General features: G+C 32.5%; 104 protein-coding genes and 2 tRNA genes (2 of these 106 only partly in view). 65 read left to right on the forward strand and 41 right to left on the reverse strand.

From position 1 onward, the window contains the following. From A4F88_RS17090 to A4F88_RS17195, 22 genes are all read left to right on the forward strand, one after another. Nucleotides 1-391 carry the 3' portion of an acylneuraminate cytidylyltransferase family protein gene (locus A4F88_RS17090; RefSeq protein WP_068843846.1) on the forward strand. 278 nt of this gene lie to the left of the window's left edge, so the window shows 391 of its 669 coding nt (coding positions 279-669); its start codon lies beyond the left edge, outside the window; it ends in the stop codon at nt 389-391. 15 nt (nt 392-406) lie between these two features. Further along, entirely contained in the window at nt 407-1447 is a 1041-nt protein-coding gene (gene neuB, locus A4F88_RS17095; RefSeq protein ID WP_068843847.1) for an N-acetylneuraminate synthase, read from the forward strand. Nucleotides 1448-1493: 46 nt separating this feature from the next. Continuing rightward, nucleotides 1494-2603, forward strand: a complete 1110-nt coding sequence (locus A4F88_RS17100; protein WP_068843848.1) for an acyltransferase family protein — start codon at nt 1494-1496, stop codon at nt 2601-2603. Between the two features lie 10 nt (nt 2604-2613). Continuing rightward, nucleotides 2614-3741 carry a UDP-N-acetylglucosamine 2-epimerase gene (gene neuC, locus A4F88_RS17105; protein ID WP_068843849.1) on the forward strand — a complete coding sequence of 376 codons (1128 nt, stop codon included), beginning with the start codon at nt 2614-2616 and terminating at the stop codon, nt 3739-3741. Continuing rightward, nucleotides 3741-4682, forward strand: coding sequence for a polysaccharide deacetylase family protein (locus A4F88_RS17110; protein WP_068843850.1), 942 nt, complete (start codon nt 3741-3743; stop codon nt 4680-4682). The genes neuC and A4F88_RS17110 overlap by 1 nt, the downstream gene beginning before the upstream one ends. Continuing rightward, entirely contained in the window at nt 4676-5470 is a 795-nt protein-coding gene (locus tag A4F88_RS17115; RefSeq protein WP_068843851.1) for a hypothetical protein, read from the forward strand. Before A4F88_RS17110 ends, A4F88_RS17115 begins: the two co-directional genes overlap by 7 nt. 129 nt (nt 5471-5599) lie before the next feature. Next, entirely contained in the window at nt 5600-6439 is an 840-nt protein-coding gene (locus A4F88_RS17120; protein ID WP_162268801.1) for a polysaccharide deacetylase family protein, read from the forward strand. Then, complete coding sequence (locus tag A4F88_RS17125) at nt 6436-7272, forward strand: GNAT family N-acetyltransferase (RefSeq protein ID WP_068843853.1); 837 nt, start codon at nt 6436-6438, stop codon at nt 7270-7272. Before A4F88_RS17120 ends, A4F88_RS17125 begins: the two co-directional genes overlap by 4 nt. A gap of 6 nt (nt 7273-7278) precedes the next feature. Continuing rightward, nucleotides 7279-8670 carry a hypothetical protein gene (locus A4F88_RS17130; RefSeq protein ID WP_068843854.1) on the forward strand — a complete coding sequence of 464 codons (1392 nt, stop codon included), beginning with the start codon at nt 7279-7281 and terminating at the stop codon, nt 8668-8670. Next, entirely contained in the window at nt 8661-9755 is a 1095-nt protein-coding gene (locus A4F88_RS17135; protein WP_245179150.1) for a glycosyltransferase family 4 protein, read from the forward strand. Before A4F88_RS17130 ends, A4F88_RS17135 begins: the two co-directional genes overlap by 10 nt. Nucleotides 9756-9781: 26 nt before the next feature. Beyond that, nucleotides 9782-11215 (forward strand): MBOAT family O-acyltransferase, encoded by a 1434-nt coding sequence (locus tag A4F88_RS17140; protein ID WP_068843855.1) that lies wholly within the window; start codon nt 9782-9784, stop codon nt 11213-11215. Next, nucleotides 11215-12096 carry a hypothetical protein gene (locus A4F88_RS17145; protein WP_068843856.1) on the forward strand — a complete coding sequence of 294 codons (882 nt, stop codon included), beginning with the start codon at nt 11215-11217 and terminating at the stop codon, nt 12094-12096. Before A4F88_RS17140 ends, A4F88_RS17145 begins: the two co-directional genes overlap by 1 nt. After that, nucleotides 12097-13251: a glycosyltransferase family 4 protein gene (locus tag A4F88_RS17150; protein WP_245179152.1), complete on the forward strand. Its 1155-nt coding sequence runs from the start codon at nt 12097-12099 to the stop codon at nt 13249-13251. It begins immediately after the preceding gene. A 4-nt stretch (nt 13252-13255) separates the two neighbouring features. Next, nucleotides 13256-14794: a glycosyltransferase family 2 protein gene (locus tag A4F88_RS17155; RefSeq protein WP_068843857.1), complete on the forward strand. Its 1539-nt coding sequence runs from the start codon at nt 13256-13258 to the stop codon at nt 14792-14794. A 48-nt stretch (nt 14795-14842) separates the two neighbouring features. Continuing rightward, entirely contained in the window at nt 14843-16459 is a 1617-nt protein-coding gene (locus A4F88_RS17160) for a hypothetical protein (protein WP_068843858.1), read from the forward strand. Continuing rightward, nucleotides 16459-17541 carry a lipid II:glycine glycyltransferase FemX gene (locus A4F88_RS17165; RefSeq protein ID WP_068843859.1) on the forward strand — a complete coding sequence of 361 codons (1083 nt, stop codon included), beginning with the start codon at nt 16459-16461 and terminating at the stop codon, nt 17539-17541. Before A4F88_RS17160 ends, A4F88_RS17165 begins: the two co-directional genes overlap by 1 nt. Further along, nucleotides 17538-18008 (forward strand): hypothetical protein, encoded by a 471-nt coding sequence (locus tag A4F88_RS17170; RefSeq protein ID WP_068843860.1) that lies wholly within the window; start codon nt 17538-17540, stop codon nt 18006-18008. The genes A4F88_RS17165 and A4F88_RS17170 overlap by 4 nt, the downstream gene beginning before the upstream one ends. After that, on the forward strand, nt 18005-19003 hold the full coding sequence (locus tag A4F88_RS17175; protein WP_068843861.1) for a glycosyltransferase family 2 protein: 999 nt from the start codon (nt 18005-18007) through the stop codon (nt 19001-19003). The genes A4F88_RS17170 and A4F88_RS17175 overlap by 4 nt, the downstream gene beginning before the upstream one ends. Beyond that, nucleotides 19003-20121, forward strand: a complete 1119-nt coding sequence (locus A4F88_RS17180; protein ID WP_068843862.1) for a glycosyltransferase — start codon at nt 19003-19005, stop codon at nt 20119-20121. The genes A4F88_RS17175 and A4F88_RS17180 overlap by 1 nt, the downstream gene beginning before the upstream one ends. Beyond that, nucleotides 20118-21212 (forward strand): glycosyltransferase, encoded by a 1095-nt coding sequence (locus A4F88_RS17185; protein WP_068843863.1) that lies wholly within the window; start codon nt 20118-20120, stop codon nt 21210-21212. Before A4F88_RS17180 ends, A4F88_RS17185 begins: the two co-directional genes overlap by 4 nt. Nucleotides 21213-21219: 7 nt before the next feature. Beyond that, nucleotides 21220-22569, forward strand: coding sequence for an O-antigen ligase family protein (locus tag A4F88_RS17190; protein ID WP_068843864.1), 1350 nt, complete (start codon nt 21220-21222; stop codon nt 22567-22569). A gap of 57 nt (nt 22570-22626) precedes the next feature. Further along, the gene (locus A4F88_RS17195; protein ID WP_068843865.1) at nt 22627-24021 is read left to right on the forward strand and encodes a sugar transferase; all 1395 of its coding nucleotides are present in this window, start codon (nt 22627-22629) and stop codon (nt 24019-24021) included. Nucleotide 24022: 1 nt separating this feature from the next. On the opposite strand, the gene A4F88_RS17200 is transcribed toward A4F88_RS17195, so the two are convergent. Further along, a complete protein-coding gene (locus tag A4F88_RS17200; protein ID WP_068843866.1) occupies nt 24023-25159 on the reverse strand; it encodes a lipoprotein N-acyltransferase Lnb domain-containing protein in 1137 nt (378 codons plus the stop codon). Between the two features lie 37 nt (nt 25160-25196). Beyond that, nucleotides 25197-26264: a putative type IX sorting system protein PorV2 gene (locus tag A4F88_RS17205; protein ID WP_245179154.1), complete on the reverse strand. Its 1068-nt coding sequence runs from the start codon at nt 26262-26264 to the stop codon at nt 25197-25199. 192 nt (nt 26265-26456) lie between these two features. On the opposite strand from A4F88_RS17205, the gene A4F88_RS17210 reads away from it, so the two are divergent. Both A4F88_RS17210 and A4F88_RS17215 read left to right on the forward strand, forming a co-directional pair. Beyond that, nucleotides 26457-27167 carry a CDP-alcohol phosphatidyltransferase family protein gene (locus A4F88_RS17210; RefSeq protein WP_068843868.1) on the forward strand — a complete coding sequence of 237 codons (711 nt, stop codon included), beginning with the start codon at nt 26457-26459 and terminating at the stop codon, nt 27165-27167. A 10-nt stretch (nt 27168-27177) separates the two neighbouring features. Further along, a complete protein-coding gene (locus tag A4F88_RS17215; protein ID WP_068843869.1) occupies nt 27178-28035 on the forward strand; it encodes a glycoside hydrolase family 25 protein in 858 nt (285 codons plus the stop codon). Between the two features lie 100 nt (nt 28036-28135). Here A4F88_RS17215 and lptB read toward each other — a convergent pair whose 3' ends face one another. From lptB to A4F88_RS17235, 4 genes are all read right to left on the reverse strand, one after another. Next, nucleotides 28136-28876, reverse strand: a complete 741-nt coding sequence (gene lptB / locus A4F88_RS17220; RefSeq protein WP_068843870.1) for an LPS export ABC transporter ATP-binding protein — start codon at nt 28874-28876, stop codon at nt 28136-28138. 228 nt (nt 28877-29104) lie between these two features. Beyond that, nucleotides 29105-29455, reverse strand: coding sequence for a carboxymuconolactone decarboxylase family protein (locus tag A4F88_RS17225; RefSeq protein WP_068843871.1), 351 nt, complete (start codon nt 29453-29455; stop codon nt 29105-29107). Beyond that, nucleotides 29448-30263 (reverse strand): twin-arginine translocase subunit TatC, encoded by an 816-nt coding sequence (tatC, locus tag A4F88_RS17230; protein WP_068843872.1) that lies wholly within the window; start codon nt 30261-30263, stop codon nt 29448-29450. Before tatC ends, A4F88_RS17225 begins: the two co-directional genes overlap by 8 nt. Continuing rightward, entirely contained in the window at nt 30263-31228 is a 966-nt protein-coding gene (locus A4F88_RS17235; RefSeq protein WP_068843873.1) for a KpsF/GutQ family sugar-phosphate isomerase, read from the reverse strand. The genes tatC and A4F88_RS17235 overlap by 1 nt, the downstream gene beginning before the upstream one ends. An 88-nt stretch (nt 31229-31316) precedes the next feature. Between A4F88_RS17235 and recQ the strand changes: the two genes are divergently transcribed. Beyond that, nucleotides 31317-33512, forward strand: coding sequence for a DNA helicase RecQ (gene recQ / locus A4F88_RS17240; protein ID WP_068843874.1), 2196 nt, complete (start codon nt 31317-31319; stop codon nt 33510-33512). A 69-nt stretch (nt 33513-33581) separates the two neighbouring features. Here the strand turns inward: recQ and A4F88_RS17245 are convergent, their stop codons facing one another. Continuing rightward, the gene (locus A4F88_RS17245) at nt 33582-33821 is read right to left on the reverse strand and encodes a hypothetical protein (protein WP_068843875.1); all 240 of its coding nucleotides are present in this window, start codon (nt 33819-33821) and stop codon (nt 33582-33584) included. Between the two features lie 307 nt (nt 33822-34128). Here A4F88_RS17245 and A4F88_RS17250 point away from each other — a divergent pair, with 307 nt between their 5' ends. The 3 genes from A4F88_RS17250 (at nt 34129) to A4F88_RS17260 (ending at nt 37593) form a co-directional block, all read left to right on the forward strand. Beyond that, nucleotides 34129-35688, forward strand: a complete 1560-nt coding sequence (locus A4F88_RS17250; protein WP_068843876.1) for an NAD(P)/FAD-dependent oxidoreductase — start codon at nt 34129-34131, stop codon at nt 35686-35688. Nucleotides 35689-35763: 75 nt separating this feature from the next. Further along, a complete protein-coding gene (locus A4F88_RS17255) occupies nt 35764-36465 on the forward strand; it encodes an SMI1/KNR4 family protein (protein ID WP_068843877.1) in 702 nt (233 codons plus the stop codon). A gap of 39 nt (nt 36466-36504) precedes the next feature. Further along, complete coding sequence (locus A4F88_RS17260; protein ID WP_068843878.1) at nt 36505-37593, forward strand: DUF6630 family protein; 1089 nt, start codon at nt 36505-36507, stop codon at nt 37591-37593. A 187-nt stretch (nt 37594-37780) separates the two neighbouring features. Here A4F88_RS17260 and A4F88_RS17265 read toward each other — a convergent pair whose 3' ends face one another. From A4F88_RS17265 to msrB, 4 genes are all read right to left on the reverse strand, one after another. Further along, the gene (locus A4F88_RS17265) at nt 37781-38740 is read right to left on the reverse strand and encodes a quinone oxidoreductase family protein (RefSeq protein WP_068843879.1); all 960 of its coding nucleotides are present in this window, start codon (nt 38738-38740) and stop codon (nt 37781-37783) included. Nucleotides 38741-38843: 103 nt separating this feature from the next. After that, nucleotides 38844-40247 carry an aminopeptidase P N-terminal domain-containing protein gene (locus A4F88_RS17270; protein ID WP_068843880.1) on the reverse strand — a complete coding sequence of 468 codons (1404 nt, stop codon included), beginning with the start codon at nt 40245-40247 and terminating at the stop codon, nt 38844-38846. A gap of 131 nt (nt 40248-40378) precedes the next feature. Beyond that, complete coding sequence (msrA, locus tag A4F88_RS17275) at nt 40379-40996, reverse strand: peptide-methionine (S)-S-oxide reductase MsrA (RefSeq protein ID WP_073075442.1); 618 nt, start codon at nt 40994-40996, stop codon at nt 40379-40381. 7 nt (nt 40997-41003) lie between these two features. After that, nucleotides 41004-41558, reverse strand: coding sequence for a peptide-methionine (R)-S-oxide reductase MsrB (gene msrB, locus A4F88_RS17280; RefSeq protein ID WP_068843881.1), 555 nt, complete (start codon nt 41556-41558; stop codon nt 41004-41006). A 296-nt stretch (nt 41559-41854) separates the two neighbouring features. Here msrB and idi point away from each other — a divergent pair, with 296 nt between their 5' ends. The 8 genes from idi (at nt 41855) to A4F88_RS17320 (ending at nt 45545) form a co-directional block, all read left to right on the forward strand. Next, nucleotides 41855-42382, forward strand: coding sequence for an isopentenyl-diphosphate Delta-isomerase (idi, locus tag A4F88_RS17285; protein ID WP_068843882.1), 528 nt, complete (start codon nt 41855-41857; stop codon nt 42380-42382). Between the two features lie 22 nt (nt 42383-42404). Continuing rightward, nucleotides 42405-42818 carry a 6-pyruvoyl trahydropterin synthase family protein gene (locus tag A4F88_RS17290; RefSeq protein ID WP_068843883.1) on the forward strand — a complete coding sequence of 138 codons (414 nt, stop codon included), beginning with the start codon at nt 42405-42407 and terminating at the stop codon, nt 42816-42818. Further along, complete coding sequence (locus A4F88_RS17295) at nt 42819-43277, forward strand: peroxiredoxin (RefSeq protein ID WP_068843884.1); 459 nt, start codon at nt 42819-42821, stop codon at nt 43275-43277. 44 nt (nt 43278-43321) lie between these two features. Next, entirely contained in the window at nt 43322-44290 is a 969-nt protein-coding gene (locus tag A4F88_RS17300) for a type I phosphomannose isomerase catalytic subunit (protein ID WP_068843885.1), read from the forward strand. A gap of 57 nt (nt 44291-44347) precedes the next feature. Then, on the forward strand, nt 44348-44614 hold the full coding sequence (locus tag A4F88_RS17305; RefSeq protein WP_068843886.1) for a hypothetical protein: 267 nt from the start codon (nt 44348-44350) through the stop codon (nt 44612-44614). Nucleotides 44615-44691: 77 nt separating this feature from the next. After that, nucleotides 44692-44765, forward strand: a tRNA-Thr gene (locus tag A4F88_RS17310). 109 nt (nt 44766-44874) lie between these two features. Further along, nucleotides 44875-44948 (forward strand) — tRNA-Thr (locus A4F88_RS17315). A 138-nt stretch (nt 44949-45086) separates the two neighbouring features. Beyond that, complete coding sequence (locus A4F88_RS17320; RefSeq protein WP_068843887.1) at nt 45087-45545, forward strand: hypothetical protein; 459 nt, start codon at nt 45087-45089, stop codon at nt 45543-45545. A gap of 144 nt (nt 45546-45689) precedes the next feature. Here A4F88_RS17320 and A4F88_RS17325 read toward each other — a convergent pair whose 3' ends face one another. The 3 genes from A4F88_RS17325 to htpG all read right to left on the reverse strand — a co-directional run bounded on the left by A4F88_RS17325 (nt 45690) and on the right by htpG (nt 49364). After that, entirely contained in the window at nt 45690-46406 is a 717-nt protein-coding gene (locus A4F88_RS17325; RefSeq protein ID WP_068843888.1) for a DUF4369 domain-containing protein, read from the reverse strand. Nucleotides 46407-46528: 122 nt separating this feature from the next. Then, nucleotides 46529-47356 (reverse strand): hypothetical protein, encoded by an 828-nt coding sequence (locus A4F88_RS17330; protein WP_068843889.1) that lies wholly within the window; start codon nt 47354-47356, stop codon nt 46529-46531. A gap of 124 nt (nt 47357-47480) precedes the next feature. After that, nucleotides 47481-49364 carry a molecular chaperone HtpG gene (htpG, locus tag A4F88_RS17335; RefSeq protein ID WP_068844053.1) on the reverse strand — a complete coding sequence of 628 codons (1884 nt, stop codon included), beginning with the start codon at nt 49362-49364 and terminating at the stop codon, nt 47481-47483. A 203-nt stretch (nt 49365-49567) separates the two neighbouring features. Between htpG and A4F88_RS17340 the strand changes: the two genes are divergently transcribed. From A4F88_RS17340 to A4F88_RS17350, 3 genes are all read left to right on the forward strand, one after another. Then, nucleotides 49568-50071, forward strand: a complete 504-nt coding sequence (locus A4F88_RS17340; RefSeq protein WP_068844055.1) for a lipocalin family protein — start codon at nt 49568-49570, stop codon at nt 50069-50071. A 17-nt stretch (nt 50072-50088) separates the two neighbouring features. Further along, complete coding sequence (locus tag A4F88_RS17345; RefSeq protein ID WP_068843890.1) at nt 50089-50784, forward strand: YiaD family glycine zipper/OmpA-like lipoprotein; 696 nt, start codon at nt 50089-50091, stop codon at nt 50782-50784. A gap of 105 nt (nt 50785-50889) precedes the next feature. Then, nucleotides 50890-51840: an ABC transporter ATP-binding protein gene (locus tag A4F88_RS17350; protein ID WP_068843891.1), complete on the forward strand. Its 951-nt coding sequence runs from the start codon at nt 50890-50892 to the stop codon at nt 51838-51840. A gap of 65 nt (nt 51841-51905) precedes the next feature. Here the strand turns inward: A4F88_RS17350 and A4F88_RS17355 are convergent, their stop codons facing one another. Further along, complete coding sequence (locus A4F88_RS17355) at nt 51906-54317, reverse strand: S9 family peptidase (RefSeq protein ID WP_068843892.1); 2412 nt, start codon at nt 54315-54317, stop codon at nt 51906-51908. Between the two features lie 264 nt (nt 54318-54581). Here A4F88_RS17355 and A4F88_RS17360 point away from each other — a divergent pair, with 264 nt between their 5' ends. The 3 genes from A4F88_RS17360 to A4F88_RS17370 all read left to right on the forward strand — a co-directional run bounded on the left by A4F88_RS17360 (nt 54582) and on the right by A4F88_RS17370 (nt 57186). Next, nucleotides 54582-55589: a 3-oxoacyl-ACP synthase III family protein gene (locus A4F88_RS17360; protein WP_068843893.1), complete on the forward strand. Its 1008-nt coding sequence runs from the start codon at nt 54582-54584 to the stop codon at nt 55587-55589. A gap of 383 nt (nt 55590-55972) precedes the next feature. Continuing rightward, the gene (locus A4F88_RS17365; protein ID WP_068843894.1) at nt 55973-56296 is read left to right on the forward strand and encodes a GIY-YIG nuclease family protein; all 324 of its coding nucleotides are present in this window, start codon (nt 55973-55975) and stop codon (nt 56294-56296) included. Nucleotides 56297-56514: 218 nt separating this feature from the next. Then, the gene (locus A4F88_RS17370; protein ID WP_068843895.1) at nt 56515-57186 is read left to right on the forward strand and encodes a copper homeostasis protein CutC; all 672 of its coding nucleotides are present in this window, start codon (nt 56515-56517) and stop codon (nt 57184-57186) included. Between the two features lie 92 nt (nt 57187-57278). On the opposite strand, the gene A4F88_RS17375 is transcribed toward A4F88_RS17370, so the two are convergent. Next, nucleotides 57279-59693 (reverse strand): TonB-dependent receptor, encoded by a 2415-nt coding sequence (locus A4F88_RS17375; protein WP_068843896.1) that lies wholly within the window; start codon nt 59691-59693, stop codon nt 57279-57281. A 322-nt stretch (nt 59694-60015) separates the two neighbouring features. On the opposite strand from A4F88_RS17375, the gene argS reads away from it, so the two are divergent. The 3 genes from argS (at nt 60016) to A4F88_RS17390 (ending at nt 67207) form a co-directional block, all read left to right on the forward strand. After that, nucleotides 60016-61794 carry an arginine--tRNA ligase gene (argS, locus tag A4F88_RS17380; RefSeq protein ID WP_068843897.1) on the forward strand — a complete coding sequence of 593 codons (1779 nt, stop codon included), beginning with the start codon at nt 60016-60018 and terminating at the stop codon, nt 61792-61794. A gap of 689 nt (nt 61795-62483) precedes the next feature. Next, nucleotides 62484-65708: a SusC/RagA family TonB-linked outer membrane protein gene (locus A4F88_RS17385; protein WP_068843898.1), complete on the forward strand. Its 3225-nt coding sequence runs from the start codon at nt 62484-62486 to the stop codon at nt 65706-65708. 17 nt (nt 65709-65725) lie between these two features. Then, nucleotides 65726-67207, forward strand: coding sequence for a RagB/SusD family nutrient uptake outer membrane protein (locus A4F88_RS17390; protein WP_068843899.1), 1482 nt, complete (start codon nt 65726-65728; stop codon nt 67205-67207). A gap of 216 nt (nt 67208-67423) precedes the next feature. Here A4F88_RS17390 and A4F88_RS17395 read toward each other — a convergent pair whose 3' ends face one another. Continuing rightward, on the reverse strand, nt 67424-68326 hold the full coding sequence (locus A4F88_RS17395; RefSeq protein WP_068843900.1) for a DUF6607 family protein: 903 nt from the start codon (nt 68324-68326) through the stop codon (nt 67424-67426). A 104-nt stretch (nt 68327-68430) separates the two neighbouring features. On the opposite strand from A4F88_RS17395, the gene A4F88_RS17400 reads away from it, so the two are divergent. The 10 genes from A4F88_RS17400 (at nt 68431) to A4F88_RS17445 (ending at nt 82250) form a co-directional block, all read left to right on the forward strand. Beyond that, nucleotides 68431-70578 (forward strand): TonB-dependent receptor plug domain-containing protein, encoded by a 2148-nt coding sequence (locus A4F88_RS17400; RefSeq protein ID WP_068843901.1) that lies wholly within the window; start codon nt 68431-68433, stop codon nt 70576-70578. A 12-nt stretch (nt 70579-70590) separates the two neighbouring features. After that, nucleotides 70591-72003 (forward strand): HmuY family protein, encoded by a 1413-nt coding sequence (locus A4F88_RS17405; protein ID WP_082815796.1) that lies wholly within the window; start codon nt 70591-70593, stop codon nt 72001-72003. A gap of 350 nt (nt 72004-72353) precedes the next feature. Then, nucleotides 72354-73838: an SGNH/GDSL hydrolase family protein gene (locus A4F88_RS17410; protein WP_068843902.1), complete on the forward strand. Its 1485-nt coding sequence runs from the start codon at nt 72354-72356 to the stop codon at nt 73836-73838. After that, the gene (locus A4F88_RS17415) at nt 73831-75252 is read left to right on the forward strand and encodes a GDSL-type esterase/lipase family protein (protein ID WP_068843903.1); all 1422 of its coding nucleotides are present in this window, start codon (nt 73831-73833) and stop codon (nt 75250-75252) included. The genes A4F88_RS17410 and A4F88_RS17415 overlap by 8 nt, the downstream gene beginning before the upstream one ends. A 1-nt stretch (nt 75253) precedes the next feature. After that, entirely contained in the window at nt 75254-76939 is a 1686-nt protein-coding gene (locus A4F88_RS17420) for an MBOAT family O-acyltransferase (protein WP_068843904.1), read from the forward strand. Nucleotides 76940-77213: 274 nt separating this feature from the next. Continuing rightward, the gene (gene ffh / locus A4F88_RS17425) at nt 77214-78566 is read left to right on the forward strand and encodes a signal recognition particle protein (protein ID WP_068843905.1); all 1353 of its coding nucleotides are present in this window, start codon (nt 77214-77216) and stop codon (nt 78564-78566) included. A 130-nt stretch (nt 78567-78696) separates the two neighbouring features. Beyond that, the gene (locus A4F88_RS17430) at nt 78697-79584 is read left to right on the forward strand and encodes a bifunctional 5,10-methylenetetrahydrofolate dehydrogenase/5,10-methenyltetrahydrofolate cyclohydrolase (protein WP_068843906.1); all 888 of its coding nucleotides are present in this window, start codon (nt 78697-78699) and stop codon (nt 79582-79584) included. 312 nt (nt 79585-79896) lie between these two features. Beyond that, a complete protein-coding gene (locus tag A4F88_RS17435; protein ID WP_068843907.1) occupies nt 79897-80511 on the forward strand; it encodes a hypothetical protein in 615 nt (204 codons plus the stop codon). Between the two features lie 4 nt (nt 80512-80515). Further along, a complete protein-coding gene (locus A4F88_RS17440) occupies nt 80516-80806 on the forward strand; it encodes a winged helix-turn-helix domain-containing protein (RefSeq protein ID WP_068843908.1) in 291 nt (96 codons plus the stop codon). A 58-nt stretch (nt 80807-80864) separates the two neighbouring features. Continuing rightward, on the forward strand, nt 80865-82250 hold the full coding sequence (locus A4F88_RS17445) for a DUF4153 domain-containing protein (RefSeq protein WP_068843909.1): 1386 nt from the start codon (nt 80865-80867) through the stop codon (nt 82248-82250). A gap of 48 nt (nt 82251-82298) precedes the next feature. Here A4F88_RS17445 and rluF read toward each other — a convergent pair whose 3' ends face one another. From rluF to A4F88_RS17460, 3 genes are all read right to left on the reverse strand, one after another. After that, on the reverse strand, nt 82299-83123 hold the full coding sequence (gene rluF / locus A4F88_RS17450; protein WP_068843910.1) for a 23S rRNA pseudouridine(2604) synthase RluF: 825 nt from the start codon (nt 83121-83123) through the stop codon (nt 82299-82301). A gap of 155 nt (nt 83124-83278) precedes the next feature. Beyond that, complete coding sequence (locus tag A4F88_RS17455; protein ID WP_068843911.1) at nt 83279-83623, reverse strand: antibiotic biosynthesis monooxygenase family protein; 345 nt, start codon at nt 83621-83623, stop codon at nt 83279-83281. 10 nt (nt 83624-83633) lie between these two features. Beyond that, nucleotides 83634-84785: a cytochrome P450 gene (locus A4F88_RS17460; RefSeq protein WP_068843913.1), complete on the reverse strand. Its 1152-nt coding sequence runs from the start codon at nt 84783-84785 to the stop codon at nt 83634-83636. Nucleotides 84786-84849: 64 nt separating this feature from the next. On the opposite strand from A4F88_RS17460, the gene A4F88_RS17465 reads away from it, so the two are divergent. Further along, nucleotides 84850-85542, forward strand: a complete 693-nt coding sequence (locus A4F88_RS17465) for an ArsR/SmtB family transcription factor (RefSeq protein ID WP_245179157.1) — start codon at nt 84850-84852, stop codon at nt 85540-85542. 102 nt (nt 85543-85644) lie between these two features. Here the strand turns inward: A4F88_RS17465 and A4F88_RS17470 are convergent, their stop codons facing one another. The 3 genes from A4F88_RS17470 to A4F88_RS17480 form a co-directional block, all read right to left on the reverse strand. Continuing rightward, nucleotides 85645-86517 carry an alpha/beta fold hydrolase gene (locus tag A4F88_RS17470; RefSeq protein ID WP_068843915.1) on the reverse strand — a complete coding sequence of 291 codons (873 nt, stop codon included), beginning with the start codon at nt 86515-86517 and terminating at the stop codon, nt 85645-85647. A gap of 182 nt (nt 86518-86699) precedes the next feature. Continuing rightward, nucleotides 86700-87479, reverse strand: a complete 780-nt coding sequence (locus A4F88_RS17475; protein WP_068843917.1) for a zinc ribbon domain-containing protein — start codon at nt 87477-87479, stop codon at nt 86700-86702. A 3-nt stretch (nt 87480-87482) separates the two neighbouring features. After that, nucleotides 87483-88577, reverse strand: a complete 1095-nt coding sequence (locus A4F88_RS17480) for a Nif3-like dinuclear metal center hexameric protein (protein ID WP_068843919.1) — start codon at nt 88575-88577, stop codon at nt 87483-87485. A 252-nt stretch (nt 88578-88829) separates the two neighbouring features. On the opposite strand from A4F88_RS17480, the gene A4F88_RS17485 reads away from it, so the two are divergent. Together A4F88_RS17485 and lpxK are read left to right on the forward strand one after the other, a co-directional pair. Then, nucleotides 88830-89654, forward strand: a complete 825-nt coding sequence (locus A4F88_RS17485) for a KilA-N domain-containing protein (protein WP_068843921.1) — start codon at nt 88830-88832, stop codon at nt 89652-89654. Between the two features lie 6 nt (nt 89655-89660). After that, complete coding sequence (gene lpxK / locus A4F88_RS17490) at nt 89661-90683, forward strand: tetraacyldisaccharide 4'-kinase (RefSeq protein WP_068843923.1); 1023 nt, start codon at nt 89661-89663, stop codon at nt 90681-90683. 20 nt (nt 90684-90703) lie between these two features. On the opposite strand, the gene A4F88_RS17495 is transcribed toward lpxK, so the two are convergent. From A4F88_RS17495 to lipA, 3 genes are all read right to left on the reverse strand, one after another. Beyond that, nucleotides 90704-92875 carry a tetratricopeptide repeat-containing hybrid sensor histidine kinase/response regulator gene (locus tag A4F88_RS17495; protein WP_068843925.1) on the reverse strand — a complete coding sequence of 724 codons (2172 nt, stop codon included), beginning with the start codon at nt 92873-92875 and terminating at the stop codon, nt 90704-90706. A 26-nt stretch (nt 92876-92901) separates the two neighbouring features. Next, nucleotides 92902-93900, reverse strand: coding sequence for a type I glyceraldehyde-3-phosphate dehydrogenase (gene gap / locus A4F88_RS17500; protein ID WP_068843927.1), 999 nt, complete (start codon nt 93898-93900; stop codon nt 92902-92904). A gap of 76 nt (nt 93901-93976) precedes the next feature. Continuing rightward, nucleotides 93977-94843: a lipoyl synthase gene (gene lipA, locus A4F88_RS17505; protein ID WP_068843929.1), complete on the reverse strand. Its 867-nt coding sequence runs from the start codon at nt 94841-94843 to the stop codon at nt 93977-93979. 331 nt (nt 94844-95174) lie between these two features. Between lipA and A4F88_RS17510 the strand changes: the two genes are divergently transcribed. Next, complete coding sequence (locus A4F88_RS17510; protein ID WP_068843930.1) at nt 95175-96041, forward strand: M48 family metalloprotease; 867 nt, start codon at nt 95175-95177, stop codon at nt 96039-96041. 61 nt (nt 96042-96102) lie between these two features. Here A4F88_RS17510 and A4F88_RS17515 read toward each other — a convergent pair whose 3' ends face one another. The 13 genes from A4F88_RS17515 to recF all read right to left on the reverse strand — a co-directional run bounded on the left by A4F88_RS17515 (nt 96103) and on the right by recF (nt 107553). Next, the gene (locus A4F88_RS17515; protein WP_068843931.1) at nt 96103-96483 is read right to left on the reverse strand and encodes a PH domain-containing protein; all 381 of its coding nucleotides are present in this window, start codon (nt 96481-96483) and stop codon (nt 96103-96105) included. 64 nt (nt 96484-96547) lie between these two features. Next, on the reverse strand, nt 96548-97285 hold the full coding sequence (locus A4F88_RS17520) for a DUF4184 family protein (RefSeq protein ID WP_068843932.1): 738 nt from the start codon (nt 97283-97285) through the stop codon (nt 96548-96550). A gap of 182 nt (nt 97286-97467) precedes the next feature. Continuing rightward, nucleotides 97468-98298, reverse strand: coding sequence for an energy transducer TonB (locus tag A4F88_RS17525; RefSeq protein ID WP_068843935.1), 831 nt, complete (start codon nt 98296-98298; stop codon nt 97468-97470). A 155-nt stretch (nt 98299-98453) separates the two neighbouring features. Further along, the gene (locus tag A4F88_RS17530; RefSeq protein ID WP_068843937.1) at nt 98454-99005 is read right to left on the reverse strand and encodes an RNA polymerase sigma factor; all 552 of its coding nucleotides are present in this window, start codon (nt 99003-99005) and stop codon (nt 98454-98456) included. Continuing rightward, nucleotides 98996-100102, reverse strand: a complete 1107-nt coding sequence (locus A4F88_RS17535; protein ID WP_068843940.1) for a glycosyltransferase — start codon at nt 100100-100102, stop codon at nt 98996-98998. Before A4F88_RS17535 ends, A4F88_RS17530 begins: the two co-directional genes overlap by 10 nt. Nucleotides 100103-100184: 82 nt before the next feature. After that, nucleotides 100185-100799, reverse strand: coding sequence for an FMN-binding negative transcriptional regulator (locus tag A4F88_RS17540; protein ID WP_068843942.1), 615 nt, complete (start codon nt 100797-100799; stop codon nt 100185-100187). A gap of 33 nt (nt 100800-100832) precedes the next feature. Next, a complete protein-coding gene (gene murB / locus A4F88_RS17545) occupies nt 100833-101846 on the reverse strand; it encodes a UDP-N-acetylmuramate dehydrogenase (RefSeq protein ID WP_068844060.1) in 1014 nt (337 codons plus the stop codon). A 109-nt stretch (nt 101847-101955) separates the two neighbouring features. After that, a complete protein-coding gene (gene hisC, locus A4F88_RS17550) occupies nt 101956-103059 on the reverse strand; it encodes a histidinol-phosphate transaminase (protein WP_068843944.1) in 1104 nt (367 codons plus the stop codon). Between the two features lie 99 nt (nt 103060-103158). Beyond that, nucleotides 103159-103701, reverse strand: a complete 543-nt coding sequence (locus A4F88_RS17555) for a hypothetical protein (RefSeq protein ID WP_068843947.1) — start codon at nt 103699-103701, stop codon at nt 103159-103161. An 11-nt stretch (nt 103702-103712) separates the two neighbouring features. Next, nucleotides 103713-104765, reverse strand: coding sequence for a glycosyltransferase (locus A4F88_RS17560; protein WP_082815797.1), 1053 nt, complete (start codon nt 104763-104765; stop codon nt 103713-103715). Nucleotides 104766-104871: 106 nt separating this feature from the next. Further along, complete coding sequence (locus A4F88_RS17565) at nt 104872-105552, reverse strand: DUF2461 domain-containing protein (RefSeq protein ID WP_068843949.1); 681 nt, start codon at nt 105550-105552, stop codon at nt 104872-104874. Nucleotides 105553-105563: 11 nt separating this feature from the next. After that, the gene (locus A4F88_RS17570) at nt 105564-106262 is read right to left on the reverse strand and encodes a thioredoxin domain-containing protein (RefSeq protein WP_068843951.1); all 699 of its coding nucleotides are present in this window, start codon (nt 106260-106262) and stop codon (nt 105564-105566) included. 208 nt (nt 106263-106470) lie between these two features. After that, nucleotides 106471-107553, reverse strand: coding sequence for a DNA replication/repair protein RecF (gene recF, locus A4F88_RS17575; RefSeq protein WP_068843953.1), 1083 nt, complete (start codon nt 107551-107553; stop codon nt 106471-106473). A 381-nt stretch (nt 107554-107934) separates the two neighbouring features. Between recF and A4F88_RS17580 the strand changes: the two genes are divergently transcribed. The 6 genes from A4F88_RS17580 (at nt 107935) to A4F88_RS17605 (ending at nt 114183) form a co-directional block, all read left to right on the forward strand. Further along, on the forward strand, nt 107935-108714 hold the full coding sequence (locus A4F88_RS17580; RefSeq protein WP_068843955.1) for a tetratricopeptide repeat protein: 780 nt from the start codon (nt 107935-107937) through the stop codon (nt 108712-108714). Nucleotides 108715-108795: 81 nt separating this feature from the next. Then, nucleotides 108796-109368 (forward strand): 6,7-dimethyl-8-ribityllumazine synthase, encoded by a 573-nt coding sequence (ribH, locus tag A4F88_RS17585; RefSeq protein ID WP_068843956.1) that lies wholly within the window; start codon nt 108796-108798, stop codon nt 109366-109368. Between the two features lie 166 nt (nt 109369-109534). Next, on the forward strand, nt 109535-111466 hold the full coding sequence (mutL, locus tag A4F88_RS17590; protein WP_068843957.1) for a DNA mismatch repair endonuclease MutL: 1932 nt from the start codon (nt 109535-109537) through the stop codon (nt 111464-111466). After that, entirely contained in the window at nt 111463-112212 is a 750-nt protein-coding gene (locus tag A4F88_RS17595) for a rhomboid family intramembrane serine protease (protein WP_068843958.1), read from the forward strand. Before mutL ends, A4F88_RS17595 begins: the two co-directional genes overlap by 4 nt. A gap of 42 nt (nt 112213-112254) precedes the next feature. Next, nucleotides 112255-113118: a rhomboid family intramembrane serine protease gene (locus A4F88_RS17600; protein ID WP_068843960.1), complete on the forward strand. Its 864-nt coding sequence runs from the start codon at nt 112255-112257 to the stop codon at nt 113116-113118. An 18-nt stretch (nt 113119-113136) separates the two neighbouring features. Further along, entirely contained in the window at nt 113137-114183 is a 1047-nt protein-coding gene (locus A4F88_RS17605; protein ID WP_068843962.1) for an endonuclease/exonuclease/phosphatase family protein, read from the forward strand. A gap of 2 nt (nt 114184-114185) precedes the next feature. On the opposite strand, the gene A4F88_RS17610 is transcribed toward A4F88_RS17605, so the two are convergent. Further along, nucleotides 114186-114800, reverse strand: coding sequence for a WbqC family protein (locus A4F88_RS17610; RefSeq protein WP_068843964.1), 615 nt, complete (start codon nt 114798-114800; stop codon nt 114186-114188). Nucleotides 114801-114897: 97 nt separating this feature from the next. Further along, nucleotides 114898-115343: the final stretch of a signal peptidase I gene (gene lepB, locus A4F88_RS17615; protein WP_068843966.1), read on the reverse strand. 1111 nt of this gene lie beyond the right edge of the window; only the last 446 of its 1557 coding nucleotides appear in the window; the start codon falls outside the window, past its right edge — the gene reads right to left on this strand; its stop codon occupies nt 114898-114900.

The following is a 115343-nucleotide window of genomic DNA, read 5'->3' on the forward strand; positions in this document are numbered from 1 at the left end:
TGATGAAGTAGAAAATGTTGTTTTACTTCAGCCTACAAATCCTATTCGTCCAGAAAGTTTGCTGAAGGAAACATTTCATGTTTATCAAAGCGAAAACTATGATAGTTTATTTACAGTTTCAAGAAATTACAAAAAATTCGGAAAAATAACAGATCAAAAGTTCATTCCTTACAATTACAAAATTGGTCAAAGAAGTCAGGATATGGAACCGCTTTATTTTGAAAACGGGTTATTATATATTGCAAAAGCTGCTTTAATTCTGGACGACATAGTTATTTCAGAAAATGCATTTCCTTTCAAAATAGATCATATTTTTGCCAGCGTAGATATTGATACGCAAGAAGATTTTGATTATGCCAAATTTTTATACCACAAACATATAAAACCCTAATTAACAAACGAATTTATGAAACCCTATATAGAAATTGCAGGACGAAGAATTGGACAAGATTTTCCTCCTTTAGTTATTGCAGAAATCGGAATTAATCACGAAGGTTCTTTACAAGTTGCAAAAGAAATGGTCGACGCTGCAAAACGAGCAGGCGCTGAGGTAGTAAAACATCAAACTCATATTGTTGAGGATGAAATGAGCGGAGCTGCCAAAAAAGTGATTCCAGGTAATGCAGATGTTTCTATTTATGAAATTATGGAACGTTGCTCTTTGAATGAAGCTGATGAGCTAGAACTTAAAAACTATGTTGAAAGCAAAGGCATGATTTTTATTTCAACTCCATTTTCACGTGCAGCAGCAGAAAGATTAAAAAAGTTTGATATACCTGCATATAAAATTGGTTCCGGAGAATGCAATAATTATCCGTTATTAGAGCATATAGCTTCTTTTGGCAAACCAGTAATTTTAAGTACAGGAATGAATACAATTGAAAGTATTACAAAAGCAGTAGCTATTTTTGATAAACATAATATTCCTGCTGCACTTTTACATACCACAAATCTATATCCAACACCAATTCATTTAGTACGTTTTGGTGCCATGACAGAATTGCATGAAGCTTTTCCGGATAAAGTATTTGGTTTAAGTGACCATACCTTAAATAATAATGCCTGTCTAGGGGCAGTAGCTTTGGGAGCTAGTATTCTCGAAAGACATTTCACAGATCACATGCAACGAACAGGTCCGGATATCGTTTGTAGTATGGATGAGAGAGCGTGTCAGGAATTAATTGTTTCGAGTGCCGAAATTGCACTGATGCGTGGTGGTACAAAAAAACCTGCAGAAGAAGAACAAGTAACTATAGATTTTGCATTTGCTACCGTTTGTGCAATAGCACCAATCAAAAAAGGAGATAAATTATCTAAAGAAAATATTTGGGTAAAAAGACCAGGAACAGGTAAAATACTAGCAGAACATTTTAATGATTTAATAGGCAAAACAGCCTCAAGGGACATTAACAATGACGAACAATTAAATTGGGAGGATATAAACTAGTTTTTAAATACAATACCACTTACTTTTTTAACCCTAATTTTTTACTTTGAAGCAAAATATCAGATTAAGAGAACTTGATTTTTTAAGAGGGATTGCGATTATTTTAGTGTTAATACGTCATCAGCATATAACAGACTGGACAACAAAAATGGGCTGGATAGGAGTTGACTTATTTTTTGTTTTAAGCGGATTTCTTGTTTCAGGACTATTATTCAAAGAGTATCTAAAGTTTGGAAACATAAAGCCAGGTTTGTTTTTAATACGAAGAGGATTTAAAATCTACCCTATATATTATTTAACCTATTTTTTATACTTAACACCTAAAATTATAAAACATCAATTTGAATGGAAAGGCCTCTTATCAGACTTATTTTTCATTCAGAATTATGTTTATGCCTGGGGTTATGCTTATATACCTAGTTGGTCTTTAGCTGTCGAAGAACATTTTTATTTTGGTTTTGCCTTATTACTCTGGTTGGTCATTAAATATGCCTGGATTAGTTTAAAACCAAATCAAACAAGTAAAATAGATAAGTTTGAGGTTGTGATCTTTCTAATGATGCTTTTGTCATTAAGTTTAAGAATTGTCAGTAATGTTTATTTTCCTGAAAATGGAGATAAAAATTTCACAATGTCTCATTTAAGAATGGATTCACTATTTGCCGGAGTTTTTGTTTCATACTTGTACTATTATAAAAAAGAAAAGCTAACACGTTTTTTCGAGTCAAATAGAACAATATTGATCATAATTTCATTCTTAGCTCTTTCATTTACACCATTTATAGATTTCGAAGAATCATTTTTTGTAAGAACATTTGGCTATTCACTTCTTTATATAGCATTTAGTATTATACTTGTGTTTTTTCTTGTAAGTAAAGAAATAAATAAAAGACTTGATAACCTATTCTCAACCAGAATAGTGAATGTTGTTAGTAAGATCGGATTTTCATCCTACAGTATTTATATCATTCATGGTTTTGTTAATTTTTTATTCGGATTAGTAAATAATTTTGTTTTAAATAAATTCTTTAATCAGATTTCTATATTCTTACTTACATGCATCATAAGTATTTTGTCAGGAATTTTTATGACGCTTAATATAGAAAAGTACTTTTTAAATTACAGGGATAAATATTTTCCCAGTCGAATAAACTGATCATAAACAAATGAAAAAAATTCTATTTCTTACAGGTACCCGCGCTGATTTTGGAAAGATAAAATCATTAATTTCAATTTTAGAACAACAGTCTGAATTTGAGGTTTTTGTATTCGTAACCGGAATGCACCTGCAAGAACAATACGGCTATACTTTGATAGAAATAGAACGCTGTAATTTTAAAAATGTTTTTACTTTCGAAAACCATACACATGAAACAACAATGGACTTAACTCTTGCAAAAACCATTGAAGGATTATCAGGTTATTGCAAAACCATTAGTCCGGATATGATAGTTGTTCATGGAGACAGAGTCGAAACATTAGCTGGCGGAATTGTAGGTTCTTTAAACAACATTCTGGTAGCACATATAGAAGGAGGTGAAGTTTCTGGGACTGTTGATGAATTAATTCGTCATAGTGTTAGTAAATTAAGTCATATTCATTTTGTTTCAAACAAACAGGCAGCAAAAAGATTAATACAGATGGGCGAAATTAAAGAATCTGTTTTTACAATTGGTTCTCCGGATCTTGATATTATGTTCTCTGACCAGTTACCAGATTTAGTAACTGTAAAAAACTATTATAAGATTGATTTTGAAAGCTATGCAATCGTAATGTTTCATCCTGTAACTACAGAAATTAAAGAAATGCAAAAATATGCCCAGGATTTCGTAGCATCTTTATTGCAGGATACTCATAATTATGTTGTTATTTTTCCTAACAATGATTTAGGAAGTCAATTTATTATTGAAGCGTATAAAAAATTAAAAGAAAATCAGAGATTCAGGATTTTTCCATCGCTACGTTTCGAATACTTTTTAACCTTATTAAAAAATAGTCAGTTTATTATTGGCAATAGCAGTGCTGGAATTAGAGAAGCTCCATATTATGGAATTCCAATTATAAATATCGGAACCCGCCAGCAAAATAGAGCAGTTCATGCAGATATAATCAATACAGATTATTCTGAACAGGGCATAAAAGAAGCACTTTCGGTTATTGATTCACATAAAGTTCGAAATGTAGAGGATGATTTTGGAAAAGGAAATAGTAATGTATTATTTCTTGAATGTCTTCAAAAAGCAGATATTTGGCAATTGAACCACCAAAAACAATTTAGAGATTTATCTAATTAATGAAATCGAAACTTAAAAGGATATATTATAAGTTCAATAAATTTAAAAACTGGTTACTGTCAGGTAAGCCAGTTTTAGTTGCTATGTATCATAGAACTAGTAATGAAGTTAGAAATGAGTTGCAATACTTAACTGTTGATCTTGCTAGTTTTGAAAAACAGCTTTGTTATTTTAAGGAGAATTATCAAATTCTCAGATTATCTGATGATTGGAGCTCATTAAAAAAAACAGGAATAGTCATTACGTTTGATGATGGGTATGCAGATAATTTATTAAATGCTTTACCCATATTAGAGAAATACCAAATACCAGCTACAATTTTTGTAACTACTTTAAATATAAATACTAAAAAAGAGTTTTGGTGGGATCGTTTTGTATTTGATTATACCTATTGTGACCATTTTTTTTATTTTCCTGATGTAAAAGAAAAAGTATCAAAATATACACATTCGTTTAATGATATTAACAAGCTTCTCGATAAGCTATCAAACGAGGAAAAGGAAATTTGGTTTTTAAATTTTGAAAGTTTAAATAAAATCCCGTTTCGCGATAGTGAAGATTTTAGATCATTAAGTAATGACGAACTTAAACGCTTGTCTGATCATCCATTAATAGATATTGGTATTCATACTCATAACCATTATGCTCTTAAAAACTTAAGCTATGAGGAACAGAAAAAAGAGTTACATTTTTCAATTGAAAAATTAGACAAATTGATTACAAAATCAGTGAAATATTTAGCATTACCACATGGTTCTTACAACGAGAGCACGCTTAGAGTGATAGAAGAGTCAGATTGTTTAGGAATGCTGTTAGCTAATAATGATTATTCCAATCATAAAAATAAATTAGGTAAAAAGATAAATCGAATTTTGATTCCTAATATTAAGGATAAAGAATTGATAAAATATATGAATAGATTTAATTTTAAAATATGGTAGATAATAAGTCTAATATAGCCATACTCTCTACTGTTATAAATTTTGATTTATATCATAAAAGTTCTCGCTTCTTTCCAAAAGATGTTCAGAAATATGTGATCGATGGGAGAAATGGAATGCATGGTTTAAAAAGCATTTTCTACATGATGAAAATGCTGAAAAATAAAAATATTGAATGGCTGATCATGGCAGATGAAGATGTTTTGTTTCAGGATTCCAAGACCGTCTTTGATATTATAAGTAAAATGCAATCCGAAAATTATACAGTATGTGGCGTGCGGGATGGTGGAATGATTTCACACAGAACATTTAATCCATATACAATTAATACTTTTTTTTCGATTCTAAATTTTAAAGAACTTAAGAAAATCTGGAATAAAAATGAAATTATAAAAAGTAATTATATTTTAGATCAGGAGTTCAACGATGACTTAACAAATCTAAAATGGAACTTTGATGTAAAAAGTCTTTATGAACCCTATTATTGCTTTTATCTTTGGTTAAGAAGGAAAAATAAAAAATTTCTTTTTCTGGATGCGCAAATGAATGAAGATCAAATTGCAAATTCGATTACTTATGATAGTAAAATATTCTTGCACCATACTTGGTTTGCCAGAGCATATGGTAAAAATGATGAACAAACCAAAAGAATAAACGTGTTGTTTGATTTGTTGAATTCTAAAGAAAATAAAACTTCTGAACCTGTAATATTTAAGGATAAAACATTTTTCTTTATTGAAAAAATAAAAAAAACATACCGTAGAATAATAATTCGATTCAGGAATTAGAAAATAACAAGAAGAGGAATTAAAAACGTATTGATTTCAGGAATTTTATTTTAGGCAAACATGCTTACAGTTAGTAATTATCATTATATCAGATTAGATTTTAAAACTAAATATTCCAGTATATTTGGCTTGACTCCAAGTGAATTTAAGCAACAGTTAATATTGCTGAAAAATCAAGGGAATTTTGTTCATCCAAATGATCTGATTTTAGATTTAAATGCAGTACTTCAATCAAAAGATAACAATTTACTCATTACTTTTGATGATGGTTTAAAAGAGCAATTTGATCTGGCTTTGCCTATTTTAGATGAACTTAACATTCCTGCAGTTTTCTTTGTAAATTCAATTAATTCTGAAGAAAAAAAAGTAACAACCGTTCATAAAATTCATCTGTTAAGATCAATTATTTCATCTTCAGAATTTTTAGATAAGTTTATTGATGTGCCTTTTTCCCAGACAGAAACACAGAATGCCCGGAACATTTATAGATATGACGATGAAAAAAGTGCTGTTTTAAAATATATATTAAATTTTAAATTAGATTTTAAACAACAGGAACAAATCGTTAATACGTTATTTAATCTTTATTTTGAAGAATCTGTAATTTTAGAATCGCTTTATATGACAGAGCAAAATTTAAAAGAACTAGCAAATAAAGGATATTTAGGTAGTCATACACATAGTCATTATCCATTAGGATTATTAGATAGTGAAACTATAAAAAAAGAACTTAAAAAAACAAAAACGTATTTAGACACATTAACCCATTCAAATATAAAAATAGTTTCTTATCCGTATGGAACTCCTGAAGTTTGCACAGATCAGGTAGCAGATTTAACCCAAAAAGCAGGTTATGAAATAGGTTTTACAACAAAAAGAGGTATTAATACTTTACAAGAAAATCCTTTGTTACTAAACAGATTTGATTGTAATGATTTGATAGGAGGAAAAAATTATAATAAAATATGATCACCAGAGAAGCAACAATAGAAGATTGGAAAATCTTACACTCATTTTTCAAAATAATTTACAGAGAAAATCATCCGTTACATACCAAAGAATTTTGGGAATGGCAGTTTGGAAATAAAGAATACGGACGTTCTTTTATTTGTTTAAATGAAAAAGAGGAAGTTGTAGGGCATGTTGGAGCTAATTTTGGAGGTGGACTGGCTTGGATAATTAATGTATATCTTAATGAAGAGTGCAGAGGAAAAGGCATTTTAGGGAAACTATATGAATTAGCCCGAAATTATTATCCGCTTGCGGCAACAGCGGCAAATGAAGCAGGCTTAGGGCTGTATAAAAACATGCGCTGGATCAGGTATTATGATTTAGTTCGCTATGTAAAAATAAACCCTAATCTTGTTGAAACTGGTTTTGAGGCAGTTTGTAAAAAAGTAGAAGTAAAAGTAGATCACTTAATAGAAAAAGATACACATTATTTTCAACAACCTTCTATAAAAGGGATTATTTTGGAAGATGGTTCGAGGGCAGTAAGTCAGGAAAATGTTGGAGGATTAAGAATTACAGATATTGAAAACCTCGAAAAATTAGAAGCACAAGCCTGGCAATTAGGATATTTATGGATAGATTATATAACATCCTGGAATGATCTAAAAACAAAAGATTTAGAGAAAAACGGCTGGACTTTAGATTACAAAAGTACCGTGCCATGGAGGTTAAATCCTATCGAAGAAAAGTATTTTTGCGATATAACATTTCTCTCAGAGAAACCTTTGGATAACGAATTTGTGGTACATAGATCTTATTCGGATCATGGTAGAATAGGAAGTTTAAAATAAAAACGGATGAAGAATTTAGGAGTTGTCATAACTGATGGGGTTGGGTTTCGTAATTATATATTGAGCGACTTTATTCAGGAAGCCAAAGCAAATTTTAATGAGGTAATCATTTTTTCATGTTTGCCAAAAACAGTTTATAAGGATTTTGATTTAAATTGTAAGATTATAGAATTAGAAGTTTTTGAAGAATCCTTCTATACCTGGTTTTTTAGAAAAGCGAAAGAGGTTACCCATTTGCAATTGCACGCAAAAGGCAATTTTGGTATTGCAGATAATTTAAATATTACCAAATCAAAAGCCAGAAATCCAAGAGGTTATGCAACGCGTTTTATTCATCATTATTCCAAAGTATTTCATTCTGAAAATGGGATACTTCAATACAATAAATGGCAACAGCAAACCTTTAAATCTAATACAATTACAAAACAATATATAGAACTGCTAAAAGAAAATAATATTTCGTTATTATTTTTTACGCATCAGCGTCCACCGTTTATAGCACCACTTATATATGCTGCCGAAAAATTAAAAATTAAAACATCAGCTTTTATTTTTAGTTGGGATAATCTTGCATCAAAAGGAAGAATGGCAGGTAACTTTGATTTTTATCTTGTTTGGAGCAATTTGATGAAACAGGAATTATTAACTTTTTATCAATCCATCAAAGAAAATCAGGTCAATGTTGTTGGAACACCACAATTTGAACCTTATGTTTTAAATAAATATGGTTATGATAAAGAAACGTTTCATAAACGATTTAAAATAGACAATAACAAACCCATCATCTTTTTTACATGCAATGATGCAAGCAGTGAGAACGATCCCATTTATTTAGAAATATTAGCAGAATTTATAGCACAACAAAAACTTGTGAAAGAGGTCAATCTTATCGTGAGAACATCTCCTGCAGAAGAACCTACAAGATTCAAAAATAACATTGAAAAATATCCTTTTATAATTTGGAATTTTCCAGATTGGAATATTAGCAGAGAAGGACATCAGGAAGCATGGACACAAAGAGTTCCATCTGTAGCCGATCTAAACGATTTAAAATCTTTGTTGCAACATTGCGACTTGTCTATTAATGTTTTGTCAACCATAACGTTAGATGCTTTTATTTTTGATAAACAAGTGATAAATCCTGTTTTCGGTAGTGAAACAAACGGATGGTTTGATGATCAAAAGTTTCTAAAATACGAGCATTTGTCCAAACTAGTAGATTCAGATTCGACTGATATTGTAAAAAATGAAGAAGAATATCTTGAGGCAATAAACAGAGTTCTGAATCATATTGACCTTAAAAAAGAAAAACGTGCAAAATTTATAGAACTTCAAATTGGAGGATCATTGCAGGGTACAAGCAAAAGAATAGCCCAAACTTTGTTGAAATGGGCATAAATAACAGCAAAATAGCAGTTCTGTGTAATTATAAATTACTTCCTGAAAGAGTAGGAGGAATGGATTATTTTTTCTGGGATTTTGATAAGAAATGTAAAGAAAACAACATTGAGATCGATTGGTTTTTTCCTAATTTATCAACTCATGGTAATTATTCAAATTTAGCTATTTATAGTAGTAAAGAAGAAAGCCTGGAAAATAATTTTCTTTCTTTTTACAAAGAACATAAACCAGAATATACTCATGTCATTACTCATTTTGTAGAATTATGCACTTCCTTTTTTTATAATTTAAAGAAAATTTCAGATGCTGAGGTAATTGCTGTAGATCATAACCCAAGACCTTTAAATGGATATTCATTAAAAAAGAAAGTAAATAAAAGACTTAAAGGGCTTCTATTCTCAAGATATATTGATGTTTTTGTTGGAGTATCAAATTATACGGTAAATGAAATTTTAAATGATTTTGGAACTCATTTAAAAACAAAAACAATAACTATTTATAACGGAGTTATTATAGATTCAATTTTAATAAGAGAAAACAGGGCTAATATTTCCCCCGTTTTTTTAGTTGCCTCTCATCTCAGAGAATCTAAAGGAATTCAGGATTTAATTGAAGCAGTATTCCTTCTTCCTGCTGAAATAAAAAATGAGATTAAAATAGCGGTATATGGTGAAGGACCTTATGAGCAGCATTTATTAGAAAAAATTAAAAAAAGAAATGTACAGGATTGTTTCATTTTTATGGGAAGTAAACCTAATTTAAATGAGATTTTTTCGCAGTATGATTACATGTTACAGCCTACACATATGGAATGTTTTAGTCTATCTATTCTGGAAAGTCTTGCTGCAAATGTTCCTGTAATTACTACTAATGTAGGAGGAAATACTGAAGCAATAACCTCAGGAGAAAACGGATATATTTTTGAAGCCAAAAATGTAAAAGCACTTTCAGTAATTCTTGAAGATATTTATTTAGGACGCAAAAAGATATCAGTTAATACAAGAGAATTAATTGCTAATTCCTTTTCTTTGCCGAAAATGGTTGAAAACCATTTTGAATTACTCAAAAACAAAATGGATTAAAAGTTTAAATCACTCTAAATAAAAATATGTTTTTTAATTCCTTAGCATTTGCTATTTTTTTGCCAATAGTTTTTTTTCTGTATTGGTTTGTATTCAATAAAACAAAAAGTACTCAAAACGCTTTATTAATTATCGCAAGCTACTATTTTTACTCTTGTTGGGATTGGAGATTTTTATTCCTACTCGTTTTTTCAACTTTTTTGGATTATTATACCGGGATTCAAATTGAAAAAGGAAAATCAGAACAAAGTCGAAAATTTTGGTTTTGGCTTAGTATATCAGTTAATTTAGGTTTCCTAGGGATTTTTAAATATTATAACTTTTTTGCAGCATCTTTCTCTGAATTACTAAACTCAGCAGGATTCAAAGCAAGTCCGATATTATTAAATGTCATTCTCCCTGTTGGAATTTCATTTTATACTTTTCATGGCTTGTCCTATGTCATTGATATTTATTATAAACGTATAAAGGCCGAATACAACTTTGTTGATTATTCATTATTTGTGAGTTATTTTCCACTATTGGTTGCTGGTCCAATAGAAAGAGCTACACATTTATTGCCTCAGGTAAAAGTAAAAAGAGAGTTTAATTTTCAAACTGCCAAAGAAGGTGTTTATCAAATTATTTGGGGATTAATTAAAAAAGTAGTCATTGCAGATACATGTGCTACATATGCCAATGCTATTTTTGATAATTATTCTTCAATGAATTCATTGTCACTTATTTTAGGTGCAATATATTTTGCTTTTCAAATTTATGGTGATTTTTCAGGATACTCAGACATTGCATTGGGAGTTTCAAAATTGTTTGGATTAGATTTGCTTAGAAACTTCAACTATCCATATTTCTCTCGGGATATTGCAGAATTTTGGCGACGTTGGCATATTTCACTTTCTTCATGGTTTCGTGATTACTTGTATATTCCCTTAGGAGGAAGCAAAGGAGGACTCTGGATGAAAATCAGAAATACGTTTATCATCTTTATAGTAAGCGGTTTTTGGCATGGTGCTAACTGGACTTATATAGCATGGGGATTCATAAATGCCATGTACTTTTTGCCATTACTTTTGTCAAATAGCAATAGAAATAATATAGACGATATTAAACTGAGTTTTAATCTTGATTCTATAAAAATAATATTTAATATTCTTTTTACATTTTTTATTACTTGCGTAGCCTGGGTTTTTTTTAGAGCTAAAACAATTACTGATGCTATATCTTATTTAAAACGCGTAATTTTTAATGGAGATTTTAATTCTCAATACCTTGATAATGAACGTTACAACTATGAGTTGTTACTTATGATAGGTTTGTTTGTCTGGGTTGAGTGGAAAAACAGAACAAAAGTAGAACCTTTATCAGGTAAAAGAAGCATGCTGAGGGTTATTTTAGCCATAGGAGCTATACTGGCTTTTGGGACTTATTCAGATTATAAAGAATTTATATATTTTCAATTTTAATGAAACGATTTTTAATTTATACAGCTAAAATTTTAATAGCAGTAGTTTTGATTGCTGTCATATTGGATGGTTTGTATACCACTATTTTTTTGCATTCTAAAAACAGAGGAAAAATAGAAACTGTATTTAATTCTGAAGCCAGCAAATATGATGTGGTAATTTTAGGCTCTTCGAGAGCTAATAACCATTTTGTTTCTCAGATGTTTGAAGATAAAGGGTTAAAAACATTTAATTATGGTATGAGTGGCGGACATTTATTTGAAGCATCATTATTGCTAAAACTTATGATTGAAAGAAAATATGAAATAAAAAATGTAATTCTGGAGGCAGATCTAAACCTTTCTAATGATCACGAAGCAGAAGGTATTGCAGCAAAGTTTTTACCTTACATACACAATTCAAAAATTATAGAGAAGCATTTTTCAACTCAGGATAATTTTAAAGAGTTGTATTATATTCCTTTTTACAGGTATATTAAATATGATTCTAAAATTGGTTCCAGAGAAACTTTTTTTACAGGAATCCATAAAAAAACAAATGCTTTAGATAACTTAGGGTATTATCCGCTTGGATTTAAAAAAAATGCCAATATGAAAGGAGATCTTACCAATCTTAATCCTTTAGTAAACAATAAATATTATGAAGAAATTAAAAATATTTGTAAACTAAATAATATTAGGTTTATTCCTGTAATGACTCCTGTTTGTGAAAACGAAATAGGTATGAATTATTTTGATAAAGTTAAAAAAGCATATCCGGAAATCCTTAATTATGAGAATGTAGTAATTGAGAATAAGTATTTTTCCTCTTGCGGACATATGAATGATAAAGGCGCAAGAATTTTTACAGCTAAAATATTAAAAGATTTTTTCAATAAATAAATGATGAAAATAGCTTTCCTAACACCGGAATATCCCCACCTTAACACCGGAAACTCAGGAGGATTGGGAACAAGTATTAAAAATTTAGCAATTGGACTTTTAGAAAAAGGTGTTTCAGTTCGTATTCTTGTATATGGTCAGCAAAAAGAGGAGATTTTTATGGATAATGGCATCATTATTCAGCAAATAAAAAATAAAAAATTAAAAGGATTATCATGGTTTCTAACCAGAAAAAAAATAGAAAAAGTAATTAATCAATTATATTCTGCAAAAGAGATCGACTTGGTAGAAGCACCAGACTGGACAGGTATTACTTCTTTTATTCAACCTAAAAAATGTCCAGTTATAATACGATTACATGGTTCTGACACCTATTTTTGTAATTTAGATAATCGTCCGGTAAAATGGATAAATAAATTTCACGAAAAAAGAGCTTTAAAAAAAGCAAATGCGCTCTTATCTGTAAGTCAATTTACAGCAGATACTACAAACAGGGTTTTTGGTTTGGATAAAAATTTTAAAATCATTCCCAATCTTGTTGATATAAAACTATTTGAACCTTCAAATAATCTTACTCAAGTAGATAAAAATATATTTTATTTTGGGAGTTTGATTAGAAAAAAAGGACTTTTAGAATTACCTCTAATTTTTAATGAGGTAGTAGAGAGAAGCCCGGAAGCAAAACTCATTTTAGTTGGCAAAGATGTTCCGGATATTATCTCAGGCAATTCTTCAACCTGGCAAATGATGCAGGATCTTTTTTCAGAAAAGGCCAGATCAAATGTTTCTTATTCAGGGAGTGTGCCTTATTCTGAAATTAAGACAAAAATTGAGCAGACAGCAGTTTGTGTATTTCCATCTTTTGCAGAAGCTTTTCCGGTTTCCTGGCTTGAAGCTATGGCTATGGAAAAAGCTATAGTAGCGTCTGATATTGGTTGGGCTGGTGAAGTGATTATTGATGGTGAAAGCGGTTTTTTAGTTCACCCAAAAAATCATAGTTTATTTGCAGTCAAAATTCTTCAGCTCCTGGATAATTCAGCACAAGCAATAGAAATAGGAAAAAAGGCAAGAAGTAGAGCTGAACAGTTTTTTGGTACAGATAAGATAACAAATGACAATATTAATTTTTATAAAAAAGTAATAAAACCAGAATAAAGAAATGAAACTGAATGAGTTTATAACAGCTAGTGGAGAGACTATTTTTTACAATGGGCAACCTGATTTAGAAAAACTGGAAGTTTTGTGTTCTGGTGCAGGAGATATTTGGCATAGTTCATTCGAGCAAGGTTATAAAAATGCATTTCCGGAATTGGTTTATCAAACAGCTACCTTTTTTTGGTACATAAATGATTTCGATAATCTGAATGAATGTGTAAGTTGGAGAATTAATTCAAATTCATTTGCAATTCGTAAATCTGTTTGGGAAGCTTTAGGAGGATTTGATTCTGAATATCAAAATCATCAAATTCAGGCGTTAGATTTTGGATATAATGCTTTACGAAATTCTGCTGCAATACCACTTTATATAAAAGGTTTATTTGCAGATAATATAAAAGAGAAAATTAATATAACAGAAAAAGACAGATACATTTTTTTTAGAAAAAATTTCAAAAAAGAACATTCATTATTTATGCTTTACAGGGAAGGTTTCTGGAAGTGGAAAGAATGGAATGCTTTTTTTTATGCAGGGAAACATTTTAAGAGAAATCTGGAGAAACCAATAGTTAAGCCTCGTGATTTAATCCAAATCGAAGGAAAACTATCTATTAGTTATATCATTCCAACAATGATGCGCCAGGATTTTACCTTACAATTGTTAGAAGATTTAAGAGTACAGAGCTATCCCGTTTCACAAGTAGTTGTAGTAGATGCAACTCCTACAGAGCTTAGAAATGAAAAGTTGTATTATGAAAAACAATTTCCTTTTGAGTTAATTGTCAAATGGCAACAAACAAAAGGAAGCTGTAGAGCGCGTAATGAAGCTATAGAATTATGTACAGGTGAATATATTGTTTTTGGAGATGATGATATTCGTGTTCAGCCCAATTTTATTGAAGATCATATCAGATTATTACAAACCTACAAGGTAAATGCTTGTAATGGTTTAGATATTAGAGCAGATAATGAGCAGCAAGAACTAACAGATTTAGAAGTTAAACTTGAAAAATTAGGAGATCAGAGATGGAAAACTGGTGCAGCCTTAACTTTTAGTAATGCCAATTCTTGTGTAAAAACAGAATATGTTCGAAAATTAACAGGTAATGATGTTAACTTTGATGGAGGCTATGGTGAAGATACTGATTTTGGAATGTCGTTAGCTAAACTAGGACAGGTTGTTCTTTTAAATCCTTTTTCTCCAAATTTACATTTAAAACCACCTGCAGGAGGATACAGGTTTTGGGGTAATCAGGCTAAAATTATAGGAAACAAGAGAAAAATACAACCTTGGGAACTAGATACTCCGGTAAAAATGATTCGCCCTGTACCTAGCCCAACAATTATGTATGGTATTGTAAAACATTTTACATCTCAGCAAGTACTTGAATATAAATATAAATATTTTTTTCTATATCTCTTTAAAGGTTCAAAAAAAGGTCTTTTGTATCGATTTTTTCAATTACCTTACAAAAATATGCAATTCAAAAAATCTTTATTTTATGCAAGAAGATTAATTGAATTAGGGGTTCGACATAAATAAATTAGCGTAATTATCTCTTATAAAATATTAATTAATTTGTAATAAATTTTGATACAATCTATAACTTTTATAAAGCCGCTGGAAAACTATACACTTCCCTATGATCATCAATCACATAAGGTTGTTATTGATTTAGCGAATATTAATCTTTCAAGCTGCGATTCTTTTGATATAAAAATTATCTTCTCAGAAGAGATAGTGCAATTTAGAGATCATGATTACAAATGGGTAAATTGCAAGGAGAATAAAATTGCAAATGAGTATAGTCCAAAAATTATAAAGCTTCAAAATAACCAAATTATTCAGGCTAATTTAACAACTGGAATTTGGGAAATAGATTCAGATGCCCCAACAATTTTGCTTTGGAGATTTAATCCTGAATTTGCTGCTCCTCTAACAGATTATTTGGGAGACGACAATAAAAAAAACATTTCACAAGCCAAACAAAAGTTTAATTTTATTGAAAACCCTGCATTATTGTTGCCTAAAAATGAAGGGATTGAGTTTAGTCGGTCAAAAAAACCTTTTACAGCAGTTGCTTGTTTTACAGATCATTGCGATTTTGATACGGCTGAAAATTTAACGATTCAAAGGAGTTTTTTTAAAGAACATGGTATAAAAATTACTAAAGGTTTCTTTTTGAATCATTTTTCAAAAAGACAAGATAATGCCTCTTTTCAAAATCAAAAGGATGAACTTTTAAATTGGGTAAACGATGGACACGAATTATGTTACCATTCATTGTCGCAATCCCTCAAATCAGATTTCGAAAGTTTTGAGGATTTTAGACAATTTATGCCTCCTTTAAATAACATTCAGGTTTGGATTGATCATGGATTTCAACCTTATAATTTTTCACTTTTAAAGAAAAATGACATAGAAGAATATGATTTTGAAAATATATTAATTGATAAGAATATCACGACACTTTGGAATTATATTGATTCAGGAACGGCAACTACGGGTGTAATAAATCAGTTTAATAAGAAACATTTTACATTGTCAAGCTTTTTAAATGGAAATAAAAGCCTTGGATTCTTAAAGAAAATCCAACTCATGATCAAAAATATTATTTTTCATTACTATAATGAAGAAGATATGATTTTGAAATATAAAAATACAGCGTCAAATTTTAAAAAGTTATTTTTCCAGAAAAATATAAAATCAATTTTTCCATTAATAAAAGATTTTTTAACGCTTGGAACTTCTATTTTTTCGATTTTATTTTTTTGGAACAGTACGAAGAATAGACCTTATAAATTAGCTAAATACTCACCAATAGTATTTAAACATATTATAGCAAATGAAGAGGTTTATATTTTTCAAACTTTAGAAATGCTAGATTTTGAGAAATCATTATCTCAAAAAAACATAATAAATTTAATGAATGAAAAAGGTGTTTTTATTGCCCATACATATTTTTCGGTTCCATTAGAATATCATAGCGGAAAACTATTTTCAACCTCAGTAACAATAAATGAAAATGTAGTCAAAAACTTTAAGTTTCTTGCAAGCAAAATTTTAAATGAAGAAATTTGGAACCCAACTCTTACAGAACTGATTAACTATTGGTCTGGTTTTGAAAAAGTACTCTTAGATATTGATAATAATGGTATTGTGTTTGAGAAAATTAATTCTGGTCTAATATTTAGAAATATTAGTTAATGGACATATTTTTTACTAAAGACATCAAATGGCTTGAGAAATGGGATGAATTTGTCTTCTTGAATGATAGAGGTAGTCATTTAATATTTTCTGATTGGTTGCAATCCTATGAATCTTATGGTTTTGATTTTGAAATAGGAATATGCTTAGATAATGGAAAAATCATTGGTGGTTTTGGAGCTATAATAGCCAAAGTGTTTTTTTTTAAGTTTTATATTTTACCACATGGTCCAATATTTTTAGACAATTTTGAAAATAATCTTTCCTTTTTACTTAAGGAAATTCGGTTACGAGCAAAAGAGATAAACTGTTGTTATTTACAGTATAGCTTACCTTTCTCAGAAAACAATAATATTAAATCATATACATATGATTTAAATCTGAAAAAAGAAATAGGTATTTTAGAGAAGAAAGGAAGTTTGTTTAAATATATTTATAGTTCTTATGGAATCAATTGGCTGAATTTTGATCAAGCTGAAACTTCAGATGAATTATTAAAGAGATTTACGGTTCAAACTAGACGAAATATTAATTTAGCTTATAGAAAAAAAATTGAAATAGCATATCCTGTAACTGAAGAAGATTGTAAAATAGCATATAATTTAATAGAAAAAAATGCTAAATCTGGTAATTATTCAGTTCGTGCATTCAAAGATTTTAGGAAAACAATTCTAAGTTTAATAGACAAAAAACGAGCATTTTTATTGACTATTAGTGTAAATAATGAAATAAAAGGTGCTGCTTTTGTTGTTAATTGCGGTAATTATCTATCCTATATTTCAGGTGGAACAAATAAAGATGAATTAGGATCAAACGTTGGCTATGCTATACATTGGGAGCTTATAAAAAAATCATACGACCTTGGCTATAAAGGGTATAATATTTCTATGGGAGGGTCATTAGGTGTTCAAAATTTTAAATCAAAATTTTTAGCTAAATCAATTTCCTTTGAAGATCCTCACTATTATTTGATATTGAAGCCAATATACTTTAAAACATATCTATTTGTTGAGAAATATTTTAAACCTTATAAATCGCAGATCTCTAAAATTCTCTCATTTTTAATGAAAAGAAAAAAATGAAGTATTTAAAAAAATATTTTAAAATTGTTTTGATAGATATTTTAGTCTATCAAATTTCAAGACCAGTTCTTTTTGAAAACCTGATTTCATTTACAATAGAAGAAGAAAAAATTTCAAACAATAAAATAAGATATTATATAAAAGAAAATGATAAAATTATACATAATAGTTATGTTTTTAAATCATTACATATTTTGAAATTGATTGATAAAAAAGGACCGGCAATAGGAGATTGCTTTACAATTGATCAATACAGGGGGCAATCAATTTATCCTTTTGTTATTAATAAAATAGCAAACGAAATTATTGAGAATGGGAAACCTGAGGTTTTTATATTAGTTAACAGTAATAATAAAAATTCAATTCGGGGCATTGAAAAGGCTGGTTATTCTTTGCATTCAAAGATTGTTGCAAAACGATTTTTATTTTTTTATTTCAATAAAAAAATTATAAAATTTAATTCATGAAATTTTCCTTAATAATTTGTACTTATATGCGTCCAAAGCCTTTGCTGGAGTTACTGCAATCGGTTAAGACACAAACAGTATATCCTGATGAAATTTTAATTATTGACGGTTCTGTAAATAATGAATCAGAAATTATTTTAAGTCAAAATTCATTCGAAAATTTGAAGTATTTTTTAGTTGATGATCAAGATCGAGGACTTACCAAACAAAGAAATTTCGGAATTAATAAAGTCACTCAAGATATTGATATTGTTTGTTTTTTAGATGATGATACGATTTTAGAATCAGATTATTTTGAAAATTTGTTGAAAACCTATATTGTGTTTCCTGAAGCTTTAGGTGTAGGAGGTTATATTTCTAATGAAGTAAAATGGGAAAAATCAACAGAAAATTATATCCCCCAAATTAATGAGTTCTATTTTGATGGATGGAAACGTAAAGATGGAAGTAGATTCATTTTACGAAAAAAACTTCATTTAGACAGTAATTATCCTCCCGGTTTTTCTCCTTTATTTTCACATGGCAGAAGTGTGGGTTTTTTGCCACCAAGTGGTAAAATATATGAAGTTGAGCAATTAATGGGAGGTGTTTCTTCATTTAAAAAATCAGTTTTTGAAAAGCTTTCTTTTTCAATTTATTTTGAGGGTTACGGTTTATATGAAGATGCTGATTTTACATTAAGAGTCGCAAAGATTGGTAAATTGTATGTAAATACAGCCGCAAAATTAGATCATTTTCATGCAGAAACAGGAAGACCCAATCAGTATTATTATGGAAAAATGGTAGTTAGAAATGGCTGGTATGTTTGGAGAATTAAAAATCCCAATCCTAATTTTAAAGATCGTCTAAAATGGAATCTGATTACGTGCTTATTGACTTTAATACGATCAACAAATATTTTAACTGCACAAAATAAAAAAGCAGCTTTTACTGAAACCTTAGGGAGAAGTATTGGTTTTTTAAGCCTGATAATTAATAAACCAAAAATTAAATAATGAAGTTTGCGATAATAACTCATGTACAGCATATAGAGTCTGCCAATCAATATTTTGGTTATGCACCTTATGTTCGTGAAATGAATATTTGGTTTAAATATGTCGATGAAGTAATTATTGTAGCACCATTAAAAAGTGACAACTTAACTAAAATAGATGTTGCATATAAACATGGTAACATTGATTTTATAAAAGTTCCCGATTTTAGCTTTAATAGTTTTAATGCCAGATTAAAGGCATTTTTTAAATTTCCAATAATTTTCAGGAGTGTATTTTATGCTATGAAAAATTCAGATCATATTCATTTACGTTGTCCGGGAAATATGGGTATGATAGCTTGTCTTGTTCAAATTTTATTTCCCAATAAGCCTAAAACAGCTAAGTATGCGGGTAATTGGGATCCTAAAAGTAAGCAGCCTTATACCTATAAAGTTCAAAAGTGGATTCTAAAAAATAGTTTTTTGACCCGTAACATCGATGTTTTGGTTTATGGCGATTGGAATAATCAATCTAAAAATATTAAACCTTTTTTTACAGCTACTTATTCAGAACCTGAAAAAGAAATTGTTGAAAAACCAAGTCTTAGTAATACAATAGAATTTATTTTTGTTGGAAGTTTAGTTTCGGGTAAAAATCCAATTTATGCTATAAAATTAGCTAAAGCATTAATAGAAAATAAATATAAAGTAAACCTAAATATTTATGGAGAAGGGACCGAACGATTTGAGTTAGAAAATTATATTAAAGCAAATGGCTTAGAAAATTTAGTTGTTTTACATGGAAATCAAAACAATGATATACTCAAAAAAGCTTATCAAAAAAGTCATTTTGTTATTCTGCCTTCAAAAAGCGAAGGATGGCCAAAGGCTATTGCAGAAGGGATGTTTTGGGGATGTGTGCCCATTGCAAGTAAAGTTTCTTGCGTGCCTTTTATGTTAGATTATGGTAATAGAGGTGTTTTGTTAGATATGGATTTAGAAAAAGATGTAAATCAAATAGACCAAATAATCAAAGACGAAAAAAGTTTTTTTGCAAAAAGTAGTTTAGCTGTAAAATGGTCACAGAACTATACAACGGATTTTTTTGAAGCCGAGATTAAAAAGCTATTATTAAAATGAGAGTTGTACAAATAATAGATTCTTTAGAAGCTGGAGGTGCAGAACGTATGGCAGTAAACTATGCTAATGCACTGTCAAAGAATATTGAATTTTCAGGTTTAATTGTTTCCCGAAAAGAAGGTTTATTAGTAAATCAGATTGATAATAAAGTTTCATATTTGTTTTTAAAGAAAAGGAAAAAAATAGATCTTCAAGCCATTTTTACCTTACGTAAATATATAAAGGAGAACAAAATCGATGTAATTCATGCTCACAGTTCTTCTTTTTTTATTTCAATTTTAGTTAAATCGATCTCACCCAATATTAAAGTTATTTGGCACGATCATTATGGTATTTCACAAGATTTATCTTCTCGAAAGAGTGTAGTGTTAAAGTTAAGTTCTTTTTTCTTTACAGGAATTATTTCTGTAAATTCAGCTTTAAAAGATTGGGCAATTTCTTATTTATGGTGTCCAAATACTGTTTATTTCCCTAATTTCATAGTGAATACCATTTCTAATGAAAAACAAATATTAAACGGACTTGAAGGTAAGAGGATTATTTGTGTAGCTAATTTACGTCCGCAAAAAAATCACGAATTATTAATTAATGCGGCTAATTTGCTAAAAGATAAATATCCCGATTGGACATTTCATTTGTTCGGAAAAGACTTTGAAGATTCTTATTCTAAAGTTTTGAAGCAAAAAGTCAATGATTTAAACCTTAAGGAAACTGTTTTCTTTTATGGAACAACTAATAATGTTGGATCTGCATTACAGCAATGTCAAATAGCTGTTTTACCGTCACTTTCTGAGGGGCTTCCATTGGCTGTTTTAGAGTACGGTTTATATAAATTGCCTGTGATTGCAACAAACGTAGGTGAAATTTTAAAAGTCATTACTTCTGAAAAAGAAGGATTAATTGTAGAATCTAATAATTTGGATGAACTGCTCACTGCTATTGAAAGACTTATCTTGTCTGAAAAGTGCAGAGATAGAATGGCTTTTGAATTACACAATAAAGTCCAGTTAAATTTTAGTGAAACAGCAATTATAAGAGAGTATATTTTATGGTTGGAATCTTTGCTTACTTTTGCTGCAGGAAAACAATAAATAAAAGATGAAAAAAAGAAAAACACCTTATAACTTCCTGCTTTTAATCCATGCAGTAATTGCTGTAGTGGTTTTTGCAGTTCCTTTTTTGTCTAAAATATATGCTATTCTAATTCCTGTAGTTGGTTTTTTTATTGTTTATAGAACCAAGAACAAAAAAAATGAAGTGCTATTAGTGGCGGCATATTTAGTTGGTGTTGAGGTTCTTTTAAGAATGACGGGAGGGAATTTTAATAATGAGTTTGTTAAGGTAAATGTAATTTTTTTCATGCTATTAGGTATGATTTATAGTAACTTCTCCACTAGTGGATTTGTTTATTGGTTCTTTCTTATTTTATTAATTCCGGGTATTTTAATTACATCTACTGTTTTTAATCCTTCAATTGATATTAAAAAATCATTAGTTTTCAATTTATCTGGTCCGGTTTGTTTGGCCATATCTTCGATATACATGTTTAAAAGAAGAATTTTGTTTACTGATTTACAAAATGTATTAGTTGTAATGGGATTGCCAATAGTTAGTACCACAATTTATTTATTTTTATACAATCCGAGTGTGAGGGATGTAGTAACAGGAACCCAATCTAATTTTGAAACCTCAGGGGGATTTGGCCCTAATCAGGTTTCAACAATTTTGGGCTTAGGGATGTTTGTTTTTTTTACACAATTAATATTATTCTCAAAATCAAAAAAGGCAATTATTTTAAATGGAATTTTACTAGTATTTATTACTTACAGGGGTATTGTAACTTTTTCCAGAGGAGGTATTATTACAGCAGTTGCTATGATTGTATTTTTATTGTTTCTGTTATATGTTTATTCAAATGACAAAGGCAAAAAAAAGTTTGTTGTAGTTTTTTTTCTGACAGGTTTAATAGCCGCCGGTGTTTGGAGTTATTCTTCTTTTCAAACTAAAGGTTTGATAGAAAAACGTTATGCAAATAAAGATGCAGCAGGAAGAACAAAAAAAGATCGTTTAGGTGGTAGAGAAGAGATTATGAATGAAGAACTAAGCGTTTTTATTGATAATCCAATATTAGGTATAGGAGCAGGAATGGGTAAAGAAGTTCGAAAAGAAACTTTTGGAGCTGAAGTTGCTTCACATAACGAAATTACACGTATGCTAAGTGAGCATGGTTTGTTTGGTGTTTTTGGACTTTTGATACTTGCTATAACTCCTTTTGTAGTTTATGTTAATAACAGGCAGCATTTGTATTTTCTATCATTCTTTGTCTTTTGGCTTTTAACGATTAATCATGCCGCAATGCGTACTGCAGCTCCTGCTTTTGTGTATGCATTGTCACTTCTTTTTGTTCAGGTTAAAATTCCTGAAAAAGTAGAAAATTCCGTAGAATGAAATCTATTTTTTTATAATACATTTGCCTCAAGTTTAAGCCCCTAACAAACTGATTAAATGTCTCAAAACTTTAAAATGCATTTCGAAATTTCGGAAAGGAGAATACTACTTCTTGTTTTTGATGCTATTTTTATTTTATCTGCCTTATATCTGTTAAGTTTAATATTTGATTACCATTATTTCGTTTTTGATAGTAGTAATTCTTTAAGTATTATTCTATTGCTTATTTACATTTATGTTTTTGGAGTAATATTCGAAATGTATAATTTGCAGGTTGCCAGTAATCAGTTGCAAATTATTCAAAGTGTGGTGTTTACGGCTACTTCTTCAGCTTTAGCTTATTTATTTACACCTGTTTTATCTCCAGAGCTGCCTAAGCAAAGATTAATTATATTGATATTTTATTCTACAATATTAATTACGTTATTGCTATGGCGATTGTTTTATGTATATTTCCTGGCTTCTCACAGATTTTCGCAAAATGTAGTTTTAATATGTGATGAGAATGAAGTCGAAGAATTAGTTTCAGGACTTGAAAGTGTTGATCCTCATTATAAAATTATTGGTTTTGTAAATTCAGATTCAGTTTCAGATGAAGATTCTAATATTCACTATGTAAAGGAAATTAAGAAGAACAATTTAGAAAGCTTCGTGCTTAAAAATCAGGTTTCAGAAATTGTTATAGCTTCTCAAAAAACAGACGGAATTACACCAGATCTCTATCAGCAATTACTCCACTTGTTAGAATCCGGAAATGTCATTCGTGAATATACACAAGTATACGAAAGTAAAACGCAACGTATTCCGGTACATTACATCTCAAGAGATTTCTATCGGTTTTTTCCTTTTAGCAGAAGTAATAATAATAAATTGTATTTGTTCCTTGTACGCTTTCTGGAACTTCTGTTTTCTTTTTCCGGATTGGTAATTTGTGTTCTTTTTATTCCTTTTATTTTTGTTGGAAATCTATTAGCAAACAAAGGTTCTTTGTTTTATACACAGGAACGGGTAGGTAAAAACGGAATTGTATTTAAGATTTATAAATTTAGAACTATGGTAAAAAACTCGGAATCTAACGGAGTTGTTTTTGCAACTTCAAATGATGTTAGAGTTACTCCGTTTGGTAAAATGATGCGTAAATCAAGAATTGATGAATTGCCTCAGTTTTTTAATGTTTTAAGAGGAGATATGGCTGTTATTGGACCAAGACCTGAAAGACCATTTTTTGTTGATGAAATAGCTCAAATCATGCCTTTTTATGAAACCCGACACGTTATAAAACCAGGACTTACAGGATGGGCACAAGTTAATTACTCGTATGGAGAATCTATTGAAGAAAGCCTCGTAAAACTACAATATGATTTATACTACATCAAACACAGAAGCATTTTTCTGGATTTAAGTATTACGTTTAAAACCATTACGACAGTTTTATTCTATCGCGGACAATAATTTAAATAATAATCGGAATACGTTTTTTATTTCGAATAGCGACTCTTACTAAAACAAATCCGCTTGTGATGATCATTGGTAAAACGATCCAAAAGTGTGCTTTGTTGATTAGGAAAATAGTGTAAACGATCAGGAAAAGCAAATGTAAAACGGCAGATCGATACGTCCATCTTTTATTTTTGAGAGCAGAAAAAAGAAGCAGAATCAATAAAAGCGGGCTAAACAATAATATATTGTAATTCATTGCCAATTCCTGGTGAAGTGAATAAAATCCAATAGAGATAAAAAAGACTCCCATTAAAGATAAAATCAAAAGGTAGATTTTATCGACTATTTTATTGTGCACTAAAACAACAAAGAGCAGAATAAAAAGATAGGTATATACATTATTCCACCATGAAGTTGGGGTTTCTTTTTCAAAACTAAGCAATGTTTTACTCTTGGTTACTAAAGGATGATTTTGATAAGTGGTTTTCTCTAAACTGTTTTTTAAATCAAAAGGCAAAAATATTCTCGTTCCCAATTGATCGACTTTTGTTCCAAAGATGATACTTGTTCCTAATTGATCATAAAAATGACCATCAAAATAAGGAAATAAAATGGAACGATATGTTTTGTCTGTATCTTCTTTTTTTGTTATTACATTTCCGTTTAAAGTTTTATTGATAATATCAACAACCATAGAAGTACAGTTTTTATCAATAAATTTATAGGTGTAATAACGATCTTCAGAAAGTAAAGTAGTGTTTAAATTGTCAAAAAGTTTTTGCTTTATCTCTTGAGGAATAATCAGTTCTTGTTCATAAACGCTCCTTTTTTCATTTGTGTAATCCGTTATAAAATCGAAAAAAGAATGAGCAACCACAAAATACTGTAAATCTCCTTTCGCAAATTTTGCCACGAAATTTGGAGTCGAAAAATCAAAGGCTCCATAATTGTATACAACATCAATATTATTTACAGGATCAGCAACTCTTATTGCAGTATGACCAAAGTAAGAATAAGTTTCATTGCCCAGTCCGCAAGTAATAACACTTATTTTAGCATCTTTCGATAAAGGAACATTTTGGCTAAAACCAATAAAACTTAGTAATAATAGTAAACTAAAAAGTGTTTTTTTTAAAATGACATTTTTCATGATTTAAAATTTTAAGAAGTTTAATGATGGTAAAAAATTATCTAAAGATACCTAAATCTACTTTCAGAGAAAAAATATTCGAATACAAAGCCGCACTTTGATTTCCTAAATCAGTCAAAGCATAATCAATCTGAATCCCTTTATATTTAAAGCCTAAACCAATGTTAGGTTGAAAATTAAGCTTCTCAGTATTGTCCAGTTGAGTTACATTTTGGAAATTTCCTGCTCCGGCTCTTAAAAAAACAAGATCAGTATAACCAAATTCAAATCCAATTGCAGGATCAACACTTACTACCTTAGAGGATATAATATCGTTAGTTCGCTCAAATCTCATATTCAAATTGGTAGCAACTAAAAGACTGTAGTCATAATGAAAGTCAAATCTTTTAGAAACTCCTAACTGTGCTTTTGGCAATGTAATTTCAGTACTTTCCGGCAGTTCATTATTCTCGCCCGGAATTGCATTGGCAATCTTTGCATATTCCTCTTCGTCGATATTCCATACATTATAAGTCGTCGTAATATCACGAAGCATTAATCCAAATTTCCAGTCATTACGTTCAAACTGCAATCCAACATCAAAACCAAAACCCCACGAATTGGCAAATTTTCCAATAATTCGTCTGATTACTTTTGCATTTACACCATATTGAAATCCGTCAACAGGTAATTTTCGGGCATAAGAAAAAGTAAAACCATAATCAGCAGTCGAAAACAATCTGATTCTGTTGTAGTCAATATTTCCCTGATTATCGATCAATTGTGTAGTGTCCATAATGTCATCCACACCAAAACGAATCATAGAAATTCCCCAGGCACTTCTGTCATCAATGGGGCTTGCATATCCTATATAATCGTATTGTGCAATATTAGCAAAGTAATTAGCATGCATTAACGAAATTTGATGATCTTCAAGATTGGTCAAACCAGCCGGATTCCAATAAACAGAATTTACATCATTGGTAGAAGCAGTTACTGCACTCGACATTCCCAGCGCAGCAGCATCCACACCAATATTCATAAATTCATTCGAATATTTTCGAACGGTTTGTGCATATTGTAATGTGCAACTCCAACATAATAAAAGCACTAAAGTTTTCTTCAAAGGATATTTTTTAGCAAACCGGAGCTTGTTTTAATTTTTACCAAAAATATAATATTTTACTCAGGAAATTTATCCCTTTTGATAAATATTGCCAAAGTCCGTATTTCAAATCAAAAACTCTTATCGAAACACCTTTTAGATACCGTTATTTATGCTAAATTTGTTCCTTACCATTATCAAATTATATACAAGATGAATATTAAAAAGCACATTCCTAATTTAATTACACTAATCAATTTATTTTGTGGTTGTATCGCCATTGTTTTTATTTCAGAAGCCAATTATGAAATGGCTTTTTATATGGTTTGCTTAGGGATTTTCTTTGATTTTTTTGATGGTTTTTTTGCCAGATTATTTAAAGTTTCTAGTCCGCTTGGATTGCAGTTAGATTCTTTGGCAGATATGGTTACTAGTGGAGTTGCACCAGGTTATGTTATGTATACTATGTTTGCTAATAGTGCACATGAATTAGGAACAAACCCGGCTATTCCGTTTTTAGGATTTATTATCACATTAGGATCTTGCTACCGATTGGCAAATTTTAATATCGATACACGTCAGACCGATTCGTTTATAGGTTTGCCAACTCCGGCAAATGCACTGTTTATCTTAAGTTTACCTTTGGTTTTGAAATTTTCAGATTCATTACTGATCCTGGAAATATTAACAAATCAATGGGTTTTGCTGGCAATTACCTTGTGCAGTGCTTATATTTTGAATGCTGAAATTCCATTATTTTCTTTAAAAATTAAAAAGTTTAATTTAAAAGATAATGCGTTACAAATAGTATTTTTAGTACTGTCATTTGTTTTGCTTTTAGTGTTTCAATTTGGTGCAGTTCCTTTAATTATCATATTCTATGTTTTACTGTCAATAGTAAACAATATGTTTTTGAAAAAGTAGTTTTATTCGAATGGCAAGAAAAACGACCCGACGGACTTCATATTCCCGAAAACCTCAACCAGGCCGATCTTTTTTTAGCAGAGTAATTCGTTTTTTCGTATTCTCTTTCTTAGCGTTCCTTTTCGCTGTTACAATCTATCATTATCGTGATGGGTTGGCATATTATCTTGGTTTTAAATCTAATAAAGTTTTAGATGAAGATGAGGTTGATAAACATCTTTCTGATGTTCGAAATATTCGGGTTTTAGAAAATCATAAAGGAAAAGTAATCGGAATTGACGTTTCTGAATTTCAGGGAAAAGTTGATTGGGATGAGGTAGAGATTTTAGACGAAAAATATCCCGTAAAATTTGTTTTTGTTCGTGCAACAGCCGGAAATGACAGAGTAGACAGGCAGTTTAAGCGTAATTGGGATGGTGCAAAAGAAAATAAAATCATGAGAGGTGCTTATCATTATTATCGACCTAACGAAAATTCAATCGAACAGGCTAATCTTTTTATAAAAACAGTGAAACTGCAAAAAGGTGATTTACCGCCGGTTTTAGATATAGAAAGATTGCCCAAAAATCAGCCTTTGGATAGTTTAAAAAAAGGATTAAAGCGCTGGTTGAATAAAGTAGAAAAACACTATCAGGTTCGTCCGATAATTTATACAGGCGAACGATATTATGATGATTTTTTAAAAGAAGAATTTGGAGAATATTTGTTCTGGATTGCCAATTATAATTTCTATAGAGAGAAAATTGAAGACGATTGGCTTTTTTGGCAATTTACAGAAAAAGCAACTTTGCCGGGAATCAAACATCGTGTTGATGTAAACATCTATAATGGAGATTTAGAGCAATTACAGTTTATTACGGTTGAGTAATTTATTTGTAAAATGTAAAAGTGAAATGTGAGATAAAAAAATGGTAAAAAGTAATTTGCATTTCACTTTTTACCATTCACATATAACTTTTATAACTTTATTAAAATTCTAATTTCTTTTTACGAAGTTCAAAGTTTTGTCCAAGATAAACACGACGAACCATTTCATCCTCCACTAAATCTTCCGGAATTCCGGCTTTTAAGATTCCACCTTCAAACATTAAGTACGTTTTGTCAGTAATGGCCAGCGTTTCCTGTACGTTGTGATCGGTAATTAAAATTCCGATGTTCTTATTTTTTAATTGTGCTACAATTCTCTGGATGTCTTCAACTGCAACCGGGTCAACTCCGGCAAAAGGTTCGTCCAATAAGATAAATTTTGGATCTGTTGCCAAAGCACGTGCAATTTCAGTACGACGACGTTCTCCTCCTGAAAGTAAATCTCCTCTGTTAGTACGAATATGTTCTAAGCTGAATTCTTCGATCAGACTTTCCATTTTTGCAATTTGTGCTTCTTTCGATAATTTTGTTAGTTGCAAAACACTCAGGATATTGTCTTCGATACTTAATTTTCTAAATACAGAAGCTTCCTGTGCCAAATAACCAATTCCTTGTTGAGCACGTTTGTACATTGGATAATCGGTAATATTCAAATCATCAAGATAGATGTTTCCTGAATTTGGTTTTACCAATCCTACAATCATATAAAACGAAGTTGTTTTTCCTGCACCATTTGGTCCTAAAAGCCCAACAATTTCCCCTTGATTTACTTCAACAGAAATTCCTTTTACAACACTGCGTCCTTTGTAGGTTTTGATTAAATTATCGGCTCTTAGCTTCATTTTTTTTAATTAGATAATTAGATAATTTGAAAATTAGATAATTGACAAACTAGCTGAGATTTAATTTTATAATTGATTTGAAAGGCAAAATAAATGTAAAATAATCAATCCGATAAATCAATTAACAAATTATTGCGTTTTCAAAATTTAGAATTTGTACTTCAAAAATTAAATAATTAGCGTGTTTCAAAAGAAATTATCTAATTATTAAATTGGCACATTTTCTAATTATTTACCTTGTTCTTCAAGAGCTTCCCAGAATTCGTAAGCTCTTCGTAAATGAGGAATTACGATTGTTCCGCCAACCAAAGTGGCGATTCCCATTGCTTCCATCATTTCTTCTTTTGTAACACCTTCTTTATGGCTGGTTTCTAAGTGATATTTTACACAATCATCACAACGTAAAACGGCAGAAGCTACTAAGCCCAAAAGTTCTTTTGTTTTTACATCAAGAGTTCCTGGTGCATAAGCATTCGTGTCAAGGTTAAAAATTCGCTTAACAATTTTGTTGTTGTCAGCGAGTAGTTTTTCGTTCATTTTAGAACGATAGTCATTAAATTCTTGTATGATATCAGACATTTTCTTTCAATTTATTTCTGTAAACAATTTTCGAAATCAGGATACTCACTTCGTAAATAATCAACATTGGTATAGCTACAATGGTTTGACTTACTACGTCTGGAGGAGTAACGATAGCAGCAATAATTAAAATAATTACTACGGCATATTTCCAATATTTTCTTAAGAAAGAAGGGGTAACTAATCCTAACTTAGTTAAGAAATAAATGGCAATTGGCAATTCAAAAAATATGGCACTTCCCAGGATACTTGTTTTTACCATTCCCATATAAGACTCAAGTGTAAATTGATTTTTTACAACATCACTTACAGAGAAAGTAGCAACGAAGTTTACCGACATCGGAATTACAACATAGTAGCCAAATAGAACGCCTAAGAAGAAAAGCAACGACGAAACAAAAATGAATACTTTTGCATTTTTACGTTCTTTCTCATATAAAGCAGGGCTGATAAATTTCCATATTTCCCATAATATATAAGGAAAACTTAAAATGAAACCTGCCAGAAGACACATCCATACAAAAATATTTACCTGGCCTTCCATTTCAGTATTCTGAATAATGAAATTGAGCTCAGTGATACAAATGCTGTCTGCAAAACCCAATTGATGTGATAGATCGCAAAACCATACATAAGTAAAAAAAGTAGGCCGTATTGGACCTAAAATAATCTGATCAAATAAATAATCACTTATGAAATAAGTAACAAATGCCATAATGCATATTGCAATTGTACTTCTAACTAATAACCATCTTAATTCTTCAAGATGGTCTAAAAATGACATCTCGCCAAGGTTTTTCTTTGCCATTATACGATTCCTTCTTTTAAAATGTCATGTAAATGTAATACGCCTTTGTATTCTCCATTGTCTGCGACAATCAATTGTGTTATTGAAAAATCTTCTAAAATATTCAAGGCATCAACTGCCATAGTTTCTGAAGATACTAATTTAGGATTTTTTGACATAATATCCTTTGCTGTTAAATCTGCAATAGAATCTCTGTCGTTTAGCATTCGTCTAATGTCTCCATCTGTAATAATGCCTACTATTTTATCATTTTCGATTACTGCTGTAACACCCAGTCTTTTTTCAGAAATCTCAAAGATTGCTTTTTTAATGGATGTGTCAGGAGTAACCATTGGTTTCAATGAATTTTCGATCATGTCTTTTACGCGAAGCAATAGTTTTTTGCCCAAAGCACCTCCGGGATGATATACGGCAAAATCTTCAGGTTTAAAATCTCGCATTTCCATCAAACAAACCGCCAGGGCATCACCCATAACAAGTTGTGCAGTGGTGCTGTTTGTAGGTGCAAGATTTATAGGGCAGGCTTCCATTTCAACTGTTGTATTTAAAACATAGTCAGAGCCTTTTGCCAAAGAAGAAGTTATATTGCCGGTAATAGCAATTAAAATGTTTCCGAAACGTTTTAATAACGGAACCAAAACTTTTATTTCTGGGCTGTTTCCGCTTTTTGAAATACAAATTACAATATCCTCATTTTGTATCATTCCCAGGTCACCATGAATAGCTTCAGAAGCATGCAGGAACATTGACGGAGTGCCTGTAGAATTAAAAGTAGCAACCATTTTTTGGGCAATAATGGCGCTTTTTCCGATGCCTGTAACGATCAATCGGCCTTTGGTTTCGTAAATACGTTGGGTTGCTTCGTAGAAATTTTCGTCCAGAAAATCAATTAGTTTTGTAATTGCTTCACTTTCAGAGAGTATTGTTTTTTTGGCGATCGCCAATATATTTTCTTTTGTGATCAAAACAGAATATTTAAAATTTGTATGTATAAAAGAAAGTTGTATCTTTATGTGTTGCAAATTTATACAAAAATATCCATTTAAATAAAGAATGAATTCAAACGAAATTGAAATACACAAAGAATTAAAGAAGTATTTCGGCTTTAGCCAATTTAAGGGTTTGCAGGAGCAAGTCATTACAAGTATTTTAAACAAAAAGAATACTTTTGTAATCATGCCTACCGGCGGTGGAAAGTCTCTTTGTTATCAATTACCTGCCTTAATTCAGGAAGGAACCGCGATTGTCGTTTCTCCGTTGATAGCTTTGATGAAAAACCAGGTTGATGCAATTCGGAGTCTTTCGTCAGAAAACGGAATTGCTCATGTACTGAATTCCTCTCTTACCAAAACAGAAATAGCACAAGTAAAAAAAGACATTACCTCAGGTCTCACGAAACTTTTGTATGTGGCTCCAGAGTCTTTAACCAAAGAAGAATATGTGGCATTTTTACAAAGTGTGCCTATTTCATTTGTCGCTATTGATGAAGCGCATTGTATTTCAGAATGGGGACACGATTTTAGACCTGAATATCGAAACCTGAAAAATATAATAAAGCAATTAGGTCAGGTTCCAATTATTGGACTTACCGCAACTGCAACGCCAAAAGTTCAGGAAGATATTCTTAAAAATCTGGATATGTCTGATGCCAATACTTTTAAAGCATCATTCAACAGACCGAACTTGTACTACGAAGTTCGCACAAAAACTAAAAATATAGAATCGGATATTATTCGGTTTATTAAACAACATAAAGGCAAATCCGGTATTATTTACTGTTTGAGCCGTAAAAAAGTAGAATCGATTTCTGAAGTTCTACAAGTTAACGGAATCAGTGCCGTTCCTTATCATGCAGGTTTAGATGCCAAAACAAGAGCGAAACATCAGGATATGTTTTTGATGGAAGATGTAGATGTTGTAGTTGCAACAATTGCTTTTGGAATGGGAATCGACAAACCGGATGTTCGTTTTGTAATACATCACGATATTCCAAAATCATTAGAAAGCTATTATCAGGAAACCGGTCGTGCCGGTCGTGATGGCGGAGAAGGACATTGTTTGGCATACTACTCCTATAAAGATGTAGAAAAACTGGAGAAATTCATGTCTGGCAAACCAGTAGCCGAACAAGAGATTGGTTTTGCATTGTTGCAGGAAGTTGTGGCTTACGCCGAAACCTCAATGTCACGTAGAAAATTCCTGTTACACTATTTTGGTGAAGAATTTGACAGCGAAACTGGCGAAGGTGCAGATATGGATGATAATGTTCGTAATCCTAAACATAAAGTAGAAGCTAAAGAGCAGGTAGTTAAACTGCTTGAAATTGTTCGCGATACCAAACATATTTACAAATCAAAAGAAATTGTGTTTACTTTAATAGGTCGTGTAAATGCTGTAATCAAAGCACATAAAACAGATACGCAATCCTTTTTTGGATCAGGCTCTGATCATGATGAAAAATATTGGATGGCTTTGCTGCGACAAGTCTTGGTAAGCGGCTATTTGTCAAAAGATATCGAAACCTACGGCGTAATAAAAATTACTAAAGAAGGTCTGGATTTTATCAAAAAACCGGTTTCGTTTATGATGTCTGAAGATCATGAATACAGTGAAGCCGATGATGAAGCAATTGTAACTGCAGGAAAATCATCAGGAACTGCTGATGAAGTTTTGATGGGAATGTTGCGCGAACTGCGTAAAAAAGTAGCTAAGAAATTAGGAGTTCCGCCATTTGTTGTTTTTCAGGATCCTTCACTTGAAGATATGGCATTAAAATATCCAATTTCATTGACTGAATTATATAATATTCATGGAGTTGGCGAAGGAAAAGCCAAAAAATATGGAGGAGAATTTGTAGCCTTAATTAGTCGTTATGTTGAAGATAATGATATCATTCGACCAGATGATTTAGTAGTAAAATCTACAGGTGTAAATTCAGCCAATAAATTATACATCATTCAGAACATCGACAGAAAATTGCCTTTAAGTGATATTGCTTCTGCAAAAGGATTGACGATGGATGCCCTGATCAAAGAGATGGAGCAAATTGTATATTCAGGAACCAAATTAAACATTAAATACTGGGTTGATGATATGCTTGATGATGATCAGCAAGAAGAAATTCACGATTATTTCATGGAATCAGAATCAGACAAAATCGAAGATGCCCTTAAAGAATTTGATGGCGATTACGATATTGATGAATTGCGTTTAATGCGTATTAAATTTATTAGTGAAGTAGCTAATTAATTATAAGTTAAATGTGAGATGTTAAATGTATTTTTTGATACAGACATCTCACATTTTTCATTTCACATCTTACTCAGAATAAACTTCCCCACGATGCGGTTTTAAAGTGTCTCTCACCTGAATCATATTCTCATCCGTGACAACCATAAATGCTGTTGCATGCATATCGTTTATAATTTTAAATCCTGTAATATTTAAAGGTAGCTTTTCAATTGCTATAAATTCTTTCAGATGAATTTCGTGATGTTCAGCTGTTTTTGCAGAAGCAGGTCCGCGAAAATCCCAAATCAGTTTTATTTTTCTTGACATTGTTTTTAAGGTGCAAAGGTTCAGAGATGCAAAGGTACAAAGTCTGTTTGGAAAATAGGTACTGAGATTCTGAGATGCTAAGGTTCTAAGTTTTTTTTTCTGTAGAGACATACTGTAGTGTGTCTAACTATTGTTAAAAGAAAATCTTTTAATCTAAATAAATCAAGTTTGCTAAAAAATAATTATGCAATCTGCCTAGACTTGTGCTAATCTGCGTGCAAATTTTACGCTAGAGATAAAATCTCATTTTAAAATGTTATTTTTGCGTCTTCTTTTCATAGAAAGAAAAGCTAATAAATAAGATACAATGCCAAGAGAACTTTTACTTCAGGTAACGCCAGAAATAGCTGCGAACGAATTGCTGCTAAAAGACTATTTGTCTAAACAAATAAAAGTTTCTCCTGTAGAAATTCAGCACATCTCAATTTTAAAACGTTCAATTGATGCACGTCAGAAAGCTATAAAAATCAACCTGAAAGTTCTTATATATTTAAAAGGAGAGCCTTTTCAGGAAACTAAAATTGAGCTTCCTAATTATAAAGATGTTTCATCAGCTCAGGAAGTAATTGTAGTTGGGGCAGGACCAGCCGGACTTTTTGCCGCTTTACAATTAATCGAATTAGGCTTAAAGCCAATTGTACTCGAACGTGGAAAAGATGTTCGTGGCCGCCGACGTGATTTGAAAGCAATAAATGTAGAGCATATTGTAAATGAAGATTCGAATTATTGTTTTGGAGAAGGAGGCGCAGGAACTTATTCTGATGGTAAATTGTATACACGTTCTAAAAAACGTGGTGATGTAACCCGCATTTTAGAGCTTTTAGTAGCATTTGGTGCTTCAGACGATATTTTGGTCGAAGCGCATCCGCATATTGGAACAAATAAATTGCCTAAAATTATCGAAGACATCCGAAATAAAATTATAGAATTTGGTGGTCAGGTTTTGTTTGATACCAGGGTTACAGATATTTTAGTAAAAAATAATGAAGTTGAAGGTATAGTAACTCAAAACGAAGATAAGATTCTTGCTAATAAATTGATATTAGCAACCGGACATTCGGCGCGAGATATTTTTGAATTATTAGATAAAAAGAAAATTTTTATTGAGGCAAAACCTTTTGCTTTAGGAGTTCGTGCAGAACATTCGCAGCAGTTAATCGATAGTATTCAGTACAGTTGTGATTATCGTGGCGAACATTTACCGCCAGCTCCCTATTCGATTGTAAAACAGGTTAACGGCCGTGGTATGTATTCTTTTTGTATGTGCCCGGGTGGTGTAATTGCGCCTTGTGCAACAAGTCCGGGCGAGGTGGTTACAAATGGCTGGTCGCCATCTAAACGTGATCAGGCAACGGCAAACTCAGGAATTGTTATCGAACTGAAACTGGAAGATTTTAAACCATTTGCAAAATTTGGGGCTTTGGCCGGAATGGAATTCCAAAAAAGTATCGAACAAAAAGCATGGTATTTGGCTGGACAAACCCAAAAAGTTCCGGCACAACGAATGGTTGATTTTACACAAAATAAAGTTTCTGCTGATATTCCGAAAACCTCTTATGTTCCCGGAACAACTTCGGTTGAAATGGGACAGGTTTTTCCGGGATTTTTATCGCAGATTCTGCGTGAAGGTTTTAAAGAATTCGGAAAATCAATGCGTGGTTATTTGACCAATGAAGCTATTTTGCATGCACCGGAAAGCCGAACGTCATCGCCAGTGAGAATTCCCAGAGATGCTCAGACTTTACAGCATTTGCAAATAAAAGGATTGTATCCTTGTGGAGAAGGAGCCGGATATGCAGGAGGAATTATTTCTGCAGCAATTGATGGTGAAAAATGTGCTTTGATGATTGCTGAATCTTTGAAGTAGTTTGTTCATTGGTTTGTCATAAAAATAGCACTATATTTGAAGTTTTGGTTATAATATTATTTCGGAATTTCAAATATGACACTACAAGATATTGAAACAAAATATGGATTTCAATTCCCCGCTTTATACAAACAACTAGATGCTGATGGCATGCTAAATGTTGGGGAATATGGGCCTGATTGGTATACTTTTGTTTACCCAACATTAAAAGATAATCCACCGTTGCTTTTGCATTCTTATGATTTTGAATTACTGAATTTAAAATCAGTTGATGAAGAAATAGCTTATATTACTGGTTCTGATGATTATCGAAACATAGATAAAGAATTTAAGTTTATTCCGTTTGCAAAAAGTGGAGGAGGAGATGACTATTGCTTTTTTCTAAATGGAGGAGATGATGCGAATATACCAATAGTTTATGTTTACCATGATGCAAATGAAGTGGATTATCTGGCAAAGAATCTTCAGGATTTTATTTTTAAAATGCTGTTAACCGATATGTCAAATCAGGATATTTATAACGAGGTTTCTGATGAAGAGTTTCGAAATGATATTGAATCAGTATTTAAATCTCATCATAAGTACTTAACAGAGGAACAAAATCGTCTTTTGAGACATATGTTAAAACGGGAGATTATCGATTATGAAATTGTTTTTCCTAACATGAAAGAGCCTGCACGAGGATTATTGACTGATATTGAACTGAAAAACCTCCTGAATAATATAATTCCTTTTGAAAACATGGATCAGAGTTTTAAATATTCGAGCGAATGGTAATAAAGGAAACTTTAAAATAATTTCTAAAATAAGATTGCAATGGGCTTCTTTTCTATTTTTTTTGGCAGAAACAATGATCCAAAATCAATAATTTCTTTTGATGTTATAGATTCAATTTACGGATGCTTATATCATGAGTCAAATAGTATTGAATTTAAAATGAAAGGGATTCATGATTCTGTATCGGTTAATTTATATTCATTTCCGTATTCGCTGGATCATGAAGATGGAAGAGCAGAAATCAAGAAAGCAGGTTTTGATAATGCCTATGAAGTTCTAAATGAAGTTTATAAAAAAAACGATATTGGAGTTCTTTCTGATGAAATTATACAGCAGGGTTTAGAGTATGATTTTATACATATTCAGTTTTATTCAGAACCAAGCCCTGAAGCAAAAAAATATCTTAAGCATGTTCTGAATAATTTTATCATTTTCTTTTGCTGTACCAATAGTTTAGAAACAAATGATTTTAAAATTTTATATTCCGGCAGTTATTTTTTAGACTATACAGAAGGTTTGCTGGGAGCTGAACAGCTGGATGTAAATAAGCCTAAAAACGAAACTCAGGAAATTGGGGTTAAAGATTTTAAATTGGTTTTGCAGGCAATTTGTCAGTATTTAAATATCGAAATTCCGGAAAGTGTAGAGCTTCCTTCGCAGGAAAATTTATTGCCGGAAGATGTCGAAGTTACTCAGGAAATTTTTGAGGAGTTTATTGGGTTGGTTTCAAGAGGAAATGTTGAAGAAAAAGAACTTAAAAAACAATCTAAAAAGCTTTTGAAAAATTTAAAAAAAGAATCAAAAGACTATCACAATATAGTTGATGGGCATTGGGAATTTTTTGAAAGTATTAATTGTTGGAACAGTGACTGGAAATTTGATCCCGAAGACGCAGAGTATTTTATCTCTGAAATGATTGGTGAAGATCTTAATTTCGAATATCCGGAAGAAACTTACAGTCATGATTTGTTTCCTTATATACAATCGGCTTTAGAAAAACGTGATCTTGAACTAATGAGTTATGATACACATGGAGATAATTATTTGTTTTTTGTCGCCAATAAAAATGATGTTGGCAGAATTTTAGAATTGTCTGAGTTAACAAAAATTGAAGTTGATCAGTTGTAAACTAAACTTAGTTGTAATTTGTCTTTTTTGAGAAAAAGGTATAAAAAATGATTGTTTTTTTTGCGTGAGGGATAGGAGCAGTCCGCCGCAGCGGAGCGGATAGCCCGACAGCAATATAAAAAGGAGGCGACTAAGCGATTTGCATAGTCGCCTCCTTTTTATATTGGTGGCACGCCCAAATTATTATTTATGGAATTAAAATGATTTTTCCGGTACTTTTTCGGCTTTCAAGATAATCGTGCGCCAGTTTTCCTTCGGATAATTTAAAGGATGTTGGTTCTGAAAGTGTAATCTTTCCTTCGATTATCCAATTAAATAACTGACTGGATCTTTTGATTCGTTCTTCTTTTGAATTTAAATAGCTCCATAGATCTCCACCGGTTAGGGTTTTAGAAGTGTCCATTAGCATTCTTGGATTTACAGGTTCAGGATCTCCGCCAGCCATCCCGAAGAAAACCACCTGACCACATTCTTTGGTAACCTCAAAACTAGTGGTTAAGGTGCTTCCAATGCTATCGTAAACGACATCTACGCCTTTTGGAATTGTTTTTAATACCTCAGATTTCCAATCGTCATTATATAGAAAAACATGATCTGCACCTTTTTCGATAGCGACTTTTGCTTTGTCTGAAGATGAGGTTAAGCCAATGACATTTGCGCCTAATGATTTACTGATTTGTGTTAGAATCTGACCTACTCCTCCGGCAACAGCATGTATTAGAACCGTTTCTCCCGGAGTTGTTTTATGGCTGTCAGTGGCTAGATATTGTGCTGTTAAACCTTGTAATAAGATTGCAGCAGCGGTTTCAAAAGAAATGGCTTCAGGTAAAGGAAGCACATGATTAATGTTTACAGCAACCAATTCGGCATTAGCAAAAGGAATATCAGCAAAAGCTACACGATCTCCAATTTTATATTCGGGATGATTATTGGCATCCACAACAATTCCGGCACCTTCATATCCGGCAATAAAAGGCGGATTTCCTTTTAAATGATAGTTTCCTTTTCGTCTGTAAACATCGGCAAAGTTTAATCCGATTGCTTTCATTTCGACCAAAATCTCATCGCTTTTTAATTCAGGATTCGGAATTTCGATATATTCTAAAACATCAGAATTTCCGAATGTAGAGAAGGTAAGTGCTTTCATTTTTTAATTAAATTATGGAATACAAAGTACGTGAAAATTCATTTTTTACAGCCACAGATTCAAAAAGATTAAATAGATTTTATGAATCGATGGTTTGAAATAATTAGATTTTAGGGAATTTCATTTCGTTGAATGTGCTTTTTTGCGAGGCTAGTTTTTCAATATCCTGCCATTTTCTTGGAGACTCAGCAGAAAGATTTTCGTATGAATCTTTTGTAATTGCGAGATCATCTTCGATACGAACACCTATATTCCACCATTTTTTGTCGCACTTACTATTTGCCGGAATGTAGATTCCGGGTTCAACAGTGAGGATCATATTTTCTTTTAGATTGCTCATGTAATTTCCTTTATCATGAACATCTAAGCCAAGAAAATGGGAACAGGCATGAGGATAGTAAAGTCTCACATCTTTAGGATCTGTAATAATTCCTAATTTGATCAATCCGTTTGTGATTATTTCTTTTGCTTTTTGATTCAGGTTCTGAATTGGAGTTCCGGGTTTGCAAATTTTGAAAACTTCTTCCTGAGCATCATAAACAAGTTGATAAATGGCTTTTTGCTCTTCGGTAAATTTTCCGTTTGCCGGAATTGTTCTTGTAACATCGGCAGAATAACCATGATATTCAGATCCAACATCCATTAACAATAACTGATTGTCAATTTTTGTAGCGTTGTTTTCTCCATAATGTAAAATACATCCGTTTGCTCCGGCGCCTACAATTGGCGGATAACCTTCGCCCTCGGCACCATAATGTCTGTGAATATAAGCGTGGATTCCGTCAGCTTCATTTTCGCTCATGTCCGGACCAACAGCTTTCATTACTTCATTGTGTGCAATGCAGGAAAGTTTAACAGTTTTACGCATTAAATCCATTTCTTCAGGTGTTTTAATTTCCCGAAGCGTGTTGGTGATGGAGGTAAAAAGATCTGTTGAGTTTTCGTTTTCTTTGATAATTCCGAATTTCGATTTAAAAGTTTCCAATAAGCCATAAAGATCAAATCCGCTTTTATCATTGCCGATATCTGTTGGGATTTTATCGTAAATTAACTTGTCAAATTTTTTAAAATCAATAGAGAAATCTTTAAAATCTTTTCCGTTATAAACGTTGGTAAAGCCTAATTTAGATTTTGCACCTTCGGTTCCTAAGCGTCTTCCGGTCCATGTTTCTTTGCTGGCATTTCTTTCTCTGACAAATAGAACTTCATTGTATTTGTCGTTTCCCTGAGTTTCTTTAAAAATTAATAAAACAGCATCCGGTTCTTTGTAACCTGTTAGATAATACAGATCCGGGTTTTGATGGTAATTGTAATTAATGTCTTTTGAGAAAACTCTTTCGGGATAAGAAAAAATAACAGCTACCGAATTGGCAGGCATTAGATTTCTGAAAGCCTCACGTCGTCCTTTATGAAACTCTTTTGAAAGATAATCTGTTGGTAAATTTTCCTGAGACTGAATCTGAGAAAATGTAATGAATAATGCAAATAGTGAAAAGAATTGCTTCATTTTATGGTTTTTAAAGTTAGTTTGCTTTTGCAAATTACAAAAAATATAAATTGTTATTACAGAAAAATACGACATAAAAAAACCGTCTATTTTCATAGACGGCAACTAATATTAACCAAGATAAAGTACTGTTATTTCTTTTTGAGTTTGTCTTTAAAGACTTTTTCAAATTTTTCTATTTTAGGCTGAATGACCATTTTACAATACGGTTGATTTTTATTGTTGGCATAATAATTCTGGTGATAATCTTCGGCTTTATAGAAAGCTTTAAAAGGTTCTACTTTTGTGACAATCGGACTGCTGTATACTTTTGCTTTGTTTAGTTCTGAAATAATACTTTCGGCAGCATTTTTTTGCTCCGCATTTTTATAAAAAATAACAGAACGGTATTGGGTTCCAACATCTGCACCTTGTCGGTTTAATGTTGTTGGATCGTGAACGGTAAAGAAAACCTTAAAGATTTCGTTTATATCGGTTACATTTTTATCATAAGTAATCTGAACAACTTCGGCATGACCGGTTGTCCCGGTACAAACTTCTTCATAAGTAGGATTGGCAACTTTTCCTCCTGAAAAACCTGATACAACAGATTTTACTCCGTCTAAATTTTCATAAACGGCTTCAACACACCAATAACAGCCTCCGCCAAGTGTAATGGTTTCTAAGTTCGGGGCGCTTTTTGTTTTATTATTTTGTGCAAACCCATTTAAGGAAAGTGCAAACAGTGCAATCAAAACTATATTTTTCATATCTGTATTATTTATGATCAGGAACAAAATCAAGGGCAATCGAATTCATGCAATAGCGTTTTCCGGTTGGTGCAGGACCATCATCAAACAAATGGCCTAAATGTCCGCCGCAACGACCGCAAAGGGCTTCGATACGCTCCATTCCAAGAGAATTATCATTTTTATAAACCACGCTGTTTTTATTGTCTTGTTCAAAAAAGCTTGGCCATCCGCAACTGCTGGCAAATTTAGCACCAGAGCGAAAAAGTTTATTACCGCATGAAGCACAATAATAAGTTCCTTTTTCGTCCGTATTCCAGTATTTTCCGGTAAAAGGTCTTTCAGTATCTGCATTTCGCATTACGTCGTAAACATCTTCTGGTAGTACTTTTTTCCATTCGGCATTACTTACATGAAGTTTAGTGGTATCTGTATTTGAATAATAAGGATTGCCTGGTTTACTTATTTTATTTTCCATAGCTACAGTTTTGGTATTTTGTTTTTTTGCATTTTGCCCGCATGCCTGCAAAATAAAGAGCGGAATTAAAAAGCAAAGGCTGAAGATTTGAGTTTTTGTTTTCATTGTTTTTGAGTGCTTTAATTCTGTGATTTCAAAGATACAACGAGATTTCACCCTGAAATGACGTGTACCTGACAATTGAGATTTTTTTAAGTATGTTTTAACGTTTTATTATTTACGTAAAACAAAGAGATTTAGTTTTTAAGGCTTGTTTTTAAAGGTTTTTTTAAGTTAAATTATTTGTATTTGGCTGCTAGTCAGTTTTTTGTAAAACCAGGTGCTCGTTAAACTTTTCACAATCTCCTATAAGATTTTCAAGCCATTTCTTTTTTCGTATTTTTGTTTGATCAATAAGCCTTATGATAGAAGAAAACGTAATACTAGTAAATCAAAATGATGAGCAGATTGGCTTAATGCCAAAATTAGAAGCACATGAAAAGGCCGTTTTGCACCGTGCTTTTTCGGTTTTTATTTTAAATGATAAAAATGAAATTATGCTGCAGCAACGTGCTCATCAAAAATACCACTCACCTTTACTCTGGACAAACACATGTTGTAGTCATCAACGCGAAGGTGAAACAAATATAGAAGCCGGAAGCCGAAGATTGTTTGAAGAAATGGGTTTTAAAACAGAATTGAAAGAGCTTTTTCATTTTATTTATAAAGCGCCTTTTGATAATGGTTTAACAGAGCATGAACTCGATCATGTTATGATTGGTTATTATAATGATGAACCAGCCATAAATCCGGAAGAAGTAGAAGCCTGGAAATGGATGAGTATTGAAAATGTAAAAGCCGATATAGCAAAACAGCCTGAAATTTATACCGTATGGTTTAAAATAATTTTTGATGAATTTGATCACTATTTAGAAGATCATAAGCTTTAACCCAAGACTAACCAACCCAATAATGAAAGTAACCATATCAAGAAAAGCACATTTTAATGCTGCACATCGATTGCACAGAAAAGATTGGACATTTGAAAAAAACGATGCTGTTTTTGGAAAATGCAATAACCCCAATTTTCATGGTCATAATTATGGTTTAACAGTAAGTGTTACAGGAAAAATTGACCCGGAAACTGGTTTTGTTTTAGATGTGAAAGTATTAGCGGATATTATACGAGATGAAGTAGAAATACCGTTTGATCACAAAAACCTGAATCTGGATGTTCCGGAATTTCAGGATTTGAATCCAACTGCTGAAAATATTGCCGTTGTGATATGGAATAAAATTAAAAAAAGAATTCAGCCTGATTTTGACTTAGAAATCGTTCTGAATGAAACGGACCGCAATTTTGTAACTTATAAAGGAGAAGAATAAATGTCATTAAAAATAGGAGATATAGTTCCGAATTTTACTGCAAAAGATAGTCATGGAGAAGTTTTTGAAAGCCAAAGTGTTTTGGGACGAAAACCTCTGGTGATTTATTTTTACCCAAAAGATAATACACCGGGCTGCACTACTGAAGCCTGTAGTTTTAGAGATCAATATGAAGATTTTAAGGATTTAGGCGCTGAGGTTATTGGTATAAGCAGCGATAGTGTAAAATCACATCATAAATTTGCCAGCAAACACCAATTGCCTTTTATACTTTTGTCTGATCAGGATAAAAAGTTACGACACCTTTTTGGGGTTCGTAATAATTTATTTGGTCTTTTACCGGGAAGAGTAACATATGTTATCGATAAAAATGGTGTTGTTATTTTAATTTTTGACAGTATGAATGCCGGAAAGCATATTCCCAAAGCACTCGAAACAGTCAAAGAATTAATGTTATAGAAAAAATCAAAATTAATATAGGTATTAGCCTAAAAAACGTATTTATGAAGCCACAATTATATCCTTTACAATTTGAACCTATTCTGAAAGACAGAATTTGGGGAGGAGAAAAACTAAAGACGATTCTTAATAAACCCATTACTTCAAAAATTACTGGCGAAAGTTGGGAGCTATCTACTGTTGAAGGCGATGTAAGTGTGGTGTCAAACGGAATTTTGAAAGGAAAATCATTAATGGATCTTATTGATGAAAAACCAAACGAAATTTTAGGTACAAAAGTTTATTCCCGATTCGGGAAACAATTTCCGTTACTTTTTAAATATCTGGACGCACGTGAAGATCTTTCGATTCAGGTACATCCAAATGATAAATTAGCCAAAGAACGTCATAACTCGTTTGGTAAAACCGAAATGTGGTATGTAATGCAAGCCGATCCTGATTCCAGAATTATTGTTGGTTTTAAAGAAAATTCCAGTAAAGAGGAATATTTAAAGCATTTGCACGATAAAACATTAGTTTCAATTTTAGATGATGTAAAAGCAAAAGCAGGTGATGTTTTCTTTTTAGAAACAGGAACTGTTCATGCCATTGGAGCGGGTTTAGTAGTAGCTGAAATTCAGCAAACTTCTGATATTACCTATCGTTTGTATGACTTTGACAGAAAAGATGCTCAGGGAAACACCAGAGAACTTCATGTAGATTTGGCTCTGGATGCCATAAATTACAATAAGGTTGACACGCAAAAGAAATACGAATCAAAAGCGAATACATCAAATGTTGTAGTTGATTGTCCTTATTTTACAACCAATTTTATTCCGTTAGAAGATAAGGCAGAGGTTTCTAAATCAGGAGAGACTTTTACTGTTTACATGTGTATTGAAGGAAGTTTTGAAATCGAATATGATGGTTTTAAGCAAACCTATATAAAAGGAGATACCGTTTTGGTTCCTGCTGAGATAAATACATTTATTTTGAATGGAAAAGCTTCAATTTTAGAAATTTACATTTCATAGCACTTAATATAAAGATTATGTGTACTTTTGCAGACGCAAATTAAAATTATAATAAAAATGGCAAACGTTAAGAATTTAAAGAAAGACATCAATTTTGTATTAGGAGATATTATTGAGGCAGTTTACTTGTTTGAGATGTCAACAACAGGAAATCCTACTCCGGAAACGAATGCTTTAGTAGATGAAGCGATCACTGCTTTTGATACTTTGATCACAAAAGTGAATGCTAAGAACGTTGAAAATAAAAAAGCACACTTCAAACAAATCAATGTTGAGTTGGAAGAAACTGCTAATCAATTGATTGCTAAAATCAACGAATTGTAAGCAAAAAAAGTATAAAAAAAGGGCAAATTTATTTTGGTAAAAACGAAAAACCGCTTTATATTTGCACCCGTAATGAGGCCGATGTAGCTCAGCTGGCTAGAGCAGCTGATTTGTAATCAGCAGGTCGTGGGTTCGAGTCCCTCTATCGGCTCAAACAAAAACCATCACAGAAATGTGGTGGTTTTTTTAATAATAAAGAGAGGTGTGAAATTTTTTTTGGAATTATAAAAAACAATTTTATCTTTGCACCCGGAAAATAGGCCGATGTAGCTCAGCTGGCTAGAGCAGCTGATTTGTAATCAGCAGGTCGTGGGTTCGAGTCCCTCTATCGGCTCAACGAAAAACCATCACATTGTGATGGTTTTTTTTGCTCTAAACTGAAAAGTTATGAATTCTAAAGGTAGATTTATTTAAGGTAAAAATGTAAGTATAATTTTCTTATGTTTGTTACTTAACCAAAACATAATAAACCATGGAAGAAACTTCAGTTTTTGAAAAATTTGAGTTGCAGCTCGACCAAACTGCAAAAGACTTTTTAAAAGAAACCGCAAAATGGGCTTATTTCTTGTCTATTTTAGGTTTTGTTGGTATTGGATTAATGGTTCTGCTTGCTGTTTTTGCAGGATCTATTTTTGGGGCAATGGGAGCTATGCCTGGTATGAGAGGAATGGGAGGAGGATCCTTTGGGGCTCTTATTGGTGTATTCTATTTCTTTATTGCAGCCCTTTATTTTTTTCCAGTATATTACTTGAATAAATTTGCTACAAATGCAAAGAAAGCTTTCAGGGAAAATGATACAGAAGCATTAACGACTTCTTTAGGATATCTTAAATCACATTATAAATTTGTTGGTATTTTGATGCTTTCGATATTGGTATTGTATGCACTGATCTTTGTGCTGGGGATTTTCGGAGCCTTATTAGGAAGATAATGCTGTTTCAGATAAAATGTCTTTAAATCTCAAATTCGATTTGTAATATTGGTTGTAAAACGGTTTGTAGTTAAAGAATTCGATCTGGAATTTATATAAAAAAAACGTCCTGAATTTTCAGGACGTTTTTTATGAGTTTAAGAATTATTTTTGTTGTTCTTTTTTAATATCAGCAACATATTTGGTTAGCTTTTTTCCGTATAAAGAGTTGGCTACTTTTGGAGTCATTGATTTTTGAATCGTGTCCAAAAATTTGACATTAATATCGTAAATCTCTGCTAAAGCAATATAAGGCGCTATTTCGTGATCTTTGTGGTTAAGAGCAAAGTTGGTAGCGTACAAATATTTTCTTTTGATGTTGGATTCTTCTTTTGCATTAATACTGTCAATAGCTTTTTGATCTTGTCTTTTGATTGCTTTAAATTTTGGTTCAACAAAAGAAAGGCTCTCATCATTAAAACGGGAATTTATTTTCTTGTACTCATCATACAATTCCTGATTTTTAGATCCTGTAATTTTAGCGTCAAAAATAAAATTATCTAAACTGGTGTTAATAGTAAGATTTCCAGGCTCTGCAAAAAACATAATATTGTTATCTTTTGAGTTTGTTACGCCACGATCCAGAAATAAATAAAGCATCTCCGGAGATTCTAATTTAATATCTCTTTCGAAAGAAGAGTTTCCATCGATTTTGATACTGTCTATTGCAACAAGTGAGGTATCAACAACTCTTTGAATATATAAAGTCCCATTTTTTAAGCCTTTTATGTTTCCTGTAAGGTGTAAATTATCGGTTGATTCTTTTTTGCTACAAGATGCCAGTAATGCAAGTGTAACAAAGGCAATAATTGATTTTTTCATTGGTTTTTTAGATTTTGGTGCAAAATAAAGAAAATAGTTTGAATGTGATGAGGTTTGTAAAAAAAATAAATCCCAATCTAATTTCTAAATTGGGATTTGTTATTTTTATAAGAATTAGGGTGTTACATTACCAGGTTGTATGTAGATCCGTTTTCGTGTGTGTAAGTGTATTTGCTATCGCAATCATTATTTCCATAATCAACAACCCCATTTAGTAGACCGCCCTGAACTTTTAATTTTCCTTTCGAAATAAATTCGCAGGAATATTTTTTAATCAAAGATTCCTGAACTGTTAATGTCAAAGTTCCGCCGTTTGAATCCGCTATAGTATGGGTTCCTTCTGTCATTTCGTAAACATTGTCGTCCAGAACAAAAGGAGTGTCAACGCCTGCAGTTTGTTTTACAGTCCAGCTTCCGGAACTAAGGTAAACCCTTCCAACTAAATCAGTAAATTTTCCTCCGGTAACTTTTCTGCTCCATTGAGGTACTGTAGCGACAGTTGTTGTATTGGTGTATTCAATAGTACCTGCCAGTTTTATTCCGTTGATCGAATAGTCGATTCTTTCAATTGTCATTTTGCTTCCTGTTGTAGTTATAGGACCGGAAAGTGTAATTTTTAATTTTCCTTTTCTGGTGATTAAGTTATCGGTACAGCCGGTGGTTCCGTAATCTACAGTAAATACTTTTGGATAAGATGTTGTGCTTTCCTGAACTACTGTAATAGTGGCGCAAATTCCGGGTGTAGTTTCTGTTGATTTGGTTGTTGCGGCACTTTTTGTTGAAACAATTAATCCGGTTTTAATGTCCATTTCATTGGTGGCGTCAATAGCAATTGAAGCTCCTACCGATGAAACATCAGCCTGCTTGCTGCTGTCGTCGTTGCTTGAGCATGAAACGTAGGTTAGTCCTGTTGCACAAATTGTTAGAAGTAAAAAAAGACTCTTTTTCATAGTAGTTTGGGGTTTAAGGTTAGATTAATAAGGCATTCAAATGTAATAAAAAAAACGAATTGTAATAAAAAAATCCTGTAAGCAGAGCCTACAGGATTTTATAACGTATATATGAATCAAAAAATTATTTGATCATCTCAAAACTTCTTTTAACAAAAGCAGTTAAAGCTTCTCCTTTTAATAGGTTTTGCGATAATTTTGCTAAGTCTAAAGCCTGTTTTACCAAATGTTCCTGATGTGTTTTGTCTTCAGTATTCAGGATGTTTGTTGCCAGATCAGAGTTGGTGTTTACAACCAGGTTGTACATCTCTGGCATATTGCCCATTCCGAACATTCCGCCGCCGCCAGACTGGCTCATTTCTTTCATTCTACGCATAAATTCAGGTTGCGTAATGATAAATGGAGCTGCCTGACTATCCATTGCTTCCAGTTGTACGCTGTAAGCTTTAGGGATATAAGCTTCTAATGAAGTTTTTAAAGTTGCTTTTTCTTCATCAGACAATTTTGAAATTGTGTTTTCGTCTTTTTTGATTAAGTTATCAATATGATCAGAATCTACACGAACAAAAGTTACATCTTTATTGTCGTTTTCGATTTTTTGAATCAAATGCGAAATAATCGGAGAATCTAAAAGCAATACTTCGTATCCTTTTTCTTTTGCTGTTTCAATATAAGAGTGTTGTGCTTCTTTGTTTCCAGCATATAGAACTACAAGTTTACCATCTTTATCAGTTTGGTTTTCTTTTAGTTTTTCTTTTAATTCCTCTAAAGTAAAGTAAGTATTGTCTACAGTAGGATATAAAACAAATGCGCCTGCTTTTTCGTAGAATTTATCTTCAGAAAGCATTCCGTATTCTAAAACAATTTTAATGTCGTTCCATTTTTCTTCAAAATCAGCACGGTTTTCATTAAATAAAGCTTTTAGTTTATCCGCAACTTTACGTGTGATGTAGTTTGAAATTTTCTTAACTGCACCATCAGCTTGTAATCCTGAACGGGAAACGTTCAACGGGATATCCGGTGAATCAATTACACCTTTTAACATCGTCAAAAATTCAGGTACAATTCCTTCTACATTATCAGTAACATAAACCTGGTTTTGGTACAACTGAATTTTATCTTTCTGAATTTGCATATCCGTACCTAATTTAGGGAAATATAAAATTCCTGTCAGGTTAAACGGATAATCTACGTTTAAGTGAATATTGAATAACGGATCTTCAAATTGCATAGGATACAGCTCTCTGTAGAAGTTTTTGTAATCTTCTTCAGATAATTCAGATGGTTGTTTTGTCCATGCCGGATTTGGGTTGTTGATGATATTGTCAACTTCGATTGTTTCGTTTACGTAATCTTCAGGAGCATCTTCCGGTTTTGGAAGTGTTTCTGTTCTTGTTCCGAATTTAATCGGAATAGGCATGAATTTGTTGTACTTGCTTAATAATCCGCTGATTTTTGAATCTTCTAAAAATTCAAGTGAGTCCTCAGCAATATGCAGGATGATTTCTGTACCACGTGAAGTTTTGTCAGCCGGCTCTAAAGTGAACTCCGGGCTTCCGTCGCATGTCCAGTGTGCAGCTGGCTCATCTTTGTATGATTTAGTAATGATTTCTACTTTTTCAGCAACCATAAATGCAGAGTAGAATCCAAGACCAAAATGACCAATAATTCCCGAATCTTTAGCAGAATCTTTGTATTTATCCAAGAATTCTTCAGCTCCGGAAAAAGCAACCTGATTGATGTATTTTTCTACTTCATCAGCTGTCATTCCTAACCCCTGGTCAATAATGTGGATTTTTTTTCCTTCTTTGTCAACTTTGATTTCGATAACCGGATTGCCGTATTCTACTTTAGCTTCGCCAATACTAATAAGGTGTTTTAGTTTTAAAGTGGCGTCTGTTCCATTTGAAACCAGCTCACGTAAAAAGATTTCGTGATCGCTGTACAAGAACTTTTTGATTAAGGGAAAGATGTTTTCAACCGAAACATTAATTTTACCTGTTGTCATATTTTTTTTATTTTTTGAGTTTAAAGTGATGATTTTCATTTCTTCAAATAGAATACCAATGTTTTTTTGGGTGACAAAATGGCGCAAGTGTTAATCTTGAAAGAAAATAATCGGATTTTACAACAGAAGATATTCCAATGAATTGTATCTTTGTGGTATAATAATTGTTAAATCTGTAAGTAATTAACTTAAAAATGTACAAAATGAAGAAAATTATTTTCATTTGCATGATCGCCACGATGTTATTCGCGTGTAAATCAGCTTCGTCTACAACTGCTTCAACTGAAGGCACTACACTATCGACTAAACTTGACAGACCTACTCAAGTAGCTATTAAAGGAAATTGGGTATTAACCAACGTATCTTATCCTGGTTCAGAATATATCAAAGTAAATTCTTTTGATCTTGCTGATTCTAAATGTTTTATTGGCAGTACCTGGAACTTTATTTCAAACAATAATAAAGGTTCAATGGCTTTAAATGCACCAAGCTGTACTGGTTTTAATTCGCCAATTGTTTGGAGTATCAACAATCAGGGAATGTTTGTTCTAAAAATTCTTGATGCTGGTATAAAAGCAAAAAAAGTGAGAGATGGTTACTTACTAAAAGTAGCTGGTTTAACTGATAATTCTTTTCAGTTAATTGACAATATCAATGTTGGTGGACAAGTTAAAGACGTTACTTACCAATTTCAAAGAGCCAATTAAAATTAAAAACAGATAATATGAAAAAGATAAAAGTATTAGGTTTGAGTAGTTTACTTGTAATAGCTAGTTTTTTTACAAGTTGCGATTCAGTTAAAAATGCAAATAATACACAAAAAGGAGCCGGAATTGGAGTAGTTGCCGGTGGGATAATTGGTGGTATTTTAGGAAATAATTTAGGACATGGCGGAAACGCTGCTTTGGGTGCTGCTATTGGTGCTGCTGTTGGTGGTGGAACTGGTGCTCTTATTGGAAACAAAATGGATAAACAAGCACGTGAAATTGATCAGGCTTTACCAGGTGCATCTGTAGAAAGAGTAGGTGAAGGAATTCACTTAACATTAAACGAAAATGCTGTTCGTTTTGATACTAATAAATCAACTCTTACTGCTCAGGCTAAAACTAATTTAGATAAATTGGTCCCTGTATTTAATGAATACGGAGATACTGATATTCAGATTTTTGGTTATACTGATAATACAGGTAAACCAGAATATAACTTAACGCTTTCAGGACAAAGAGCAGCTTCTGTGCAGGCTTATTTAGTTTCAAAAGGATTAAAATCAAGCCGTTTTAAAACTTCAGGTTTAGGTATTGTAGATCCAATTGCAACAAATGATACTCCGGAAGGAAGAGCTCAAAACCGTCGTGTAGAGTTTTCTATTACAGCAAACGACAAAATGGTAAACGATGCTAAAGCTCAGGCTGGAAAATAGTTTTCAAACGCAATAAAATTTCTTAAAAGCTGTTTCATAATTGAAGCAGCTTTTTTTTGACTTTAGAAATTAAACATTGTAAATTTGGACTTTCAAATATAACCCATGCTCGACATTCAGAATATTTCTTTTTCGTACACCGAAAACCCTGTTATAAAAAACGTTTCTTTTACCATAAATAAAGGCGAAAATATTGCTATTATTGGAGAAAGCGGCTGTGGAAAAAGTACGCTTCTTAAACTTATATACGGTTTATATGATTTAAATGAAGGCAAGATTTTTTATAATGATAAGCCTATTTTAGGTCCTAAATATAATTTGATTCCTGGAATGCCATTTATGAAGTATCTGGCTCAGGATTTTGACCTTTCTCCGTTTGAAACGGTGGCAGAAAACGTTGGAAAATTTCTCTCAAACGGTTTTGCCAATATGAAAAAACTAAGAGTTCAGGAATTACTAGAAATGGTAGAAATGGAATCATTCTCTAATGTAAAGGCTAAATTTTTAAGTGGAGGACAGCAACAAAGAGTCGCTTTGGTGAGAGTTTTGGCTCTGGAACCGGAAGTAATTTTGTTAGATGAACCTTTTAGTCAAATTGATGCTTTTCGTAAAAATGCTTTACGTAGAAACTTATTTCGATATCTGAAACAAAAAGGAATTACCTGTATTATTGCAACACACGACAGTACAGATGCTTTGTCATTTGCAGATGAAGCCATTGTAATGCGAAACGGAGAGATTATTGTAAAAGATAATCCAATTAAAATATATGAAGATCCAGAAACTAAATACGTAGCTTCGTTATTTGGTGAAGTAAATGAAATTCCAACTCATTTATTACTGCCATATGAGGATGAGACGCATAAAACTTTAGTTTATCCGCATCAGTTTAAAATGGTAGCCGAATCTAATTTACCCGTAAAAATTAGAAGAACTTATTTTAGGGGAAATCATTATTTAATCGAAACCGTTTATAAAAGGCAACTTGTTTTCTTTGAAAGCGAAATAGATTTGCCACTTGAACAGGAAATATTTTTAGGTTTAAATTATCTGTAAAACAAAATAAAACCCGACAGCTTTTTAAAACTGTCGGGTTTGTTATTTATAGAAAGAAAAGAAGTTTAGTTTTTTAAGTACTTTTCTAAAAACTGATCTTGTTCCCAAAGTAAGTGTAAAATGTTTTCTTTGGCTACATAACTATGTGCTTCTTTAGGTAAAATCACCATTCTTGTAGTGGCTCCTAAACCTTTTAAAGCTTGGTAATAACGTTCTGTTTGTAATGTAAAAGTTCCAGGATTATTATCTGCTTCACCATGAACTAGTAATAATGGTGTTTTCATTTTATCAGCATTCATAAAAGGAGACATTGCGGTGTAAACCTCAGGAACTTCCCAGTAATTACGTTGCTCGCTTTGGAAACCAAATGGAGTTAAAGTTCTGTTGTAAGCACCACTTCTGGCAATTCCGCAAGCAAACAAGTTAGAATGTGTTAATAAATTAGCGGTCATAAAAGCTCCGTAAGAATGTCCTCCAACTGCTACTTTTTTACGGTTAATATAGCCTAAAGCATCAACAGCATCAATAGCAGCTTCTGCATTTGCTACTAATTGAGGTATAAAGTTATCGTTAGGTTCTGTGGTTCCTTCACCAATAATAGGGAAAGCAGCATCGTCAAGAACAACATATCCTTTAGTTACCCAATATACAAATGATCCGTAATAAGGAAATGTAAATTCGTTTGAGTTTTGAGTAGATTGCCCGGCACTGTTTTTATCTTTGTATTCTGCAGGATAAGCCCAGATTAATAAAGGCAGTTTTTCTTTCTTTACTTTGTCATAACCGGCAGGTAAATATAAAGTTCCTGAAAGTTCAACACCATCTTTACGTTTGTATTTAATCACCTCTTTACTCACATTCTTGATGCTTTCAAATGGATTTTTGAAAGAGGTAATTGGTGTTAGACTATTTTGCTTTTTAATGTTTCTGAAATAATAGTTCGGATATTCGCTTTTAGATTGTATCTGAACTAAAACTTTACCAGATTTAAAATCTTCTATCTCTAATAAGTCTTCTTTTTTATCCTTGTAAGTTGAAGTATAAATACGTTTTGCTTTTAAGGTTTTTAAATTGAACTCGTCAATAAAAGGAAATTGACCTTCTTTAGTATATCCGTCTCCAATTCGGAAAGCATTATCTTTTTCGATAGCCAGAACATATTTGTTGTATTCGTTCTTTTTTGTTTCAAAAACTCCCGGATCAGAATAAACATCCTGCTGGTTTCTGTCAGTAATTATTTTTGGTTGCTCCGCTGGATTAGAAGGATTAATCAAATACGTTTTGGTATTACGGGTATCGTACCACTCATCTGTAAGGAAAGCAATATTATCATTCCCCCAAATAATGTCGTTGTAACGTTGAGGTACTTTTACTAATGATGTAGCATTATTGGTAAAAGGGGCATCCCAAAGAAAAACTTCGTCTCTAAAATCAACTTTGTTAGCAGGATCTCCCTCATCTAGAGCGACTACATAAGATAATGTTGCCGGTTTGTCATTTCTCCAGGTCATTTCTCTCTTTCCTTTACGAACTGCCATAAAACCTTTTGGCATTACTTCATTCAAAGGAACTTCGTTCACCGTTTTGATTTCTTTTCCTCTTGCATCATAAACAATTGTTCTGGATGGAAATCTGTTTAATGGAACTACGTATGAAAATGGTTTTTGAATAGTAGTGATCATGATAAAGTTACCGTCTGGCGAAATTCTTTCTCCGGCATACATAGCCGCTTCTTTAAACAAAGTTGCATTTCCGTTAAGGTTAACTTTATACAATTCTGAAGTCATAATGTTTTCAAAATTGATTTCGTCATTTTGGTTTTTCAACATATCAGGATATGTTCTGTTTTGCGATTTTGCTCCCGAAGTGCTTGAAATAATTGGTCCGGTTGGTAAATCTTTTTTAGAATCCAGTAAAGGTTTTCTGTTTTTTGGAAGCATTTTTACCAAAACCGTTTCGTTGTCTGAAAACCAGCTAAACGGATTACCAAGATTAGCATTTACAGTTGCCTCAGTAAGTTTTGTTGCTTTTGCAGTTGCTACATCAATAACCCAAAGTTCTACCCCTGAATTTGTAGTGTGAGAAAATAAAATTTTCTTGTCGTTTGGCGACCATGAAATATTACTTATTTTAGGATTGTCTGGTAAACCCGCAACCTGTACTTCTTCTTTACCGCTAATTTTTCTTAATTTAAGATTAATAGTGTAAGTTACCGTACTTGAAATGTTTGTTACCGGATTGATTCTCAAACCTCCTAAACGAAGTTCTTCCTGGTTAAGGTCATCAAGAGTTTTGTATGTACTCCTGTATAATAATAACATATTCTCTTTTTTAGTATCCATAGATACTGTGGGAGCTCTTTCATAATCAGCTAAATCTAAAATAGATTTAGAGGGTTTTTGATAGGTTAAATTTTCCTGAGCAAAGGCAAAAAAGCCAATGTTTAAGAATAAGAATAGTGTAACCTTTAATTTCATAATTTGAATTTTATGGGTTTAAAAATGGTATTGATAAATGTTTGACTAAGATAGTTTAGTTTCGTTACATTTAATATGTTCTTTTTTATACTTTTTCATTGTTTTGATGCAAAAACTGTTTTTTCTAAAAGCAAACAGCTTTAATTAGATATATAATTAAAGTATATTAAATTGCTAATAACGAAAAAAATAGTAATTTGTACGCTTATGTTTTAAAGTATACTTAAATTTGCAATCCAATTTTTTAACAAATAATAAAAGAATATGTATCATTCAAAAATAGCGGGCTTAGGATATTATGTTCCTTCAAATGTTGTGACCAACGATGATTTGTCTAAGATTATGGAGACCAATGACGAATGGATTCAGGAAAGAACAGGAATTCAGGAAAGAAGACACATCATTCGTGGCGAAGATACCACAACTTCGATGGGAGTAAAAGCGGCTAAAATTGCAATAGAACGTTCAGGCGTAGCCAAAGAAGATATTGATTTTGTAGTTTTTGCAACGTTAAGTCCGGATTACTATTTTCCAGGACCTGGTGTTTTAGTACAGCGTGATTTAGGATTACGAACTGTTGGAGCATTAGATGTTAGAAATCAATGTTCAGGTTTTGTTTATGCTATTTCTGTAGCCGATCAATATATTAAAACCGGAATGTATAAAAATATTTTGGTGATTGGTTCAGAGGTACATTCAACCGGATTAGATATGACAACCCGCGGACGTGGAGTTTCGGTAATTTTTGGAGATGGGGCAGGAGCAGCAGTTTTGAGCCGCGAGGAAGATTTGACTAAAGGAATTTTATCAACTCACTTACATTCAGAAGGACAGCACGCCGAAGAATTAGCTCTACAGGCACCGGGAATGGGTGCACGTTGGGTAACGGATATTATTGCTGATAATGATCCTAATGATGAAAGTTATTACCCATACATGAACGGACAGTTTGTATTTAAAAATGCTGTAGTTCGTTTTGCTGAGGTAATCAATGAAGGACTGGAAGCAAATGGTTTACAGGTTTCAGATATTGACATGTTGATTCCGCATCAGGCAAATTTGAGAATTTCACAGTTCATTCAGAATAAATTCAAATTAACAGATGATCAGGTTCATAATAATATTCAGAAATACGGAAACACAACTGCAGCGTCTATTCCGATTGCTTTGACTGAAGCCTGGGAACAAGGAAAAATCAAATCTGGAGATACAGTTGTTTTGGCTGCTTTTGGTAGTGGATTTACCTGGGCGAGTGCTATTATCAAATGGTAAATTAATTCATCTTGCATTATATTTTAAAACCTGCTCTTTTTTAGAGCAGGTTTTTTTTATATGTAATTTTTGGTGTAAACTAAGTTTGGTTTAACTACCAGACCTTCGACTTAGCTTAAAAATGATAAATTTAGGATATCCATCTTCTTTGTTCTGTTTGTCAGGCTGAGCGGAGTCGAAGCCAGATTCCAATTGGCAAATTCTTCAATAAATATATTTAATCAGTTATGAATAATTTTCTTATTTGAATTCAATTGTCAGGCTGAGTGGAGTCGAAGTCCTCATTTTTATAATTGTTTTTAATTTCATCAGTAATGAATAATTAAGTTTAAAAAGAATATTTTTCTTACTTTTATTTTAAATGGTTTAAATTTTAGGATAAAATGAAAAGATATTATGTTTATATATTAAAGTGTTCTGATAATAGTTATTACACTGGATTTACAAATGATATAACAAGAAGAATAAATGAGCATAATTTTGGTTTAAACAAGGAAAGTTACACTTACGATAAGAGACCACTTGAACTCGTTTTCTGTACTGAATTTAATGATGTTAATCAGGCGATATTATTCGAGAAACAAATAAAGGGATGGAGCCGAAAAAAGAAAGAAGTTATTATAAATGATAAATGGGAAGATTTGAAAAAACTTTCAGCATGTTTAAACGAAACAAGCCATAAAAATTTGAATAAAAAAGAACTTTAGTAGTAAATTAGCCTTCGACTCCGCTCAGGATGACACTTATGTTCTAAGATGATTTAAAAGTAGCGATTTAGCGATTGTCAGTCTGAGCGGAGTCGAAGACCCGTTTCAATTAGAAAACTTACAATTTCACTCTTAGTGGTACTCAGAACGAAGGTATACTTAATAATAGCAATTGTCAGTCTGAGCGAAGTCGAAGACCTTTTTTTAATAAAATCAAAATGAAAAAAAATCAACTGGAAATAGCCTGTTTCAATTTTGAGTCAGCTATAATTGCACAGGAAAGTGGTGCAGACAGAATAGAATTATGTGAAAATATGCAATTGGGCGGTACAACGCCAAATGCAGTTTTGGCTGTAAGAGTTCGCGAAAAGTTATCTATTAAAATGCATGTAATTATACGCCCTCGCGGGGGAGATTTTGTTTATTCGGATGAAGATTTTGTCGAAATGAAACAAGATATAAAACACTTTAAAAAATTGGGAGTTGATGGTTTCGTCTTTGGAATTTTAAACTCCGATAAAAGTGTCAATAAAAAACAAAATCAGGAATTAGTAAGTTTAGCCAGTCCGCTTTCCTGCACTTTTCATCGGGCGTTTGATGAGGTTAAAGAAATTGAAACGGGTTTAGAAGATGTAATTGATTGTGGTTTCAAAACAATTTTAACGTCCGGACGAGGAAAAAATGTCGAAGAAGGAATTACAGATTTAGAGTTAATCCAAAAACTGGCACAAGACCGAATTGAAATTATGCCTGGTGGCGGATTACGATCTTCAAATATTAAATTACTACAGGAAAAATTAACTCCAACTTTTTTTCATTCATCAGCCATTACAGATAATACTGAAACAGCAAATCCGGAAGAAATAAAAGAATTACGCAATTTTTTATAAGCTGGTATCTACAATAAAAAAAGCCTGGAGTTGGCAAACTCCAGGCTTTTCTTTTCTACAAGAACTATTAAAATCTACTAATAAAAGCGGGATTAAAACATTCCGCCACCACCTTTATTAGTGTTGTCTTCTCTTTGTTTACGTTGTAGGTTTTTGATTTTCGCACCACCAAAGTTATACGTTAATCCTAAATAAACCGTTTGACTTTCCCATTTAAATTGTCCTGCCTGAGGATAAGGATACATGGTATCGAAAGCATATTTCATTGTGTTGAAAACATCATTAAAACGTACGCTAATATTCATTTTGTTGTTCAATAATGTATAACGTGAACCTATGTCCATTTTGTACATTTCATGACTGTTATTTTGAAGTCCGTCAACAGCACCTCTGTAAAATCCGAAAGCTAAAAAGCTTAAACGTTTGTTTACTTTAAAGTTTGAGTTCATACGTCCATTAATAGCTGCAACAGTAATTTTTCTTTCAATTGGGCTGCTCACGTTGGTTGCAGGATCAAACAAGAACACAACTCCTTGTTGATTGATACTTGAGAAGTCAATAGATGGAGAAATATCCCACCATTTAGTAATTTTATAATTAAATGATGCTTCAAAACCATAAGCAGTATTGTGATCATAGTTTGTAAAAGTCATAATTTGCTTTTCACCGCTTGGATCTGATTCATCAGGATATAAAATTCTACTAATCTGGTCATTGATGCTTCTTACGAAAACACCCGCAGTAAAACTTCCTTTTTCTAAAGTTTTAGTATAATTTACTTCAACAGAGTTTGTAAACTGAGGTCTTAATTCAGGATTTCCTAAAGAAGTTACTAATGGAGTAGAAAACTCACGAATAGGTTTTGTCTGCTCTAAACTTGGACGGTCTACACGACGGCTGTAGCTAAATTGCAAAGTGTTTTTCTCATTCAGGTTATAAGTTAAATAAGCCGAAGGATAAAGAGTGATATAATCATCATCAAATTTAGTTGCACCATGATTCAAGTTAGCCGCTACTTTATAACTTTCAAAACGAGCACCTAACTGGTAGCTGAATTTTTTATATTTCTGACCAAATGTTACATAAGCAGAGTAAATATTTGTGTCATAAGTATAATTAGAAACTGGAGTTGCCGCAAGCGGATTTCCGGTAATATAATCATTGTCTGTTTTAGTAATTCTGGCTTCAGCACCGGCTTCAAGAGTCGTTTTTTCGTTCAAAGGATTTACATAATCCACATTTATAGTGCTTAATTTGCGTGTTCCTTTTATGTAATCATCATAAATAACACTATTTGAAGTATTGTCAAGATGAGTTGTTTTAGTGTCGAAAGAAGCATTATTAGTTTCTTTGTTATCACTGTAGTTTGCTTCAAAGTCTAAAGTATGGCCTTCTTTTTTAAAGATATGCTTGTAGGCTAAATTATAAGTCCCAACCTGATCAGGTCCCCAGTATTTTGATTTCTGAAAAATGTTAGAAGTATTAGAACCTGCAACATTTGTATAATCAATATTAGTATCTACAAAACCTTTACCGTTTGATTTGTTTTGATTGGTGTAAATAGACAATGTATTATGATCGTTGATTAAGTAATCCATTCCAATTTTGTACAAATAAGAATCATTATCATTTACAACATTAATTTTCTGAACAATATCCTGATCGGCTCTTTTGATGAATCCGTCATTATAATAAGTTCCAAAGTTTTGTCCCACATTACCAAAGAAGTTTACTTTTCCTGTTTTGTAATTCAAATCCAGAGATTGATTGTATTTGGCTGTTTGTCCAAAAGTAATTCCACCACTGTAGCTTCCGTTAAAACCAGTATTTGCATTTTTATGCAAAATAATATTGATAATTCCTGACATTCCTTCCGGATTGTATTTTGCACTTGGATTTGTAATCAACTCGATTTTTTTGATAGAAGTTGATGGAATCTGTTTTAGCAATTGAGCAGGATCAATATTCGAAGGTCTTCCGTCAATTAATACACGAACATTGTCGTTTCCACGAAGTGAAAGTTTTCCGTCCTGATCCACATTAACAGAAGGAATATTGTTCATAATATCAGATGCAGAAGCACCTGCTGTAGTTAAATCTTTACCAACAGTAACTACTTTTCGGTCAATTTTTTGTTCAATTGTAGAACGCTCGCTAACAATATTTACGCCTTTTAATTGTGTTGCTTCTTCTTCAAGAGCAACATTAACAGTGGCTGTTTTTTTGTTTTCGCTTAAAATTAAAGAACCAATATGTTTTCTAAAACCAATATACTGAATCTCGATTGTATAACTTTTTAAAGCTAAATTTTTGATGCTAAAGTCTCCATTATCATCTGTATTAACACCTGAAACTACTTTACCGTTCTCTTTGATTGAAACTGTTGCATAAGAAATAGGCGCGTTATTCGACTTTTCAGTAATTTTCCCGGATACTGTTCCCGAGTTCTGAGCTTGTGCTGTTGCGATTACCCCCAGTAATGCGAACAGAAAGAATTTTAATTTCATAATTTTGGTAGTGATTGTTTTGATTTGATTGATGATGATGATTTTTTGTTTTTTGTTTGAATTTTTGCCTTCAAACTAAATTGAAGTCCCTATTAAGACTCTTGTGACAGTGATATGTTACAGAAAAAACTAAAAAAAAATATAATTTTTTAAAGAGACTCTGTTTATGAATAGATTAGCAGTTTAATTTTTTGATAATTTTAACAATTGAAATGAAGTGCTTTTTGAGAAATTCTAAGCGTTTTGTTGTATTTTATATGTTTTTCATTTTCTGTAATTGATGAATAAGCAGTATCTTTGCTCACTTTAAAAATAAGTTTACATGTCATTATCACAAATTCTTACTCCTTCTATACAAAAAGCAATACAAGCATTATTTGATGTTACTGTTGATAAAATCGAATTTCAAACTACCAGAAAAGAGTTTGAAGGCGATATTACAATGGTCATTTTTCCTTTATTGAAAGTGATTAAAAGTAATCCTGCCGAATTAGGAAATAAAATCGGAGATTATTTAACAGAAAATGTTTCTGAAGTAGCACGCTTTAATGTAGTTTCAGGATTTTTGAATATTGTAATTGCAGATAGTTATTATCTGAATTTCTTTAATGAAATAAAAGACAATACCCAATTTGGTTACGTAATCCCAAACCCGGCAGATAAAGCAATTATGGTCGAATATTCTTCGCCAAATACCAATAAACCTTTACACTTAGGTCATGTTCGTAACAATTTGTTAGGATATTCTGTGGCTGAAATTATTAAAGCATCTGGTAAAAAAGTATATAAAACTCAAATTATCAACGATCGTGGAATTCATATTTGCAAATCGATGCTGGCCTGGCAGAAATTTGGCAATGGAGAAACACCTCAAACTTCCGGTTTAAAGGGAGATAAATTAGTTGGGAAATACTATGTTGAGTTTGATAAAGCCTATAAAGCAGAAATTAACCAACTCATAGAAACGGGTAAAACTGAAGAAGAAGCTAAAAAACAGTCTCCAATTATTATTGAAGCGCAGGAAATGCTTCAAAAATGGGAGTCCGGAGACGAAGCAGTTATCTCACTTTGGAAAATGATGAACCAATGGGTTTATGATGGTTTTGCTACTACCTACACCAATCTTGGAGTTAATTTTGATAAATATTACTACGAAAGTAATACCTATTTATTAGGAAAAGATGTTGTTCAGGTAGGTCTTGACAGAGGAGTTTTTGAAAAAGATCCAGATGGTTCCGTTTGGATTGACTTGACAGATGAAGGTCTGGATCGTAAAATTGTATTGCGTTCTGACGGAACTGCTGTATATATGACTCAGGATATCGGAACCGCAATTCAGCGTGTTAAAGATATGCCGGATGTAGGTGGAATGGTATACACTGTGGGTAACGAACAGGATTATCATTTTAAAGTTTTATTTCTGATTCTTAAAAAATTAGGTTTTGACTGGGCTTCAAGCCTGTATCATTTATCATACGGAATGGTTGATTTACCTTCCGGAAAAATGAAAAGCCGTGAAGGAACTGTTGTTGATGCTGATGATTTGATGCAGGATATGACTGATACAGCAAAACAAATTTCTGAAGATCTGGGTAAATTAGACAGTTATTCAACAGAGGAGAAAGCCAAATTGTATAAAACAATTGGTCTTGGAGCTTTAAAATATTACATTTTAAAAGTAGATCCTAAAAAACGTATTTTGTTTAATCCGGAAGAATCAGTTGATTTTGCTGGAAACACAGGTCCGTTTATTCAATATACATATGCAAGAATTCAATCAATTATCCGTAAAGCCGACTTTGATTTTTCTACAAAAACAAATATTGAAGAACTTCACGAAAAAGAAAAAGAATTGGTAAAACAAATCGAGCTTTTTCCGGAAGTAATTCAAAATGCAGCGCAAAATCACAGTCCGGCGCTAATAGCAAATTATACGTATGATTTGGTTAAAGAGTATAATTCGTTTTATCAATCTGTACATATATTAGGAGAAGTAGATTTAACTAAAAAGATATTCAGGGTCCAGCTTTCGCAAAAAGTAGCCGAGGTTATCAAAGCAGCCTTTAATTTACTGGGGATTGAAGTTCCTGAGCGAATGTAAAAGAGAACATTAAATATAAAAAAGCCGATAGTATTTACTATCGGCTTTTTTGTTGCATCATTGCTTGTAAAGATTTTCTGTATGTTAAAAAAAGATTTTTTGTAGGATATTACATGTTTGTGTGTTACTTTGCAGCACTTATTAAAAGTGACCACTACACTCAGGTTTTTAAAGCAAATTTTCCTCACAATTTGTAAACTCAAGACGAAACACCTTTATTTTAATTATCATAGTTAAGAAGAATATGTAAAATATTTCTCTTTTGCTTTTCTGTAATTATAATTTTAAGCATTCTCCTTATATTTATTTTTATCTATTTTGAATTAGTAAGCTATTTAGTAAAAAAATAATAAGGATACTAACCGTCTAAATTCATTTTTTAGGCGGTTTTTTTATTTTAATTATGAAAAAAAATTGTGTTTCTATTAAGAGTTTTTGCTTGTAAACTTCATGAAAAAAACTCATTGCGTATTTTTTAATAAAACATAGCTATTTAAGTCAATCCTTCTGCTTGTATTCGTGTTTTTTGTTTTTTTCTTCCTTTTTTACCATTATTTAACATTTAAAATGCTTTTTTATTCATTAATATAGTAAAAATAGTACTTTTTTAAAAGTTAAATTATATAAAAATCTTGTTAAAAAATATTTAAATTTATAAGTTGCACCCCATAACCAAAATAAAACAAAAAATGAAACAAAAATTAAAAGGATTAGTTATGCTTTTTTTTGTTCTTGGAATGCAATTGACATTTGCACAAGGCAAAAAAATTACGGGTATGGTTTCTGGTGCTTTAGGACCTATTCCGGGTGTGAATGTGTCTGTTAAAGGAACAACTAATGGTGTACAAACTGATTTTGATGGAAAATATTCTATCAATGCGAAAGAAGGAGATGTATTGGTTTTTTCTTATGTTGGTATGCAGAACTCTGTAGTTAAAATAGGAAGCTCAAATACAGTAAATGTATCGATGCAGGATGGTGTAAATTTGAATGAAGTTGTTGTAGTCGGTTATGGTACTACTACAAATAAATCATTTACAGGAACATTTAAGCAAGTTAAGGCAGATGTTTTAGAACGCAAAAATGTAACAAATGTATCTCAGGCGTTAGCAGGAGAAATTGCCGGAGTTCGAGTAATCAATACTTCTGGGCAACCTGGGACAGATGCAACCATTCGTATACGCGGAATAGGAACGGTAAATGCTAGTGCAAATCCATTGTATGTGGTAGACGGAGTTCCGTTTAGTGGTAACATTAGTTCAATTAATTTTTCTGATATAGAATCTACTACTGTTTTAAAAGACGCTTCAGCTACAGCTATTTATGGCTCTAGAGGTGCAAATGGAGTAATTATTATCAATACAAAATCTGGAAAATCTGGAAAATCTTATATTCAGGTAGAAACAAAAATAGGTAATAATATTTCATTAATTCCAAGGTATAGCGTTATTAAATCAGCAGATGAATACATAGCATTAGGATGGGAAGGTTTGTACAATCAAGGTGTTATAACTAAGAAAGCTGACCCTGTTGCATATGCAAATCAAAATTTATTCAATGCAAGTGTTGGTGTAAATCCAGCTTATAATTCCTGGAATGTTGCTAATGGAGGTGAATTAATTGATCCTGTTACCAGAGCAGTTAGACCAGGAGTAACAAAAAAATATACTCCTGAAAACTGGGAAGATTATGCTTTTCAACCTTCTCTGAGATCAGAAACGAATCTAACAATGGGAGGTGGTGAAGGAAAAACAAATTATTACTCCTCTATTGGATATCTTGATGATAAAGGATACTCAATTAATTCTGATTTTAAGCGTTTGTCAACTCGTTTAAATGTTAATCATCAAATTAGAAGTTGGTTAAAAGGATCTGTGAATATGGGGTATTCTTATTCTAAATCAAATAACAATGGACAAACATCTGATTCAAATAGTGTATTTTGGTTTGTTGATAATATGGCACCAATTTATCCGCTTTTCCAAAGAGATGCCAATGGTAATATCTTACAAGATCCAATTTATGGTGGTGGATTATATGATTATGGACAAAATAGAAGATTTGGTTCTTTGACTAATTCTATTTCTGATGCGTATAAAACTGTTGACAGAACAGGTCGTCATGAGCTTAATATTAATGTCTCTTTTGATTTGCAATTTACAAAAGGTTTAAATTTAGAAACCAGAGTAGGTTCTCAATATTTTAATTCATCTCGTGATTTGAAAATGGATTCGTTTTATGGTTCTTCTGCCCAACAGAATGGAAGTCTTTTTAAAACTAAAAATGAAAGATTGTCTTATAATATTTTAAATCTATTACGTTTTAAAAAAGATTTTGGTTCTCATTCCGTTGAAGCTTTGGTAGCTCATGAAAGTAATAAATTTAGCCAGGCTTATATGGATGGAAGTGGTTACAATTTATTTGATCCTAATGGCTTAGAATTAAATAATGCAGTGGTATCTTCACCATCTTCTTCTTATACATATGGATTTTCTTTAGAAAGTTATTTCAGTCAGCTAAATTATAATTATAAAAATACTTATTTTATATCAGGTACAGTTAGACGTGATGGTAGTTCTAAATTTATAAATAATAAATGGGGAACGTTTGGATCAGTTGGGGCTTCATGGGTAGTTTCAAATGAATCATTTATGAAAAATCAGAAAGTATTCAGCTCATTAAAACTAAAAACAAGTTATGGTATCACAGGAGAACAAGGTGTAACCGATTCAAATGGTAATTTAGATTATTATCCAGGTGTTGATAAATACTCTATTAATAACTTAAACAATGATGTTTCGCTAGCATTTTTAACAAAAGGAAACCCGGATTTAACTTGGGAAAAATCAAAACAATTTCAGGTTGGTGTTGAATTTAGTTTAGGGAATTATATAGATGCTACAATAGATTATTATTCAAAGCATACCTCTAATTTACTTTTTGACCGAAGAGTTGGTCCGTCTTTAGGATATGCAATTATGAAAGTTAATGATGGTCAATTGTTAAATAGAGGTTTAGAGTTTGATGTTACTGCCCATTTATTAAAAGGGAAAAACTATTTTGTTGATTTTAGTGTAAATGGAGAATTACCGAAAAATGAAATGCTAAAAATGCCAATAGATCCGGCTACAGGACAAGAAAAGATTATTGATATTGCAACTATTTATGGAAGAGCAGATGGACATTCTTTATATGACTTCTATGTGCCGGAATATGTAGGAGTAGATCCTCAAACGGGAGTAGCTCAATGGAAAGCATATTATTATGATGCAAATGGTAATGGGCAATTAGATGGGACAGAAACTTATATTAAATCTTTATATGAGTGGCAAAAACAGAATCCTGATAAAGTTGGCAATATTGTAGAGACTACTACCACTACTTATGCTAATGCAGCAAATAAATTTATTGGTAAATCTTCTATTCCTAAAGTTAGGGGAGCATTTACTTTGAGTACAAAATATAAAGCTTTTAGTTTAAGTACACAGTTCTTGTATAGTTTAGGAGGTTATGCTTATGACTCAGCTTATCAATCTCTAATGCATAATGGTTATATCGGTTCTAATAACTGGAGTACAGACATTAGAAATAGATGGCAAAATCCTGGAGATATTACTGATGTACCTCGTATATCAAATACATCTGATATTAGTGCTAATGGAACTTCTTCACGTTTTGTTACAAAAGCGAATTACTTGTCCTTAAATAATATTAGACTTGGATATTCACTTCCAAAAGAATTTCTTCATACTATTAGTATGAATTCGTTGGACATCTATGCCTCAGGTGATAATTTAATGTTGTTTTCTGCCAGAAAAGGATTTAATCCTGCAGGTGCTCTTTCAGGACAATCAAGTACTTATACTTATGCCCCAATGTCAACTATTTCATTAGGAGTTAAAGCTAATTTTTAATTATAAAATGCAAAAAAATGAAAAATTTAAATTTAATATTAGGGGCAATAACTGTATTTACATTTTTTGGATGTAGCAGCGATTTCCTTGACAGCCAACCAACAGAGGTAGTCACAAATAGTAAAATAGCAGAGATAGTAAAAATAAAACCAGAAGCATTAAATGCAATTCTATCAGGAATTTATACTACAATGTATACTCCAGGAATGGGAGGGACTACCAGTCACGATGATTTTGGACAAAAAGGGTTTGATATTTATACAGATATGTTATGTTCTGATATGGTTTTAGCAGGAACCAATTATGGTTATTATACTGCAATTGTGAGATATCAATCAACAGTAAACTTTACAGATACTAATAATTACAAGCCGTGGAGGTATTACTATCGAGTAATTTTTTCAGCAAATCAAATTATTGAAGCGTTTGGAGGAAATGATATTGTACCTGATAATGAAGAAGGAAAACATATAATGGGACAGGCTAAAGCATTAAGAGCCTATGCTTATTTTTACTTAGCACAATTATTTCAAAAAGAGTATAATGCCGATGAATTAATACTTCCAATTTATACTGATACAAAAGCTCCTAACCAGCCAAAAAGTGCTGCTTCAAAAGTTTATGACTTAATTATTAAAGATTTGACAGATTCTATTAGTTTGTTAGAAACATATAATAGAGATAATAAAAGCAGTATCAACAAGCCGGTAGCTCAGGGATTATTAGCTTATGCTTATGGGGCGCAAGGGAATTATGCAAAAGTTAGAGATATTACATCTGATATTATTGCTCAAAATCAGTTTCCTCTAACTACAGAAAGTCAATTAGTTGCAAAATTAGATGCTACTGGTAAACTTGCCAATCCAGAATCTGGATTTAATAATGTTAATACACCAAGTTGGATGTGGGGAGTTGATTTAACTACTGCAACAGACTTGGATTTGATATCATGGTGGGGACAAATTGATTATTATACCTATAGTTATGCTTATGCAGGAGATCCTAAAACTATGGATAGCGGATTACAAAGTAAGATTACATCAACAGATATTAGAAAAGGACAATTCAATTCTACTGGTAGACCTTTAGGTAAATTTTTTGATACAAATAGAGTGCCAGGTGGGCAAAGAATTATTACTACAGATTATGTATATATGAGGATAGAAGAAATGTATCTTTTGAATGCTGAAGCTAAAGCAATGCTTGGTGATGATTTAGGAGCGAAGACTATTTTAAAGCAATTGTTTGCAATTAGAAAAGTAGATCCTGCGTATTTAGATGCTTTATCTGGAGTTGCACTTCAAAAAGAAATTTATCTACAAACAAGAATAGAGTTTTGGGGTGAAGGGAAAAGTTACTTAGCAATGAAACGTAATAAGGCTACCACAACAAGAGGTGCTAATCACCTGTTCATGGCTGGGGAAAGCTTTCAGTATAATGATCCTAGATTGACATTTGTAATTCCTCAAGCTGAGGTTTTAAATAATCTAGTTTTATAAATAATAAATTACAGGTTGATTATTAATACAAAATGAGTAGATAAACCGTCTGAAATTAATTTTCAGACGGTTTTTTTTATGACTTAAAATATTTAGATATAAAAAAATTATTAAATCTGGTCTCTCAATAATAAAAATGTTCATAGTATATATTAAAACCTAAAAAAGCCGATAGTTTCTAAAACTATCGGCTTTTTATAACTAACACAAATATTTTTATTTTACAAACTTGTCAATAATAGCATCTGATTCTGCTTTAGTAGCGGTTGGTTTTAAGTCAAACAATAAAGAGTAAAGTGCTTTTCTGTCTACTTTAGCTTCTAAGTTTAAGTCTTTATGTCTGTCAAATAACGTTTGCCATTTATCACGAACGTTTTTCCAAAGTACATTGTTTTCTTTCCACCATTTTTGAGCAGCAAGACATTTAATATCCGGAACTTTAGTGTAAACGTCAAATCCTTTTTCTTGTGCTAACAAAACATCTTTTCCACTGTCATCACGAACCAATTTGTCATTGTCCTGCTCATGATTCCATCCTGTAGCTGTAATTTTATGAATGTTTCTTCTTTTTAAAACATTGTAGTCATTACGAATAGTTTGTTCTCTTCTTGGTAATGGTGCATCAGCAACATTTGCCCAGTAATCTTGCCCGTCAACATGTACCCAGGTTGATGATCCTTCGTATCTAGGACTATCGTCTACCTGATATACTTTTTGAGTCCACTGACCTTTAACCGCTTTTTTGTCTAATTTTTTATATTTCCAGGAAGTTCCTTTATCAAATGAATACAAGTCAGTGTTTTCGTATAACCAGTCTTGTCTCCAGTGTTTGATGATCATGTCGTCACTTACGATTAATAAGTGCTGCATTACAATTTTATTAGGAGTGTCTTCTAAAAGTTCAACCCATTCTAAAGCAGATTCATGTTTAGTTGGAGATGCTTTATAGGTAAGAGAATCTTTAGGGTATTTAAAAGTTTCTGTAAAATTAAATTTCACTTCGTAACAACCACACATTGATTTGATTGATTTAATGTCTTGTTGTTTTTTGTCCTGACTGAATCCAAGGCTACAAGTCAAAGCCATAATGGCTGAAAAATAGAGGCTTTTTGTAATCATAACTTATTGTTTTGTTTTAATATTTTCGCAAATATATGTATTTTATTTAGAACAAATAAAAATAGTTTATATATTTGCGGCGTTATTAAGATTGAATAAAAATAATGAAAATACAATTTACCTTTTTTACAGCAGTTCTTTTATGTCAAATGTCTTTTGCGCAACAAAAAGATACTACCGCTGTAAATAAACTTTCTGAAGTTGTTGTGACTGGACAATTAGAACCACAATCGATCAAAAAATCGGTTTTTAATGTTCGTGTAATTACAAAAGAAAACATTAAGCAGCTGGCAGCAAATAATCTGGCAGATGTTTTAAATCAGTATTTAAATATTAGTGTGACCTCTAATGGTGACGATGGACGATCAAAGGTGTCAATGTTTGGATTAGATGCACAGTATTTTAAAATCTTGGTTGATAATATACCATTAGTTAGTGATACTGGAATGGGAACTAATGTTGATTTAACGCAGGTCAATCTTGACGATGTAGAGCGTATCGAGATTATTGAAGGATCAATGGGAGTTACGCATGGAGCAAATGCTGTAACTGGTATTTTAAACATTATTACTAAAAAAGGAGGCGGTTACAAATGGCAAATAAATGCTACTGCTCAGGAAGAAACAGTTGGGAAAGAATATGCACTGTTTGATAAAGGACGCCATATTCAATCTGCTAAAATAGCATATAATTTTAATGAAAACTGGTTTGTTAACATAGGAGGAAATCGCAACGCAATGGCTGGTTTTTATGATAACAGACAAGGAAAAGATTACGACAAAAACGATGGACTTAGAGGGTATACACAACTTCCGAAAGAGCAATTGGTAGGAAATGCCATTGTTGGGTATCAAAAAGATGCTTTTAGGATTTTTTATAAATTTGATTATTATGGTGAAGATGTTCATTATTACAATCCACTTGTAAATATTCAAGATAATTATCCATTTGCTGACACCTATTTTTCGAGAGATAAAAGATATATTACCAATCGTTATTATCATCATTTAAACGCTAGTGGAAATCTTTTCTCGAAATTAAAGTATAATGTTTCAATTTCTGAACAGAAACAAGAGCGTGATTTAGAGAATTTTGTTTATCAAATGGATACAAAACAAGAGGTAGATAACAAAAGAGAAACATATCAATCCAAAGAGGTGTTTTATTCAACAGGTACGCTTAGCAATTTCTTTGATAATAAAAAGGTAGACTTTCAGCTTGGGTATGAAATTACAAATGAGAATGGTTTTTACGATTCTTCAGTAGGAGCTTTTAGAGATGATAACCAGCAAGGTGTAGATATTAGGAAGAGATTAGAGAATTATGATATTTATTCGGTTGCTGAAATTGGAGTAAGTGATAAGTTTTCTATTCGTCCGGGGCTTCGATTTTCATTTCAAAGTGCTTTTAATAATCAATATGCAAGTTCTTTAGGATTAAGATATCTTTTTGATAAAGGGCTAGAGGCAAGAGCTTCTTTGGGTAAATCTTATCGTACTCCAAACTTTGATGAGTTGTATACTTATTTTGTTGATTCTAATCATAATATGCAGGGAAATCCGGACTTGATTCCAGAAACAAGTACTTCTTATGAAGTTAGTTTTAAGAGAGCCTGTACTTTTGATTCTGGTGCTCAAATCTCTAACAACTTAGCTGTTACGTATTTGGATGTTGATGATAGGATTGACTTGGTTACAACTCAGGTAAATCCTTTACATTATAAATATGTTAATATCAACAGGTATAAAATGTGGAACATTTCGACAGTAGAACAATATACATATAAAAATTGGAATGTAATGTTAGGAGCTGCTGTAGTAGGGATTTCGAGAAGACTTGATCTGGCGGCTGAAAACTTAGTGTCTGATGATAAATTTTTCTATTCGTTTAGGCTAAATTCAAGTATTTCTTATAGTATTCCTAAATGGAATACTTTGTTAGCAGTGTTCTATAAATACAATGGACAACAACAACAATATGTTGCGGGAACCGGTACGGATGGAAAAGCAGGTTTCTTTTTAAGTGAATTACAACCTTACAGCTGGATGGATGCTTCTATTCGTAAAGCATTCTTTAAAAATCAATTTGAAGTTACAATCGGAGCCCGAAATCTGTTCAATGTTACCAACCTACAGTCTATTCAAAATGGAGGCGGAAGTGGAGCACATGGAGGTGGAGCTAGTACTGATATGATGCTAGGATATGGCCGATCTTACTTTTTAAAACTTTCGTATAATCTAAATTTTAATTAATAAATCAATAACATGAAAAAGAACTTTATTTTAATACTATCTTTTGTATTGCTTGCCCTTGGGGCTTGTAGTAGCGATGATGAAGTGGCTCAGGCTAATGCAGTGGCTTTTGCTTCAACATCGTTAAATTTATCTGCAGAAAGTACTCCGATCGAAATTAAATTTGCGTCTCCGACTACAGCTGCAGGAACTTTAACTTTAACTTATACTGAAACTGCGGTAGCAAATGGTACAGATTACAGCACTACACCTGCGGTTGCTGCAAATAAAGTTATTGTACCTTTTGAGAAAAATGTATCGAGTGTGTCATTTACTTTTAAGAAATTGAAAGAAGCTATCGAAGGAGAGGTAAAAAATGTGGTTTTTACTATTAGCAATGTATCTATTAATTCAGTAATTTCTGAGAATAAATCAATTCAGGTAAATTTTAATGAGACAGCTTCTTTAGGGAATGCATTAGCTCCGGCAGTTGGAGGACCAACAGAGCCAAATCAGGTTTTTGTTGACTTGAGCAGTGGAAAAATGACTGCTGTGCCTAGAGTTTCATGGGATTTAGGATTCTACTCTGGAACAGATTTTAGAGTAATTATAAACCATACTGTAAGAATGTCTGCTAAACAAACAACAAGTGTAAATATTGATGAGGTTCAGGCACAAGATGATACTATGCTCGTTAATGGTAATGGAAGTACTACTCAAGTTGATGATCCTGCTGGAGATATTACTAAAACAGCTATTGCAGCAATCTCTGCAACAGATTCAGATAATAAAGTATATGTAATCAATATGGGAAGTAATCCTGGAACAACTAATCCTGCAGTTGGATCTGAGGGTACAGGAACAGGGCCTTCAAGAGGATGGAAAAAAGTTAGAATTTTAAGAAGTGGTAATGATTATAAAGTTCAGTATGCTGATATTGCAGCTACAACTCACGAAGAAATCATTGTTTCAAAAAATGCAGCGTATAACTTTACTTTCTTAAGTTTATTAAATAAGAAAACAGTTAGTGTTGAACCACAAAAAACACAATGGGACATTAGTTTCACAAGTTTTACTAATACAACTTCAATGGGAGCCGGTTTAGTTCCTTATAATTTTGCAGATTTTGTTTTAAATAATGTTAAAGGTGGCGCTAAAACTTATCAAGTGCTTACAACAGCTTTTACATATGATGCTTTTACATTGGCAAATGTTGACAATACTAAATTTACAGATGATCAAAGAAATATTGGTTCAAACTGGAGAGGAACTGTATCAGGAACAGATGCAAATGGTAATCCAGTTTCTGGATTTGCGGCAAGATCAGATCGTTTCTTTGTGGTTAAAGATCCTGCAGGAAATGTTTATAAAGTTAGATTTACAGCAGGTGTTAATGCTGCAGGTGAAAGAGGTAACCCTACTTTTCAATATGCTATCTTGAAATAATCTTTAAAATGAAATCTATAATAAATAACAATATTTTGCACTGATTTTATAATAATACAGCTTTTACGCTAATAAATTTAGCTATAAATGGTTTTGGTTTAAACTTTGAAAACCATTACAATATAATTAAGCGGTATTAGAATCCAGTTAATCATTAGCTTTGTTTTTTTATTTTTTTTTTGATAAAGAGGTTAGATTTTTCTAACCTCTTTTTTTGTTTTATTTTATTGTTAAAAATAATTTATAAACTAATGTTTAATTCTATCTTTGCGCATTACTTTTTTATAAGGAATTAATAGGAATTTTGAATGAAATTTTTTGCGGTCCTTTTTTCAAATTTATAATTACTAGTGAATACAAAATCATATTTCTTTCAGTCTTTTGCAATTGTCGCATTGGCATTCATAGCTTTCATTGGATTTAAACAAATCTTACCTGATAAAATTTTTCCGGATAGTAAAGTAGATTCTAAAAACGTACTGATTGACAGTTTGCTTTTAGAGTCTGTAGCAAATGATTCCTTATCGCTGGAAGATGACAGTCTTAGCGAAGACGAAAAAAGAGAAGCAAGGGAGAGAATCGTTTTTGATGCCTCAGAAGGAATCGAATTTCCATCTGAAACTTTCGATAACTATAAAGGATATCAATATCTGATTAATTTTTATGAAAAATTATATCAGCTGGAAAAAAATCCACAATCTAAAGTAAGGATTGCTTATTATGGCGACTCTATGACAGATGGGGATTTAATTGTACAGGATGTGAGATCTAATTATCAGGAACGTTTTGGTGGTAATGGTGTTGGTTTTGTGCCTATAACTTCAGAGTCTGCCGCATCGAGAGGTTCGGTTAAGTCAACTTACTCTAAAAACTGGAAAACCTTATCGTATTTAAATATCAAAAATCCAATAAGCCCTTTTGGAGTAAACGGTCATGTGTTTTTTGCAAATGATAAAGCAAATACAACCTGGGTTCAATACGAAGCAGGACTTAATAAATATGCCACAACTTTAGATAATCCTACATTATATTATGGTAAATCATCTAAAAAAGGAAATGTGAATTTTGTTATTGGAAAAGATACATTGAGAAAAAGCCTTGTTCCGGGTAACTTAGTCAATGCTTTAAAAGTAACTTCAGGAAGTGTAAAAGCATTCAAAGCTAATTTTATACATGCAGATTCAATTCCAATCTATGGCTTTAATTTTGATAACGGAATTGGAGTTCATGTTGATAATTTCTCGCAAAGAGGAAATTCAGGATTGCCAATCTCAATGTTTAATGCCAATGTAATGCAGGGATTCAATAATAGCCTGAAATACGATTTGGTTATTTTACATTACGGAACCAACGTTTTAAATTACGGAACCAAAAATTATTCCTGGTACCAAAAAGGAATGACAAAAGTGGTGAACAAAATTAGAGAATCTTTTCCGGGAGTTTCTGTCTTAATTATTTCGACAGCAGATAAATCAACAAAATATGATTTAGAAATGAAAACCGATTCTGCTGTAGTTCCATTAATGAAAGCGCAAAAAAGATATGCATTGGAAACCGAATCAGGGTTTGTAAATTTATATACTTTAATGGGCGGTGACGGATCAATGGTAAAATGGGTAGATGAGTCTCCGGCAAAAGCCAATAAAGATTATACACACTTTAACCAGCGTGGTGCAAAAGCCATTGGTAAATTGTTATACGATCAGTTAAACAAAGGATACGAACAATACAAAGTATTACGAGAAAATAGAGGGACTGGGGTAAACAGACCAGGAACAGTCAAAAAATCAAATACAGATTCTGTTTCTGTAAAAAAAGATAGTGTAAATGAATAGACTTATTATTTTCTTTTGTTGTCTTTTTTTCTCCACCAATGGTGAGACAGAAAAGGCAGATTCAACTCCAATAATTAAAAATATGGTTCACAAAGTCGATACAACAGCGGTAGATTCTTTTTCGGAGGATAGAATCTATAATGCGGAAGTTTTAAAGGATGTTTTTAAGAAGTTGAAGGAAAATGAAAGCAACAATAACAAAAAGATAAATATTGTACATGTTGGGGATTCGCATATTCAGAGCGATTTGATGACCAATGAAATTAGAAAGAACTTACAGCAAAAGTTTGGAAACGGCGGACGTGGTTTTGTTTTTCCATATCAGCTGGCTAAAACAAATGGTTCTTATAACGAACGCTTTTATTCGAACAGAGCCTGGGAAAGTTATCGAAATATACATCCCTTTAAAAATCTACCGATTGGTTTAAGCGGAATTGCACTCTGGAGAGATAACGATGGTTTTGCAATCGAATTGCATATTAAAGATGCTGCTTATAAATTCAATTCTATTTATATCATTACCCCGCAGAATCAAAATATGTTCAATTTGGCGATCTCGTCCCAAACCAAAACAATTCAGTCTACAGAGCGAAAAATCATAACACATAAGATTAAAAAAGGAGAAGCTATTTCGACCATTGCCGATAAATACAATATTTCAATTGCCGATATTAAAAAAGTCAATCACCTCAAGTCAAATAATATTCGTGCAGGAAGAACATTAAAGATCTTAACAAACGAAACAAGACCTAAGAATATTACCAGTTCAGAGTTTGTTCCTTTAGATTTAGAATCAGATTCGTTCTCACATTCTTATCATTCAGATAAAGCTTTAGATAAAATCTTTCTGGTTCCAAATAAAAACTCCGAGAAGTATGAACTTAACGGCCTTTTTCTGGAAAAAGATGCTCCGGGAGTTATTTACAGCAGTATTGGAGTAAACGGAGCAAAATTTTCAGATTACAATAAATACCCATTATTTTTTGATCAGTTTAAAGCCCTGCATGCTGATTTACTCGTTTTGTCATTAGGAACAAACGAAAGTTACGATCATATGGATGCTGTTGCTTATATAAAAGAACTACGTGAATTTATAAAAAAGATAAAAGAGCAAAACAGCAATGTAGCCATACTTGTTATGACACCGCCTCCCTCTTTGCTTAAAGCCAGAAAACCTAATATTTACATTCACGAATATGCAAAAAGTATTATAGAGGCAGCAAAAACAGATGGTTTTGCAGTTTGGGATTTATATGATGAATTTGGAGGAATGGACGGAATCCGAAATCTAAAAGCAACAGGATTAATTGGTCCTGATTGGGTTCACTATTCTAAAAAAGGATACGAAAAGCAAGGAAACTTGTTTATAGAGGCATTTTTAAAAGCATATGATAATTTTAAATTAAAAAATTAAGTTGATTACAATTGATAGCATAAATAATTGGTTTGTTCAAAATTTTGGTGCAGTTACATTAGAACAGGCTAAAGGGTGGTTTATATATAATCCGGACGAAAAACTATTATTTAATACCGGATTATTCTTAGGGTTATTTCTCGTTTTTTATTTTGTGTATGCCTTTTTACGCAAAACATTTTATTTAAGATTAACGTACGTTATTCTCTTCTCACTTTTCTTTTATTATAAGTCAAGCGGAATCTACTTTTTACTGCTATTGCTTTCCTCTGTCGTCGATTATGGACTGAGTCAGGTAATTTACAGAGAAGCAAAAGACAGTCGAAAGAAAATTTATCTTGTAATAAGTGTAATCCTGAATCTGGGATTATTAGGTTATTTCAAATACATGAACTTTATGATTGTTACCTTCAATGATATGTTTCATGGTAATTATCAGCTTCATGATATTTTTCTTCCTGTCGGAATTTCATTTTATACCTTCCAGTCGATGAGTTATATTATTGAAATTTATCGTGAAGAAATTAAGCCAACAAAAAATTACATCGAATATTTATTTTTCGTTTCATTTTTCCCGCAATTAGTTGCCGGACCAATTGTAAGAGCAAAGGATTTCCTGCCACAGATTTATCAAAAACTAAATCTGACCAAGCAGGATGTAAACAATGCTTTGTTTTTAATTATAGGTGGATTAATCAAGAAAACCGTAATCTCAAATTACATTTCGATAAACTTTGTAGACCGTGTTTTTGATACACCGATGAATTACACATCGTTTGAAAACTTAATGGCGTCTTATGGATATGCTATTCAAATTTATTGCGATTTTTCCGGATACTCAGATATGGCAATCGGAATTGCGCTATTATTAGGTTTTAAATTGCCGGCCAACTTTAGAACACCATACAAATCAACATCAATTACAGATTTCTGGAGAAGATGGCACATTTCGCTGTCCACCTGGTTAAAAGATTTCTTGTATATCTCTATTGGAGGAAACAGAGAAGGAACATTCGCAGGATTTTTATTTCCTAGTTTATTTTTCTTTGGATTGTTGCTTTGGGGAATTTCAAATATAAACGAGAGCTTTGTTCCGTTAGCAATAGCAATTGGGGCAATCGTAGTATTTTGCTTGACATTTTTACTTTCAAAGAAAAGAAACCAGACACTGGTAACCAATTTCAATTTGTTTACCACAATGCTACTGGGAGGATTATGGCATGGAGCCGGGGCACAATTTATTGTTTGGGGAGCATTACACGGTTTGGCATTAGCTATTCATAAAATTTTCATGGAATTTTTCCCATCCAAAAAAGAAGGTAAAAGTTCAGGTTTACTTTGGAAATTCATATCAATCGTAATTACGTTTCATTTTGTAGTTTTCTGTTGGATCTTTTTCCGTGCCAGAGATTTTGAAACAGCCTTACAAGTGATTAATAATATAGGTCAGTTAACTTTTGAGCCAGAACATTGGCAGGCAATTGTTATAGGGTATAAAAATGTATTTTTATTAATGCTTTTTGGATACGTTTGGCATTTCTTACCGGAAGTAATCACTTCAAAAATGAAATTTGTTTTTGATAAAACACCTTTAATAGGAAAAGCAATTATTCTGGGCTTTGTATACTGGATTGTATATGCAACAGCAGTTGCTGGTTCGCAGCCGTTTATTTACTTCCAGTTTTAATTTTAAGGTTCATAGCCACAAAGGCACAAAGGCGCAAAGGTTTTTATTCTTTGCGCTTTTTTTTGCTCTAACTGGATTAGACAGATTATTTATTAAGAATGAAAAAAATCAGCCTAATCTGCTAAATCTGCGAGAAACAAAACTCGGCAGTTTAGCAAGAAAAAAACAAAATAAACTTTGTGCCTTAGTGTCTTTGTGGCAAAATTGCGTATAAATAAAAATTGCCTGAAATATCTAATTAGATTATCTTTGCACTTCAAATAAAGAAAATAGTATGTTTGATAATTTAAGTGATAAGTTAGATAAAGCGTTCCATATATTAAAAGGACACGGTAAAATTACAGAAGTAAACGTTGCCGATACCTTAAAAGAAGTTCGTCGTGCCTTACTTGATGCCGATGTTAACTTTAAAATTGCTAAAGATTTTACAACCAAAGTAAAAGAAAAAGCAATTGGTCAGGACGTTTTAACAACGCTTCAGCCAGGACAATTATTGGTGAAGCTGGTAAAAGATGAGCTGACAGAATTAATGGGAGGTGATGTTGCCGGAATTAACCTTTCCGGAAATCCAAGCGTTATATTAATGTCCGGACTTCAGGGTTCTGGTAAAACTACTTTCTCAGGAAAATTAGCCAACTTCTTAAAAACGAAGAAAAATAAAAAGCCACTTCTTGTAGCGTGTGATATCTACCGTCCTGCGGCGATTAATCAGCTTCATGTTGTTGGAGATCAAATAGGTGTTGAGGTTTACTCAGAACCAGAAAATAAAAATCCTGTAGAGATTGCTCAAAACGCAATCAAACATGCAAAAGCAAACGGATTTAATGTAGTTATCGTCGATACTGCAGGTCGTTTGGCAGTAGATCAGGAAATGATGGATGAAATTGCGCGTGTTCACAAAGCAATTCAGCCTCAGGAAACATTATTCGTTGTCGATTCGATGACAGGACAAGATGCTGTAAATACAGCAAAAGCTTTCAACGATATCTTAAACTTTGATGGAGTTATCTTAACGAAATTAGATGGTGATACACGTGGTGGAGCTGCAATTTCGATTAAATCGGTTGTAAACAAACCAATCAAATTTGTAGGTACAGGCGAGAAGATGGAAGCAATTGATGTTTTTTATCCAGATCGTATGGCAGAGCGTATCTTAGGTATGGGAGACGTTGTGTCGCTTGTAGAAAGAGCTCAGGAACAATTTGATGAAGAAGAAGCCAGAAAACTTCAAAAGAAAATCGCTAAAAACGAATTTGGTTTTGATGATTTCCTAACGCAGATTCAGCAAGTAAAGAAAATGGGTAATATGAAAGACCTGGTTGGAATGATACCTGGAGCTTCAAAAGCCATGAAAGATGTAGAAATCGAAGATGATGCTTTCAAACATATCGAAGCCATCATTCATTCCATGACGCCAATCGAAAGAAGCAAACCTGCCATTATCGACGTAAAAAGAAAAGCCAGAATTGCAAAAGGTTCCGGAACCAAAGTCGAGCAGGTAAATCAGTTAATGAAGCAGTTTGACCAAATGAGCAAGATGATGAAAATGATGCAGGGTCCGGGCGGAAAAAATCTGATGAAAATGATGGGAGGCATGAAAGGAATGCCAGGCGGAATGCCGAGATAAAATAAAAGTTTAAGGTTTAAAGTTTCAAGTTATAAGCTGGAATTTTAGACCTTAAATTTTATAATTAAATTAATAAAAGAGAAGATTAGCTTCTCACTTCTAACTTAGAACATTTAACTTTTAGAAAACAATGCAACTACTAGACGGTAAAAAAACATCTAACGACATTAAAAACGAAATTGCAGCCGAAGTTCAATCCATAAAAGCAGCCGGAGGAAAAGTACCTCACTTAGCAGCGGTTTTAGTGGGTAACAATGGAGCAAGTTTAACTTATGTAGGAAGTAAAGTAAAATCATGTCAGGAAATCGGATTTGATTCTACTTTAGTAAGTCTGCCGGAAACCATTACCGAAGAGGATTTACTTGCCAAAATAAAAGAGTTAAACGAAGATGATAATCTGGACGGGTATATCGTTCAGTTGCCATTACCAAAACATATCGATGAGCAAAAAATCTTATTAGCAATCGATCCTGATAAAGATGTCGATGGTTTTCACCCAACTAACTTTGGTAGAATGGCTTTAGAAATGGAAAGTTTCATTCCTGCAACACCATTCGGAATTATGGAGCTGTTGGAGCGTTATAAAGTTGAAACTGCCGGAAAACATACCGTTGTAATTGGAAGAAGTCATATTGTAGGCCGACCAATGAGTATTTTAATGAGCCGTAAAGGAAATCCGGGAGACTCGACAGTTACCTTAACTCACAGCCGAACTAAAAACTTAGCAGAGTTTACTAAAAATGCCGATATTATCATCACAGCTTTAGGAGTTCCGGAATTTCTAAAAGCAGATATGGTAAAAGATGGAGTAACGGTTATTGACGTTGGAATTACACGTGTAGATGATGCATCAAACGCAAAAGGATATGTAATCAAAGGTGATGTTGATTTTGATGAGGTGAGCAAAAAAGCATCTTTTATTACACCAGTTCCCGGTGGAGTAGGACCAATGACAATTGCAATGCTATTAAAAAATACTCTTTTAGCGCGCAAAATGAGAAGTGCAAAAAATAAATAATTTTATTTTAAAAATACATTAAAGCCTATTCGTAAGAATAGGCTTTTCTTGTTTTATACATTGGGCGTGACCTTATTTACAAAAAGGCGCTCCAATCTGGTCGTTTATTGTGCGCCTTTTTGTAAATAAGGTCGGGCTATCCAGGCTACTTCGGTAGCTTCTTCCTATCCCTCACGCAGCTTTCAGGACCTTTTGTTCTTGAGGTTTTTCAGAGTCTAATTACTCTGATTTCCAGCATCTGTAAAATAAAAGTCAATTTTTATTTGTCAAGTCAAAATAAATAATAACTTTGTACTGCAAAGTACTTTAATTATGAATCAAAAGCACCAAGAAGATTTAGCACATATTCGTTCCATGATGGAGCGTTCTTCCAGATTTATATCGTTAAGCGGACTTTCAGGAGTTTTTGCGGGACTTTCGGCTCTTATTGGAGGATTATATGTTTACCAGTTGTTTAAAGCAAACGGTATGGATTATTTAAAAGATGATCACAGGTTGTATTCGGCTAATTTAGTTTCAGAATTATTTTGGATCGGTATTGTGATCATGAGTTGTGCGTTTGCATTCGGAATCTTTTTCACCATTAGAAAAAGCCGAAAATATAATTTGCCAATCTGGACTTCGGCTACAAAAAAAATGCTGTTCAATTTAGCAGTTCCTTTAGTAACAGGAGGAATATTTTGTCTGGCTTTAATGTATCATGGTTATTTTGGTCTGGTTGCACCATCTACTTTAATATTTTACGGACTGGCCGTTATAAATGCTGAAAAATATACTTTTTCAGATATAAAATATTTAGGATTTTCGGAGCTTTTATTAGGATGTATTGCGCTCTTTTATATTGGATATGGTTTGATATTCTGGATCTTAGGATTTGGTATACTGCATATTTTATATGGATTAGTGATGTTCAAAAAATACAAATAATCCAATGGGAATCATTGATAAATTAAATAAAGATTTTGAAAGCCGTGTCAGATTGGGTATAATGTCCGTTCTGATGGTTAACGACTGGGTAGATTTTACCGAGATGAAAAATCTTTTAAACATCACCGATGGTAATTTAGCAAGTCATTCCTCTGCATTAGAAAAATCAGAATATATCGAAGTTAAGAAAGAATTTGTTGGTAAAAAGCCCAAAACATCTTATCAGGTAACACCGCTTGGCCGCGCGGCGTTCAAAGAACACCTTTCTTATCTCGAAAAATTGATGAAATCCTAAGATCTATATTTTTTTGTCTAATAACTTTGAAATACAAAGTACTTTTAATTTAATAAAAATGAAAAAACATCAAATTATTTTAGCTTGTACAGTACTGTTTACAGTGCTTTTTTACAATCAGTCTCCCGGGGTTAATCTGGGTATTTTTGGCGTGATATTAACGCTGTTTGTTAGCTATTTTTTTCAGGAAAAATTTGTCGACAGATCGCATTTGGTTCTGGTAGTAACTTCTATTTTATCTTGTTTTGCTTTTGCATGGTACGGAGATGCCGCTTCGTTTTTTGCTTTAGCTTTATCAATCCTGTTTTTACAGTTTAAAACTCAGGATGGCGAACTTAAAATCATACAGGTTTTTCCGTTGATATTCTTAAACATATTTACCTCATTTGGACGTGTTTTTATGTTGAGTCAATGGCTTCCGGAACGAAAAATCCATAATGATTTTGCAAAAAAACTGGTGGCCTTTGTCGTTATTCCGGTATTGTTTTTAGGATTGTTTTTTATCGTTTATTCTTTTGGTAGCGATCATTTCTCATCATTATTTACAGATTATACGCTGGATATTGATATTTTCCAGCTCATACTCATAAGCGTACTTGGATTTTATATTTCATTTAGTTTCTGGAATTACTGGGTGCCGGAAGTTTGTTACGAATTCAATCCAAAATTAAATAACGAATTCACCAATATTAGCGAAGTAAAAAGTCAAAGTACATTTTCATTTTTAGATCTTAACTTTGAAAGAAAAAGTGGAGAAATCACCTTGTTTCTGTTGAATATTATGCTTTTGGTTTTTATTGGAACATATAATTACGAACAGTTTTTTGAAGTGATCAAAAAAACAAATTTAAGCGCAGACACACACGAACGTGTAAATGCTGTGATTTTTTCTATTCTGATGGCAGTTGGTGTAATCTTATTTTATTTTAAAGGCGGATTTAATTTTGACGAAAAATCAACAGTATTAAAAAGACTGGCTAAAATCTGGATCACCTTAAATATTGTTTTGATCGTTAGTGCTATCATCAAAAACTCAGAATATGTTTCTTTCTTTGGTTTAACCTATAAACGTTTAGGCGTGTATGCTTTTTTGATTTTGGCGATTATTGGCTTGATTTACTCTTTTCTAAAAATTACAAAGAAAAAAACAAATGCGTACTTAGTGAATCAAATGGTTTGGTATTTCTATGGAACAGTTTTAATGTGCAGTTTTGTGAATTGGGGAAATCTGATCACAGTTTATAATATCTCTGTTAATAAAGGGGTTGAACCAAAATTCTTAAGTAGCTTAAACTTCAATGAAGACGCACGTCGAGAGTATTTTGATAAGAATAATCTATTTGGAGGGCAGGATGAAATTAATAGAAATATTTTGATTGAAAACTACCAAAATTCGACTTTTCTTTCAAAAGCTTTGTATTATGAATTTTTGAAAAGTAAATAGGAACACAAGAAAAAATCCCATCTGTACAAACAGATGGGATTCTTTATATTAATAATCACCTTTTTTCTTAAATCTGGGATCGTGTTTGGAAATAAAAGTTGTTCTTCTGTTTGAAGGTTTATTTGGAGTTTCAACTTTTGGTAAACTCGCTTCTTCTGTTTTGCTTGAAGGTTCAATCAATTCGTTTAATTCTTTGATCTCATCATCAGTTAAATCGCGGTAACGACCAACCGGAACATCCAAAGAAATATTAATGATCCTAATACGTTTCAATGCCGTTACATCATAACCTAAGTATTCGGTCATTCTACGGATCTGACGGTTTAAACCCTGCGTTAAAATAATCTTGAAAGTGTATTTACTAATTTGCTCTACTTTGCATTTTCGGGTAACCGTATCCAAAATCGGAACACCATTTCCCATTCGTTGTATAAAGCGATCTGTAATAGGTTTGTTTACCGTAACCGTATATTCTTTTTCGTGATTGTTTCTGGCACGTAAAATCTTATTTACAATGTCACCATCATTTGTCATAAAAATTAATCCTTCACTCGCTTTATCCAGTCTTCCAATAGGGAAAATACGTTTAGGGTAATTAATATAATCTACAATATTGTTTCGTACTTCAAGATTAGTTGTACATTCAATTCCAACAGGTTTATTGAATGCCAGATACACCATTTTTTCGTGCTTTTCCACGATTAACTTTCCATCTATGCGCACTTCATCATCTGGTGAAACTTTAGTTCCCATTTCCGGCACAGCACCATTTATTGTTACGCGTCCTTCTTCAATCAATTTATCGGCTTCACGACGAGAACAATAGCCCGTTTCTCCAATAAATTTATTCAGACGTTTTAAATTATCTTCCATAGTGCAAAAGTAGGCAAAATTTAGATTTGTTAGATCTTTAGATTGTTAGACTTCTTAGATTTTTGGAAAACTAAAAAAATTAGAACCTTATCAACTCAGAGCGTCAGAACCTCAAAAATAACCTTTGTGCCTTTGAGTCTCTGCAACTTTGAACCTTAATTATGAAATTCTGAACTATCCTGAGGAGTCTCTTTACGATCAAACATTCCGTAATCACGAACAACAGTAGCGATTCTTAAATGATAATCCTTAAAAACTTCATTACGACCTTTTGCTTGTGCATGTCGGTGCATTTCAAGATTTCTCCATTTCCGGATGCTTTCTTCATCTTTCCAAAAAGACAACGATAAAACCTTTTCAGGATTAGTAAAACTCTGAAAACGTTCGATCGATATAAATCCTTCTATATGATCTAATTCAGGTCGCAAACTTGCAGCGATATCTAAATACTCTTCTTTTTTTCCTTCATTAGGAATAACTTCAAAAATTACAGCTATCATAGTTTAGTTTTTATTGTAATGAAATCCAGATTGTTTTTGGTAATCTGGCATTAATTATTGGTTCGTATTCAATTGTGTCTTCTAAAAGTACAACTGTTTTATAGTGGTCAAATAAAAACCACAAAGCTTCTGTGGTTAAATCAATTGAAAAATATTTCGCCAGGCACATATGTTCGCCAATTCCAAAAGTTAGATTTTCATTATTGTTGTTTCTTTCAATATCAAAGTTAATTGGATTTTTAAACTTTTCAGCATCACGGTTTGCTGATGCAAGTACAACTAATATAGGATCATCTTTTTTAATAAGGTTTTCGCCGATGATTATATCTTCAGTCGCTATTCTCCTTGTATTGTGAATTGGAGGATCAAATCTGATGGTCTCAATAACCGATTTTTCTATTTCGGATTTGTTTGAAAAAGTTTTATTTTTTAGAATCTGCAGTAACGAATTGCTAAGAATTCCTCTTCCGGCATCAAAACTCTGAATCAGCAATCCAATCATATTGCTAATGCATATTATTTTGATTGTGTCAGGCGAAAGATGTTCAGATCTCGAAATTTTTGCGATTAAAGGTTCATAGAAACTTAAAGCAGAAAGTCGTTTTTCTACAATTGAAAAGATTTCTGCTGAAACTTCATTTATAGATTTTATTTGCTCTTCGGTTTTCTGCGGAAGCATTATTTTAACCAAAGATTCAATTTTGTTTGAAATAAAATCGCAATCCTTTTCTTCAAAACCAAAACTCTTTAAAACAACTAAAACAGGCAATTTTTTGCCAACCGAATTTACCCAATTGATTTTATTAGCACTTAAATCATTTTCTATTAATTGAGAAATGATTTTATAGCTTTCGACAGATTTCATGTTTGAAAATAAAAACATCGCGATTTCTCTTGAAATTTCATGCTGAATTCCATTTGATAATCGGGTTAGATTGTTTAAAATCTCTAAAGCATGCTTGTTCAGTTTTTGTTCATTGTCAGGATTTACAACTGGAATCCTAACATTGGGGTTTTTTAAAATCGAAACACAATCTTCATAAGAATATATTGCCCATATTTTATTCATTTCATCCCAATAAACGGGATTTCGCTCTAACATGGTTTTATATATCGAATAAGGATCGCTAGTTTCTGACTGAAGAAATAAAGTAGTAAACATATAAACTTATTTTCTTTCAAAGTTATTTAACTTTACAAAGCAATACTTCATTCTGCACTTAACTATGAATATCTGGATGGAAGATCAATTTATAAAAACAGCAACTTTAATTGGAGATCCTACACGTGCATCAATTTTGTGGACATTGTTGGATGGGCGGGCTTTTACAGCAACAGAACTGGCTGTAGCAGCCAATACGTCTCCCCAAAATATAAGTATGCATCTGGGAAAACTTCTTGATGCCAATTTACTTTGTGTAGAAAAACAAGGACGTCATAAATATTACAGGTTTTCGAATAAAGAAGTTGCGTATGCGCTTGAAGGAATGGCTAATCTTGTTCCTAAAACAAAAGTTTCTTCGGGTAATGAAACTGAAAATTACCCGCCAATAAAATTCTGCAGAACCTGTTATGATCATCTGGCAGGAAAAATTGGCGTTGCTTTAGCCGATAGTTTATTGGATCAAAAAATAATTGTTCGAACAAACCATGTTTTCGAAATTAGTTCAGAAGGAGAAAAATGGTTTTCTGATTTTGGAATTAACTTAGAAGAAGCTCAAAAACAAAAACGAATATTTTTAAAGCCATGTCTCGACTGGAGCGAAAGAAGAAATCATATTGCAGGCTCAGTTGGAGCTCTATTGCTGAATAAAATGCTGGAAGAAGACTGGATTAGAAGAACCGCAAATTCCAGAGCAATTATTATTACCGGAAAAGGAGAGAAGGAGTTGTTGAAGTATTTTAAAATAGTAGTTTAGATTTGCTTAAACTTTTTGATTTGACATAAAGTTTGTCATTCCTCTTCCTCGGAATGACAATATCGTGGTCACTTATCTAAAACTTGGAAAAAACTTAGCGTCTTAGTGACTTAGCGGCTCAGAACCTTCCGAAAACAAAAACTCAATCACCTTATCATACAATTCATCATCATGCATTCCGTGCCCCAAGCCATTAGTTTCAATAAACTGGCTGTTTTTCCAGTTACTTGCTATTTTTTTTCCTTCTTCAAAAGCGACGATCTTATCTGAAGTATCATGAGCAATAAAACCAGGAATATTAAATTCTGAAGCAAATTTTTGTCCCGAGAAGTCTTCCAGTTTAAAGTTGAAACGATGAATAAATTTACTTTCTAAAAGTGAAAGCATTTTAGTATTCAGGCTTAACATCGAAATGTAATTGTCAATTAACGTCTTCAAATCTGAAGGAGCTCCCAGAATAACCATTTTGTTGATACTGGTATTCGGGAACAAATACTGATGATAAACACAAGCCGCACCACCAATAGAATGACCAATTATAATAGTTGGCTGGTATTTTTCGACCGCTTTATTTATGAATTCAGCATATAATGGTACATTGAATTCTTTACCACTGCTTTGTCCGTGAGCCGGAGCATCAATAGCAATAATCGTGCTTCCTGATTTTTGAAGATGTGGTAAGGTTTTTTTCCAGCGCGAAGCATTGCTTTCCCAACCGTGAACCAGAAGAATTTTGGTTTCGTTTCCTTTCCATACATACGTTTGAAAATGATGTTCGTTATGATGAAACATTTCTGTTTCGGTATTACGTAAAACTTTTGGCAGTGTATCTTTTTGTAATCTCCCAATACGAGGCTGACTAAAGAGCGCATAAGAAAGTTCAACTGCCTTTTGCGGACGCACATAACTCAAAAAATTAATATATGACCCAACCGATTTTAATGTAATAAAACGAATTCCTTTTTTAATTCCCAAAACTTAAATTTTTTATAAAGGTAAAAAATGTTTTGCCACAGATTAAAATGATTTTTACAGATTAGTAAAAAGTTTCGCCACGAATTTCAAGAATTAATTAGGGGGAATTCGTGAAATTCGTGAAATTCGTGGCGAAAAAATAATGGCAAAAAAAAGTCCCGATTTAATCGGGACCTTGTTATTTAGAATTTTGAGAACAATTGTTCCATTTTTTCTTTTTCTTCATCTGCTAAAGCAGTATCAACTAAAATTCTTCCAGAGTGCTCATCAGTAATGATTTTCTTTCTTGAAGCAATTTCAACCTGAGTTTGTGGCGGAATTGTAAAGAAAGATCCTGCAGAAGCTCCTCTTTCGATAGAAACTACAGCTAAACCGTTACGAACACTGCTTCTGATTCTGTTGTAAGCAGCTAATAATCTGTCTTCGATTTGTGAAGCAAACTCAGCAGATTTCTCAGATAAGAAGATTTCTTCTTTTTGAGTTTCAGCCATGATAGCATCCAATTCAGATTTTTTATGTTTTAAGTGCGAACTTTTAGCGTCAAGTTTTTCTTTTAAATTAGAAATAACTTCTTTTTTATGTTCGATAGAAGCTTTCATTTCTTTGATTTGCTTTTCAGCCAATTGAATTTCTAATTCCTGAAATTCAACCTCTTTAGTCAAAGAATTAAATTCTCTGTTATTGCGAACTGATTCTTGTTGTTTTGTGTATTTTTTGATAACCTCTTTGTGCTCATCAATCGCATTTTTTTTCGATTTGATAAGATCTTCAATAACCTCAAGTTCACTTTTCAGTTTCTCTGAACGCGTGCTTAAACCTGCAACTTCATCTTCTAGATCTTCCACTTCTAAAGGAAGTTCACCTCTCACGTTTCTGATTTCGTCAATTCTAGAGTCAATAAGCTGTAAATCGTATATTGCTCTTAACTTGTCCTCAACACTTAATTCTTTCGTATTCGCCATATTCTATAAGTACTTAACTGGATTTGTATTTTCTTCTGATAAAATGATGGCAAAATTAAGGATTTTTTTTCGAAGAAAATCAACAATATAGTTTTTTGTATAGCGTTCGCTCTCAAAATGACCAATATCCGCTAAAAGAAGTCGGTTTTCTGCTTCATAAAACTGATGGTATTTTAAATCTGCTGTCAAAAAAGCATCAGCACCAGCCTGAATTGCATTTTTTATGGCAAAACTTCCGGATCCGCCTAAAACAGCAACTTTCTTGATTTTTTTTCCTGTAAAGGCTGAATGGCGAATGCCGTTTGCAATCATTTTATCTTTTACAAAAAACAGAAAATCTTTTTCGTCCATTTCTGTTTCAAATTCGCCGATCATTCCCAAACCAATATTTTGGTGTGCATTTTTTAAATCATAAATTTCATAAGCCACTTCTTCATAAATATGATTTGAGAACAATGCTTTTAGAATTTTAGATTGTAAATGTTTTTCAAAAATAACTTCAATTTTGATTTCGGTTCCGGTATGTAATTTTCCTTTTTCGCCAATTACAGGATTACTGTTTTCATTGCCCTGAAAAGTAAAAAAACCTTCCGTATTAAAACTGCAATTGTCATAATTGCCAATTGTTCCTGCGCCAGTCTGAAACATTGCATTTCGGACTTTTTCGGCATTATCAGGAGTAGTGTAAGTAACTAATTTTTGAATAAAACCCTGTTTCGGGACCAGAACGTTAGTATTCGTTAAACCTAAAGCATCGCAAAATATTTTGTTAACACCAGCCGAATGATTGTCCAGTGCAGTGTGAACGGCATAAATGGCAATATCATTTTTGATTGCTTTCAGGATGGCGCGTTCGACATAATTTTTGCCTGTAATTTTTTTAATTCCGGAAAATAAAATAGGATGAAAACATACTACCAAATTACAGTCTTTGCTAATGGCTTCGTCGATTACATTTTCTAAGGCATCATGACAAACCAAAACTCCCGTACTTTCCGTTTCAGTATCACCCACTAAAAGTCCAACATTGTCAAAATCTTCGGCGTAAGCCAAAGGTGCCATTTCTTCGAGAACTGCTATTATTTCTTTGATTTTCATTATTGCTTTTTTGTTTCAGGTTTTATGTTTTATTTGCTTCAGGTTTCATGCTGTTGGAGAAAACTTGAAACGAATTCATAAAACAAATTAACGAAAAAAATTATACTTTCGTAAAATGAACGTACTTCAAGAAATACTTTTCTGTTTGTTATTTTGTACAGATTCATTATCAAATTTCAGGGTTTATCTTGCTTATGGAGTTAAGTTTGAGACGTATTTAATTCCATTAGATTAATATTTCAGCATTAAATTATGGCTAAAAATAAAAAAATAAATGTTCAGGGAATTGATGTTGTTTTGTATGAAGATCATAAAGAAGACTTTATTTCTCTTACAGATATTGCCAGACATCGAGATAGTGAACGTAGTGATTATATTTTACAAAACTGGATGAGAAATCGTAGCACAGTTGAATTTATTGGACTGTGGGAAAAATTTAATAATCCCAATTTTAATTCCATCGAATTCGATGGAATTAAAAATATGACTGGGTCTAATAGTTTCTCGTTAACGCCAAAAAGATGGATCGAAACGACAAATGCTATTGGTATAATTTCGAAAACAGGTCGTTATGGTGGTACATTTGCACATAAAGATATTGCTTTTGAATTTGCGACCTGGTTAAGTGCTGAATTTAAGTTTTATTTGATAAAAGAATTTCAACGTTTAAAAGAAGATGAAAGCGATGCTAAAAACCTCGAATGGAATCTACAAAGAACAATTTCCAAGATTAATTACAAAATACATACAGATGCTATAAAAGAGAATTTAATTCCGATGAGTTTAACTATAAATCAAAAGAATTTTATTTATGCGGATGAGGCTGATCTGTTAAATGTTGCTTTGTTTGGTAAAACAGCCAAACAATGGCGTGATCAAAATCTTGATAAAAAAGGAAATATTAGAGATGTTGCTTCAATTGAACAATTAGTTGTTTTATCAAATCTTGAAAGTATAAATGCAATGTTTATACAACAAGAAATTACGCAGCAGGAGAGATTATTGAAATTGAATGAAATTGCTATTAATCAAATGAAGTCTTTAATTAATTCTGATGTAACGAATAAATTGAAATAAAAAATAATGAACGTACTTCGAAAAATACTTTTCCCATTTGCTATTCTATACGGATTCATTACCAGTATCCGTAATTATTTTTTTGATAAAGGAATCCTGAAATCGACTTCATTTGATATTCCGGTTATTGCGGTTGGAAATCTAAGTGTTGGCGGAACCGGAAAAACACCTCAAATTGAATATTTGATTCGGTTATTGTCTGATAAGTATAAAATTGCAACGCTTAGCCGTGGATATAAAAGAAAGTCAGAAGGATTTGTTTTAGCCAGCGCAGAATCAAATGCTGAAATCCTGGGAGATGAACCTTTTCAGTTTTATCAAAAATTTCCCGGTATTCAGGTTGCTGTTGATGCAAACAGAACAAACGGAATTATTCAATTGCTTTCGCAGAATGAAAAGCCACAGATCATTTTATTGGATGATGCTTATCAACACCGAAAAGTAAAAGCAGGGTTTTATATTTTATTAAGCTCATATGATGATTTATATGCAGATGATTTTATGCTGCCAACCGGAAATTTACGTGAGAGCAGGAGCGGAGCCAACAGAGCTAAAATTGTCATTGTAACAAAATGCCCAAAAAATTTATCTGATAAAGAGCAGGAAGAAATCAGACTAAAATTAAAGCTTACCTGTTCGCAGCAAATCTATTTTACATTTATCGATTATGATGATTTTATTTATGGTGAAAATCAAAAAATAGCGGTGAATGAAATTAAATCTGAAACGAAATTACTTTTGGCAGGAATTGCAAAGCCAACACCATTTTTTGATTATTTAAAAAATGAAAATGATGAATGTCTGACTTTTCCGGACCATCATAATTTTTCTGAAACTGATTTATACTCGATTCAGAATAAAGCCGAAAACAAAAAAATCATAACAACAGAAAAAGATTACGTTCGATTAAAAGATTCTAAGCTGGTATCGCAATTGTATTATTTACCAATTAAAAGCACTTTCATCAAACATCAGCAAAATTTTGATGCTACTATTTTAGATTACGTTAAAGAGAATTTGGATTCTTAAATATTTCAGGTTCCAAAAAATCAGTCAAAAAATTTCGCAATAATGCTATAGAATTCGTCCGGAACAAATGGTTTTGTAATTACATCATTCATTCCAAAAGAAAGCAGCATATCTCTGTTTTCGTCAAGCGAAATTGCCGTCAAAGCAATAATTGGAGTAGTTTTGTCAAACTCCCGAATTAATTTGGTCGCAGTTGTTCCGTTAATTCCGGGTAAATGAACATCCATTAACACCATGTCAAAACGTTTTACTTTCAGGAGTTCAACAGCATCTTCGCCATTATCGATGATTTCACACGAAATTGCTTTGTTTTCAAGCATTTTACGGGTAATCATCTGATTGATTTTGTTGTCCTCAATCAACAAGATAGATTTGTGTTTTAACTGCTTATCGTTGTAAGGTTTTGTTTCTTCTGCCACTTCCAGAGGTTCTTTGTTAATCTTAAAATTTAATTTGAAGGTAAAAGTAGATCCTTTGCCTACTTCACTTTTTAGTTTTATTTCGCCACCCAAAAGCTCGATTAGCTTTTTAACGATTGTAAGTCCTAAACCAGTTCCTCCGTATTTTCGATTTACTTCTATCGATCCTTGTGAGAAACTTTCAAAAACCGTTTGTAATTTGTCCTCCGGGATACCAATTCCGGTATCCACAATTTCAAAATATATTGTTGCAGTATCTTCTTCCTCGGCGTATAGTTTTGCAATAACATTCACATTTCCGTTTTGAGTGAATTTTAAAGCGTTGTTGATTAGGTTTAATATGATTTGAGATATTTTAGTTGGATCACCAATTAAATTATTCGGGATCGCTTCGTCTATTTCAAGATTAAAATAGTTTTTATTGGCAGTAGCCAGCTCTTTTAATGAACTTTGGATATTGAATAGTAATTCTTTTAGGTTGAAACTAATATTTTCTACTTCGACCTTTGTAGAGTCTATCTTATTTATTTCCAGGATTTCATTAATAAAAGTAGTAAGATAGTTTCCGGAGAACTTCAAAGATTCTAAATATTTTAATTGTGTTTTTTTAGGATTGTCTTCCAGAAGTAAATGTGTAATTCCGTTAATCGCATTAAGCGGAGTCCGGAGTTCATGACTTACAGTCGATAAAAATTCAGATCTTGCTTTTGAGGCTTTTTCGGCCTTATTTTTAGCCAGAATAAGTTCTTTATTTTTTTCTCTTAAAAGTAAATTATTCTGATTTCGGATGATATTGTTTTTATACAAAGCTAAACTCAAAAGCGATAAAATCGAAATAAGGGCAATGGCTAAAATACTCACCAATTTAGAGTAACGATAGGTTTTTAACTGGATTTTTTCTTCGCTTTCGCGTTTAATCGTATTACTTAAAGACTCATTTTTCTTGAATTTTTCAAACTCATTTTGATCCAGTTTTGAATTTTTTAATTTTAGAATATAATTTTCTAACTGATAGTGTTCGTCTAAATACGAATAAGCAAGATCAAAATCTCTATTCTGTTTGTAATACTGACTTATGGCTAAGACAATTTTTGATTTTTGAACCAGATTATTGCTTTTGGCATTATAATCTAGCGCATTATCAAAATAAATCATTGTCGAATCATTTCTTTTGAGCTGGGTTTCAATCAAACCAAGCTGATAGTAAGAATCTGCTTTAGTCTTTAGAATGAATGGGTTGTCTGGTTTTTTTGTTATTTTACGAAAAAGCTCTGATGCCAATGATAAATCTTTGTTTGCCTTAAAAGCTATGGCTTTTTTGTAATTTAAGACCTGAGCATGATCAGCAATTTTTAATTCATCTAAAAGAGCTGTGGCTTTTTTGTAGTAAATGTCGGCAGTGTCATAATTGCCCTTTGCAGTATTGGTTACGCCAATATAATGTAACGCCAGAGCTTTGGTACAGGTTGGTTTTACCTTGTCAAACAAAGAAACACTTTTATGAAAATTTTTAAGTGCTTCTTCGTAGTTTTTTTGGTTGTAGTAAATTTTACCAAGCTTAAAAGTTTGATTGGCTAAATTCTCTTCCTGGTGATTGGTTTCGCAAAAATCAATTGATTTTTTGGTGTAGAAAAGTGCCTGATTGTATTTTTTATTATTAAGATTTGTATCTACGAGTTTGTTATAATAGAAAACACTATCTGTACTCTTTTTAGTCTGAGAGTACAAAAACGAATTAAGAAAACAAAAAACAATAATAAAGTGGTATTTCATGTATGGCAATGCTTTTACAATGAATCTTATGTTTTTCTTATACGCAAAATCAAATCGATTAACCTTGATGAATAGCCAATTTCGTTATCGTACCAACCCACAACTTTTACCATTTTGTCAATGACAGAAGTTAATTGTGCATCAAACAAACACGAATGTGTATTACCAATTACATCAACAGAAACGATAGGATCTTCTGTATAATCTAATATTCCTTTTAAATTTGTTTTTGAGGCTTCTTGAAATGCTTTATTTATTTCTTCAATCGTAACAGCACGTTTTACATTAAACGTGATATCTGTCAATGAACCATCAGGAACAGGAACTCTAATTCCGCAACCCCCGATTTTTTCATGCAATTTAGGAAAAATTTTTGTTAATGCCTTAGCTGCACCTGTAGTTGTTGGAACAATTGACTGACTTGCGCCTCGCGCGCGGCGTAAATCCTTATGTGGCTGGTCGTGAAGACTTTGGTCTGTAGTGTAAGAATGTATCGTTGTAATATAGGCCTGTTCAATTCCGCATAATTCTTCGATGATTTTTATCATCGGAGCTGCATTATTTGTGGTACAACTTGCATTGGAGACTATGTTCTCATTTCCGTCCAGAATATTTTCATTTACTCCTAAAACTACTGTTTTGATGGTATCAACTTCTGAAGGCGCAGAAAGGATTACTTTTTTAGCTCCCGCTTCGATATGCGCATTCAGTTCTTCATGCGTTTTATATTTTCCGGTTGATTCTATTACAAAATCAATATTGTGGCTTTTCCAGTCTAAATTTGAAATGCTTTTTTCATGAAAAAACAAATAATGATTATCATCGACAATAATTCCTTTTTCGTCATGACTAACTTTAAAAGGCAAAACTCCGTGAATGCTGTCGTATTTTATCAAATGCGACATAGTTTTGTTATCAGCAATGTCATTGATTGCAACGACTTCAATTTCAGGATGGTTTAGAAGTAAACGAAATAAATTTCTACCAATTCTTCCAAAACCGTTAATGGCAATTCTAGTTTTCAAACTTTCTGTGTATTCGGTTAATGGTCTGTTTGTTCAATTGATTTTTCTCAATCAAACAAACAGACGATTAGGTTTTTTATAAAATATGTTTTTGTGCTTTGTATGAAGAACGCACTAATGGTCCGCTTTCAACATGACGGAAACCTAATTCAAGACCAAATTTTTCGTATTTGGCAAATTGATCAGGCGTTATAAATTCTTTTACAGGTAAATGTTTTTTACTTGGCTGAAGATATTGGCCAATAGTAACAACATCAACATTTGCATTGCGTAAATCTGTCATGGTCTGGAAAACTTCTTCTTCAGTTTCTCCAAGGCCTAACATGATTCCGGATTTTGTTCTGTTGATTCCTTTTTCTTTCAGGTAACGTAAAACTTCTAAACTACGATCGTATTTAGCCTGAATACGAACTTCACGGGTCAAACGGCGAACCGTTTCAACATTGTGAGATACAACTTCAGGATTTGCTTCTACAATACGATCCAGATTTCTTTCGATTCCCTGAAAATCAGGAATTAAAGTTTCAAGAGTAGTATTTGGGTTCATTCGGCGTATTGCCTTTACGGTTTCAATCCAGATAATAGATCCGCCGTCTTTCAGGTCGTCTCTGTCCACACTTGTAATTACAGCATGTTTAATATTCATTATTTTTATCGAACGCGCTACTTTTTCAGGTTCGTCCCAGTCTACTGTTTCGGGTCTGCCGGTTTTTACACCACAAAATCCGCAGGAACGTGTACAAACGTTTCCTAAAATCATAAAAGTTGCGGTACCTTCTCCCCAGCATTCTCCCATATTTGGGCAGCTTCCTGAGGTGCAGATTGTGTTTAAGCTGTATTTGTCGACTAAACCACGAAGTTCAGTATATTTTTGTCCAATAGGAAGTTTAACTTTTAACCATTTAGGTTTTGCAGGCGGTATATTTTCAATGACTGTTTCCATATATCAAAATTCAAAGTACAAAGATACGGAATGTAGTTTATTTGATGATTTGTTTAAGATTTAATTTGGTAGAAGGATTTAGGTAGTTTTAACAAACTGTTTTTTATAATTGTTTTGTGCGGATGTTAAAATCTTGTCTTTTAAATAGCAATAGAGATCTAATAAATAGTTTTTGTTTGATAAATTATGCCAGATGAATAATTTGCTGTAGCAGGTTGATTTTTACTCATTTAAAAATTATACCTTTAATTGTTAAAAAAATAACTTTAAAGGAATAAAAATGAAATTTGATTTGTAGTACATTTGATGTTAAATTGTAATAGTATAAAACATGAAAAAGAAATTTATTGTATTGGGAGTTTTGTTTGCCACTTTTGGTTTTACTAGAATGAATGCCCAAATTAATTTTGGCGAAAAAGCGATGGGAGCCGTTCAAAAAGGAATTAGTGGTTTTACTTTTAGTAATGCTGATGCAGCTGCATTGTCTAAAGCTGCGGTTGATAAAATGGATACTGAGCATGAAGTAGCAACAGCAACAGATCCTTACACTTTACGTCTAAACAGAGTTTTTGGAAAACATACAGCTGGCGAAGGTTATACTTTAAACTATAAAGTATATAAATTAAAAGAAGTCAATGCATTTGCAACTGCTGACGGAAGTGTGCGTGTATATTCCGGATTAATGGATATTATGGATGATAACGAGTTACTTGCCGTTATTGGGCACGAAATTGGTCACGTTGCCAATCACGATTCGCAAGATGCAATCAAAGCTGCTTACAGAAAAGAAGCTTTGATAGATGGAGCTGCCTCACAATCGGCAACAATTGCGAGTGTTACGGATAGTCAGTTAGGAAAAATTGGTAGTGCAATAATAGACAGCAAGTTTAGCCGTAAGCAAGAATCAGAAGCAGATTTGTTCTCGTACAATTTTTTAAAGAAAAACGGATACAACGTAAATGCTGAAGAATCTGCCTTTAGGATCCTGGCAAAAATGAGTGAAGGAGCAGAATCTTCTTTTATTGATCAAATGATGAGTTCGCATCCGGATTCTAAGAAAAGAGCTGATGATGCAAAAGCAAGAGCAGAAAAAGATGGTTTGTATAAGCCTTATGTGCAACAAAAAATTGTAAACACTGCACCAGTAACAACTAAGAAAGCTACAACGACTAAAAAAACAACTACAAAAAAGAAATAGTAGTTTTGAATTTAAATAAAAAACGGCAGATTGTAAAATCTGCCGTTTTTGTATTATATAATTAACCTAAAACATGATGTGCTAAAACCTTTTGCACTTCGTAAACGTTTACAGATTTATTAAATTGTTTTACAATACTTGGATTTAATTCGCTTGAAACCCAGATTTTTAATTCGGCATCAAGATCAAATGTTCCGGCAGTTTCTACACTAAAACGAGTAATGTTTTTGTAAACAATTGATTTGTATTCTGTTTTGCTGCCTGTTATTCCCTGTACATCAACTAAAATTAATCTTTTGTTGGTAAAAATAAAAGTATCACGGATTAGTTTAAAACCCATTTCAATTTCTTCTCTGTCAGTTAAAAGCTGTCCGTATTTTTTAAGTAAATCTTCCTGGCTAACTGTACCTGCATTACCCATAAGGGCCGAAAATATTCCCATTTCTTAGTTTTTTATTTGATTGATTTAAATTCCGTCTAAGGAGCAGCAAAAGTAATTGATTTTGTTAAATTTTTAGACTTGCTTTAAATTTAATTAAAAGAGGACTTATCAGTAATGAAATCATAAAAGCTGAAATTACTGTTACAATAGTATTTCCCAAATTGAGATATTTTAGATAACCTAAAAATCTTAGAATGGAGATTGTAAAAGTCAGGATTACAACCATTATCCAGTATTGCTTATGAATAGCTGACGGCTGTGTTGTATTTTTTGGAAGTGCAAAAAAGGATGCAATGATGATAATAGCACCAATTGCAGTACTTAAATGCTGAGCCAGTTTCCAGAACGGAATTTCGTTGCCTAAAACCGTAATGCAGTTTTTTAATTCGGTAATGTGTGTTGTAAAATAACCCTGCTGATGTGTAAAACCATCCCAAAATAAATGTGAAAGAATTCCGATTAATGCTGAAATTACTATAGCCACCCAGTTCTCCTTAAAATAATGATTCCAGTTGAATGAAGTGAAAATGAATACTCTTGATTTTATGAAGCTAGGCGAATTAAAGAATAAATCATTTCGGACCACATTATGAAAAAGAAAAGAAAGTAAAAGAACTAAAAGTAAATCAAACCAAAAAACGCCATAAAGAGTATGGCTGTAATTACTTTGAACTTTCATTCGGATAAAATATTCGAAATCAGGAGCCATACTGCCAATAATAAGACTAGTAAGAGAAAACCATTTTTTATGAAAATATCTGAAAGGCAGTATTATTGCCGGATGAGAAAAGGTAAATGGCATTTAAGTATATTAATTTGATGGTTCTTATTTAATGAAAAGTAAAAGTAGTTAAATAAAAACATACAGGTTTAACGATTAAGAGATTAAGAAAAATCAAGTATGACCTTAACTTTCTTAATCTCTCAATGATTTAATTTTTTTATAAAAAAAAGCAGAACCTGAGTTCTGCTTTTCTATTGTTATTATTCAGCTTCCGTTTTTATTGTTATTGGAAGATTATATGCAGTTCGTACCGCTTTTCCGTTTAATACTCCCGGAATCCATTTTGTTTTTAATGATTTTAAAACTCTGATAGCTTCTTTTCCAATTCCGTAACCAGGATCATTTTTTACCATGATGTCTGTAATTGAACCGTCTCTTTCGATTACAAAAGAAACATAAACTCGTAATGTTTTTTCAGCGTCCAATTCCGGTCTGTTGAAATTGTTTCCAACATACGTATAGAATTTAGCCATACCTCCAGGGAATTCCGGTAATTTATCAAGCGCATTTACTGGAAGAACAGTGGTTCCCGGATCAGTAACTTCTGTAACTACAGTATTGGTAGTACCATTTCCAGGTATCGGATTTTCTCCAATTCCATTTCCCGGAGTAGCATTTTCAATAACAGTAGTATTTTGTGCATTAGTTGCAATGTTGTCTACTGCCTGTTCAGTGGTCACTACAACAGGATGCGATAATTGACTCAAATCTGTTGCCGGAGTTGCTGCTGCAGCTTGCTGTTGTGGTATAACCGGTGCTGGCTGTTCAGGTTGTACCGGAATAGGAGTAAGATCTACAGGAGTTAATGGTACACTAAGAACAGGGTCAGTCTCAATAACTGAATCAGACTTAAGTTTGTTAATCAGCATCGATACGCTTCCCAAAGTTGCCAGTAATAGCAAGCCCACAAATAGTGCGGTGATAGTTGTTTTGGAATTCTCCTGGCGTAATTGATACGCTCCGTACTCTTTGTTTTTGTTTTCGAAAACAAGATTGGTCCAGCTTGTTTCGTAGATACTTGATTTAGACATGATTTATGGATTTTAAGGTTAAGTAACATTAAATCATAAGCAGTAAGGTTTTGGTTTTAGCTAACAACGCAAGTGTTGTTGTTTTAGTGTGTGAATAATTTATTTTTTTAAGAATAAATACATGGATACTTTATTCTTTACTTAAAGATAATAAATTATCTATTACGTTCGATAATTTCTGCTAATAATTTTTTAGCGCGAAGTAATTTTACTTTAACGTTGCTTAACGGCTCGTCTATTTTTAAGGCTATTTCCTGGTAAGTCATTTCCTGAAAGTAACGCAACTGGATTACTTCCTGATAATGTGGTTTTAATTCTTTAATGCAGAGAAGTAAGCGCGAAAGGTTTTGCTCTTTAATTAATGCATCTTCTGCAGATGGGGTAGTGTCAGCAATATTATAAGCCTGCTGATCTTCGGCATCAGTAATTTCTATAAAAAGACTGGTTTTCTTTTTACGTAATAAATCAATGTAAACATTTTTTGCAATAGCAATTAGCCAGGTGTTGAATTGAAATTCAGGATTGTAACTGGCAATTTTATCAAAAGCTTTAGAGAAAGTTTCGATGGTAATATCTTCGGCAATCGTTTCGTTTTCAGTACGCTTTAGCATAAAGCCGTACACTTCATTCCAAAAATAATCTAATAAAAAAGTAAAGGCGATCTGATCGCCTTTTTTAGCTTTTTCTATTTTAGAATTTATTTCCAATATACAGGTTTTGAAAAGATATTAGTTATAAAGATATTAATTTGTGTCAATATAAGCACGATTTCGACAACAGGAAACCAAATTTTAAGGTCATTTTCTTTCAATTTACCAGCTGAGAACCCAACAACAATCCAGGCAACTGTGTAACGGGTTGCCAAAATAGCCAATACAGCAATCCATTGAAACTGGAAAGCCAGCAGGATGGTAACGGATATAAAGAAAAATAACTGTGATATGAAGAAAAGCCCTAACTGCATTTTGTCAAAAAACTTATAGTATTGTGCAGTAGAGATATGTCTTCTTTTTTGGGTAAACCATTCTCTGTATGTTTCTTTTGGTTTCGAATAAGTAAAACTTTCCGGTGTATAAGAAATAGTAGTATTGTTTTTATTGGCTGCCTGATTGATAAATAAATCATCATCACCAGATCGAACCTGAATATGTTCTATAAAACCATTTACATTAAAAAACTCTTCTTTTTTATAAGCCAAATTTCGTCCAACACCCATATATGGAAGTCCTAATTTAGCCCATGAAAAATATTGTACTGCTGTTAAAACGGTTTCAAAACGAATGATCTTATTCAGGAAAGAACGCTCTATTTTCTCGTAACCACCATAACCTAAAACAATTGTTTTGTTCATAGTAAATTGAGAGGTCATGGCAGTAATCCATTGTTTTGAAGTTGGATAACAATCAGCATCTGTAAATAATAAATACTCTTTTTTTGAAGCTTTGATTCCTAATGTCAGAGCGTATTTTTTATTACCCCAAAAAGCTTCGTTATTTTGAACTTTTACCAGACGAATGTTTGAGTATTGTTTTTCAAATTCTTCAAAAGCTTCTAAGGTTTCGTCGCTTGAAGCATCATCAATTAAAACTATTTCAAAGTCAGGATAATCTTGCTCTGCTAATAACGGAATGAATTTTTTTACGTTCTCTTCTTCGTTTTTAGCGCAAACAATCACGGAAACAGGTAGTTTTTTTTGTGTAATTTCTTGTGGTTTAGCAAAAGCAAACTTTCCAAAAATTCCTAAATAGTAGAAAACCTGGATAAAAACAATAGCAATAAAAAAGTAAAATAAAGTTATAAGCATCTGTTTTAATGTCTTTTAATTTTTGAATCTTGCGAGTGCAAATGTACTTATGAATTCCTAGATTTCAATGGCTAAACCCTATTTACTTTCGGCATTTTGACATTTCTTTTGCAACAGCAATAGCCTGAGGGTTTTCGCTTTTTTCTAATTCCGAAATTATGTTTTTATAATTGTGATCATCCCTGTTTTGTGATAGTTTTTTGGTTGCCTGAATCTCGTCGATTTCAATCTCAAAACCAAAAATTCCTCTTGCTTCACGCATTGTTTTTGCAGATAGATTTTCAACACGCACAGGGTTCTCTGAATTAACCTCGTATTTGTCAACTAGTTTTTTTAGCTGTTCTATGGAAGTTGCTTCATCGACAATTTTTATTCGGCCATAAACATGTACGGCTATATAATTCCAGGTTGGTACATTCTCATGATCATACCAGGAAGATGAAATATAGCTATGCGGACCTGTAAAAACAGCCAAAACCTGATCGTTTTCGGCAAAACCTTCTGCTTGCGGATTTAGTTTTGAAAGATGTCCCTGCAAAATTTCTTTTCCGTCAGTATTCACTTCCAGTTCGATAGGAATATGTGTAGCACATAATTTTCCGTGAGTTTGATTGATTAGAATACCAAAACTATTTTCTTTCAAAAAAGTTCTGATTTCTTCAGGGTTTTCGTTTTTGTATAAATTGGGTGTGTACATTTTTTTCTTTTTTAGGTTCAAAGGCTAAAAACTCTAAATCACATTCACTTCTGCTTCTATATGAATGCCGAATTTTTCAAAAACCGTTTTTTGAACTTCTTTTGAAACGGCTAAAATTTCCTGTCCGGTTGCATTTCCGTAGTTTACCAAAACCAGAGCCTGATTTTTGTGAACTCCGGCATCGCCAAAACGTTTTCCTTTAAAACCAGCCTGCTCAATTAGCCAGCCTGCAGGGACTTTTACTTCAGTTTCAGAAACTTCGTAATATTTCATTTCAGGAAACTTCTGGTGAATTTTTTCGAAATCAGATTTCAGTAAAATCGGATTTTTAAAGAAGCTTCCGCTGTTTCCTAATTCTTTAGGGTCCGGAAGTTTACTTTGTCTGATCGCGATTACAGCATTACTCACATCTTTTAGGGTTGGAGTAATTACATTATTTTTTGCCAGTTCAGCTGTAATATCTCCGTAAGAAGTGTTAATTTTATGATTGCGTTTAGTCAGTTTATAAATTACCGAGGTTATAATATATTGGTCTTTAACCTCATTTTTAAAGATGCTTTCGCGGTAACCAAAATTACAGTCGGTATTTAAAAATGTTTTTATTTCCTGAGTTTCGATATTTATCGCATCACAAGAAACAAAAGTGTCTTTAATTTCAGTTCCGTATGCTCCAATATTCTGAACCGGAGTGGTTCCTACATTTCCGGGAATCAGGGACATGTTTTCTAAACCGCCAAAATTGTTTTCGATTGTCCAAAGAACAAAATCATGCCAGGTTTCGCCAGCCTGACTTTCTACCCATACAAAATCATCGTCTTCTTTGATGATTTTTTTGCCTTTTAAATCAATATGAATGACCAAAGCGTCGATGTCTTTTGTTAAAAGCATATTGCTGCCTCCGCCTAAAATAAATTTTTTCTCGTTTTTGTTTGCTGTCAGGATGGTTTTTAATTCTTCAACTGAATGAACAGCAACAAATTGTTTTGCTTTGGCTTCGATGCCAAAAGTATTATAGTTTTTTAAAGAAAAATTGGATTGGATTTCCATAAATAAAAGGCTTTTTTGAGTTCCGAAACTTCGGAAAAATTCTGAGTTCAAAAGTAACGATTATAATTTATTTGAATAGATTTTCTGTAAAAAGACTTTTGGCGAAATTTTACTTTATAGCTTCAATAAATTGTTGCATTTCTTTCATTGTTCCAATCGTAATTCTGGTCCATTTTCCGTTTTCCTCATAAATTTTCGTTCCCATTATATTGTGATCTTCCAATTGTTTAAAGAAATCTTTTTTATAGTTCTCCAGAGAAAAATAAATGAAGTTGGAATAAGAAGGAATGCAGGTCAGGTTTAGTTTTGTAAGTTGTTCAATCGTGTATTTTTTTGCTTCTTCATTTAAAGTAGATACTTGCTGAATAAATTTCTGATCATTTAAGGAAGCAATCGCTGCAGCTGTTGATACTGCGCTTACAGATAAATTAGGAGATGATTTTAAAGTACTGAGCTCGTCAATTGTTGATGAAGCAGCAACCGCATAACCCATACGTGCGCCGGCTAAACCATACATTTTTGAAAAAGTTTTAGTGATAATTAGATTTTTATTTTCAATGACGAGATTGCTTAGTGATTGTTCTTTTGTAAAATCAATGTAAGCTTCGTCAATAAAAACAAGTGCTTTTTTGGAGGCTTCTTTTATAAAAGAAACTAATTTTTCTCTTTCACAGATGGTTCCGGTGGGATTGTTTGGATTGCAGATGTAGATCATTTTAGTCTCAGAATCAATTGCGGCCAACATAGCGGTTAAATCATGTTTTTTATCCTTAGTGAGAGGAACTGTGATTTTTTTTAAGCCCAGTTTTTCAGAGGGAAACGTCCAGTAATTATAGGTAGTTTCGGCAAGTATAAAATTACCTTTTTTTAATGCAGTGTATTGAAGTACCAAGTCTAAAATTTCAGTTGAACCGGCTCCTAATAAAATATTATTATCTGATACATTATTCTTTTGGGCGATAAGAGAGATTAATTCTGATGAAAGATTCCAACCATATCGGTTGCTGGTGCTTATGCTTTTTTCCATTGCAATGCGTGCTAATGGAGAAGGCCCATACGGGTTTTCATTCGACCGTAATAGAATAGGAGATTTGTCTAAAACCGAAAATATTTCCTTTTCAGATGGCGGATTTGCAAATGTTTCCCATTGACAAAAGCCTAATCCTACTGCGCCTAAACTTACTTGTTTGAGCCAACTTCTTCTGTTATTCATATTTCTTTCAGATTAAATTAAATAATTCCGTGAAATGATATGTCGTTGAAGTTGAAGAAAAGTTACGATATGGTTTTTTGTAGAGTGATAAAAATGCTTTTATTCTATATGATGACCTGCTTCAATAAAGAAATGTTTTAATAAATCGTAAGTGACAAAATCGCCATTTATCTGATTGAACATTCTGGTTTCCATGTGTTGACAGCTAAGGCAAATATTTAGGGTTTCTAAAATCTCGCCATTTTTGTTATAAAAAACTAATGCATCCCGATATATGGGAGCGCACATCCAATCTGGGATATTTTGGATTTTGGTTTTCAAGATGTTTTGCAAATCAATTCCTTGCTGATCTGTAGATTTGAAAGTGTTTGTTTTTTTGGCTGAAGGGTGAAATTCTCCTTTTTCATTGCGTATATATTGTGTATAACCTACAAGGTTTTCCAGTTCAATAAATCGTATTTCCTGAAGATCACTCAGGTCATTTTTTCGAAATTTTCTTTGTTTCAATTGCTCATATTCGCGTTTATTTGATGAATTATTTTCTTCATATTGTTCTCCGCGCTGTAATGAATAAGTTTCAACATAATCAAAAGAGAGTTCAGAAATAAAATCTATTGAAGATTTATACACATATTGAGACATGGTTGTGTTTTTTAATTCGAATCCAGCAATTCATGATACTTATCCGCAATAATTTTCATGTTGATGTTGTAGTTTGCATTTTCTTCTACAAATTTTTGATTTTGAAGAATGGCCTGATTACGGGATTCTGGATTTTCAAAAGACCAGATCAATTCTTTAGCAAGCATCTCGATATTATCAATTTTGATCAATTGTCCGTTTTCACGATGTTTAATCCAGCTTTGATTTCCCGGAATATCTGAAACTATAGGATAACAATTGCATGCCATCGCCTCAAATAAAGAAGCCGAAACACCTTCGGTAATAGGCATGCTGATATAAATATTCGATTGTTGTAATAATTTTGGAAGTGCAGTATTTGGAATTCTGCCTGTAAAAACTACTTTATTTTCGATTTGTAATGTTGTGGCTAAATCTTTTAAAAATTGCAATCGGGTTCCGTCGCCAACAATAGTTAAAGAAAAATCAATTCCTTTTTGATGTAAAATAGCAAAAGCTTTTAAGATCGAGTCGTGGCGATATTCGGGTTGTAAAGAACGTGTTACAATGGCTTCGATTTTGTTGGAGTTATTGATCGAAGGTGAAAAAACAGACAAATCAATTCCTTTAGGAATTACCAGAACTTTATTCATATCAACGCCAATTGCTTTCATCGAAATGGTCATAACCGGACCCCAGGCATGAATTAAATCGGCTTTTTTGAAAGCGTGTTTCTGGATTATTTTCTTAAAAGGCAATAATAGAGAACCTTCCGGCCATAAATCAGTTCGGCCTTGTTGTGCAATGGCAACAGGATGCAATCCTGAAATCGCCGCAAGAAATCCATAACTGGTCGTTCTTTCGGCAATGATCATATCGGGTTTTTGTTGTTTGATTGTTTTTCGAATCGAAACAGGAGAAAATACATATTCTAAAATACGTTTGAATCTGTTAAGTTTAGAATTGTTTGGTGTTTGAAGTTCCCAGGTGCAAATTTCAAAATCGCCAAATTCTTTCAAACCATTCATCCAGGTTATGGCGTCAGCGCGATAAGATTCTCCAAGAAAAAGTATTTTTCTTTTCATTATTATTTTTTTTTGCCCCGAATTCACGAATTTTTATCGTTTAGCTTTGACAAAGTTTTGAACTTTGTCAAAGCTTTTGAATTGAGTAATTCGTGGCCAACTTTTTTTAAAATTCTTCTTCTGTTTCTAAAGCGCGATTAATGAATTCGTTTAATGGTTTTAAGGCGATAAGTTTTTGGCTCATTTTAGTAACAAAATCTTTTTGATTGACTTCGGCAATGTCATATTTTTGAGTTGCCGTAAAGCTTTTTAATTTTAAAAACTCAATGGCAGGATGCTCTTTTTCGTAGCCTCTAGGCGGGTTTTTAAGCGAATTGTTTTCGTTTACATCTAAACTTCCAAATTCTTTTTTAAAGTTTTTATCTGCTAAAATCGCTTCTAAGTCATCATAGAAAAAAGCAATTTCTTTGCGTACTTTTTTTAAATCATCTGCTTCAGGCGAATAAAATCCTCCCGCAATAAAACTGGCACCTTTTTCTATATGTACATAATATCCGGCACGGTTTAAACCTTTTGTTCCGCCCGAAAGCCAAATGCCAAGATGCGCTTTATAAGGAGATTTGTCTTTAGAGAACCGAATGTCACGATTAATCCTGAAGGTGCAATTTTTAACCTCCAATAATTCTAATGACGCATCAAGCGGTTTCATTACATCCAGAAAATCACTTACCAACTGGTGATAATCTTTCTTGAAAATCTCATATCGTTTTTTATTGTCCTGAAACCAGTCTCTGTTGTTGTTCTTTTTTAAATCGTCTAAAAATTGCAATGATTCTTTCGTTAGCATATTCTTTTATTTTATTGCAGTTGTTTTTTTAAATCTGTTTCACTGATGAAACCTGTAGTTTGCCATTTGATGGTTTTGTTCTCGTATATCATAATAGCTGGAAGCTCATTGATTTTCATTTGTGTTGCCAAAGTTTTGTTTTTGTCAACATCAATGCGAACAATTACGACTTTATCAGCCATTTCTTTTTGCATTTTTAAAATGAAAGGTTCCATTTGTTTACATGGACCACACCATTCTGCATAAAAATCAACCAAAACCTTTTTGTCTGTATTTAATAAGGCGTTGAAATCATTTGTAGTCATTCCAACTTGGGCTGTAGTCGGTTTTCCAAATCCTTCTTCATTCCAGTTCAGGAATCCGCCTTCGAGTTCATAAACAGTAGTAAAGCCTAATTCGGTTAGTTTATTCGCCGCTTTTTTGCTTCTTCCACCACTTAGACAATAAACAAAAACAGGTTTAGATTTGTTGAATGATGTTGCTTTTTCTGCAAAATCATCACTGTTCCAGTTTATATTTTTAGCATTGTCGATATGTTCAGTTTCAAACTCTTCCGGAGTTCGAACATCTAAAATTTGTGGATTTGGTGTTGTTTTGATTTTTTCTGCAAATTCTTTTGGAGGAATAGATTCAAAAGAACCGGATTTTTTATCGTTACAGGAAATTAGTACAACGGAAACTATTAGGAATAAAATTTTAGAAAACTTCATAAGACTGAATTTTAAAATATAGAATTGCTAAAGTAATGATTTTTCAATTTTTGAGTTCATAATAGAAAGTGAAAAAAACTAGTTAGCCACGAATTGCACGAATTAGCACGGATTTTTATTTAGTACGCACATTTTTGTCATTCTGAGGAACGAGAAATATCCGTAAGCAGCTCGACAAAGATAATTAGTGAAATTCGTGGCAAAAAAATTACCCTAAATTAAACATCTTATAAGTCTGATGCGTCGATTTTACAATTGCTTCTGTTCGTTCCGGGTGTGTATCTGAAATAAAAAGCTGCCCAAAAGTTTCGCTGTTTACCATTTCGACAATTTTAGCTACACGGCTTTCGTCCAGTTTGTCAAAAATGTCATCAAAAAGCAATAAGGGTTTTACACCGCTTTGTTTTTTTAAAAACTCGAACTGAGCCAGTTTCAAAGCAATCAAAAATGATTTCTGCTGTCCTTGCGATCCGAATTTCTTTATGGGATGCGAATCAATTTCAAAAGATAAGTCGTCTTTATGGATGCCAACACTGGTGTATTGCAGCGCACGGTCTTTATTGATGTTTTCCTGCAAAAGTGTCAATAAATCTTTTTCGAACAAATGACTTTCGTAAACCAATTGTACCGTTTCTTCAGATCCGGTTATCGTTTGGTGATGTACATTAAATATAGGTATAAATTGTTTCAGGAAATCTTTTCGTTTTTCAAAAATCGATTGTCCAAAACTATTTAACTGTTCATTATATATAGATAAGGTGTCGTTATCAAAAGTATGGTTTAATGCAAAATACTTCAGTAAAGCATTTCGCTGTACAATTACTTTTTGATACTGAATAAGCTGATGTAAATAAGTCGAATCTAACTGCGAAATCACACTGTCCATAAACTTACGGCGTGTTTCGCTTCCTTCTACAATTAAATCACGATCAGCAGGTGAAATGATGACTAACGGAATAAAACCAATATGATCTGAGAATTTATCATAAGCTTTACCGTTTCGTTTCAGGATCTTTTTTTGACCTTTTTTTAAACTGCAGACAATTTGTTCCGTCCGGTCGTTTTTTTCTAACTCGGCATCAATCACAAAAAACTCTTCCCCATGTTTGATGTTTTGTACCGCCAAAGGATTAAAGTAGCTTTTTCCGTAGGCCAAATGATAAATTGCATCAAGTACATTGGTTTTACCAATTCCGTTTTTACCCACAAAACAATTGATCTTGTGGTCAAAATCAAAACTGATTTCGGAGAAATTTTTATAATTGAATAAAGAAATTTTGTTTAAATACATTTTTCGGAAACTCTAATGGTAAAATCTGATCATTTCAATTAGACTTTTAGTAAGCAAGTAAGCTGGTTTTGCGACAGATGAAAAGAATTAAAAAAAGATTTTTTCCTGCTGTTTGTAAAATTTGCTTCAATTTACTGCTAAAATGCTGGTTTTAGCTTAAGAAAGTTTGATTTGAAAGTATCAAAAATTTGAGGGTGCAAATTATCGAAAATTATCGATATATTAGGCTTTTGGGGTGTTTCAAGATGAATTATTTTAGGACTGAGGCGAAAGGAGTTACCGTTATTGAAAATATTTTTTTTAAAATAGTGATAAAATTGATTTTTTTTACCTCAGTTTCAATAAAAATTTTATTTTTGCCGTTCACTAAATTAATTTTAAATGGCTACTTACAATAAAAGAGGATATAAAGCACCAAAAGAAAAAGAAGTTAAAGAAGTAAATGAAGAACAACAGGTAATTATTGATGAAAAAGACAGCACAACAGCTGGTGTTTTTTCTAAATTAGATGAAACTGCTTCAAGAACTGAGGATTGGGTTGCTAAAAATCAAAAAATCATTATTGGTTTAGTAGCTGGTATTGCAGTTGCTACTATTGGATATTTGGGTTACCAAAAATTTATCGAAGCTCCTAAACAGGACGAAGCTGCAAGCGAAATGTTTGTTGCTCAGCAAAACTTTGAAAAAGCGACAAATGGTGTAGCAAGTGATTCATTGTACAAATTAGCGTTGAATGGTTCTGAAGGTAAATTTGGGTTCATTAAAATTGCTGAAGAGTATTCTGGAACTGATGCAGGAAAATTGGCAAACTATTATGCTGGTATTGCTTCTTTGAATATTGGAAAATATGATGATGCAATTAAGTATCTTGGTAACTTTAAATCAAAAGAAGCTATTGTAAATGCTTTGGCAATTGGTGCAATTGGAGACGCTTATTCTCAAAAGAACCAACAAAAAGAAGCTTTAGATTATTACGTAAAAGCTGCTGAATCTAATAAAAACGATTTTACAACACCTCGTTTCTTATTAAAAGCAGGTAAAACAGCTTTGGCTTTAGGTCAAAAAGAAGATGCTCTAAAGTATTTAACAGACATTAAAGACAACTACGATGCAACTCCAGAGGCTGCTGCTGTTGATGTATTGATAGGATTAGCACAATAATATTATTGAAGAGTTCAGATTTTAGATTTTAGATTCGTATTTTAGCAATCTGAAATTATTCTAAAATCTTAAATAGTACAGATGGCTACCGAAAATAAAAATTTATCAGAATACGATAAAAACACGATCCCAAATGCGAAAGACTTTCGATTTGGGATTGTTGTTTCTGAGTGGAATGAAACTATAACTGAGGGACTTTACAATGGAGCTTTTGATGCTTTGGTTGATTGTGATGTTCCGGCTCAGCAAATTATCCGTTGGAATGTTCCGGGGAGTTTTGAGTTGATTTATGGTGCAAAAAAAATGCTGCAAACACAAAACGTAGATGCAGTGATCGTAATTGGTTGTGTAATTCAGGGAGAAACCAAACATTTTGATTTTGTGTGCGAAGGTGTTACACAAGGAATCAAAGATTTGAATGTTCAGACTGATGTTCCGGTTATTTTTTGTGTTTTAACAGATAATAACATGCAACAGTCTATCGACAGAAGTGGAGGAGTTCATGGAAACAAAGGAACTGAAGCAGCAATTGCAGCAATAAAAATGGCGTATATTCGTCAGCAGGCTTCAATATCACATCCGTTTAATCAGCCTTTATTGTCTTCAGGAGCAATCCAAATTGAAGAAACTCCAATTACAATAGAAAAAGAATAAAAACACATTTGTTTTAAAAATGCTAAAACCTATACTGTGTAATAATGGTATAGGTTTTTTGTTTTTTTTATGATACCACTTATTCTAAAAGCCAAGAGAAATTTATTAAATTTGTGCTTCTTGGTTTGAAAACTTTAAACCTTAACCTTTAAATTATTTTTTCTTAATGTCCAGTATTATTCAATTACTTCCTGATCATGTTGCTAACCAGATTGCTGCCGGAGAGGTGGTTCAAAGACCTGCTTCAGTTGTAAAAGAACTGCTGGAGAATGCTGTTGATGCTAAGGCAACTGACATTAAGCTAATTATTAAAGATGCCGGAAAATCATTGGTTCAGGTGATTGATAATGGTGTAGGGATGACGGTGACTGATGCACGTTTGTGTTTTGAACGTCATGCTACTTCAAAAATACGTCTTGCCGAAGATTTGTTTTCATTGAGTACAAAAGGATTTCGTGGTGAAGCACTGGCTTCTATTGCGGCAATTGCACATATGGAAATGAAAACCAAGCAGGATCAGGAAGAGCTTGGAACTCACATCGTCATTGAAGGCAGTAAATTTGTATCGCAGGAAGCGGCAGTTTTACCAAAAGGAACTTCGTTCGCAGTTAAGAACTTGTTTTTTAATATTCCGGCGCGTCGAAACTTCTTAAAATCAGATACAGTTGAGTTTCGTCATGTGATGGATGAGTTTCAGCGTGTAGCTTTGGCGCATCCTAATATTCATTTTACTTTTTATCATAACGGAAGTGAATTGTACAATTTGCCTGCTGCCGGATATCGTCAGCGTGTTGTGGGGATTTTTTCCGGTAAAACCAATGAAAAACTAGTTCCGGTTAATGAAGATACTGAGATTATAAATGTACAGGGATTTGTTTGTAAGCCTGAGTTTGCGAAAAAAAGCAGGGGAGAACAGTTCTTTTTTGTAAACGATCGTTTTATTAAAAGCGGTTATTTGCATCATGCTGTAATGGCGGCTTATGACGGACTTTTGAAAGACGGTTCGCAGCCAAGTTACTTTTTGTATTTGCAAGTTCCGCCCAATACTATAGATATTAATATCCATCCCACAAAAACAGAAATTAAATTTGATGATGAACAAGCATTGTATGCTATTTTAAGAGCATCGATCAAACATAGTTTAGGGCAATTTAATGTGTCGCCGGTTCTTGATTTTGATCGGGATGCTAATTTAGATACACCATATCATTATAAAGATTTGGAAGCAGAAACGCCAACAATACAGGTTGATGGGACTTTTAATCCGTTTACAGATGATAAAACCAATCAGCATTATTCTAAAACAAGTTCAGGATACAAATCGGGATCAGGTTCAGCTTTTAGTTCTGGTTCAGGATCTGGTTCAGGTTCAGGGTCGTCGTATTCAGGATATAATAAAAGAGTAGAGCCTACTGCAACCTGGGAAAGTTTATATGTAGGTTTAGAAACGGATACGATTGAGAGTTCGCCTTTTACATTCGAAAATGAAGAAGTAACTTCGTCTTTGTTTAATGATAATGAAATCGAGCAGGCAAGTCAGGGAACGTATCAGATTCATAAAAAATACATTGTTTCGCCTATAAAATCAGGAATGGTAATTGTTGATCAGCAAAGAGCACATCAACGTATTTTGTATGAGCAGTTTTTGCTGAATATGACGGTAAATCAGGCTTCAAGCCAGCAATTGTTATTCCCTTTAAATTTGTTTTATTCTTCTGGAGAAATGCAGTTAATTGAGGAATTAAAACCGTCTTTAGAAACAACAGGTTTTGTTTTTGAAGATGCTCAGACAGATCACATTGTGATTTCCGGAATTCCGGTAAATATTACAGAAAGTGAAGTCTCTCTTGTTATTGAACAATTACTGAGCGATTTGCAGGACGGAATTCCGGCAAGCAGCTACAGTCAAAATGATACAATTGCCAAATCAATGGCTAAAAGTTTAGCGGTTAAAACGGGATCTTATTTAACCGAAAAAGAGCAGGATAACATCGTAAATGGTTTGTTTGCTTGTAAAGATCCTAATATTTCACCTTTTCAAAAACCTACTTTCATCACCATGCGTGTTGAAGATATAGATAAAAAGTTTGCCTTATGATGAAAATAACTCCTGTTGTAAAACAATTACTGATAATCAACATTATTTTTTTTATTGGTGCTCAGTTAGTGCCGGTTTCTTACGAATATCTTGCTTTGTTCTTTCCGGAAAATCCTGGTTTCAAAGTTTGGCAGCCCATCACGCATATGTTCATGCATGGCGGAGTAGCTCATATTGCATTTAATATGTTTGCTTTGTATTCTTTTGGTTCAACTCTGGAGCATTTTTGGGGCGGAAAGAAATTCTTGTTTTTTTATATTTCCTGTGGATTAGGAGCTGCATTAGTGAATTTTGCAGTGAATTATTATTTCTATCAGGACGCATTAAATACTTTGATAGCCAACGGATTTAATAAAGTGCAGATTTTGCAATTGTTAGACGAAGGAAAAATAGATACAAGATGGCAGCAAATCTTGTCGGTTTCAGATTTTAAACATTTTACCGAGGCTTATATGGGAACTGTTGTGGGAGCTTCAGGAGCGATCTATGGTTTGCTGGTAGCTTTTACTTTTATGTTTCCTAATGCTGAATTGGCTCTTATGTTTATTCCAATTCCAATCAAAGCAAAATATTTTGTTCCGGTTTATATGCTTTTATATGATGGTTTTTTCGGAATCTTAGGAAATTCATTCATGGGTATAGGAGACGGAGTGGCGCATTATGCGCATATTGGAGGGGCACTTTTTGGATTTTTAATCATGTGGTACTGGAAAAAGAATCAATTTAATAAGAATCGTTGGAATTAATTTTTAATTTTAATATCGAAAATAAAAACCAAAAGAAACTTTATGAATATTCTGGACGATTTAAAACTACAATATAGGTTAGGAGGTATTGCAATGCGGGTAATTTACTGGAACATTGCCTGTTTCCTGATTTCTTTAGTGTTCTTTTATAATTTTAGTAATGCCCAGTTTGTTTTTCCAAATTGGATTGCGTTGTCGTCAGATCCTGAAGTGTTTATGTTTAAGCCGTGGACATTTTTAACCTATGCATTTTTTCATTATGGATTTTTGCATTTGTTGTTCAATATGATGGTTTTAAATTTTGCCAGTAATTTGTTTTTAACCTTTTTTACTCAAAAACAATATCTTGGATTGTACATTTTAGGTGCTATTTTCTCGGGCGTTGTTTTTGCATTGAGTTTTTATTTTTTAAATATATCGGCGCCAATTGTTGGAGCTTCGGCTGCAATTATGGCAATATTGGTTGGTGTTACTACATATCAGCCCTTAATGAATGTGCGTTTGCTGCTTATTGGAAATGTAAAACTCTGGCATATTACAGCTGTTATTCTGGTTTTAGATTTAATGCAGTTTCGCTTAGATAATACCGGAGGGCATATTTCGCATCTGGCCGGAGCTTTATTTGGGTTTGTTTTTATCAAATTGCTTCAAAATGGTACTGACCTGAGTAAAATTGTTTCCCGAACATTAGACTTTTTTGCTAACCTATTTAGAAAATCCCCATCGACCCCTTTCACAAAAGTTCATAAGAATTACAAAAAACCTACAGAAAAAGTTACATCAAGAATTGTTACGAAAGACAAAACGCAACAACAAATAGATGAGATCTTAGATAAAATTAGCCAGTCTGGTTATGATTGTCTGACAAAAGAAGAAAAAGAGTTTTTATTTAGAGCTGGAAAATAATCCTTTTAGCCATATAATATGAAAAACCTTTCGTGGTTTAATAAGATAATGTTCTTTTTGAATATAGTACTGACTGTAGTAACTTTTAGTATTTATATTTTACCTTTTCTGGCACCAAAGAGTTTTCCGCTTTTGTCGGTATTAACGCTCTTTATGCCGGCTTTTTTTGTTATGAATGGTCTGTTCTTCGTTTATTGGGCAATTCAGTTTAAAAAGCGCCTTATTTTGTCTGGTTTGGTATTGCTGATGGGAATTACGTTTATCAGTAAGTTTTATAAGTTCTCTGCAAAAGAATATGTTCCTGATGAAAAAGACTTTTCTGTAATGAGTTACAATGTTCGTCTTTTTAATGTCTTTAAGTGGCTGGATCGTGATGATATTCCGTCAAATATTAAAGCTTTTATCGATGAAAAAGATCCGGATATTTTATGTATTCAGGAATATTCCAATTCAGCACATCTTGATTTAAAAGTGTATCCGTATCGTTACATATTTATTGATGGAAAAAAGATAAAAACCGGACAGGCTATATTTTCCAAGTTTCCTATTTTGTATGAAGGAAATATCATTTTTCCAAACTCTGATAACAATGTTATTTATGCTGATATTAAACGCGGAAAAGACATTATCAGGGTGTATAACATGCATTTACAATCTATTAAAATATCACCTGATGTAAGTGATATTTCAGATAATATTGATCATGTAAATCAGGAAAAGTCGCAGCTAATTTATACCCGAATAAGTAAAGGATTCAGGCAGCAGCAGGAACAGGCTGAAATTTTCAAAGAAAATATAAAACAATGTAAAAATCCAATTATTATTTGTGGAGACATGAATAATAGTCCTTTTTCATATGTTTACCGAAACATAAAAGGAAAACTGAAAGATGCTTTTGAAGAAGCAGGAGAAGGTTTTGGGGCAACTTACAAGTTCCGTTATTATCCTGCCCGAATTGATTATATTTTTACTGACAGCAAAATGAAGGTAAAACAATTTGAAAGCTTCCCTGATTTCGAAAACTCAGATCACTATCCTATTATGACAAGACTTTCGCTGGAATAGTCCTAAATAAGTTTCTGTGTCTTTAAGTAATCCATTGCAAATTTGCCTTCGTTAAAAAGTAAATCCAAAACGCTGAGATTGTTTATAAAACCGTGTTTGTCATCAAAAACCTGGGTGTATTTTTCAAAAGAATTTAAGTCTTTTTTTCCATTTGCCAACATTCTGAAATCAGAGATGTTTTCTACTTCATGAAAATATTCTGTTGTTTTACTGAACTCTAATTTCATTCGTAAACACTTTGTTACGATGTCTAAAACTTCAAAATTTAAATCGATAAGGAATTTGTGCTGTTTTTCGAAAACAGGTCGGATATCATCTTCAAAAAACTCAAAAAAAGGCGAGCTTCTGTAGCCGGCTTCCAATGATTTAAAATGTTGTTTCTGCCAGTCAAATTCATTTTCGATTAAAACATCTTTTGTTTTTTGATGTGCAGATTTGGAATGTTTTACCGGGATATTTAATAATTGAATTCCGTTTGGACTATAGATATAGGTACGGTTTCTGTTAGTCTGTTTCTGGAAATTATCTTCCATTTCAAAAGTAATATTTTCAGATTGAGCCATAACTGCAAAGTGGCTAATTGACGGAAAATAGGTAGGAAGTAACAGGGAATTCATGATTATATGGTTTTGTGTTAAACGTTTCAGGTTTCATGTTTCAGGTTCTTTACGAATCTGAAACATGAAACCTGAAACAAAAATAACTTTTTTTTTATTATGCTTTCTTTTCTTTTCTTTTTCTCCAGAAATATTCACCAACAAAATAAGCGGCAAGAACAAATAAGAAATATTTAAAGTAAGATTGTGGTTGTCCTTCTCCGTCAACAGTCGTGAAAACTCTGTCCCAACGTACTTTATTGATTCCTTTTCCGTTTGTGTCCCAGCTCATCCAGATAAAAACTGGTTTTCCTACAATGTGGTTTTCCGGTACATAACCCCAATAACGGCTATCTTCTGAGTTGTGACGATTGTCTCCCATCATCCAGTAGTAGTTTTGTTTAAAGGTGTATGTATTGGCTTCTTTACCGTTTATGATAAATTTAGAGCCTTTTAGTTCTAAAGTGTTTCCTTCGTAATTGGTAATGATTTCCTTGTAAAATGGTAAAGATTCATTGTTTAATGCCACTGTCTTTCCGGCTTCAGGAATGTAAATCGGACCAA

The organism is Flavobacterium chilense, from assembly GCF_001602525.1.
GTDB classification, from domain to species: domain Bacteria; phylum Bacteroidota; class Bacteroidia; order Flavobacteriales; family Flavobacteriaceae; genus Flavobacterium; species Flavobacterium chilense.

Coding starts and splice junctions, on each gene's coding strand:
- neuB (WP_068843847.1), top strand. CDS start 407: ATGAAACCCTATATAGAAATTGCAGGACGAAGAATTGGACAAGATTTT.
- neuC (WP_068843849.1), top strand. CDS start 2,614: ATGAAAAAAATTCTATTTCTTACAGGTACCCGCGCTGATTTTGGAAAG.
- A4F88_RS17110 (WP_068843850.1), top strand. CDS start 3,741: ATGAAATCGAAACTTAAAAGGATATATTATAAGTTCAATAAATTTAAA.
- A4F88_RS17115 (WP_068843851.1), top strand. CDS start 4,676: ATGGTAGATAATAAGTCTAATATAGCCATACTCTCTACTGTTATAAAT.
- A4F88_RS17125 (WP_068843853.1), top strand. CDS start 6,436: ATGATCACCAGAGAAGCAACAATAGAAGATTGGAAAATCTTACACTCA.
- A4F88_RS17130 (WP_068843854.1), top strand. CDS start 7,279: ATGAAGAATTTAGGAGTTGTCATAACTGATGGGGTTGGGTTTCGTAAT.
- A4F88_RS17135 (WP_245179150.1), top strand. CDS start 8,661: ATGGGCATAAATAACAGCAAAATAGCAGTTCTGTGTAATTATAAATTA.
- A4F88_RS17140 (WP_068843855.1), top strand. CDS start 9,782: ATGTTTTTTAATTCCTTAGCATTTGCTATTTTTTTGCCAATAGTTTTT.
- A4F88_RS17145 (WP_068843856.1), top strand. CDS start 11,215: ATGAAACGATTTTTAATTTATACAGCTAAAATTTTAATAGCAGTAGTT.
- A4F88_RS17150 (WP_245179152.1), top strand. CDS start 12,097: ATGATGAAAATAGCTTTCCTAACACCGGAATATCCCCACCTTAACACC.
- A4F88_RS17155 (WP_068843857.1), top strand. CDS start 13,256: ATGAAACTGAATGAGTTTATAACAGCTAGTGGAGAGACTATTTTTTAC.
- A4F88_RS17165 (WP_068843859.1), top strand. CDS start 16,459: ATGGACATATTTTTTACTAAAGACATCAAATGGCTTGAGAAATGGGAT.
- A4F88_RS17170 (WP_068843860.1), top strand. CDS start 17,538: ATGAAGTATTTAAAAAAATATTTTAAAATTGTTTTGATAGATATTTTA.
- A4F88_RS17175 (WP_068843861.1), top strand. CDS start 18,005: ATGAAATTTTCCTTAATAATTTGTACTTATATGCGTCCAAAGCCTTTG.
- A4F88_RS17180 (WP_068843862.1), top strand. CDS start 19,003: ATGAAGTTTGCGATAATAACTCATGTACAGCATATAGAGTCTGCCAAT.
- A4F88_RS17185 (WP_068843863.1), top strand. CDS start 20,118: ATGAGAGTTGTACAAATAATAGATTCTTTAGAAGCTGGAGGTGCAGAA.
- A4F88_RS17190 (WP_068843864.1), top strand. CDS start 21,220: ATGAAAAAAAGAAAAACACCTTATAACTTCCTGCTTTTAATCCATGCA.
- A4F88_RS17195 (WP_068843865.1), top strand. CDS start 22,627: ATGTCTCAAAACTTTAAAATGCATTTCGAAATTTCGGAAAGGAGAATA.
- A4F88_RS17200 (WP_068843866.1), bottom strand. CDS start 25,159: ATGAAAAATGTCATTTTAAAAAAAACACTTTTTAGTTTACTATTATTA.
- A4F88_RS17210 (WP_068843868.1), top strand. CDS start 26,457: ATGAATATTAAAAAGCACATTCCTAATTTAATTACACTAATCAATTTA.
- A4F88_RS17215 (WP_068843869.1), top strand. CDS start 27,178: ATGGCAAGAAAAACGACCCGACGGACTTCATATTCCCGAAAACCTCAA.
- lptB (WP_068843870.1), bottom strand. CDS start 28,876: ATGAAGCTAAGAGCCGATAATTTAATCAAAACCTACAAAGGACGCAGT.
- A4F88_RS17225 (WP_068843871.1), bottom strand. CDS start 29,455: ATGTCTGATATCATACAAGAATTTAATGACTATCGTTCTAAAATGAAC.
- tatC (WP_068843872.1), bottom strand. CDS start 30,263: ATGGCAAAGAAAAACCTTGGCGAGATGTCATTTTTAGACCATCTTGAA.
- recQ (WP_068843874.1), top strand. CDS start 31,317: ATGAATTCAAACGAAATTGAAATACACAAAGAATTAAAGAAGTATTTC.
- A4F88_RS17245 (WP_068843875.1), bottom strand. CDS start 33,821: ATGTCAAGAAAAATAAAACTGATTTGGGATTTTCGCGGACCTGCTTCT.
- A4F88_RS17250 (WP_068843876.1), top strand. CDS start 34,129: ATGCCAAGAGAACTTTTACTTCAGGTAACGCCAGAAATAGCTGCGAAC.
- A4F88_RS17255 (WP_068843877.1), top strand. CDS start 35,764: ATGACACTACAAGATATTGAAACAAAATATGGATTTCAATTCCCCGCT.
- A4F88_RS17260 (WP_068843878.1), top strand. CDS start 36,505: ATGGGCTTCTTTTCTATTTTTTTTGGCAGAAACAATGATCCAAAATCA.
- A4F88_RS17265 (WP_068843879.1), bottom strand. CDS start 38,740: ATGAAAGCACTTACCTTCTCTACATTCGGAAATTCTGATGTTTTAGAA.
- A4F88_RS17270 (WP_068843880.1), bottom strand. CDS start 40,247: ATGAAGCAATTCTTTTCACTATTTGCATTATTCATTACATTTTCTCAG.
- msrA (WP_073075442.1), bottom strand. CDS start 40,996: ATGAAAAATATAGTTTTGATTGCACTGTTTGCACTTTCCTTAAATGGG.
- msrB (WP_068843881.1), bottom strand. CDS start 41,558: ATGAAAACAAAAACTCAAATCTTCAGCCTTTGCTTTTTAATTCCGCTC.
- idi (WP_068843882.1), top strand. CDS start 41,855: ATGATAGAAGAAAACGTAATACTAGTAAATCAAAATGATGAGCAGATT.
- A4F88_RS17290 (WP_068843883.1), top strand. CDS start 42,405: ATGAAAGTAACCATATCAAGAAAAGCACATTTTAATGCTGCACATCGA.
- A4F88_RS17295 (WP_068843884.1), top strand. CDS start 42,819: ATGTCATTAAAAATAGGAGATATAGTTCCGAATTTTACTGCAAAAGAT.
- A4F88_RS17300 (WP_068843885.1), top strand. CDS start 43,322: ATGAAGCCACAATTATATCCTTTACAATTTGAACCTATTCTGAAAGAC.
- A4F88_RS17305 (WP_068843886.1), top strand. CDS start 44,348: ATGGCAAACGTTAAGAATTTAAAGAAAGACATCAATTTTGTATTAGGA.
- A4F88_RS17320 (WP_068843887.1), top strand. CDS start 45,087: ATGGAAGAAACTTCAGTTTTTGAAAAATTTGAGTTGCAGCTCGACCAA.
- A4F88_RS17325 (WP_068843888.1), bottom strand. CDS start 46,406: ATGAAAAAATCAATTATTGCCTTTGTTACACTTGCATTACTGGCATCT.
- A4F88_RS17330 (WP_068843889.1), bottom strand. CDS start 47,356: ATGAAAAAGAGTCTTTTTTTACTTCTAACAATTTGTGCAACAGGACTA.
- htpG (WP_068844053.1), bottom strand. CDS start 49,364: ATGACAACAGGTAAAATTAATGTTTCGGTTGAAAACATCTTTCCCTTA.
- A4F88_RS17340 (WP_068844055.1), top strand. CDS start 49,568: ATGAAGAAAATTATTTTCATTTGCATGATCGCCACGATGTTATTCGCG.
- A4F88_RS17345 (WP_068843890.1), top strand. CDS start 50,089: ATGAAAAAGATAAAAGTATTAGGTTTGAGTAGTTTACTTGTAATAGCT.
- A4F88_RS17350 (WP_068843891.1), top strand. CDS start 50,890: ATGCTCGACATTCAGAATATTTCTTTTTCGTACACCGAAAACCCTGTT.
- A4F88_RS17355 (WP_068843892.1), bottom strand. CDS start 54,317: ATGAAATTAAAGGTTACACTATTCTTATTCTTAAACATTGGCTTTTTT.
- A4F88_RS17360 (WP_068843893.1), top strand. CDS start 54,582: ATGTATCATTCAAAAATAGCGGGCTTAGGATATTATGTTCCTTCAAAT.
- A4F88_RS17365 (WP_068843894.1), top strand. CDS start 55,973: ATGAAAAGATATTATGTTTATATATTAAAGTGTTCTGATAATAGTTAT.
- A4F88_RS17370 (WP_068843895.1), top strand. CDS start 56,515: ATGAAAAAAAATCAACTGGAAATAGCCTGTTTCAATTTTGAGTCAGCT.
- A4F88_RS17375 (WP_068843896.1), bottom strand. CDS start 59,693: ATGAAATTAAAATTCTTTCTGTTCGCATTACTGGGGGTAATCGCAACA.
- argS (WP_068843897.1), top strand. CDS start 60,016: ATGTCATTATCACAAATTCTTACTCCTTCTATACAAAAAGCAATACAA.
- A4F88_RS17385 (WP_068843898.1), top strand. CDS start 62,484: ATGAAACAAAAATTAAAAGGATTAGTTATGCTTTTTTTTGTTCTTGGA.
- A4F88_RS17390 (WP_068843899.1), top strand. CDS start 65,726: ATGAAAAATTTAAATTTAATATTAGGGGCAATAACTGTATTTACATTT.
- A4F88_RS17395 (WP_068843900.1), bottom strand. CDS start 68,326: ATGATTACAAAAAGCCTCTATTTTTCAGCCATTATGGCTTTGACTTGT.
- A4F88_RS17400 (WP_068843901.1), top strand. CDS start 68,431: ATGAAAATACAATTTACCTTTTTTACAGCAGTTCTTTTATGTCAAATG.
- A4F88_RS17405 (WP_082815796.1), top strand. CDS start 70,591: ATGAAAAAGAACTTTATTTTAATACTATCTTTTGTATTGCTTGCCCTT.
- A4F88_RS17415 (WP_068843903.1), top strand. CDS start 73,831: ATGAATAGACTTATTATTTTCTTTTGTTGTCTTTTTTTCTCCACCAAT.
- ffh (WP_068843905.1), top strand. CDS start 77,214: ATGTTTGATAATTTAAGTGATAAGTTAGATAAAGCGTTCCATATATTA.
- A4F88_RS17430 (WP_068843906.1), top strand. CDS start 78,697: ATGCAACTACTAGACGGTAAAAAAACATCTAACGACATTAAAAACGAA.
- A4F88_RS17435 (WP_068843907.1), top strand. CDS start 79,897: ATGAATCAAAAGCACCAAGAAGATTTAGCACATATTCGTTCCATGATG.
- A4F88_RS17440 (WP_068843908.1), top strand. CDS start 80,516: ATGGGAATCATTGATAAATTAAATAAAGATTTTGAAAGCCGTGTCAGA.
- A4F88_RS17445 (WP_068843909.1), top strand. CDS start 80,865: ATGAAAAAACATCAAATTATTTTAGCTTGTACAGTACTGTTTACAGTG.
- rluF (WP_068843910.1), bottom strand. CDS start 83,123: ATGGAAGATAATTTAAAACGTCTGAATAAATTTATTGGAGAAACGGGC.
- A4F88_RS17455 (WP_068843911.1), bottom strand. CDS start 83,623: ATGATAGCTGTAATTTTTGAAGTTATTCCTAATGAAGGAAAAAAAGAA.
- A4F88_RS17460 (WP_068843913.1), bottom strand. CDS start 84,785: ATGTTTACTACTTTATTTCTTCAGTCAGAAACTAGCGATCCTTATTCG.
- A4F88_RS17465 (WP_245179157.1), top strand. CDS start 84,850: ATGAATATCTGGATGGAAGATCAATTTATAAAAACAGCAACTTTAATT.
- A4F88_RS17475 (WP_068843917.1), bottom strand. CDS start 87,479: ATGGCGAATACGAAAGAATTAAGTGTTGAGGACAAGTTAAGAGCAATA.
- A4F88_RS17480 (WP_068843919.1), bottom strand. CDS start 88,577: ATGAAAATCAAAGAAATAATAGCAGTTCTCGAAGAAATGGCACCTTTG.
- A4F88_RS17485 (WP_068843921.1), top strand. CDS start 88,830: ATGGCTAAAAATAAAAAAATAAATGTTCAGGGAATTGATGTTGTTTTG.
- lpxK (WP_068843923.1), top strand. CDS start 89,661: ATGAACGTACTTCGAAAAATACTTTTCCCATTTGCTATTCTATACGGA.
- A4F88_RS17495 (WP_068843925.1), bottom strand. CDS start 92,875: ATGAAATACCACTTTATTATTGTTTTTTGTTTTCTTAATTCGTTTTTG.
- lipA (WP_068843929.1), bottom strand. CDS start 94,843: ATGGAAACAGTCATTGAAAATATACCGCCTGCAAAACCTAAATGGTTA.
- A4F88_RS17510 (WP_068843930.1), top strand. CDS start 95,175: ATGAAAAAGAAATTTATTGTATTGGGAGTTTTGTTTGCCACTTTTGGT.
- A4F88_RS17515 (WP_068843931.1), bottom strand. CDS start 96,483: ATGGGAATATTTTCGGCCCTTATGGGTAATGCAGGTACAGTTAGCCAG.
- A4F88_RS17520 (WP_068843932.1), bottom strand. CDS start 97,285: ATGCCATTTACCTTTTCTCATCCGGCAATAATACTGCCTTTCAGATAT.
- A4F88_RS17525 (WP_068843935.1), bottom strand. CDS start 98,298: ATGTCTAAATCAAGTATCTACGAAACAAGCTGGACCAATCTTGTTTTC.
- A4F88_RS17535 (WP_068843940.1), bottom strand. CDS start 100,102: ATGCTTATAACTTTATTTTACTTTTTTATTGCTATTGTTTTTATCCAG.
- A4F88_RS17540 (WP_068843942.1), bottom strand. CDS start 100,799: ATGTACACACCCAATTTATACAAAAACGAAAACCCTGAAGAAATCAGA.
- murB (WP_068844060.1), bottom strand. CDS start 101,846: ATGGAAATCCAATCCAATTTTTCTTTAAAAAACTATAATACTTTTGGC.
- hisC (WP_068843944.1), bottom strand. CDS start 103,059: ATGAATAACAGAAGAAGTTGGCTCAAACAAGTAAGTTTAGGCGCAGTA.
- A4F88_RS17555 (WP_068843947.1), bottom strand. CDS start 103,701: ATGTCTCAATATGTGTATAAATCTTCAATAGATTTTATTTCTGAACTC.
- A4F88_RS17560 (WP_082815797.1), bottom strand. CDS start 104,765: ATGAAAAGAAAAATACTTTTTCTTGGAGAATCTTATCGCGCTGACGCC.
- A4F88_RS17565 (WP_068843949.1), bottom strand. CDS start 105,552: ATGCTAACGAAAGAATCATTGCAATTTTTAGACGATTTAAAAAAGAAC.
- A4F88_RS17570 (WP_068843951.1), bottom strand. CDS start 106,262: ATGAAGTTTTCTAAAATTTTATTCCTAATAGTTTCCGTTGTACTAATT.
- recF (WP_068843953.1), bottom strand. CDS start 107,553: ATGTATTTAAACAAAATTTCTTTATTCAATTATAAAAATTTCTCCGAA.
- A4F88_RS17580 (WP_068843955.1), top strand. CDS start 107,935: ATGGCTACTTACAATAAAAGAGGATATAAAGCACCAAAAGAAAAAGAA.
- ribH (WP_068843956.1), top strand. CDS start 108,796: ATGGCTACCGAAAATAAAAATTTATCAGAATACGATAAAAACACGATC.
- mutL (WP_068843957.1), top strand. CDS start 109,535: ATGTCCAGTATTATTCAATTACTTCCTGATCATGTTGCTAACCAGATT.
- A4F88_RS17595 (WP_068843958.1), top strand. CDS start 111,463: ATGATGAAAATAACTCCTGTTGTAAAACAATTACTGATAATCAACATT.
- A4F88_RS17600 (WP_068843960.1), top strand. CDS start 112,255: ATGAATATTCTGGACGATTTAAAACTACAATATAGGTTAGGAGGTATT.
- A4F88_RS17605 (WP_068843962.1), top strand. CDS start 113,137: ATGAAAAACCTTTCGTGGTTTAATAAGATAATGTTCTTTTTGAATATA.
- A4F88_RS17610 (WP_068843964.1), bottom strand. CDS start 114,800: ATGAATTCCCTGTTACTTCCTACCTATTTTCCGTCAATTAGCCACTTT.